Source organism: Litorilinea aerophila (genome assembly GCF_006569185.2).
In the GTDB taxonomy this organism is placed as follows: domain Bacteria; phylum Chloroflexota; class Anaerolineae; order Caldilineales; family Caldilineaceae; genus Litorilinea; species Litorilinea aerophila.
This window is the reverse complement of the sequence record NZ_VIGC02000017.1, coordinates 1-115,343: the sequence shown is the minus strand read 5'-3', so window position 1 is coordinate 115,343 and position 115,343 is coordinate 1. Positions and strand designations below refer to the sequence as shown.

Genomic DNA, 115,343 nt, shown 5'->3' with positions numbered 1-115,343 from the left:
CTGCTGCGCAGCGCCCACCCAGACTGGTCGCCCGAATTGGTGAAATGGCAGCTGTTGAACACCGCCTTTTCGATTGATTCCCTGAACCCCACACTGGTCGGACAGCTGGGCTATGGACGTCTGGACGCGGCTGCTGCGCTGGGGACCACGCCCCAGCCGAACGCACGGGTCGAGAGTTACGCCATCGATGGCGTAAGTGGGGCCCGGCCCGAGCCCGGTCAATCCTTTTTGCTGGCCCTGACCCTACGCAACCTGTGGGTGCCGGCAGCCAACCTGGTGGGCACGTTGACCACCAGTGATCCTTACGCTACAGTGACTGATGGCCAGGGGACCTTTGGCTCCGTGGACAGCGGCCAGATGGGCAGCAACGCCGCAGATCCCTTTGGCCTGACCCTGGCCGGCAACGCACCCTACAACCACCCCATTCTGTTCAACCTGGTCCTGAACGGCGACAACGGCTACCAACTGTCCCTGCCCTTCACCCTGACCGTGCGCAGCGGTGAGGAAGTGCTGGGCAACACCATGTATGTGGAGGACACGGTCTGGACGGCAGATAAGACCTACATCCTCAATGGCACGGTCATTGTGGGCCAGGGTGTTACCCTGACCATCCAGCCGGGTACGGTCATCAAGGGCAACCCGGATAAGTTCATCCGCGTGGACGGCACCCTCATCGCCCGAGGGACGGCTGAGGCGCCCATCCTCTTCACCACCAACTCGGTGACTGGGACCCGGTGGAGCGGGATTCGCTTCACCGACAGCGCCATGGACGCCTGGTTCGACCCCCAGGGCAACTACCAGGGGGGTAGTGTGCTGCAACACGTGATCGTGGAGCGTGCCGCTATTGGCGCAAGCCTGGGCAGCCGGGCGCCCTATATCGCGGACTCGACCTTTCAGGACAATGGCATGGCCATCCAGGTGGGCAGCAACGGCAACGGCGGCTCGCCCCGCATCGAACGCAGCCAGTTCACCCGCAACAGCACGGCCATCAACCTCCAGGGCGGCCGGCCGACCATCTCTTACAACACCTTCCGGAACACGGGGGAAGGGATCACCGGATCCGGTTCGCCTGAGGTCACGAACAACATCTTCCAGGATAACAGCGGATGGGCCATCCATCTGTGGTGCTGCAGCGATCCCCGAATGACACTACCAAGTATTCGGAACAACGTGATTCTGAACAACGGCGGTAGCATCTACGCTGCGGGCTTTCATAATGTGGACATCCAGGGGAATCTCATTGCAAGCAATGGGGGTGATATCTGGCTAGATGTGAATCGCAGTGTATATTTATATTCGATAGATATAGCTTATAACCAAGAGCAGGATAACTATCTCGTGACCTGGTCCGATACTGATGGAATGCAAAACCTCGCCACAAAATTCCAGCGACTTGGAGGAACAGCTCAACCGCTAGCATCGCCGGTTCCTTGGCAATGTGTTGAAAGGGCAACGCTGGCGTATAATCCAGCGGATGGTAGTTATCTTGCTGCATCAATTGGAGTTCCATATAATCGCGGTATATTAGAAGCAAAACTATGTCTCCAGAATTTGGGCATTTCTGGCAGTCCCACCGGGACGTTAAATATCATTACGTCGACTTCTATCATAAATACCAGAGTAGTATATCATTCTCAATCGCAACAGCACATTCTTCTGTGGCAAGGGGGGAATGTGGATGATTGGAGATTATACGCTCAAGCCCTGAGCGCGGACATTGCGCCTTTCGGCAATCCGATCCAGATTGGTCAGGACTTACAACAGCAGGAATGGTATGGCCCTCTATCTCTTTACGACGCCACCTACGACCCGGTAAACGACCGCACATTGGTGGTTTTTCAGGGTGATAACTTTTCTTCTCGACTATGGGGAGCTTGGATCCGCAGCACATCCTCACTAACGGTCAGCACCTCTTTCACCATTACCCAAGATCCTCAAGGGCGAAGACTGTGGAACGCGGCAGCGGCCTACGGCGATGGCCGTTATCTGGTAGTCTGGGAGCGAGGACTGGACATGGGCGAACGTGCCCTGGTGGGCATGTTGTTAAACGCGGATGGCACGCCCGCAACAGGGCCGATTACGGTCACCCAGAACGTGGCAGCCTATCAACCGGCTGTGGCTTACAACTCGAGCGCGCAGGAATTTCTGATCGCTTGGGTGCAAGGACCCGAAATATCAAGTGGCAACATTCATGAGGTGATGGTCCAACGGCTCAATACGCAAGGAGCGCTGCTTGGCACCCCCATCACCTTGCGTACTGCCGGTGAGAACGATGATAATAGTTATGTCTCTACGCCCAAGGTTGTCTATAACTCCACCCGCAACGAGTATCTGGTGGCCTGGATTGACAACCGCCAGGGGACCCCTGCTGTCCCTGCATTCTACGGTCAGCGTCTCGATGTGAACGGCCAACTCCTGGATAACGACTGGACTCCCGAAGATGAATCTCAGCCCTCGGTGAATTTCCTGCTTGTTCAGCCCCAGGATGGTATTCGCTACAATACTATTATCGACAACCAGGGCAACGGCATCTCCCTGCAGGGGTACCGCCTGCGCAGTCTGATCATCTCCGACAACAACCTCTTCGGCAACAAGGGCCAGTACGAGATCTACGTGGAGCACAGCTCGCCGGGCAGCCAGAACTTCACCATCAACGCGACCAACAACTTCTGGAACCTGCCTACCAATCAGATCGCAGCCCGCATCCGGGACTGCACCTTCGATGAGAACGCCTGCAATACCCCCAGCTCCACCCTGCCCAAGGTGGCCTTCACCCCGGTGCGTAGCGAACCAGACCCCGAGGCGCCCGCCTTCGCCCACAACGTCAGCCTCTCGCCTGATCCGGTGGGGGACGAGACAGGCCTGCTCACGGTGGACTTCAGTCGCCCCATGATCACCGAAACCATGCCCACTGCCCTTTTTCATGATGCACGGCGGGGTACGGTGGCACAGATGCTGGATTATCCGGTGCAGGCCATGGCGGTGGATGTCATCGGTCGCCTGTGGGTGGCCGGCGGGTGGGCGCATCCCGGCGTCCGGTACTACGATGGCAGGGATTGGTACGCCCAGGCAGGCATCACGGGTACCATCAATGCCATCTATGGTGCGAGCAATGGTGATGTGTGGTTCGCTCGTAACGACAATGACCTTCGACTGTACCGGCTGCAGGGTGCCACTGTCCTCACCTACACAGCCCAGATCACGCCCGGGGGTTGGATGGAAGGGATATCTTCCATTGGGGAAGACCTGCAGGGGAACATGTGGTTCGGCACATGGAACGGCGCCTGGCGCTACGACGGCGTCCAGTGGCGACGGTTCACCACAGCGGAAGGTTTGGTCCACAACAGTGTCATGGCTATTGCTCGCGACGGCCAGGGGCGCATGTGGTTCCGCACCGAGCAAGGCCTCAGCGTCTTCGATGGCGTGACCTGGCGGACATACAATCAATCCAGTGGCCTGCCTACCAGCCAGTTTTCCGACCTCTTCGCCGACAGCCAAGGCCGGGTATGGGTGGCCCTGGACCGGTACGATGAGCCCGACTGGAACCGGCGCAAGTATGTGGCCATGTATGACGGCGCGGGCTGGACTTTCTACGGACCCAGTGAGACCAATGGTCTTCTGAGTTGCGAGGTTTCCTGGCTTGCCGAGGATGCCCGAGGCCGCATCTGGATGAAGGCATGTTCCCAGCAGATCCTCGTGTTTGACGGCCAGAACTGGTCCCAGATGGACATCCAGCCGGAACCGGGAGGACCAGTTATCATGGACACCCGAGGGAACCTGTGGTATGTCAGAGACCGTCTATACGTCCGTTGGGGCGGGCTGGACTACAGCTTCACCGACGGCCAGTGGCTTTCCCCCACCCGTTTCCAGGCCAGCTACGACTTCACCCCTCAGATCCTGCCAGGGAGCTACCGGGCCGAAGTCCAGGGGGCCATGGACAGCGAGGGCATGCCCGCCTATGCGGGTACAGGGCAGACGTTTCAAGTGGACTTCGGCACGGCTGTCTCCACCCTGCGACCCCACCCACCCCAGGTCCAGGCGGAGACCGATGGCCGCCTGAGTCATCTCCGAGCCAACTGGACGCCGGTCGCCGGCGACAAGGTGGATCTCTACCGGTATGCCATTGGGAGTTTTCCCGGCGGGCGGGATGTGTTGGGGTGGACCTATACGGCAGATAATCAGGTCGAGCGCACCGATCTGCGCCTGCAAGCCGGACAGTCCTACTACGTGGTCGTTCAGGCCCGCAGCCTGGAAAATGGCCTGTGGAGCGCCGATGGCCGTTCCAACGCCGTCGTCGGCGGGGTAGTGACTGAGCCGCCGACAGAGCTGCAACAGATTTATCTGCCTATTGTAAGGCGGTAACGGTAACTTCTTGTTCCTTTATGAGGGCATGGGCGACTGTTTTCATTGACAGTCGCCCATGCCTTTTGTTACCCTTATGCCACCTCCATCGGACCTCTGCCCGGATAAGCTACAGATCCATCCTGCCAGCCTACTACACTTACAAGGACCCTTCACCATGGACCCATTTCTCTACCGCGGCGCCAAGACCAGCCAGATCAGCTTCCCCCTGGGCGGGATCGGCTCGGGTTGTATCGGCCTGGCCGGCAACGGCCGCCTGATTGACTGGGAGATCTTCAACCGCCCCAACAAGGGCAGCGTCAACGGCTTTTCCCACTTCGCCATCAAGGCCGAGGCAGACGACCAGGTGCTGGATGCCCGGGTGCTTCATGGCGACCTGCCGCCACCCTACCAGGGGGAACTCCAGGGACCTCGCTTCAATTCCTTCGGCTGGGGACCCCGCCGGGAGTATCTCACCGGTTTGCCCCACTTCCGCCGCGTCGACTTCCGGGGGACTTTCCCCCTGGCTGAACTCACCTACCACCATGAAAAATTCCCCGGCCAGGTGATGCTCCGGGCCTTCAATCCCTTCATTCCCCTCAACGACCGGGATTCCAGCATCCCCGCCGCCTTTTTCGAGTTCACCGTCACCAACACGACCGACCGCCCCCTGACCTACACCCTGGCCGGGGTGTTGGCCAATCCCCTGCCGGCCAACAATCTGAACACCGTCTCCCGCCAGGAGTGGGGAGACACCCTGCACCTGACCACGGACAGCCTGACCCCAGACGCACCCGACTACGGCGACCTGACCCTGGCCACCGACGCCGGGTTGGCCGCGGACACCCACCTGAGCTGGCAGCAGTACTGGTTCCGGGGCGCCTGGTTCGACAGCCTGGAGATGTACTGGCAGGATTTCACCCGGCCCGGTACCTTCCAGAACCGGGTCTACCCGCCAGAAAAAACCGGCGACCGCAACGAGGGGCTCCTGGCCGTCCACTTTCGGCTTCAACCCGGGGAGGAGCGGGCCATCCGCTTTGTCATTGCCTGGAATTTCCCCAACTGCCGCAACTACTGGAACCCCGCCCGGGCCCAGGCGCCGGGCTGGAAAAACTACTACGCCACCCTCTGGCCCGATTCCATGGCCAGCGCGCGCTACGCCCTGGAGGAGTGGGATCGCCTCTGGAGCGAGACCCGGCGCTTCCAGGAGGCCCTCTTCGCCTCCACCCTGCCGCCGGCCGCGCTGGACGCCATCTCCGCCAATCTGGCTATCCTCAAGTCGCCCACGGTGCTGCGCCTGGAGGACGGCACCTTCTATGGCTGGGAAGGCTGCCACCCCGACGCCGGCTGCTGCGAAGGGAGTTGTACCCACGTCTGGAACTACGCCCAGGCCCTGCCCTTCCTCTTTCCCAGGCTGGAACGTTCCATGCGGGAGGCCGACTACCGCTACAACCTGCGGGAGGACGGCGGCATGCCCTTCCGCCTCCAGCTTCCCCTGGGCTCCGGCCAGTGGCACTTCCGCCCCTGTGCCGACGGTCAGTTCGGTGGCGTGCTCAAAACCTACCGGGATTGGAAGATCTGCGGCGACGACGAGTGGCTGCGCAGCCTCTGGCCCGCAGTCAAACGCTCCATCGAATACGCCTGGCATCCGGACAACCCGGACCGCTGGGACCCGGACAAGACGGGCGTGCTCTGGGGGCGGCAGCATCACACCCTGGACATGGAGCTCTTCGGCCCCAATTCCTGGCTCACCAGCATGTACCTGGCCGCCCTGAAGGCGGGCGCGGAGATGGCCGAATACCTGGGCGAGGCGGAGACCGCGGCGGAGTACCGGGCCATCTTTGCCCGGGGCAAGGCGTGGACCGACGCCAACCTCTTCAACGGCGAGTACTACATCCAGCGCATCAACCTTAAAGATCGCTCCCTCCTGGAGCCATATCTGACTGACAGCGCGGTGCTCCAGGGCGGCAACGTGTTGGATGCCTACTGGAACGAGGAGAAGCAGGAGATCAAATATCAGATCGGGGAAGGTTCCAGCATCGACCAGGTGTTGGGCCAGTGGCACGCCTCCCTCTACGGCCTGGGCGAGGTGCTGGATCCGGAACAGGTGAAGCAGGCCAACCGGGCCATCTTCAAGTACAACTTCATCCCAGTCATGGGCGAGGTCTACAACCCGTGCCGCATCTACTGCCTCAACGACGAAGGCGGGCTGGTCATCTGCGCCTGGCCCGAGGGCGCCCAGAAGCCCGCCATCCCCGCGCCCTATGCCCAGGAGACCATGAACGGCTTCGAATACGCGGCCGCCAGCCACATGATCTTGAACGGGCTGGTGGAAGAAGGCATGACCGCGGTGGAGGCCCTGCGCCGGCGCTACGATGGCGAGCGCCGTAACCCCTGGAACGAGTTCGAGTGCGGCAGCAACTACGCCCGCTCCATGGCCTCCTATGCCCTGCTGCTGGCCTTCGCCGGCTTCCAATTTGACCTGGTGCATGGCCGCCTGGGCTTCCATCCGGTCCAGACCCGGGATGGCCATTTCCGCAGTTTCTGGTCCCTGGATTCCGGCTGGGGTGAGTTCGAACAGACGCCGGGCCGGGTCGAGCTCCGGGTGCTGTACGGCCACTTGCCCTTGCGGGAACTGGCGCTCTCCTTCCTGGCCCATGCCACGGCAGAGGCCGTCCACGTGGATGGCCGTCCCGTGGCCTTCCGGCAGGAGGGCAACACCCTCCACCTGGCCGATGCAATTCACCTGGAAGCAGGGCAGGTGTTGGAGGTGATTGCTTAATCAGTGGGGATGGTTACGTCGGCGCTCATGCCCCAGCGCAGGCCCGGCGGCGGGTTCTCCAATTCCAGCAGCACCGGATAGACCACGTCGCCGCCAATCACGGTGGCCTCAGGCGCGATGCGGACCACCCGGGCGGGGATCTCTGTGTTTAAAGCCTCCACGAAGACGGTGGCCGCCTGGCCCACGGTCACCCGGGCCACGTCCCGCTCGCTCAGGTCCGTGGTCTCCACCTGCAGGTGGTCCAGGTCCGCCAGGGTGAGGATGGGCTGGCCAGGCTGGACCACCTCGCCGACACTCACGTGGATGCTGGTGACGGTGCCGGCGAAGGGCGCGCGCAGCCGGGTGTTGGCCAGTTCGGCCTGGGCCCGGGCCAGGGCCGCTTCGGCCTCGGCCACCTCCGCGGCCGCCTGGGCCTGGGCCTGGGCCCGGTAGAGGGCTGCCTGGGCCTGGGAGACGGCCGCCGCCGCGGCGGCGTCGTCCAGGGTGACCAGCACCGCGCCGGCCTCCACCCGGTCGCCCACCTCCACGGCCACCTGCTGGACTCGCCCGGCCGTCACAAAGCTCAACACCGCGTGCCGGGCCGGCACCACCTTCCCCGATGCCCGTACCGTGGTGCTGCCCACAGGCGGCAGCACCACGCCTCCCTGGCCACTGGCTGGCAGGGCTGTGGTCCCCGGTGTGTTGGCCACGGGCGCCGCCTGCTCGGGAGTCCGCTGGCTGCGGCAGCCTGCCAGCAACAGAAGCAGGGCCAGTAGCACCAGCCCACTCACCTTGTTGGACATCAGACGCCCGCCCCCTCCTGGGCCAGGACCGTCGGGGATTTCTCTTTCCCGTCGCCGGCCACCTCGCTGTCCTCCACGATGCGGCCATCCACCAGCCGAACCATCCGCCGGGCATAGGCCATCACCCGGGGGTCGTGGGTGGAGAATACGAAAGCGGTGCCAGTTTCCCGGTTTAACCGCTCCATGATGGCCATGGCCTGCTCGCCGCTGGCCGTGTCCAGGTTGGCCGTGGGCTCGTCGGCCAGGACGATGATGGGGCGTTTGACCAGGGCCCGGGCGATGGCGACCCGCTGCTGTTGGCCGCCGCTCATCTGGTCGGGGCGGTGGTGGGCCCGGTCGGCCAGCCCCACCGCGTCCAACATGGCCATCACTCGCTCCCGCCGCTCCCGGGCATCCAGGCCGCTGAGCAACAGGGGCAGCTCCACATTTTCGTACGCGGTGAGCACCGGCACCAGTGCAAAAAATTGGAAGATGAAGCCGATCTCCTGCCGCCGGATGTCGGCCCGTTGGTCCGCGCCCAGGCGGGTGACGTCCTGGCCGTTTACGTAGACCGTACCGCTGTCGGGCCGGTCCAGGCAGCCCATGATCTGCAACAGCGTGGTCTTGCCGGAGCCAGACGGCCCCACCAGGGCGGTGAACTCACCGGCGGCGATCTCCAGGGTGATGCCGCTGAGGGCCCGGGTCTCTACTTCGCCGATCTTGTAAGTCTTGGTGACGTCGATCACTTGAATCATGTTCATCATGGTGCTCCTGCATAGGGTGCCGATGTCCGGCCATGTCTGTCGGTCAACAAAGGGTGCGCCTGGTCCTAGAGTCCGAAGTCCGTAGGTCACGCATCCTTGCGTGACAGCGGTAGAGATCCCTGTCCGGCTGGTACACACGAGTTCGAAGTTCGGAGTCTGAAGTCCAGAGTCCGGAGTCCGTAGGTCACGCATCCTTGCGTGACAGCGGTACAGGATCCCTCTCCCGGTTCTAGAGGGCCCGCAGGGCTTCCGCCGGCTCCTGCCGGGCCGCGAACCAGGCGGGATAGAGGGACGCCAGCAGGATGATGGCCAGCGTCCACAACGAGAGCCAGGCAAACAGGCCCGGGGCAAAACGCCCGTGGATGGTGGTGCCGATGGGGATGCCGCCGGCAGCTGCGGCGATCTCGTCGCCCAGGGGAATGCCCACCGTGGCCAGGTAGGCCACGCCGGCGGATCCAAGCACTGCGCCCACCACGATGCCGCCGATGCCCAGGATCGCAGCCTCCAGCAGGAAGATGAGCATGATCTGGCGACTCTTCATGCCCAGCGCAGCCAGGATGCCCATTTCCCGGATGCGCTCGAAGGCGGCCATGAGCAGGGTGTTGGCGATGACCACGGCCACCACCAGCATGACGATGGCGTCCAGGATGTAGTAAAAGCCCAGGCCGGTCTCCATCAGTTGCAAGAAGACCTGGTTCAGCTCGCGCCAGGTCAGGGTGGTGAGCCCGGGCTGCTGCAGTTGGGCAGCCACCCGGGGCGCATCTGACTGGCGGTGGAGCATGATGACGATGGCGCTGGCGTGATTGTCGGTGCGGGTCAGGGCCTGGGCCCGGGCCAGGGGCATGAGCACGCTGTTTTCGTCATAGGCGGGGACGCCGGTGGCGAAGATACCCCGCACGGTGAAGATGACCTCGTCGGGCTGGCCGTCCGCGTTGACCACCGCCAGGCTCACATCCTGGCCCACGGCGATGTTCAGATCCCGGGCCAGTTTCTGGCCGATGAGGATGCCGCCCCGGTCATCGGCCGCCAGGTAGCTGCCGGCGACCAGGGATTCCCGCAGGGGATCGTAGAGCCCGGCCTCTGGCTGGATGCCGTAGAGGCGCAGCCCCACCGAATCCTCCCGGGTGTTGAGGATGGCCGTCGCCCAGAGCACCGGCGCGGCCGACTTGACCTCCGGCAGCGCCGCCGCCTGGGCGGCCAGGCTCTCCGGCTCGTCCAGCAGATCCTCCCATTTCAGGGGCAGTTTTTCTTCCTGGTAGGAAGCCGCCCGGATCTGGACGTGGCCGGTCTGGAGGCGGATGGCGTTTTGGAGCGTCTCCTCGATGACGCCTGTCTGGTAGCCGTTCAGCAGGATGAGGAGGCCCAGCCCCAAGGCCACGGCCATCAAGGAAAAGAAGGAGCGCCGTCGGTTGCGGCCCAGATCCCGATAGGCGATGAGCCAAAGTTTGCTGAGTGCCATGATGGATTCTCCGTCACAAATGCGGCCCCAGATGCGCCGCGCGTTGCAGACCTGGCGTTTCCGCTTAGAGATGGTGCAGGGCCCGGGCCGGCTCCTGGCGTGCGGCCTGCCAGGCAGGGTAGAGCGCGGCCAGGGCCGCGATGATGGCCACCATGAGCCCCCGACTGAGGATGCCTGGCAGCGAGAAGCTGAAGTAGATGCGGGTGGCCATGAGCGCGCCGATTTCGCCCATGCCGGATGCGAAGGAAAAGTCGAGGCCACCCATCTGGTTCAGTGCCACCAGCACCAGGGTGCCCAGCCCACAGCCCACTACTGCGCCGACCACCCCGATCAGGGTGCCCTCCCACAGGAAGAGGGTCATGATCTGGCGGCCCTTCATGCCGATGGCGGCCAGAACGCCCATCTCCCGGGTGCGTTCGAAGACGGCCATGAGCATGAGGTTGAGGATGCCGATGGCGGCGATCAGGATGACGGTGAAGGCGAAGAAGCTACTCACCGCCGCCTTGATATCCATGGTCTGGCGCAGCTCCGGGCGCAGGGTGGCCCAGGAGTCCACCTCCAGTTCGGGGAAGGCGCGCCGGAGTGCGGCCACCACCTCCTGCTCCTGGCCGACCTTCTGCAGGCCGATGGTCACTTCGGTGACCCGGTCCCGCAGGTTGTAGAGGGTCTGGGCCTCCTCCAGGGTGATGAAGACCGAGAGCTTTTCCGCCTCGGCCATGCCCAGGTCGTAGATGCCCACGATGGTCATGGTGCGCTGGCGCATGGTCCCGGAGAGGCTCTTTCCTACCAGGGTGATCCGGTCGCCCACGCCCACCTGCAGCAGGTCGGCCAGCGCTCGGCCGATGACCACCGCGTCGCCGTCATCGGGCAGCAGGTAACGGCCCTCGGCGATATGTTCGGCCTGCAGGCTGTAGGAGGCCTCCACCGTCGGTTCCACTCCCGTGATGGCCACGGCGTAGGTGCCTTCCCGGCTGCTGACCATGCCCACCGTGTTGATGCGTTTGGCGGCGAAGGTCACCTGGGGTTGGGCGCGGGCCGTCTGCACCACCAGGTCGGCGTTCTCCAGGGGCAACATGGGAAGGCGGGTGGCCTTCTCCCGGAAGCCCACGGCGTGGATCTGGATGTTGCCGCCGTAGAGGCGCACTGCGTTGCCAAAGATGGCCTGGTCGGAGCCGGCGATGAGGCCGTCCATGAAGAGCAGCAGGATCAGGCCCAGGACGATGGCGATCACGGCGATGGTGGTGCGGCGCCAGTTGCGCCACATGTTGCGCCAGGCGAGTCGGATCTCGGCCAGGCGATAGGGCACCCCGGCCCGTCCCAGGACCGGCGCGGGCAGGGCCCGTTCCCGGGCCACATCAAACGATTTGCTCATGACATGACCTCCTCGGAGACAGGCTGGTCCGTCGATGTCGGGGCGGGCGGCGCGGGCGCCAGACCCCGCTCTAAAATGTTCAATGCCTGGTGATACAACGTCAGGATCTCTTCACGGATAAACAGGGGCTGATCTTCTTGCTCTCCGCCGATATGTTCAGCAATGTAGCCTATTAAGGTTTGGTTCAGGGAAGTGAAGATGATCTCAAAGATGGAGGCGACGAGATCCGGGTTGAGGTCTTGTCGAATGTCGCCCTGTTCCTGCCCCAGCGCCACCAGGCGTCGGTAGAAGGCCATGGATTCCTGTCGCACCTGGGATTGGAGCCAGGATTGGACGGCCTGGGGGAGGGTGTGGGGGGCGGCATAGGCGCGGTAGCCCAGACGAACCAGTTCCGGATAGCGCAGCTCAAAATGGAGCGCGTTTTCGACCACCCAGTAGAGATACCTGAAGATGCCGACATGCTCTGGATCTGGATGGTCGAGGGAAAACATGGCTTTTTTCTTTTCGGCCAGCAATTCGAGCAGGTGTATATAGAGATCTTCCTTGTTCTCGAAGTACTGGTAGAAGCTGCCCTTGGCGATGCCGGCCCGGGCGACCAGGCGGGAAATGGAGACGCTGCCGTAGTCGTGATTGGCGAACTCGTCGATGGCCACGTCCAGGATCTGCTGGCGTTTCTCCTCGGGCAGGTTGAAGAAGGTTTCCTTGGGCATCTGGGTTCCTGGTTTTCGTTGACAAGCGATGGACGGCAATGTGACCGGCCAGTCATATGACCGGATGGTCACATTGTCGCGCAGAACGGGGGGCTTGTCAAGGGGAACGAAAAAACAGTTCTTCTCCTTTTTTGCAGCGAAGGATGGGGTGGGAGGAAACGGTGAAGTCAGAGAAAGAAAGGGGTGACCCTTTCCCAGGCCACCCCCAGGGAGACCGCGCCCCAGGCCTACTGGATATTCTCCTGGAGGGCCTGGAGCGCGGCGGCTTTGTCGTGCGCCCGGATGGCATCCAGGATGCGCCTGTGCTCGTGGTAGCTGTCCATCAGGTCGGTGAAGCGGTTGTACTGCATCAACATGCGCAAGGCGATGGGCTGCCACAGGATCAGGAGGCCCTCGTCGTCGTGACTCTGGATGATGGCCCGGTGGAAGCGCAGATCCTGCTCCACCAGGCTGCGCAGGTCATTCCGCTCGCACGCCCGCCGCATCTCCTCCAGGATCTCCTCCCAGGCGGCCAGGTCGGCCTCGGTAATCCGCTCAAAAATATTTTCCAGGACGAAAAGTTCGATCTTCCGGCGCAGCTCCGCGATGAGGGGCCGCACCTTGGGGCTGGGCAACTGGGCCACCCGCACGCCCTTGTTGGGCTCCAGGGTAAGCAGCCCCTGCTCCGTCAGTTGCCGAAACGCCTCCCGGATGGGGCCGCGGCTGACGCCAAATTCGCTGGAAAGGTCCTGCTCCCGGAGGGGCTGGCCCGGCTGGAGGATGCCCAGCAGGATATCCTGCTGGAGTCGCGCTGCAATCTGTTCGGGAATGCTCCGATAGATGGTAATATGGCTCATGTCGGTTCTGTGGAATCTGTGGATCGAATGAAATCTGCAAAGATGATGGGTTGCATTTCTCCGTATATATTCGTATATATTTCTCCGTATTGAAGCACAGAAATGGGACAAAGACAAGGCGTAAATTGTCATTTGTTAACAATGTTTGTTTGACAACACCCTGGGGATCGGGTAAAGTGAAAAGACTGCCGGCCCGTGCGGCCAGGTAGGATCCCATTCAACCGTGATACATCCATCCGCCCGATGACGAGGCCTCGCTGGGGCAGGAAATCGGTTGGAAACGGATTCAAGCCGGGTGCCATCCGCCCCGGGGAGTGCGTTTTAACGCACTTGAGGTGCGCCAGCCGATGATTTTAATCATCGGCCCAAGGCCGGCCACGATCTCATGCAGAGCTACCTGCAGCCAGGCCGGCGACCCAATTCCACGCCAATCACCCGAAATCAGCCAGGAACAGCCCAAGCCTATCTCTGACCACGCCCGCATAACGCATAAAATGGGAGTTACCATGAAGATCGCCGACCTGCAAATCCTGCGCATGGCCGCGTCCCACGCGGCCGCCACCAACTGGACCTTCGTCAAAATTTACACCGACACCGGCCTCTACGGCATCGGCGAAGCCAGCGCCCAGTACAAGGACGAGGCCCTGATGGCCGAGCTTCAGGCCTTCAAGCGCTTTCTCATCGGCAAAGATCCCTTTCAGATTGAACACATCTGGACCTCCCTCCATCGCCGGGTGACCTGGACCGGCGGCCCGGTGACCATGAGCGCCATCAGCGCCATCGACCTGGCCCTGTGGGACATCAAGGGCAAGGCGCTGGGAGTGCCGGTCTACGAGCTCCTGGGCGGGAAGGTGCGGGAGACGGTTCCCCTCTACGCCAACGGCTGGTTTGCCGGCGCCGATTCGCCGGAGGAGTACGCCCGTCAGGCGGCGAAGACGGTGGCCCAGGGCTACCGCTGCGTGAAGCTCTACCCCTTCCGGGGCGCCCAGGTCATCACGCCAGAGCGGCTGGAGCTGGGCGTGGCCCGGGTGGCCGCCGTGCGGGAAGCCGTGGGTCCCCATTGCGAGATCGGCGTGGACATCCGCGGGCGTCTGAACATCTGGAGTGCCCGCCGGGTCGCCCAGAAGCTGGAACCCTACGACATCGCCTGGCTGGAAGAGCCCATCCTCTTCGACAACGTGGATGCCATGGCCGCCCTGGCCCACAGCGTGCGGGTGCCCGTGGCCACCGGCGAACAGCTCTACACCCGCTGGGAGTTCCGCAGCCTGCTGGAGAAGAACGCGGTGGGCATCATCCAGCCCGACATCTGCCACGCCGGCGGCATGTCTGAGCTGAAAAAGATCGCCACCGCGGCCGAGACCTACTACGTGACCGTGGCGCCCCACAACTCCAACGGTCCCATCTCCACCGTGGCCAGCCTACACCTGGACATCAACATCCCCAACGGCTTCATGCAGGAGCTCTTCATCAACCACCTGGACCGGTACAATGAGGTCCTGGACCGACCGCTCCAGATCGTGGATGGCGCCTGCATCGTGCCCGACGGGCCCGGTTGGGGGGTGGATCTGCGGGAGGAGGTGATACGCCGCTATCCTCCCCTGGACTTTACTCCGGTGGAATCGGAGCCTTATCGGGACTTTTTCTAGGCAGAGCGCCCCGGCCAGGGCGATCCATGGTCGGGCACAGGGCGGGCCGGCGGCAATATTATTGCCGCCGGCCTGTTTTTTTGATGGGGGATCTGGGCCGGTCTCATACTCATTCCTTTTCGTCTGGCTGCTCCCTTCACCCGGATAGTAGCTCTCCGCAGCTACCCAGATTGCATCGCCGGCGCTGGTGCCGCTCAGGGTATACGGGCGGTGCCAGGATTCTCTGTGGCAGGCGTTGGGCTGATTGTGGGGGGCTGGCAGTCTGTGGCCACAGGCCTTATCGCAAGATCAGAAATAAGAGGCAGGCAAAGGAGACGGCGGTCATGATGAGGAGGAACAGAAGAATGCGGTCGATCTTTTCCATGGTTATCTATCCATGGGGCAACCTGGCTGCTCGGGTAAAGACAGGGGCCGCTTCAGATATCGGTCTATTCCAGGGTTAGGCTCCAGGATGAGCCTGAGGGATCATACCACGGGGCCAAGCACCCCAGTCTTTAGTGCCACCTCAAGCAATCCTAAATTTCTCCTAAGTGTGCATGCCAGGTGCCAAAGAGCATCCAGAATCGGGCACAGCTGGCCAACGAGTGGACTGGCCACAGGAGCCCGGCCACTTAGACATTCCTTAGGTTACCCTCAGAGTCTGTTAAAGATGCCAGGAGCTGCCCCATGCTATTCTCTTGCCTGAGAGAATCGTTTATCCAGCAAACCCTGGATAACGCGTATAGTCATGAAAGTCATTGGATATGAAGAAAGGAAATGAAAACAGTGAAACGGTTTATGGGAGAGTTCTACAAAGTCCCGAAAATCGCTTTGGGTAGCCTGTTTTTGGCTTTGATGTTGCTCGCGCTGCCCCTGGCTGTTCTGGCCGACAATTTGATCAACGACGTAATTGTTGGAGGGAACGATACCATCGTGGCCGGCGGTAACACCACCGTTTCCTATCGGATCAACGCAACGGGCGGTGACGGCCAGCCGGGCTGTAATGCCAGCGATGGTACCCCTGCCACGATTACATTGAACATTCCGCCCGGTGTGACGGCGTCCGCCAACACGCTGGTATTCACCCAATGCAATGTCTTCCAACCGGTCACCTTCAGCGCCAGCGTGCCGGGCAACTACGCCATTACTGTTGCCAACATTGCCGATCCCGGTCCCGGCACCTACAGAAATCAGGCGGACTTTACGCTGCATGTGTTGCCTCCGCCTGACAGTACGCCCCCTGTCATCAGCGCCCAGGTGGTGGGGACCCTGGGCAACAATGGATGGTATGTCAGCGACGTGCAGGTAAGCTGGATCGTCATCGATCCAGAGTCCGCCATCTCCTCCATGAGCGGGTGCGATCCGGCCACCATCAATGTGGATACAGCCGGTCAGACGTTCACATGCACGGCTACCAGCGCTGGTGGAACGGCTTCCCAGTCGGTGACCATCATGCGGGATGCCACGGCACCGACCATCTCTGGTTCGGCTTCGCCAGGACCCAATGGCAACGGCTGGAATAACAGTGATGTTACCGTCTCTTTCATCTGTGGGGATAATCTGTCGGGTGTGGCATCTTGTGGGCCCGATCAGCTTTTGAGCAGTGAAGGTGCAGGCCAATCGGTGGTGGGAACCGCGGTGGATCATGCGGGGAACAGCGCATCGGCCGTGGTGGGTGGCATCAACATCGACAAAACCCCGCCCGCGGTGACGGTCACCGGTGTCTCCCAGGGTGCCTTCTACTACGCTGGTGCCGTCCCCACAGTTGGCTGTGGTACCAGTGATACCCTGTCCGGCGTGGCAGTGCCGGCCACGTTGAGTATCACTGGAGGCAATGGTAACGTGGGCACATTTACCGCCACGTGCGCCGGTGCCCTGGACTATGCGGGCAATGGCAGTTCGGCCAGTGTCACGTACAGCGTCATCTACAACTGGAACGGCTTCTTCCAGCCTGTGGACAACCTGCCTACTCTGAACAGGGTGAAAGCGGGCAGCGCCATCCCCGTCAAGTTCAGCCTGGGCGGAAATCAGGGGTTGGCCATCTTTGCCCCAGGCTACCCAAAGTCCCAGATTATCGACTGCCAGACGGGTACCTTCGTCTCCGACATTGAGGAGACCGTCACTGCTGGCCAGAGCATGCTGAGCTACGAACCCAGCAAAGACATGTACGTCTATGCCTGGAAGACGGACCGAAGTTGGGGAGGGACCTGCCGGCAGTTGATTGTTCTGTTGAATGATGGGACTGCTGCCAAACTGGCCAACTTTAACTTCACAAGATAACACCGAATCGCCTTGCGATGTGGTGCCCATGAAACTGCAGGTCCAGTGTCCATGCCGGATCTGCAGTCTGAAGGGGGAGTCTGCCTCGAGGCAGACTCCCCCTTCGCGTTATCCAGGGCTGAACAGCTCGTATCTGATGGCCTCTCTAGCGGCTTTATGTCAAGGGCAGGGAAATGGTAAAGGTGCTCCCGTGGCCAGGCGTGCTCTCAACCTGGATCTGTCCACCATGGGCCCGCACCCATTCCCTGGCGATGGCCAACCCCAGGCCCATCCCCGGTTGGTAGTGATGCTCCGAAGGCCACCGGTAAAACGGTTCAAAGATCCGATCCTGTTCGGCCGATGGAATCCCCGGTCCCGTGTCCCGCACCTGAATGTTGACCATGTCCCTTTCGCTGTGTACGATGACTGCAATGGCCCCCCCAGGGGGAGTGTACTTGACCGCATTGCTCAGCAGATTGCCCAGAGCCTGGCCCAGACGGACTGGATCGATGGTCACCGTTGGCAGCGAGGCTGGCTGGTGTACTTGCCAGCTGATGCCCTTGCGTCTGGCTGCCTCCTCCCACGGGGCCAGGACAGTCCCCAGCCAGTCTGTCAGCCTGGTGGATCGCAGTTGCAGCCTTCGCAGCTCGTTCTCCTTCCGGGCGTACACCTCAGCCAACTCCTCCAGAAGTTGTTCCAGATGTTGAAGCTCTGTATCCACCCCGGCCAACAGGGCTTTGCGGCGCTCCGGGGCGGCCCCTGCACCTCCCTGGAGCGCATCCACCGCGGAGCGGAGTGCACCTAGAGGACGGCCGATTTCGTGTACCAGATTGGCCACCAGTTGACGACGACTGGCTTCCAGGGTCTGTAGCCGATCCACCAGGGAATTGAAGGTGCGGACCAGCGTCCGCAGTTCGGTCGGCTGCGGTTCTGGCAGGGCGACCAGGGCGTCTCCGCTGGCCATCCGGCCGATTTGCTGACTGAGCTCCTGCATCGGCGCTTCCACAAAGTGGGCCAGCACCAGGCCGATCAGAACACCCAGGAACAATCCAGGGAGCAGGGCCCAGAACACGAACGTGCGCAGTCGCTGAAAGCGGGGGTAAACCGGTCCCAGTCGTTGAGTCAGATGAATGGCGCCAACCACGCCCCCTGGCTGAAAAACAGGAACGATCACTTCCACGATTTCCTCGCCCGGGTTCTGGCTGTAGTTGACCATGACCTGTCGCTTGCCCAGCTGAAGGAGCTCCACATTCACTTCACTGCTGCCGGAGGCACTTGGCCTTGCCTCACCGGTATCGCTGGAAGCCAGAATGGTCCCATCGGGCCGTAGGAGGGAGAGGTTCGCGGTCAGGTGGCGACTGAAGCGGTTGACAAAGGATTGGGCCAGCCCCGCTTCGGACCACAGGTCGGGTGAATCCTGCAACACCTCAGCCAGAACAGTGGCCTGCCGTTCCAACTGGGTCGACAGATTGATCAGAAGGATCTGCCTTTCCAGGACGTAGATAAGCACCAGGGCCATCAACGGAGTGACCAGCAGCAGGGGAAGGGTGTGGCTGAGGATGAAGCGCCTGCGCAGGGTGTTCATGGATCTTGGGGGATCAGTTTGTACCCAGCTCCGCGGACATTGACGATCCGTCGAGGGTGTCCCGGGTCAGCTTCCAGTTTGTTGCGTAGTTCCCGCATGTAGACATAGATGATCTGAGGCTCACCCATGTAGTGTTCACCCCAAACCTGATTCAACAGTTCATCCACAGAAAACACCCGATTGGGCGCCTTCATGAGCAGGTGGAGCAGCCGGAACTCCAGGGGCGAGAGGGTAACCGGCTGCCCGCGGAGGGTCACCGTGTGTGCCTCGGGGTCCAGTTCCAGATCGCCGGCTATGATCGCCCGGCTATCCCCAGAAGCGGGCCGTGGTCGCTGGGTTCGACGCAGAACCATGCGTATACGCGTCAAGAGTACCTCTTTGTGGAAGGGTTTGGTGATGTAATCCTCCGCCCCCAGTTCCAGCCCCAGCACTTCGTCCAGTTCACGGCGCCGTGCCGTAAGAAAAATGACCGGGAAGCGATCACGTAACAGACGAAGCAGGGAGAGCCCATCCATGTCGGGCAGGCCTACGTCCAGTAGGATCAGGTCGGGCCGCTCTATTTCAATTTGGGCAAGGGCCTGACGGGCGTTGGCCGCTGTTCGCACCTGGTAGCCGGCCTCTTCCAGGTTGAACTCTAGGCTCTGGCGCAGCAGTGGATCATCATCCACCACAAGGATTTTCGTCATTTCCATGGGTTCACGTTGGGTAGCAACGAGGGCGGATATAACAGACGTGAAAAGGGTTGCAGTGGGGTGGGCTGTCCAGTTGTTCCGGCGGGGGCTCGCCAGAATGATGCCGATTCCATCAGGATTATACCTGGAGATTGGCACCCGGTTGATTACAAAATCCTGTCAAAATCCAGTCTGGGCTTCGTGATTCCTTTGCAGCCTGGCCAGAAACAAGTACAATGGAGCCGGAACCCTTCATCCGCCGTTCAAGAACCATCAACAACCATCAGCAACCTTTCCAGGATCGTCAGCGATTCGCTTCCATCCAACCCTCAACCGCCAAGGAGGTAATCATGGCCGATAAGCTGCGCGTGGGTGTGTTGGGCCTCACCCACGACCACATCTGGGGCAACCTGCGGGATCTGAACGCCTCTCCCCTGGGCGAACTGGTGGCCGCGGCCGACCCCAATCAGGAGCTGTTGGACAAGGTCCAGGCCGAGCACGGCGCCGGCCAGGTCTTCCTGTCCTATGAAGAAATGCTGGATTCGGTGGAACTGGACGCGGTCTATGTCTTCAGCGACAACGCCACCGGGGCCGAGCTGGCGGTCATGGCGGCCGAGCGAGGCCTGCACGTGATGGTGGAAAAGCCCATGGCTGCCGATCTGGAAGGCGCGGTGCAGATGCTGGCGGCAGCCCGTCAGGCCGGGGTGAAGCTCATGGTCAACTGGCCCTTCGCCTGGTGGCCCCAGCTCCAGAAGGCCCTGGAGATGGCCCGCAGCGGCGCCATCGGCCAGGTCTTCAGCACCAAGTATCGCTCCGCCCACGCCGGCCCCAAGGAGCTGGGCTGCACCCCCTACTTCTACAACTGGCTCCACGACGCCGACCTCAACGGCGCCGGCGCGCTCATGGACTACTGCTGCTACGGCGCTGCCCTGGCCCGCACCGTCCTGGGCCAGCCCAGCCGGGTCACCGGCGTGGTCGGCCACCTGCTCAAGGATTACGTCACCGTGGACGACAACGCGGTCATCGTCATGCAGTGGCCCCGGGCCATCGCCATCACAGAAGCCTCCTGGACCCAGATCGGCCATCTCACCTCCTACGTGGCCGTCCTCTACGGCAGCGAGGGAACCCTGGTGGTGGAGCCCCGCAACGGCGGCCGCCTGCTGCTGGCCGACCGGGAACACGAGGACGGCGTGGAGATCGAGGTGCCCCCGTCCCCCGAGGAGCTGCGCAACGCCACCGCCTACTTCCTCCACTGCATCCGCCACGACCGGCCCATCGAGGGCCTCTGCAGCCCCGAGGTCAGCCGGGACGCCCAGGAGATCCTGGAGGCAGGGCTCCTCTCTGCCAGCAGCGGTGAGGCGGTCTCGCTGCCCCTGCCGGTTTACTAGGAGGAACCCATGATTCGGATCGGGATTGTGGGCTGTGGGCGTATTCTGAACGCCCACCTGCAGGGATACAAGAAGCTGCGGGAGGCCGGCGTAGACAACTTCCGCATCACCGCGCTGGTGGCCCGCAAAGAGGAAGACGCCCTTATGTTCCGCCGCCGGGGCGAAGGGCCGCCCCCCCGCCCTCCCGTGCTGCCGCCGGAGTCGGGCGACCCCCTGGCCGCGCCCCACACCTACGTCAGCGACTTCCAGGACGACGTGGAGGTCCACGTCTACACCGACTACCGTCAGATGATCGCAGACGGCGTGGTGGACGCGGTCAATGACTTCACCACCCTGGCCCTCCACCACCAGATCGCGGAGCACGCCTTCGCCCACGGCCTCCACCTGCTCACCCAGAAGCCCCTGGCCATCTCGGTGAAGGCTGCCCGCCGCATGGTGGAGACAGCCCGGGAGCGGGGGCTGACCTTCGGCACCTTCGAGAACGTGCGCCAGGGCCGCTTCACCCGGGCCGCCCGCTGGGCGGTGGAAAAGGGGCTCATCGGCGAACCCCAGATGGCCCTCATCGGCTCCCTGGGCGGCCTCTGGTCGCCGGACAAGGTGGTGGCCGACACCCCCTGGCGACACCGCAAGCTGGAGGGTGGCGGCGGTGGCTCCATCGACATCGGCGTCCACCAGTTCCACCTGCTGCGCTACGTCTTCGGCGAGGTGGCCTGGGTCAACGCAGTGGCCCGCACCCTGGAGCCGGTGCGCTACCGGCGGGACGAGCAGGGGCATATCATCCAGGAGGTGCCGGTGGACGTGGACGACACCTACCTGGCCGTGGCCGGTTTCGAGAACGAGGCCATCGCCCAACTGCTCTGGTCCTGGGGCGGCCATGGCGCTGCCCTGGAGATTCCCGGCGCGCCCGTCTTCTGGGGCAGCGAAGGGTGCATCAAGGGAGGACAGCTCTTCGACGACGACGGCCGTGCCACCCCCTTGCTGGAGCACTTCGAGGCCAACCTGAGCCCGGAGGAGCGGGAGCGCTTCTTCCCCCTGGGCCTGACCGACCCCTTCGCCATCCAGCAGTTGGACTGGCTGCAGGCCATCGAACAGGGGCGGGATCCGGAGACCTCCGGCCAGGAAGGGCTGCACGATCTGGCCTGCGCCTTCGCCATGCTGGAGTCGTCCGTGGCCCGGCGCCAGGTGACCCTGGCCGAGGTCCTCTCGGGTGCGGTGAACGCCTACCAGGCCGAGATCGATGCCCACTACGGGCTCGCCTGGTAGATCCCGGCAGAGATTCGCCGAGCGTTTTCACCCGAGGGAGTGCGCCCAGAGGGCACCCGGAATTTCTGCCGTGACATTTACGCCAGGCTGTACTCGCCGGGGCGAAACGGCGGATGTGGCTGTATCGAGTACCAGAATTCCATCAGGTTCCCTCCCCAGCAGGAGGGTGAGGAGGCGTCAATGACGAACGGACATCAAGTCACCATGTTGGGCACCGGGCTCATCGGCATGTTTTACACCATGACCCTACACGGCCAGCGCAGCCGGGACCGGGTGGGCGTGATCTACTCCCGCACGCCGGAGCGGGCCGAAGCCTTCGCCCGGGAATGGGGCATCCCCCACTGGACCAGCGACCTGGCCGAGGCCATCAACCACCCCGAGACCGACACGGTGGTGATCGGCCTGCCCAATCACCTCCACGAAGAGCTGGTCCAAATGGCGGCGGACGCGGGCAAGGCCGTGCTCTGCACCAAGCCCCTGGGCCGCAACGCCGCCGAGGCGAAGCGCATGCTGGAGACGGTGGAGAAGGCCGGCGTCTTTGCCGGCTACCTGGAAGATCTCTGCTACACCCCCAAGACGCTGAAGGCGCTGCAGCAGGTCCAGAGCGGCGCGCTGGGGAAAATCACCTGGGCCCGCTCCCGGGAGACCCACCCCGGCCCCCATAGCGCCTGGTTCTGGGACGCCAGACTGGCCGGCGGCGGTGCCATCGTGGACCTGGGCTGCCACTGCATCGAGATCATCCGCAACTTCGTGGGCAAGGACAACCGGCCCCTGGAGGTCATGTGCTGGGCCGATACCCTGGTCCACCCCATCGAAGCCGAGGACAACGGCATCGCCCTGATCCGCTTTGAGAGCGGCGCCATCGGCCAGTTCGAGGTGAGCTGGACCTTCCGGGGCGGCATGGATCTGCGGGACGAGGTGGCCGGCACCGAGGGCACCATCTGGCTCAACCACTTCCTGCGCACCGGTTTCGAGGTCTTCACCTCGGGGCAGGGCGGCGCGTATGTGGCGGAGAAGGCCGAAACCGAGAGCGGCTGGCTCTTCCCCGTGGGCGACGAGGTGAGCGAGCTGGGCTACGTGGACATGTTCACCGACATGTTCAACGCCATGGACGAAGGCCGCCAGCCCCGGGAGACCTTCTACGATGGCTACGTGGTCAACGCCATCATGGATGCCTGCTACCGCTCCGCCCGGTCCAAACGCTGGGAGCCGGTGGAGCTGGAGATCTGGCGGGGTGGCACTGCCGAGCGCATCCAGGCCAGCGGCCGGGAGTACGACGGCCACGTGATCATCAAGCAGGAGCGCATGCCCGACGGCCGCCTGAAGATGATCTTGAAGAACAAGCAGACCGGCGAGTTCAGCGAGCGGGTGGTGAGCGACGCCTGAGGATTGACGCTCCCAGGGGCAGCGGCTTTTGCCGGCCTGCCCCCCCTTTCGGTACACTGATCCGCGGCCCGGGGGCCGTGCAGATCATCCCCTGGCCCCCGGGGCCGCCTGTTTTATATCCGTTTCATCCATCCTAGGAAGGATCTTCCTGTGTCTAAGACTTTGAAAGTGGGTGTCATCGGCGTCGGCGGCATCGCCAAGACCCACATGCCAGGCTGGGCCGCCTCGGAGCATGCAGAGGTTATCGCCGGCAGCGATGTGGTCCCCTCCGTCCTGGAAGCGTGGGGGCAGCTCCACGGCGTGACCCGGCTCTCCACCAACCCGGCGGACATCATCAACGACCCGGACATCGACATCATCGACGTCTGCACCCCCAACATGTACCACACCGAGCTGGTGGTGGCCGCGCTGGACGCGGGCAAGCATGTCATCTGCGAGAAGCCCCTGGCCCCCACCCCGGCCGACATCCGCCGCATGATCGAGGCCCGGGATCGCTCCGGTAAAATGTTGATGACCGCCCAGCATTTCCGCTTCAAGGGCAGCTCCCAGGCCATGAAGCGAGAACTGGAGACCGGCGTGCTGGGAGACATCTACCATGCCCGCAGCTGGATGCTGCGCCGGGGGTGGATCCCGGCCCGGCCCGGCTTCATCTACAAGAAAAATAGTGGCGGCGGCCCCTGCATCGACATCGGCGTCCACATTCTGGACCTGACCCTCTGGTTCATGGGCAACCCCAAGCCCGTGGCCGTGAGCGGCGTGGCCAAGGCCCCCCTGGCCCACCACGAGGGCGCCTTCAGCCAGTGGGGCGGCGTGCCGGTGCCCCAGGACATGGACGTGGAGGATTTCGCCGCGGCCTTCGTGCGCTTCGAGAACGGCGCGACCCTCATCCTGGAGGTGAGCTGGCTGCTCCACCACGACACCCCCGGCGAGGACATGCAGATGTGGCTCTACGGCACCGAGGCCGGCGCCCACTGGCCCCAGTGCAAGTTCATGGAGACCCACTACCAGACCCGGCAGTTCTCCAACCGCACCCTGCAGCTCATCAACGATACCATGGAGCCCCACGCGCTGGAATGCGTGGAGTTCGCCCGCTGCGTGGCCGAGGGGCTGCCCTCGCCCGTGCCCGCGGAACAGTCCCTCCAGGTCATGAGCATCCTGGACGGCATCTACCGCAGCCAGGCCGCCGGCCGGGAAGTCCGCCTGGAGGAGTGAGCCCGGGTGAGCCCACAACTTCTCCGGGGCCATCCAGGTTGACTGACCCACTGGAATCGACCCGTCGCAGGCTCAGAGAGGCTCTGCGTGCTCTGAGCCTGCCCTGCGCCCAGGGGGGCTCCCGGTCCGTTCCTTTGCATTCGGACGCGGAGCCGGTATCCCCAGATGCCGGGCCAGACGGGATGGAGCTGCATCTGAGGATGCTGACTCCCCAGCAAAAAGGGCATTTTTGAACGCAAGGGCACAAAGGCGCAAAGAAACACAGGAGCGAATCCCCCGAACCAGCGTCCATCTGCGTGGGTCAGCGTCCTCATTGGACCTTTTTGCAGCAGCGCCAAAGATAGTACTGTGAAATCCGTGGCTGGAGTCCGTCAAGAGAACGAAACAGGGAGGCAACCATGGAAACGCTGAAGGTTGGCTTCGTGGGCGCCGGTTTTATCGCCCGCTTTCAGGTGGAAGCCATCAAACAGGTCCGCAACGTGGAGATCGCCGGCGTGACTTCCCGCACCCGGGCCCATGCCGAGGCCCTGGGCCAGGCAGTGCGCGCCGCCGGCGTGGGGGACGGGGTGGTCTACGACAGCATCGCCGCCATGGCCCCCCACGTGGACGCCATCGCCATCTTCGCGCCCAACTTTGTGCGGGTGGAACTGATGGAAGAGATCGTGGAGGCGGTGAAGCAGGGGGCAGCCCTGAAGGGGGTCATCTGTGAGAAGCCCCTGGGCCGCAACGTGCGAGAGGCTCGCCGTCTGGTGGAACTGGCCCAGGAGGCCAACCTGCGCACCGCCTATTTCGAAAATCAGCTCTTCATGAAGCCCATGCGCGTCCAGCGGGCCCAGCTGGAGCCCCAGCAGCGCACCATGGGACCGCTGGTCCTGGCCCGCTCGGCCGAAGAGCACGGCGGTCCCCACGAAGCCTGGTTCTGGGATCCCACCCGCCAGGGGGGCGGCGTCCTTTCGGACATGGGCTGCCACAGCATTGCCGTGGGCTGGTACGCGTTGACGCCCCTGGGCAAGCCGCCCACCTTCCTCCAGCCCGTCTCCGTCTCGGCCGAAGTGGCCCTGCTCAAGTGGGGGCTGCCCGAGTGGCGCCAGCGGCTGCTGGATCGTTTCGGCGTGGACTACAGCAAGACCCCGGCGGAGGATTTCACCACCGGCATGATCACCTACCGCAACCCAGAGACCGGCCAGCTGGTGAAGGCCCAGTTCACCAACTCCTGGATGTTTGAAAAGCAGGGCCTGCGCCTCTTCATGGACGGCATGGGGCCGGGCTATGCCTTCGAGATCAACACCCTGGCCTCCAGCCTGCAGGTCTTCATCGGGGATGTGGCGGCCGACGCCATCGCCGACGCCGAGAAGGCGCTGGAGAAGGCCACCGCCTCCCGGGGGCTGCTGACGGTGCATCACAACGAGGCCGACCTCTACGGCTACACCGACGAGAACGTGGACGCGGCGGAGGCCTTCCTGGCCGGACGGGATGGTTTCCTGCCCTGGAGCTATGGCCTGGAGATCACAAAGCTGGTCATGGCCGCGTACATGGCCGCGGAGCGGCGCCAGACCATCGACTTGACCGATCCCCAGATCCAGGCCGAACTGGAGACTTACGTACCCCTTATCCAGCAGGGACGGGGGGCAGAGGTGTTGCCGGTGGTTTGAGGAATATACCGCTGAGCCGGGTAGAACCGGATGTCAGCGGCCTGACTCGGATTGGGGGAAAACGGCAACATACTCGGCAAAAGAACGGGACTTGGGAATGGGCAGATTGTCTTCCAGCAAACCTCGAATGTGCATTTCGATGGCCTCATGCATGTTGCGCGTGACCTGCTCACGAGTCTTGCCCGTTGCCACACAACCTGGCAGGTCGGGCGAATAGGCTGAGTAGTTGCCGTTTGCTTTTTCAACGACAATGAGAAAGCGATACATTGTTACCCACCCTTTCTGGGTTTCGGTAATTGTGCCTGCTTGAAGATGCTGTTCAGTGTACCGGGTGCCAAATCGTCACCCGGATGTCCAGCAATTGTGACCCGGCCTGGTTTGGTAGGATGCTTGTACTGGCGATGACTGCCTCGGGTAGCAACCAGATACCAGCCATCTTCTTCGATTAACCTGATCACATCACGAATCTTCATTGGTTAATTTTAGCATAGGTTGTGTTGGTGAAGGTGACTTTTGTTGCCGATTTACATCGCCACTGACCAAGGTACCAGTAAGGCCGTGCGTTCTACTGGTACCTGTGCCACGCACCATGGATTTCCGTCGCTACCGCTGTTCCGCTCGGCCTGTTGTCTCCCGCCGTACGGCCGGGGCCACCTGGGTGCCTAGCAGCTCGATGGCCCGCAGCACCTGGCGGTGGGGTAGGGTGCCCACGGTGAGCTGGAGCAAAAAACGCTCGTGGCCGAAGAGCTCGTACTGGAAGAGGATCTTCTCCACCACCTGCGCGGGACTGCCCACAAAGTCTGCCCCCCGCAGGGAGCGGGCTGCCTCGAACTGGGAGCGGGTGAGGGGTGGCCAGCCCCGCTCCCGGCCGATGCGGTCCATCTGCTGTTTGAAGGCCGGGAAGGCCGTGTCCGCTGCCTCCTGGGAATCGTCGGCCAGGAAGCCATGGGAGGCAATGCCCAGGCGAGGCGTGTGTCCCGTCTGCCGGCAGGCCTCCCGGTAGAGCTCGGCCAGGGGGACGAAGCGCTCGGGCAGGCCGCCGATGATGCCCAGGATCATGGGCAGGCCCAGGGCGCCGGCCCGCACCACGGACTGAGGCGTACCGCCCACGGCCACCCACACGGGCAGCGGATCCTGCAAGGGCCGGGGATAGACGCCCTGGTCCCTCAGGGGGGGCCGAAACCGCCCCGACCAGGTGATCCGCTCTGACTCCCGCAGCTTCAAGAGCAGGTCCAACTTTTCCTCAAACAGGGCGTCGTAGTCGTCCAGATCGTAACCGAAGAGGGGGAAGGATTCGACGAATGAGCCCCGCCCCACCATCACCTCCGCCCGCCCCTGGGAAATCAGGTCCAGGGTGGCAAACTGCTGGAAGACCCGCACCGGGTCGTCGGAACTGAGCACCGTCACCGCGCTGGTCAGGCGGATGTGGCGGGTGCGCGCGGCGGCCGCAGCCAGCACCACCGCCGGCGCGGAGACCACGTAGTCCGGGCGATGATGTTCGCCCACCCCGAAGACATCCAGCCCCACCTGGTCGGCCAGCTCAATCTCTTCCAACAGCCGCCGAATGCGCTCTGCCGGGCTGATCAACTGCCCCGTCTCCGGGTCCACCGTGCGGTCGCCAAAGCTGTAGATGCCGATCTCCATGCGTTCTCCTCTTGCTCATCGTCCCTGTTGATGGCGGATGATAACGGACCTGCCTGGATTCTACTGCAGAAGCCAGCGATATCACAGATTCCTACCTGTGCACGTGACTGTTCAGCAGCCCCTGTCCGGCCGGGAGACCGGACCTGCTTTGTGCGTCGCGGATGCCCCAGACGTAGGTCACGCATCCTTGCGTGACAGAGGTGCAGGTACCCCTGTCCGGCCGGGAGACCGGACCTACTTTGTGCGTCGCGGATGCCCCAGACGCAGGTCACGCATCCTTGCGTGACGGAGGCGCAGGTACCCCTGTCCGGCCGGGAGACCGGACCTGCTTTGTGCGTCGCGGATGCCCCAGACGCAGGTCACGCCTCCTTGCGTGACAGAGGCGCAGGTACTCCTGTCCGGCCAGGAGACCGGACTTGCTTTGTGCGTCGCGGATGCCCCAGACGCAGGTCACGCATCCTTGCGTGACAGAAGTGTTGCTGAAACCAAATCCCGGCCGTTCATGATTTTCTTGGGGCATAAACTGGCCAGGTGGCCAGGATCGATCCTGCGCGGCTGGCGGGCGTCCTGTCCGCCTGTTTGATGTAGATTGGCGCCAGATTTTCAATGCGGAGGAGGAAACCATGCCTGTGAAAAGTTATCTCGTGACGCCCGTACCCACCCAGATGGCAGCCCTGCGGACTGCCCTGGCCGCCATGCCCGAATGTGAAGTAATGCCCGCGACCAACCAGGAGTTGTTGATTTTAGTGACCGATACACCAGACGAAGATGCGGAAAAGCGGCTCGAACAGCGCCTGCTATCCCTGGATAGCCTCCAGTGCCTGGCCCTGGTCGCCGCCTACCGGGACGAGGAGTGAGGAGTTCACGATCATGATCACACGACGCGACTTGCTGAAGCGCATGGCCGGCGCCGCGGCCATGACCGCTGCCGCTGCCCTGGCGCCCAATGTGGCGTTCGCACGGTCCTTTCTCCCCGAGCCACAGGAGGCCCAGACGTTCCAGGACGATATCGTCTGGGACAAGGCGCCGTGCCGCTTCTGTGGCGTGGGCTGCGGCCTGCTCATCGGCGTGCGCAACGGCCGGGCCGTGGCCGTTAAGGGGGACCCCGACTCGCCCGTCAACAAAGGGCTGGCCTGTGTTAAAGGCTACCATTCCATCCTGGCCCTCTACGGCGAAGATCGCTTCAAGACCGCCTACGTCCGCCGCAACGGCCAACTGGAACCGGTGCCGGTCCAGGAAGCCCTGGATCTGGTGGCCCAGAAGATGCAGGAGACCATCGATAGCCACGGCAAGGACGCGGTGGCCATCTACGGCTCCGGCCAGTGGACCATCCCCGACGGCTACGTGGCGATCAAGCTCTTCAAAGGGCTCATCGGCACCAACAACGTGGAGGCCAACGCCCGCCTGTGCATGGCCAGCGCAGTCACCGGCTTCCTCACCACCTTTGGCCTGGACGAGCCCATGGGCAACTACGCCGACATCGACCATGCCGATGTCTTCGTGCTGTGGGGCAACAACATGGCCGAAATGCACCCGGTCCTTTTCTCCCGCATGTTGGAGCAGCGCCGGCTGCGCCCCCACGTGCAGATCATCGACCTGGCCACCCGCACCACCCGCACCAGCGTGGCCGCCGACCGCTCCATCCTCATGGCGCCCCAGAGCGACCTGGCCATCGCCAACGCCATCTGCTATGAGATCGTGCGCAACGGCTGGGTGGCCGAGGAGTTTGTGCGCCAGCATGTGGCCTTCAAGCAGGGCAAGACCCACATCGGCTACGGCCTGGAGGATCACTTCGCCTTCAACGACGAGATGACCGACATCACCTACGACCAGTTCGTGGCCTACCTGCAGGACTACACGCCCGAAAAGGTCTCGGCCCTGTCGGGGGTCTCCGTCGAGGATATCCAGTTTCTGGCCGCGCTCTACGGCGACCCCAACAAGCGGGTCACCTCCTTCTGGTGCATGGGCGTCAACCAGCACGTGCGGGGCACCTGGATGAACAACCTGATCTACAACATCCACCTGCTGACCGGCAAAATCGCCGAGCCGGGCAACAGCCCCTTCTCCCTCACGGGCCAGCCCAGCGCCTGCGGTACGGTGCGAGAGGTGGGCACCCTGACCCAGGCTTTGCCCGGCGGGCCGGTCACCAGCGAAGCTGCCCGCCAACAGGCCGCCGAGATCTGGGGCGTACCCGTGGAAAACATCCCCGACAAACCCACCTACCACACCGTGGAGATGTTCCGTGCCCTGGACCGGGGCGACATCCGCTTCATCTGGATCCAGGTCACCAATCCCATGGTCAGCCTGCCCAAGCTGAACCGCTACCGGGAGGGTGCCCTCAAGGAAGATCGCTTTGTGGTCGTCTCGGACGTCTACCCCACGCCCACCACCGACGTGGCCGACGTCATCCTGCCCTCGGCCATGTGGATTGAGCGCGAGGGCTTCTTCGGCAACTCGGAGCGGCGCACCCAACACTGGAACAAGATGGTGGAGCCGCCGGGCGAGGCCATGAGCGACACCTGGCAGCTGATCCAGGTGGCCCGGCGGCTGGGCTACGAACAGTGGTTCCCCTGGAGTGAGGAAGAACACATCCAGGCCATCTGGGAGGAGTACCGCCGCTTCCACGCCAACCCCAAGCACAACATGGCCCCCTACGAGGAGCTGAAGCGCCGCCCCGGCGTCATGTGGCCCTTCGTGGACGGCAAGGAGACCCTCTGGCGCTACAACGCCCGCTACGACCCGGTGGCCGCGGAACACGCCGATGATTTTTACTTCTACGGCAAGCCCGACGGCAAAGCGTGGCTCATCTTCCGCCCCTATGAACCGCCGGCCGAGGTGCCAGACCAGGAGTATCCCTTCTGGCTGAGCACCGGCCGGGTGCTGGAACATTGGCACACGGGCAGCATGACCCGCCGGGTCCCCGTACTGCACCGGGCCATGCCCCACGCCTACGTGGAACTGCACCCGGACGACGCCCGGGAGCTGGGCATCCGGGATGGCGACCTGGTGCGGGTTATCAGCCGTCGGGGCGCGGTTACCCTGCCGGCCCGGCTCAATTTCCGGGGCATTCCCGCCCGGCGCCAGGTCTTCGTGCCCTTCTTCGATGAGGCCATGCTCATCAACGAGGCGACCATCGACGCCTTCTGCCCCATCTCCAAGGAGCCGGATTATAAGAAGTGTGCCGTGCGCATCGAGAGGGTAGCCCCATGAGCCACGAGCCCGTGACCCCACCCGAACAGTCCTCCTCATGGCTGCGCACCCGATATCGCGTGATTTTCATCGGGCTGGCCGTGATTTTGATGGCGGCCATGGCCTATGTGGTGGGCACCAGCTGGCTTGCCGGTCAGGCCGAGGCCGAGATTGAGCCGGCGGCGGTGGTTGCCGAAGCGCCGGCTCGGCCCGAACGCCAGCATGTGGAGGCCGGCAGCCTCTACGCGCTGGAAGAGATGCGGGACACTTACAACCCACACGCGCCGGCCATGGGGCAGCCGCGTACGCTGGACGTCTACTACGCCCGGCGCGCCTACGATGGGGCACCGCCCTGGATTCCCCACACCGTGGAGGATGCCATGGCTGTTGGCGGCGCCAGCTGCCTCCAGTGCCATGCCACGGGCGGCTACGTGCCGCCCATGGGCGCCTATGCGCCCCGGGTGCCCCATCCCGAGCTGACCAGTTGCACCCAATGCCATGTGCCGGCGTTGACCCCAGGCGACGACCTGTTTGTCTCCAATGGGTTCACACCGGCACCGCCGCCAGCCCTGGGCCAGGAGGCCTATCCGGGCGCGCCGCCGCCTGTGCCCCACGAGATCACGCCCCAAATGCGGGAAAATTGCGCTGCCTGCCACATCGGCCCGGCCGCGCCAGCCGAAATTCGCACCGACCACCTGGAGCGTGACCACTGTCTCCAATGCCACGTGCCCAACCGCACCGACGGTGTTTGGGAACGAGAGGAGGCACGTCCATGACGAAGAAGCGTGTGTGGCTGCTGGCTGCCCTGATGGCGGCCCTCTGGCTGGGCGCCTGCTCCGGGGCCCAGGCGCCGCTACGGGAGTCCCGGCTGGAAGACGTTTTGCACCACGCCGATGCCCCCGTGACCCCGGACGTGAGCCGCCTGCCGGCGCTGGCCACCGAACGGTATCAGTTGCTGCAGCTGCCTGCCGGCGCGGAGGACGAGGTGCCCGGTGAGGTGTATGTGCTCACGCGCACCGATGACCTGACGGCGTTCCCCTGTTCCCAGTGCCATGTCCAGCCATTGGAGGCGCTCCGCAGCCAAAGTGAGGTGGAGGGACGCCTGAACCATTGGGACATCACCCTCGACCACGCGAACCAGGCCACCATGACCTGCGCCACCTGTCATCAGGTGGATGGCGACATGGATACCCTGCAGACCCTGACCGGGCAGAGCGTGGCGTTTGATGCCAGCTATGGGGTCTGTGCCCAGTGTCACGCCACCCAGTTCGAGGATTGGCTGGGCGGGGCCCATGGCAAACAGGTCCAGGGTTGGGCACCGCCCCGGGTGATGCAGGGGTGTGTCGATTGTCACAACCCGCACCAGCCCCAGTGGGATGTTCGCTGGCCGGCCGTACCGCCGAAGCAGTACCAGGAAGGAGAATGAAGATGGGAACAGCCAAGCGACCTGAGGAAACCCCGGGGTGGATCCCTGCCGGCGAAGGCCCCGGCAACCCCCGACCCAGCGCCGAGGAGATCGGCGTGCGTGACCTGGTGCGCCGCATGTTCTCCAAATACCAGGTCGATGATGTGGACGTGGCCCAGGTGCCCCAGGAAGCCAGGCCCTACACGTGGGACGAGCTGAAGCGGATGTTCAACCTGGGCGATGAGGCCGAGGCGACGGCCGGGGTCGAATTGCCTGCCCACGAGCCGCCCACCCAATCCCGCCTGGAGCATCTCTTGAGTCGCCAGGTGGATCGGCGCACTGCCATCAAGCTGTTGGCCATGGGCATGGTGCTGGGCTTCGGCTTTCTGCAGGCGGCCTGCACGCCCCTGCTCCCCTTCGCCCGGGGAGACGAACATGCCCGGGAGATGGCCGAGCTCAAGCTGGAGGAGTACTTCAAACGCAATTACCGCCTGATGACCGACGAAGAGAAGCGGGAGACCATCCAGCGGCTGGAGCGGCTCTACGAACTGGAAACGGGCACCCGTCCTGAGATCTCCATGGAGGGGCCCCGTGAGAATGTGCTCTATGGCTATGCCTTCAACATCTCCAAGTGCCGCGGCTACCTGGAGTGCGTCAAGGCCTGTGTCCAGGAGAACAACCAGGATCGCAGCACCGATATGCGCTACATCCGCATCCACGAGATCCCGGGTAGCGAGTTCAGCATGGAGCGGGCCGACGATTCCTTCTACCACGAAGTGCCGGCGGAAGGGCACATGTATGTGGGCACCCAGTGCTTCCACTGCGACAACCCGCCCTGCGTGGAAGTGTGCCCTGTGCAGGCCACCTGGCGGGAAGAGGATGGCATCGTGGTGGTGGACTACGACTGGTGCATCGGCTGCCGCTACTGCCAGGCCGCCTGTCCCTACGACGGTCGCCGCTTCAACTGGAAGACCCCCCACATCCCTGAAGATGAGGTCAATCTCAACCAGCACTACCTGGGCAACCGCCTGCGCAAGAAGGGGGTGATGGAAAAATGCACCTTTTGCATCCAGCGCACCCGCCAGGGGCGCCTGCCCGCCTGCGTGGAAGCCTGCCCCACCGGCGCCCGGGTCTTTGGCAACCTCCTGGACCCCAACAGCGAAATTCGCTGGATCCTGGAGAATAAAAAGGTCTTCCGCCTTAAAGAAGATCTGGGTACCGAGCCCAAGTTCTGGTACTACATGGACTGAGGGAGGAGGAGGGAGCGAATGCGAACCGTGGGGGCTTTTTTCCGCGATGCCCTGGACAACGTCACCGCCGGTAGCCTGGGTTACCACCTTTGGATGGGCTTCCTGACCTTTCTGATGCTCCTGGGCGCGTATGCCTACAGTGTGCAGCTCCGGGAAGGGCTGATCGTGACCGGCATGTACGACTATGTGAGCTGGGGGCTCTACATCTCCAATTTCACCTTCCTGGTCGGCGTGGCGGCGGCGGCGCTCATGCTGGTCCTGCCCACCTACGTCTTCCAGGATACGGACTTCGTGCGAGCGGTACTCTTTGGGGAAGGCATGGCTGTGGCCGCGCTCATCATGTGCCTGGCCTTTGTGGTTGTGGACATGGGCGGGCCGGCTCGCCTCTGGCACATGATCCCCATCATTGGCATCTTCAACTGGCCCCGCTCCATGCTCACCTGGGACGTGATTGTGCTCAACGTCTACCTCGTCATCAACCTGACCGTGCCCTTTTACATCCTCTACCATCACTACCAGGGACGCAAGCCCAACCCCAGGGTCTACCTGCCGGGCGTGGTGCTCTCCCTCTTCTGGGCCGTGGGCATCCACCTGGTCACGGCCTTCCTCTACGCAGGCCTGCCAGCCCGGCCCTTCTGGAATTCGTCCCTGTTGGGCCCCCGCTTTCTGGCTTCTGCCTTCGCGGCCGGCCCGGCGCTGATGATCCTGATCCTGACGGTCATCAACCGCACCACGCCCTACACCATCACCGCGAGCACCATCCAGAAACTGAGCCTGGTGGTCACCGGCGCAGCCCAGGTGAACCTCATCATGCTGGTCTCTGAGATGTTCAAGGAGTTCTACTGGCCCACAGAGCATAGCAAGAGCGCCATCTACCTCTTCTTCGGGCTGGATGGACACAGCGCCCTGGTCCCGTGGATGTGGACTTCGCTGGGCCTGACTGCCGTGGCCACCGCCGTACTGACCGTCCCCGCGCTGCGCCGGCGCAGACCGGTGCTGCTGGCCTGCTCGGCCCTCCTCTTCGTGGGCATCTGGATTGAGAAGGGCATGGGGCTGATCGTGCCGGGCTTCGTCCCCGAACCCTGGGGACGCATTTTTGTCGAATATTCGCCCACCTGGGTCGAGTGGACGGTCACCCTGGGCATTTGGGCCCTGGGCGCGTGGGTCTTCACCCTGTTGACCAAAGTGGCTGTGGGCGTCGAGCTGCGCTACCAGCAGTCCCATTAGTAAATTCCGGCAGAAATTCGCCGACAGTTCCCACCAGAGGTAGGGTACCCAGAGGGCACCCGGAATTTCTGCCGGGATCCGGGATATTGACGCCAGACTGTACTGGTCCGGGCGCATCCTGGCATGACAGGGGGGTAGGGAAGGCTCTGCCCCCCGATCTTTTTGGATTACACCCGCGCACTCCCCAATGTTGTGACAGCATCCAGGCCATGATATGATCGACCTTGTGCCCTGGCGCCCACATTCGCCCAGGGCTGGGATCGGCTGTTGACAAACCGTCATTGGCAGACTGTCATTGGCACTCGTTTGTCTCTGTCTATGGCCACATGGACGACTGAAGCAAATCCTTGCCTGAGCTGTGGAGCCTGTTGTGCGTACTTTCGGGTGTCGTTTTACTGGGGGGAAGGGGATGACGTGGAGGGGGGCACAGTCCCCGTCGCGTTGACCGTCCAGGTGAGCCCCTGGCGCCGGGCCATGCGGGGCACGGAGCAGCCCCACCCCCGCTGTATTGCCCTGGAAGGGGAAATCGGCCGCTGCGTCCGGTGTGCCATCTACGAGCGTCGCCCTTCGGTCTGCCGGGAGTTCACCATCTCCGGCCAGGATGGCCGCCGCAACGAGCTGTGTGACCGGGCGCGCCAGGCCTGGGGACTGCCGCCCCTGGGCGAGACAGAGGGCCAGGAGCGCCCGGCTGCCGAAGGGGCGGGGCCCCAGCCCGAACACCTCCCGTCTGGCCCCTGGAGGTCGCCGGCGCCCGGCGATTTTGCCCCTGACCAGGTGAACGTCATCCCACCGACCCCGCCCCAGCCGGTGGCCGCCTGAATCCGGCTGGCGCGCAAGGGGAGCCCAGGCGCCCCCTGATGGCGATGGAATGTCGGGCGCCACCCACATACACGGACGAGATCCAGCCTCTGGCGACAGGGCTTTGAGGCCTGTTGCCGCCATCTCTCTTGCAGGAAACCTGAACGATGGCCACGATTCAACAGATCGAAGTCTTCCCCGTGCGCCTGCCCATGATCCGGACCTTTACCTTTGCCTCCGGCTCAGCCGGTTCGGCAGGCGGCACCGCCCCCCACGTCTTCGTCAAGATCACCGACAGCGAGGGCCATGTGGGCTGGGGCGAAGGCCGCCCCGTCCCCCAGTGGTCCTACGAGACCCTGGAGACGGTGGCTTCCACCATTCGCCACCATCTGGCCCCGGCCATCGTCGGCCTGCCGGTGACCGATCGCTGGGAGCTCCAGCGCCGCCTCTTCCGGGCCATCGGCCGGGGGCCCAGCACCGGCCAGCCCATCGCCAAGGCCGCGGTGGACATGGCCGTCCATGACCTCTGCGCCAAAGCCGCCAACATGACCCTGCGCGCCTTCCTGGGCGGCAGCGACCAACGGGACACCGTGGCCCTGAGCTACACCCTGACCGGCCATGACGCTGCATCCATCCGCAGCGAGATGGCCGCGGGCAAGGCTGAAGGCTTCATCCACTTTAATTTCAAGGCCGCGGTGGCCCCGGAGACGGACATCGAGGTGGCGGAGACGGTACGGGCGGAGATCGAGCCGGGGGGCTTTCTCTGGGCTGATGCCAACCAGGGCTTCGAACTCCACGCGGCCCGGCGGGTGGCCCAGGCCTTCGAGGCCATCGGCGTGGATGTGCTGGAGCAGCCCCTGCCCGCCGACCAGTTCCACCAGATGCGCGCCCTGCGCCAGAGCACGGCCATCCCCCTGGCGGTGGACGAGGCCAGCGTCAGCCCGGCCGATTTCTTCCACTACGCCGCGGCCGGCCTGGTGGATTACCTGGTCATCAAAGTGACCCGCAGCGGTGGCATCTGGCCTACCCTCCAGCAGATGGGCGTGGCCGCCGCAGCCGGCCTGCCCCTGCTGGTCAGCGGCCTCACCGATGGCTTCCTCACCAAGGTGGCCGTCTGCCAGGTGGCCCTGGCCTTTGGCTTCAACGGGCCGGCTGCCCTCAACGGCAGCCAGTTCACCGACGAATCGCTCCTCTTCCCCCACAAGGCCCAGATGGAGTACGGCGGCGCCGTCCACCTGACTGACCGGCCGGGCATCGGCGTCGAGCCCGATGAGGAGGCCCTGCGGGACTTGAGCCGCCAGGCCCAACGGTCGTCCATCTGGCTGCCGTCGCCGTGAGAGCCGGCACCAAGGAGCATCCCTGGATTTGCATCATCCGTTCCCGGCAGACAGAGAAAGGATAGGCCATGACACCACCCACACCGCTCCAGGTCTTAACCGCCGCCGTGGACAGTTACACGCCCTACCTGCAGCCATCCGGCGAGCTGATCGACCCCTTCTTCGCCGAGCCGACCCAATACGGCACACCCTATCATGCCCTCTGCCAGGCAGTGCTGGCCGCCAGGGGAGAACCCGTGGCCCGGAGCTGGCGCATGGACAACGCTGCCCGGGGGCTGGACGCTTCCCTGCGCCACGTGTCCGACCCGAGCCTGCCGGCCACCGCCTCCACCATGCACCGGGCTACCGGCGCGGTGCGCCGCCTCAACCATCGGGACTTCTTCTGGCCGCCCATTCTGAAGACCTACCGGATCTTGCTGGACGAGGGCAACGAACGCTCGGCTGACTTTGCCCGCCGCATCGCGGCCGTGAAGATCCCAGATGCCTTTGCCAGCCAGCCGCCCTCCAACTGGGCCATGGTCTGGCTCTCCGGTGAATGGCTGCGCATCCGGGAAGGGCTTTCCGGCTATACGCTAGACGACATCGACCGCTGGCTGGAGATCTTTTTCTCCAGCCACATCCTGGTGGACATGGGCCTTTACCAGGAGCCAGGACATCCCAACTCCTACGACCTCTTCACCCGCTACCACCTGGCCGATATCCTGGTCAATGGCTACAATGGCCAGTGGCGTACCGCCATGGAGGAGCTCATGGTGACCGGCCTGCGCCGGAGCCTGGCTGTGCAGCTTTCGGATGGCTCCCTGGCCTCGGCCTATCGCAGCACCGGCCAGACCTGGACCCTGGGCGTCCAGTGTGCCTACTTCACCCTGGCCGCCAACTTCCTGGCCGGGCGGGATGGGGCGCTGAGCGAGCAGGCCCGTCAGGCCGCCCGCCGGGCCTTTGCCTCCTTCCTCCGCTGGCAGCGACCGGACGGCCCCTACAGCCCAGTGGAAAATCTGTTGCCGCCTGCCTACCGGGTGGGCTACGAGTCCTACACGGCCGATGGCCACTACGCCAACCTGGCCATGGCCTTCCTGGCCGTGGCCATCCTCAACGGCTTCAACGATTCCCCCCTGACGCCAGAGGAGGCCGACCGCGCGCCCACGGCCCTCATCGAAGGCGATCCCACCTACCGGGCCATCGCCCACGCGGGCCCCTACAGCGCCCACCTGAATGCCTTCCCCTCCCCCCGTTACGACGGTTTCGGGCTGGTGGACGTCACCTTTGGCGTCGGCCGCCGTTTTCACTTTGTCTCCAGCGTGCGGCACCTGGCCGAGCCAGGCTTCTACAACCTGGGGTTGGCCGTGCGCCAGGAGCCCGGCCGGTCGGAACTGCGGGTGCTGGCCCAGGAAGATCCCCGCCCCATCGGCCCCATCGAACCAGGCCCCACGCCGGCCAGCTTTCAGGTCCAGGCCCGGGTTAAGGGCAGCCCCTACCCCTACACCCTGGCCCTCCAGGTGGACGCGGAGAGCGGTCTTCAGGTGGAGGAGGCAACACCCGGCCTGGTGGGCTACAAGACCCTGCTGGTGCCCTACCTGCGGGATGGGGGCTGGGGAGAGACCACCCAGGTGGAGATCCAGATCGCCGAGCGCCACGCGACCCTGGCCTTCCGCCTGGGCGAGGAGGTGGTGACGGTGGAAGTGGACGGCGCGGTGGATCACATCCTCCACTTCCCCTATGGCTATGAGAATCGTCGGGGGCTCTGCGGCCTGATCCGGGTGGATCTGGCCGATCCCTGCGAGGGGGTTCGGTATCAGCTCCGTCGCATCAGTTGACCCACAGCGGAGCTGGTCGGCGGGGGGATGGGTGCTGCCGGCAGGCCAACGCCGCCGACAGCACCCGGAGGAAGTTTACTGGCTCTTGCCGATGCGAACCCGCCAGACTTCAGGGCCCTCTTCCAGGTACTCCCAGGTGAACTGCCCCTCCCGCTCGAAGGAAAACTGGTAAAAGAGGGGCTTGGGATCATGGTCGTTGACCAGGATGAAGCCCTCCCCGGCGGCCAGCCGGTCGAAGGTGTTGAAGATCAGCGGGTGGCGCTCCCGGGGAGCGATGGTGCGGACATCCAGGACGATGCTTTCTGTCGGCTGGGACATGATTGTCTCCTTTCTGCGTGGCTGCCTTTCTAACTTCCGGCAGATCTGTGCCGTTATCCTTTGACATGGGCCAGTATAGACAGCCGACGCTTCCAGGGCTGTGACTTAAGTCCCAGCTGCAATCGGTGGTAGCTGAGGGATATAGCTGAGGGACACAGAGAGAACGCAAGATGCATGAATCGACCCATCGTGACCACTATCACATGACGCCCGAGGAATTTCGCCGCTATGGTCGGGCCGTGGTGGACTGGATCGCGGACTACTACGAGCGGGTGGAGTCCTTCCCTGTCCTGGCCCAGGTGGAGCCGGGCCAGATCCGGGCGTCCCTGCCGGCGGAGCCGCCCCAACAGGGCGAACCATTCGACGCCATCCTGGCGGATGTGGAACGGGTGATCCTCCCCGGCATCACCCACTGGCAGTCGCCCAACTTCTTCGCCTTCTTCCCCGCCAACGCCTCGGGACCCTCCATCCTGGCCGAGCTCCTCTCCGCCGGGCTGGGCGTGCAGGGCATGCTGTGGGCCACCAGCCCGGCCTGCACCGAGCTGGAAACCCACGTCCTGGACTGGCTGGTGCAGATGTTGGACCTGCCGGCCCATTTCCTGTCCACCTCGAACGGCGGCGGTGTCATCCAGGATTCGGCCTCCAGCGCGTCCCTCTGTGCCCTGCTGGCTGCCCGGGAGCGGGCCACCCACTTCGAGAGCAACGCCCGGGGCTGTGACGGCCGCCTGGTGGCCTACGTCTCTTCCCAGACCCATTCCTCGGTGGAGAAGGCGGTGAAGATCGCGGGGCTGGGCGCGGAGAACCTGCGCGTGATCCCTGTGGACGAGACCTTCTCCATGCAGCCCGAGGCCCTGGCCCGTCAGATCCAGGAGGACCGGCGCCGGGGGCTGGTGCCCTGCTTTGTGGCGGCCACCGTGGGCACCACCTCGTCCCACGCGGTGGATCCCCTGCCCGCCATCGGCCGCATCTGCCAGGCGGAGAACGTCTGGCTCCATGTGGATGGGGCCATGGCCGGCACCGCGGCCCTCTGCCCCGAGTTTCGCCACATCCACGACGGGCTGGAGCTGGCCGACAGCTACTGCTTCAACCCCCACAAGTGGATGTTCACCAACTTCGACTGTAGCTGCTTCTACGTCCGGGATCGCCAGGTGCTCATCCGCACCCTGAGCGTGCTGCCCGAGTACCTGCGCAACCAGGCCACCGAGTCCGGCGCGGTCATCGACTACCGGGACTGGCAGATTCCCTTGGGGCGGCGCTTTCGGGCGCTGAAGCTCTGGTTCGTCATCCGCCACTACGGCGTCCAGGGGCTGCAACACCACATCCGCCGCCATGTGGCCCTGGCCCAGGAATTCGCCCGTTGGGTCCAGGCTGACCCCCGCTTCGAGCTGGCGACGCCCGCCCCCCTCAACCTGGTCTGCTTCCGCCACCGGGCGGGCGACGAGATCAACCAGCAACTGCTGGATCGGCTCAACCGCAGCGGGCGCCTCTACCTGACCCACACCCGGTTGGATGGCCGGCTCACCCTGCGCATGAGCATCGGCCAGACCCACACCGAGCGCCGCCATGTGGAGCAGGCCTGGTCCCTCATCACCGGCCTGGCCGACGAGCTAACCCCATCCGCCGACCGGGCCGCCGGCGACGCTACGGCCCGGTAAATCCCGGCGGGGGCGCTACGTTCACCACACTATCTTTAGGAGACATCTTTAGGAAACATCTTTAGGAGACAGCCATCATGGACAGCTTCTTTCAAGCCTTCTACGACCAACTGGCCCAGATCCACAGCGCCATGATCCAGGCCATCGACGGGCTACCTCAGGAAGCCCTGGACTGGGAGCCGGGCCCGGGCATGAACTCCTGCGCCGTGCTGGTGGTCCACACCGCCGGCGCGGAGCGCTACCTGATCGGCGAGATCATCGGCCAGGACCCGGCCCAGCGGGACCGGGACGCGGAGTTCCGCACCCGGGGGCTGGACGCAGCGGCCCTGCGCCAGCGGCTGGACGAAGTCCTGGCCCACAGCCGGGGGGTACTGGAAGGGCTCACCCGGGATGATCTGGATCGCCCCTGTCCCTCGCCCCGTCACCGGCGTACCTTCACCGTGGCTTCGGCCCTGCTCCACAGCCTGGACCACGCGGCCACTCACCTGGGCCACATCCAGATGGCGCGCCAGCTCTGGGAACAGCGCCAGGCCGACGCGGGGTAAGTGGGGAACAGTGACGGTTTTTGCAGGCCCGGCCTCCCGCCGGACCTGGTGCCAGGCCCTGGGTGAGCGGCGGAAAGGGGACCCGTCGCAGGGATGAGCTGCCTGGCGAGGCCCCGATTTCCGTAGGCCCGGCCTCCTGGCCGGACCTGGTGCCAGCCCCTGGCGGGTGCAGGAAAGGCGACGCAGGCACAGCATCGTTTCATTCAGCAGCAGGAGGTCACCATGACAACCACCATGAGCAGACGGGAGCGGCTGGAAGCCATCTTTGCCGGGGAGGCGGTGGATCGGCCGGCCGCGGCCCTGTGGCGCCATTGGCCGGTGGACGACCTGCGGGGCGACGCCCTGGCCCGGGCCACCCTCACCTTCCAGCGCACCTATGACTTCGACTTCGTGAAGGTGACGCCCAACTCCAACTACTGCGTCACCGGCTACGGTGCCCAGGCCCACTGGGAAGGCAACGGCGAAGGGACCTACGTGTGGGACCGGCGGGTCATCCAGGAGCCAGAGGACTGGACCCGGCTGCGGCCCCTGGACCCGCGCGCCGGCCTTCAGGGGGAGGTGCTGGAGGCCAACGCCCTCATCGGCCGGGAGCTGGGCCAGGAAGTCCCCTTCATCCAGACCATCTTCAACCCTCTGGCCCAGGCCAAAAACCTGGCCGGCGACCGGCTCCTGGCCCACCTGCGCCAGTACCCGGACGCGGTCAAAGAAGGCCTGGCCGTGATCACCGAGTCCATCCTGCGCTTCGTGGCCGAGCTCAAAAGCACCGGCGCGGCCGGCATCTTCCTGGCTGTACAACACGCCAGCTACGATCTCCTCACCGAGGCCGAGTACCGGGAATTCTGCCGCCCCCTGGACCTGCAGATCCTGGACGCGACCGAGGGCATGTGGTTCAACCTGGTCCACCTGCACGGCACCCACGTCATGTTCGACCTGGTGGCCGACTACCCGGCCCAGGTCATCAACTGGCACGACCAGGAGACGCCCCCCTCCCTGGCAGAGGCCCTCTCCCGCACCCGGATGGCTCTGTGCGGCGGGCTGCGCCAGTGGGAGACCCTGGTGCGGGGCACGCCGGAGGGGGTCCAGGCCGAGGCCCAGGCCGCGCTGGCGGCCACCGGCGGGCGCCGCTTCATCCTGGGCACCGGCTGCGTGACGCCCATCATCGCGCCCACGGGCAACATTCTGGCTGTACGCCAGGCCGTGGAGACCGCCCGGGGCTAGTAAATCCCGGCAGAAATTCGCCGATCGGGCCAGAGGCCCGCGGCATGGCCGATCGGGCCTCTGGCCCGCGGCATGGCCGATCGGGCCTCTAGCCCGCGGCTTCGCCGATCGGGCCTCTGGCTCGCGGCATAGCCGATCGGGCCTCTAGCCCGCGGCTTCGCCGATCGGGCCTCTGGCCCGCGGCATAGCCGATCGGGCCTCTGGCCCGCGGCATAGCCGATCGGGCCTCTGGCCCGCGGCATAGCCGACCGTTTCCACCAGAGATCGTGCCGCCGAATTTCTGCCGTGGTATTTACGCCAGACTGTACTAGCCGGCCACCGGGGTGGTCAGCTCCGCCTCCAGCCGTCGGACCGTGGCCGTGACATTGCCCAGGCAACAGCTTCCCTGGGGATTGCGGATCTCGCAGGCGCACTGGCCGGCGGCGATCCCCGCCTGGATGGCCTCCACCACCGAGCTCTGGCCCTGGGCCAGCAGCTCCTGGCGGATGCTCCCCGGCGTATGGCGGAAGCAGTAGCAGACGAATACCTGGTCGGCTGTCGGGTGCTTCTGGTGGACCTGTTCCCGCAGCTCCTCCTCGCCGTATACCTCCTGGCCGTCGGTGGAAAAGTAGACCACGGGGCAGTCGGGCGTCCGGCAGAAGCGGTACGCCTGGGCCCGCAGTTGCTCCAGGCTGACGGCCAGGAGGGCCTTGACCGTCAGGGTATCCACCTTTTTGCCCTTGCTGCCGCAGCGGGGGCATTGCACCTGTTCCCCGGTGGCCGGGGTTTCCGGTTGGACGGCGCAGGAGCCGTGCTGGGCTTCGGCCTGGGGATCTCTGGGGGGTGCGGTATTGCAACACTGGCTCATTGTTCTTTCACTCCTGTCCATGCCTGGGATTCCAGCGCTTCCAGGATGGGGCATTCCCCGTCCGGGCCGCCCTGCTCACAGGCGGCGATGAGTCGGACCAGGGCATCCCGCATCTTCTGGAGCGACCGGATCTTCTCCTCCATCTCTGCCACCTTGCGTTCGGCCCGGCGGCGCACCTCCTGGCAGGAGGTCTGGGCATCCACCCGCAGGGCCAGCAACTCCCGGATCTCTTCCAGGGTGAAACCCAGGCCCTGGGCCTCCTTGATGAAACGCAGCCGCACCACGCTCTCCGGCTGGTAGAGGCGATAGCCCGACTCGGTGCGGGGGGGCGGTGGCAGCAGCCCCACCCGTTCGTAGTAGCGGACCGTCTCCACATGGACGCCGGCCTGCGTGGCCACCTTGCCGATGGTCAGTCCTGGCATACGTACTCCTTTCCTTGTCTTCTACGGACACCTGCAGGCCAGTTTACACCCTGTACCATACTACAGGGTCAAGACTTGAAATGGGGAAAAGGCGGGCGCAGCAAGCAGCGCCCCTACAGCGGCGTCCGATGGGCGAATCCCGATGATCTTGAACTATACCCAATGGGGACAATGGAGACATGTCGCCAGGCCGTGGGGGCGTGGCTCCGGCCACGCTGGAGGCAGCGCCGGCAAAGGGCGATAGGGGGGTGAGAGGCTGATGGCGGGGAGGAATTTTCGCGGCCTGTCCATCTTGGGGACCGGTGCCGGTGGGATGGGTCCCCAAGATGGCGACAGGCACGTCGGCCAGAAGGCCATGTTCCTCAGCGCATTTCAGAGCATTCCGAAAACTTCTCTACCGGACACCAAATACCTCCGGGTGCTTGCGGATTTCGGCCTGTAAGTCGTCATCATAACGGATGACAATGACTTTGTAGCCTCGTGCCTCTAACTCCCGGTGCAAAGTTTCATCCACGGTGCGCTGAGATGGCGTGTCATGCACGCTGCCATTGAGAAAGACGCACACATTGGGTTCGTAGAAGAAGTCCACGTTGCAGCGTGGATCTTCGATTCCGCGCTGGGCGTCATCCGGCAGGCGATAGCCGCCGCGTTCGAGGGCGTCCAGGAAATCCAGTTCCAGTCGGGATTGCGGGTCGGTCAGGGAGCGCAACCACTGGAGATGCTCGCGGCGGCTGCGTCCGGCTATCCCCGGTTCTACAACGCTTTCCGTCAAGGCAAGTAACAATTCCCGAACGCTGCGGCGGTTGAGCCAGGGGGCATCAGTTTGGTTGCGGTAGCTGAGGAGACATTCATAACAGGCGGCCACACAATCGGGGTTCTTATCCTGACCAGTATGGTCGAAGTGTAAACGATCCAGCGCTTCACCTGCGATCTGGGCCAGGGAGCTTGGCTCGTCCACCAGGCGACGCAGCACACCGCTCCCACCTTCGGATGTCTCGTAGAAAAGGATGGCCTGGTGTTCGCCTTCCCCGATGATCTCGGCGGCCAGTTCGCTCTCATCGAGCTGGAAGGCGGCTTCCAGGCCGCGCTGCAAGGCATGGAGCAGGGTGGTTACACGGGGACGTTCGGCGAACATCTCCGGGTCCACAGGACGGAGGAGCAACAGGTTGCGTGTGTTACGCACGAACAGGCGTACATGGTCCAGATTGCGCGGTTGTTTGGCTTTGTGGGCTTCCTCCGGCGAGCGCAGCCATTCGCCGTTATCTACATCGACGGTGAAGCCGGGGATGTTCGATCCCCGGGGGCCGTGGTTGATGCGCAACAGCGTGGCTGCCGGGGCATAGACCAGCCGAAACACAGGCTCGTCCTGGACGAGGACATCAGCCTCCTGAACGCGTGGCTGACCATTTTCGCGTAGTGCGAAGCGATAGGCGGTCTCGATCTCGTAGCCACGACGACGACGTTCCTCCTCGTTGGATGTAATGCTGCTGCGGCGCCGGGTGCGCACGTCCGGCATCTCCAACAACCGGAAGAGCGGGGTGTGGCTGGCATCCATCTGGGTGCCGCAGCCGGGGCACAGGTCCGCGCCCAGCTCGCTGAAGGTGCCACAGACCCGGCAGATCCGCCGTTCCACGACTCGCTCCTGCAAACCTCCCGGCGGTGTCTGAAAACCGACGACCTCCCATTGGGCTCCTTCGTGGTAGATGAAGTTGCCGGGGGCGAATTCGCGGATGGCCAGGAAGCGCGGCCGCGGGATGTATTCGCCTTGCGCGCCCCGGGGCACCCAGGCGCGGATGGGCAGCGCCGGGAAGTTGTAGCCGGGCAGGAAGCCTTCGCTGGCCAGGTAGCGATAGGGGTAGAAGTCGCTCTCTTCCCGGCCGACGTCTATCTGGAGCAGCAGGCTGCGCTGGCGCAGGGCTTCCTGCTGCAGCCGCTGTGCTGCCTGCAGATCTGCACCCTTGCGCGCGTTCATCATTTGGTGCTGTGCCTGCTGGAGTTGCAGGGTGGCAGTGCGGAAAAGTTCTCGCCAGCGGTCGAAGGCCCGATCGAACTGCTCTGCGGCTTCGTCCAGACAGCGGCGGATCCAGACGCGATTCAGTTCTGGCACAGCCCGCAAGGCTGGCCAATCGGCGTGCAACATCTGCGCTACCCGTTCGGCCAGGCGGTCCAGCCGTGCCGGCTTCAGCCGGATCTCGGTGGCCACCGTGGGATGCAAGGCCAGATTCTCCAGGTCAGCCGTGTCGATGACTTCCTCAATCGATTGTCTGAGTGGTAGACCGACCTCGGCCAGCCACATGGCGTGGATGTGGGCCTGGAGCAGGGCCTCGTTGGCCAGTTCCAGTTGAGGTGGCCGCACGCTCCCGGCCACCATCTCCTCCCGGTGGCGGAAGAAGTACTGGTCGTGGGTGTTGAACGCGCCACAGTAGGTCAAGATCAGCCCGGCCTGGCCCTGACGGCCGGCTCGGCCGCTGCGCTGGGCGTAGTTGGCCGGGGTCGGTGGTACATTGCGCATGTGCACCACGTCCAGATCAGCGATGTCGATGCCCAGTTCCATGGTCGGCGAACAGACCAGGTAAGGCAAACGTCGCCCCAGTTCGGCCTCTTTGGCGGTATCTTCCTCTGCCCAGCGGAAGCGGCGCTCGCGGCGCTCGCGCTCGCCCGCGGCCACCACCTGGGCGGTGTGCTCTCTGGCTTCCATGGCAGCCAGGTTGGCGGCCGCTGTCCGATAGAAGCGTCGGAAGAACTCGTTGCTGCGCCGTTCCACCATCACATAGGCCTGATCTTCGACGCGGCGGGCAAAGAATTCATCCCGGCGTGGCTGCCCGGTGCCGGCCTTCCAGATGAGGCTGCTGGTGTTGACCTGATATCGCTGTTCTTCTCCTTTCACGGTGCGTTCAAGCAGACCGTGGCCGACCAGCAGGTCGAGCAGATGGGGCAGGAAGGCCTGGTATTCGTCTGAGGTGATACCGAGCCGGCGGCGCAAGTAGCGAGCAACCGCGCTGCGGGGTCCCAGGCTGAAGCCGGTCCAGCGGCCGGCCGTCGCGTTGAGTGCAAACCAGGTAGCCGATTCCAGGCTACGGTCGTCGGGATCAGGCCCCCAGAACTCGTTGAGATGCTGTTCACAGCGGCGGCGCATCTCATCCTGGCGTTCCCGCTGCAGGACACGCGCATTGATCGCCAGTTTGCGGCGGAAGTAGTCCAGAATGGTCCGCAGGATCTCTTCCCGTTCAGCGGGGGATAGGCCCATCCAGGCCGGTGAAAAATTCCAGGAATTTTCGTCAGCAGCCAGCGCGTTCAGGCCGCGATAGGTAATTTCCAGCAGCCCCAGTTCTTCCAGATTGGGCTGTACCACTCGCCAGCCGCGTTTGAGGTCGGCGAAGAGCAGATAATCCACCCATTCGGTGAAAACCCGCCACACCTGATTGGCAGCCTCTGTATCGTCTCTCAAACCGCTGTTGCGGGCAATGTCGGGCAATCTCAGCGCGCTGTAGGCCACGGTTTGCGGGGCAACTTCGGCCGCGTCCAGCACCTCTCGGGCCTGCAGGGCGGCCATCAGCGCAGCGCGCAGCACGGCGCGGTGGACAAAGTCATTGAAGTGACCGGCCTGCAGCGCGGCGTCCTGGCGGTTGTCGGTAAACGAGAGCAATTTATCGCGCACTTCCGCCATGGAAGCCGCGTGCCGCAGGACGGAGACGGCCAGCACGGTGGTGGCGCTGGAACGGGCCTCGCTGGACAGCGTGGCCAGTTTGCGGAATTCATTTTCCCGCGCGGTGTAGTATTCGCCACAGTTTTGGCAGATGGAAAAGGGCTCGGGCTGAAACCAGACCCGGATGGCGCCAGTATCGGGTCGTGTGCCGGCTTCGCCGTTGGGGCGCACCCAGTACGGTTGGGGTACCCGATTGCGGTAGGTGCTGGAAATGCGACCGCGGGCATCGCGCCAGTCGTCTGGCAGCAGGTCTTCCGTCCAGTCGTCGGCCGGGGCGAGCATCAGGTAACCGGCCTGGCTCTCCTCCTCGTTCCCGGCTTCACCGTAGCCGAGCGGGTGGGGCGCGAAGCCGCGTTCGCCCTTGCGGACGTGATAATATTCCTGGCCACAATGCCGACAGAACCTGAGGGGGTAATAGAGGCGATCATCCGCGCCATAGTACTGTCCTTCCATGGAGAGGTCGCGCACATCGGGCGGCTCCAGCGTGGCAAACAGCGCCCGTCCCTGGGAGATGAACTGGTGGAGCTTGATGGCAAAGGCGCGGCCGCCGTCTTCCCCTTGCAATTGGCCGCCGATCTTCAGCCAGCGGGTCAAGGCATCTGCGCAAGACCTGGCATCTACCCCGGTCAACGCTGCCAACTCCTCTGCCGCGCTGGGAATGCTGCGAGGTACCCGGCGGCGGTACCCGCCTTCTGCATCGGTTTCCAGGCCGAAGGCATGCTCGATCCAGCGTGAGAGCGGATGGGCGCGGAATGCCGCCGGTGCGGGTGCCAGGGTGGGGTCTGCGTTGATGTTGTGCAGGGCGTCGCGCAGCTCCTCGGGGGTGGGCAAGCCGCCACGGGTGTACGGTTCCAGGGTTTCCTCGATGACGTCATCCGCCTGGAAGGGGTGCCCGAAGAGGCGGCCGGCAAAATCGGCCACGGTGGCCCGCCGTTGGGCCGGCGTGGACTGTTTCCCCGCCACCATGGTGGCCGAGGTGCCGATGTGGATCAGGTCCGGGGCGGCGGCGCGTTCCTTGAGACGGCGGATGAGCATGGCCACGTCCGCGCCCTGCCGCCCGCTGTAGGTGTGCAATTCGTCGAAGACCAGGAAGCGCAGCTCGCCCCCGGCGGCCTTCAGGAAGCGCTGATCTTCGGGGCGGACCAACATCAGTTCGGCCATCATGTAGTTGGTCAGGATGATATGCGGCGGGTGCTGGCGGATGGCCTGGCGCTCTTCGTCCCGGGTTTCGCCGGTGTAGCGGGCAAAGGTGACCGGGAAAGGGTGCCCCATGCGCCTTTCGTAGCTCTGCTTGAGGGTCTCCAGGGCCTGGAGCTGGGAATTGACCAGGGCGTTCATCGGGTAGATGATGAGGGCCACGGTTCGATCGCGTAGGTCGCCCTGCCGCAACACGTAGTCCACGATGGGCAGGAAGTAGGTCAGGCTCTTGCCGGAGCCGGTGCCGCTGGTGACCACGTAACTGCGCCCGGCCCGGGCCTTTTCGATGGCCTGCACCTGATGTCTGTAGAGGTGATAGGGCGCGGCCTGAGGTGTGCGGAAGATCTGGGCCGTTTTCGGGTGCAGCACGCCCCGGTCCGCCAGATCGTCCACATTGGCCTCGCGGACGTAGTCCGGGCTGACCTGCAGCAAAAAGTCGGGCCAGAGGTGCGCCTGGTCTTGCAGGGCCGCATCCACGAAATCGCGGATGCGCGGGTCGGCGATGTGGATGAAGGAGCGCACGAAGTCTTTGTAGTCGTCCAGAACGGCTGCGTGCAGATCGAAGATGGTCATCAAATAGCTCCTCGTGTATGCAGAAAGTCAAAGACGGCCTGCGCTTTTGCAGCTCAGTTGCGCGATCAGTCATCCGTGGCGGTAGCCGCCAGCCGCTCCCACGCCTCCAGCACCAGCTTTCGTGTCTTGTACTCCCGCAGTTCCTTCTCCTTCAGCACGGGGAGAAGCCCACAAGAGGAGTGAGGCCGTTTCTGTGTTCACCTTACTCCCTCCCGGTGCATGCGAGCATCCAAGTCTTCACACTTACTCTCCTGCTCATACGAGTGAGCGATTTCGTCGATGGCTGCCGCTAAGTTCGGGTGTGATGTTCTTAAAGCATTTGCGTAGGCTCGATACTTGGCCGCGAGCTCGCGCTCTTGAGTGCCGCCTTCGTCGAGAGTGCGTATCGTTACGCCACGTTTGTTGAGCGTCCCTATAACGAAGCCTCGGCGCATGTCTTCGAAGTCAGGGCGGTCCAGAATCTTCCTTGTGGGTTCAAAAGGCCAGATCCCATCCTGCCCAACTGGGGAATGCGCCAGAATTTGGCCAAGTGTCTGGTCGCATACTTCTAGCCGATCTTTCTCGCGGCAGAGCCTTCTTACCTCGTTGATGAAATCAAAGAACGCCTCTTCATCAACCGTCCCATCAGGTTGAGTGCCTGGAAGGATACGACAATTATGCAAAACTATCCCAGCAATTTTTGCGGCAGATTGTCTCATCTCGCTCAGCGGTTCCTCGCGCTCTCTGTGTTTGGGTTTGTAGAGCATGCAAATCAGTTCACACAACAGGGCTGGATCTGACATGAGTGTAGCGTAAAGTGTTTTCGCTTGTTGCTCGCCCTCGGAACCGAGTAGTGGGATTGCCTGGAACTCGAGTAAAACTAAGCGATTTTTCTCAATAACACCAGATGTTTCGAGGCGTTCAATAGCCTGGCCGATGTCCCATGAATTAAGACGAGGCTCATTCATCTCTTTGCCATGAAGTATTTGCTCAAGAACATCGGCAATTAGGTAAGGGTCAACTTTGTCCAAGACAAGGCGGCATACCTGAAGTGCTGTCCGTGGCCGTTCCACTTCGAGAAGGCGGCGTAGCGGGAACTCAGGATCTTCCTCCTCTCCACGTAACCAGAATACCGGGACCTGGCTCCAATAAGCCTTTTCTACCTCACTTCCGCAAGAAGCGGCGATATCCCATGTGGCTTTCTCCGGACTTGCTAATGTCAGGAAGCGCGCTGTCTTTTCAGGAGGCCAGTGCTGGTTGTCTGCTTCTTGTAAAACGATTTGAATCAGTTCAATGGCCTGAGTCTGCGGCAAACTTTGTAGCAATCCACGGATGGTGACTCTCTGCGGATCGCGGTCTGTAAGGTCGGAACTTCTATTGAGAATCCATTCGGCCAGCGTGTTTATTGCCAGACCAAGCTTAGCCAATGCAATGCCAACCCATGGTTCACCCGGACATGTTGCAACGAGTTTTTCAATACCAACCATTTCCAGCTCGCGATAGATTTGTTGCAGCGCCTGAACGCGCTCAGTCTCCAATTGTTGAATCATTGCTGTGTAATCATCACGTACGCGGGCCGGTAGATCTGGATGGCTTTCGGCAAATAGCCAGCGATGGCGTATGATAGGGTCCCGTGGAGCGAGCCTCTCGTACAACTCTTCGAAAGGCTTGAGCTTCGCATTTAGGACTGGTTCAGAAGTTCTGTCGTAGTTGCGGTGCCAGTGAATGGTTTTTCGCAAGGCGGCCCTCACCACCTCTCTTGCCTCGTCATCCTCAGAATTGGCAAATTCCGCTGCGAGGCCAAGTACACTATTGAGGCGGTCTTCATTGAACACACTCGCCTTCTCAATGAGACGCGCCACGCGATTGGGATGGCCCTTTGCAAGCAAGAGCATCCGGTCCGCTGCAGCATGAACCATCTTGAAAACTTCTTCCCGGGGTACTCCCCGGCCAACACCTGTATCGTAGTCTCGCCACTTAGGTCGTGCTGCGGGGATCGCTACGTCATGGTCGATCTGTGTCAGTTTATCCAGCAACTCAAAGGCTATGTCGGGTTCCTTCTCGACGAGTACATCGAGAATTTTAATGCGTTCGTCGAGAGATGCTGCCGTCTGAGGAAACCATGACCGGAAGATACCGATAAGTGAATTTAGAGGTGTGTTTGCCCAATTCCCCTTTATCTCAATGTGAGCAAGTTGAGCGAGAATCAACATTACACGCGTCAGAAACTGAGGAGTCCAGGCAAGAGTTTCGAGTGCCCAAAGCAATGTTGAATGCCAGCATCGTCCAAATAAAGCAGAATCGCTTGTTTCTCGAAGCAGGTAGGTTACAGGCTGATCCGGCTTGTTTAGGCTATGTTCTACGGCACGCAAGAAAGTTTCCGGCGCCGCTTCAGCCAAAGGATGCAAAAAGGGGGAGAGCGAGAGCCATCGAACCTTATCTGCGTCGTAGAGAAGATTGTACACAAGTCTGGCAACACGTCCTTCGATGTCGAGAGCCTGCAGCGATGGCAGAATGGGGCCTCTGACCGCCAGTTTGATCAGCGTGTCACAGAGGGCGTCAATCAGGATGTCAGATTGAGGCCGCACTTTGCCGTAAACTTGAGCAGCGTAGCGCTCTTCTTCCGGCAAGTCCAGCACTGGATCTGGCGCGGTAAGCACATCGTAAGCGATCTTGAAGAACCGGTCCAGTTCGTCGCTAGTGATACGTTCACCAAAGAGGTGGAGAAGTTCGATCGGAGCCTTGGCTTTCCACACTGTACCAATTTGAAGAACAGGAGGGTCGTCCACTTGTGCAAGATATCGGAGCTCTCTCTCGACATCCTCATAAAGGCGGCCTGCCAACCTGCTCACAATTGCCCGGTCTTCGGTATTATCGCCTTTCCACGCTCCCAGAAGGCAAATGGTAGTTAGAGCTGCCGCCTGGGGCCTCTCAAGCCATTTGGGTCTCCGGATAGCCGGATTTGTTGTGCGATGGCGTCGAAAGACTGACCAAGACCTGCCTGTGCTTACTGTGAGCCGTTCAGCCTCCGCTTTATCCAATCCGAGTTCTACCAGCGCTTTCTCAAACTCCGAACGACGTGGGCGTTCAAGCACAAGATCCGTGTCAGGCCGATTCGCTGCACTCCCACCATAGTGTTGCATCATATCGCCCGATGCGTAAGGGATCACCACAACTAAACCTCGTCGAATGATAGGTCTTGCTGCGACTTCTGGCCGTGCTGCCACAGCAACTTTAAGAGCGTGATTCGCGTCAACAAATCGCCAGCCGTCAGGCTCGGTAACTACGAGACCACTCGATGCCCAATCTTCATCAGAAAGAATGGCTGCACAGACAAATGCTGCAGCTTCTTCTACACTATCGGCACGAACCGTCAATGGTGCAGTTTTTCCTTTCTCAAAATGTTCTCGCAGTTCATGGATGAGTTGTTCACGAGTGTTCTCTCGATCGGCGAAAAGTGCCTCAGGAGAAATCGGCGGGTCGGATTGCTGGGACCAAGTGCGCCAGTGCCGCTCCAGACTTTCTACGCCTGGCCCTGTCATTCTAAGCGTTTCCGCAAACCACAACGCCACAGCCGGAGCCTGTTCGAGCCACTGCTCCAGGTCGTCGGCGTCATAAGCGCGAACCTCTTTCCACTCACCCGCCTCGCGTTTCTCTTGACGCCACCTGTTCTTGGTCGTCCATCGGCGCGCGGTAACGAACACGAGTGTTGCGTTGGAGCGCTCAGGCCCTGGAGTGCCCCTTGTCCTCTTCTCGTAATCCCTGTTAGCTTTCCGAGTTGGTTGCGCCTCGCAGCTCAGCTCCCAAAAGGATTTTCCTTGCGGAACCCAGGGGCTTTGGCCGTCACTCTCCACTTCGCCATCCCAGCCGGGCTGCCCAACGGAATCCCCCGCAGGAAAGTCAATGTATACGAGACGCCCACTGGTTGCCTGGATGAGTTTTCGCACCAGAACTGGCAGGCTTCCTTGGGCTTCTCTGGTCTCGGCCCATTGCTGAATCTGTGTTGCAGTTACGGGCATCGCGAGCCTCCTTGCGATAATCTCTCCCATGCCTCCAGCACCAGCCGCCGGGTATGGTATTCGCCGTAGGCGCGGAGTTCTTTGTCTTTGAGGACGCGGAAGGTCTCGCCGGGGAAGTCGCTGGCCGCCACCCGCGCTTCATACCCGGCCGGGTCGAGCGGGTCGGCGACTTCTTCCCACGGGTCGAGGATGTCTTCCAGTTCCTTTTCGGTTAGGTCGGCCGGGTCGAGGATGTAGCGCAGCTGCTTGCGCGTCAGGCCGTAGAGGCGGGCGTAGTAGGCGTCCAGTTCGGCCTGCAGCCGGGCGCGGCGGCTTTCATCCCACTTGAAGGGCGGGAGTTTGAGAGGTTGAGAGGTCGAGAGCGGGAGACTCGTGCTCTCGTACTCTCGTGCTCTCGTGCTCTCGTGCTCTCCCGCTCTCTTGCTCTCATGCGCTTCCACCTGCTGCAAGATCGCGGCCCGCAGGTCGTCGTCGGCGTCGCGCCAGACGTCGTCGGCGAAGGGCTTGAGGTCCCAGGCGGTGTAAGTCAGTTCGAGCACGCGCGGGACGATGAAGCGCAGGTCGGCGGCGGTGTAGGCGGAGGGTGGGAGGACGGGGAATTGCTTCATGTAGAAGTGCGAAATATCTGTCCCGCCCACTTTATTCCGAGCAACAAAATCTAGTACGAGCGCATTTAAGTTCGCCAAAAGTAATGGGACATAGCAAGGGTCCAGGTCTGGAAACAGCAAAGGAGCCTTGTCGCCGACACCTACTAAATTCAGTGTATTCGCGATCACTGTTCGTTCATCAGTTGCACGTGCTGTCTTGCGGAACCCCAGCAGCCAGCCGCGCTTCCAATCGCCCAGGCGGGCCTGCACTTCGGCGGCATCCACCCAGTACCAGGGCTGGACGACGAAGTCCGGGTCGGCATGTTCGCGCTCGCCGGGGGTCGGCAGGTGCGTGCTGGAGCGCGAGGTGACGCCTTCGTAGGTGCCGTAGCGGTGGTCGTAGTGCCAGATCATCTTGGCTTCGTAAAGCGGCAGGTAGTAGAGAGCGGGAGAGGGGGAGAGCGAGAGTGCGGGAGACTCGTGCTCTCGTGCTCTCAGGCTCTCGTGATCTCCCGTTCTTACAAAGACGTTCCCCACCAGTCGGTAGCCCTGGGCTTCCAGTTCGGCCCGCGTGCGGAAGAGGTGCGAGTCGGAAGACATGTTGAACAGCCCCTGTCTGAACTTAATGCTCCAGGGGTTCTCGCCCGTCCGCTCGTTGATCAGCACCGGCACGCGCCGGTAGATGGCGCGGGTCAGTTCGGCATCTTGCCGGGTGCGGAAGACCGGCAGGGTGCGCGTGTTGGGGTTGATGCGGGCGATGTCTTCGGCGGTCAGGCTGAAGACGCGGCGCGGGTCGCGCAGGTGGGCGGTGTTGGTGGCGAAAAACGAGAAGGTGAGAGGTTGAGAGGTCGAGAGCGGGAGAGCGGGAGACTCATGCTCTCGTGTTCTCGTGCTCTCGTGCTCTCCAGAAAGCGTGAGCAGGCTGAATTTGTAACTGCGGTGCACGCCGGGGAAGATGGCTTCGCGGTTCTCGAAGTCAAACAGGCTGGCCAGCTGCCCCTTTTCCACCAGGTCGGCGAAGAAGTACTGGTTGGTGGCGTCGGTGGCGATGCCGGTGGGCACGATGATCCCGGCCCGGCCCTGCGGAGCCAGCAAAGCACGGGCGCGCTCGGCGAAGACCGAGTAGGTGTTGATACGGCCGCGGCCGGTGAAGGGATACTGCCCGGAGCCACGCAAAAAGCGGCTGACGCTCTCGGCGGCCTGCAGGGCCTGCTGATACGCCGCCCAGAGGGCCGGGTCCGTCTGCGGCAGCTTCTGGATCAGGCGTTTGCGGGCGGCGGCGTTGGGCGCGCTGGCGATGCGGGCGTCGCGCGGAGCGAAGAATTCCTGTTCTTCCAGTTGAATTTGCTCCCAGGGCGGGTTGCCGAGGACGACATCGAAACCTGGCGAGCGGGAGAGCGGGAGAGCCGGAGAGGATGAGCGGTGGAGAGGGTGAGACTCATGATCTCCCGCTCTCCCGCTCTCGTGCTCTGCGAAGATCTCTGGGAATTCTAGCGGCCAGTGGAAGAAGCGATGCTCGGCGGCCAGAGCCTGCGCCAGGCCGACGGTCTGCGGCGGGAGGCCGCCCTGCCCGGACAACGCACGGCGGACGGCGTCGGTGGTGATGGGAGCGGTTGAGGGCGGGAGAGCGTGAGAGCGGGAGTAGGGTTGGAAGAAGGCCGCGGTCCACAGGTCGCAGGCCAGTTTCTGGCGCTCCCAGTCCGGGTCGGCAAAGCGGGCTTCGTAAAGGGCGCGTTTGCGGCGCACGGCTTCGGGCGAGTCGTCGGCGATGGCATCCAGTTCGGCGGCGCGCTGCGCCAGGCCCTCCAGGTTAAGGTCCAGGTTCCAACCAAAGAGGCCCAGCTGGCCTTCGCGCTCCTGTTTGTTCTGCTTCTTCAGGGACGCGGCAATTTTGCGGTCGTCGTCGCTGACCGGCTGGAAGGCGTCATCGGGGAGGCCATCTTTGAGGGCTTCCAGGTCAAAGACGCCGACCAGCGAGTCGCCGCACTTGATGCGGTGGTCGAGGAAGGTGAGCGGCTTGCCCGCGGCGTGGCTTTCCAGCCAGAGGGCCACGCGGCAAAGTTCCACCGCCAGCGGGTTGCGGTCCACACCGTAGATGCAGTGGGCGATCACGTCGCGGGTGGCCTCGCGCACGCGCTCCGGCGCGGGTTGCTCTTCGCCGCTGCGGATGCGGGCCAGTTCCAGCCCCAGGCGGCGGGCGGCGGCCAGTAAAAAGTGGCCGGAGCCGCAGGCCGGGTCGCAGACTTTGATGGAGAGCAGCGCTCTTTCGAGAGCTTGAGAACGGGAGAGGTTGGGAGGTTGAGAGCGTGAGAGGTTGAGATCGTAAGACTCCCGTTCTCCCGCTCTCAATCGCTCAGCAATCACCGGCTCCAGCGCGCTGCGCACCAGTTCGGCCACCAGTTGTGGCGGGGTGTAGTAGGAGCCTGTGGACTTGCGCTCCGAGCCGGGGGCCAGTTCAAAGCGCGGACGGCCGGCGGCGTCGAAGGTCACCGCCGGGTGGTAATCGAGCAAACTCTCGTAGACCGAGCCCAGTTCTTCGGTATCCAGGGCGGCGTAATTGACCCGCCGCGGGGGTGCGCTGCGGTCTTCCTGGTACCAGGTCAAATGCCAGAGGGCGGCCAGCAGGTCGCGGTTGGCGAGGACGGCGTTGTCCAGCAGGTTAAGTTCGGCGAAGAGTTCGCCGTTGAGCGGCGGCACGTCCAACAGGGCGGCCATTTCCTCGTCGCACAAAATTTCCCAGAGGGCGCGCAGGCTGTGCCACAGATCCACGTCGTCGGTCCAGGCCGCGCGCTGTTCGGTCAGGCGGCGCAGGCGGCTGATCCCGTAATGCTCGCGGTAGAGCGGGTTCCCGCCCATCAGGCCGCGCTCTTCGGAGACCAGCAGGAAGAGCAGGCGGTAGATCAGGCGCAGGAGCTGCTGGTAGAGCGGGAGGCTCGTGCTCTCCTGCTCTCTTGTTCTCATGCTCTCCCGCAGGGACTCATTCGCCGGGTGTGTGAGGAAGCCGTTGGCCAGGATCTGGATGGCCTGCTCCACGCCGTCGCGCAGGTGCTCGCGCACGCGGCCGCCCTGTTCGATGGCCTGCTGGTAATAGGTTTCCAGCAGGCAGTCTTCGGGGGCCGCGCCGTCGGCCGGCAGGCGGGTGCGGTGCAACAGACGGTAGAGCAGGGCAAAGTCGGCGAAGCGGTCTTCTTCGATGATGGCCTGCAGGTCAAACTCGATGTAGGCCTGGCGGCGGACGTAGGTCGAATCGCGCAGCAGGCGCAGGATCAGGCCGTTGGTCACCAGCCCCCAGAGGGCGTCGTCGGTGCGGTTGAGGTATTCCTGCACCAGGGCGTGGGGCGAGAGGCGCGGGCGGCCGGAGGGCGCTACGCGGCCGAGTTCCTGCCGGGCGCTGACGATGTGCACCGGGATGAGAGGGTGAGAGGGTGAGAGCGTGAGAGGATGAGAGCGTGAGAGGGTGAGAGCGTGAGAGCGTGAGACTCGGTCTCTCGTGCTCTCATGCTCTCGTGCTCTCCCGTTCTCCGATTTCTCCGATTTCTCCGATTCAACGATGTGCGAGATGGCAAACGTCGCCCCATCCACCTCCAGGGCGCGCGGACGGTATTGCAAGCTATAGCCCAGCAGGCGCAGCAGGGGGATGACCCAGAACTCACGCGTCTCGGAGGTGCCGGTTTCGTTTTCGGGCAGGCGCTCCAGCCGGTTCTGGAAGACCCCCCACTGGGCGCGGGCGTCGTTGAAGGCCGCGGCGATCTCCTCAGTCAGGGATCGGTTGGCCGGCAGGCCGAAGTCGGCCGGCTTCTGGCCAGGCAGATCGCCGTGGGCCAGGGCCTCGAGGACGTCGGGGCCGAGCAGGCCGCCTTCGATGCGAAGAGCGGGAGAGGAGGAGAGCTTGAGAGTGGGCGAGGAGGAGAGATTGATAGCGCGAGAAGTCATGGCGTCCATTTTTCGATGTGCTTGCTCATGCTGACGAGCATGGAAAGAATTTCATTGTAAACGGTGTCCAGCTCCGCCGCCACCGGGTCGCTGAGGTAGCCGCAGCGGCGGGCAATTTCGATATGCGTTTGCATCTCGGCGGCTTCCCCTTCGGCTTCGCTCAGTTTGTTGATGAAAGCCGCGCGATAGCGGCGTCGGCGCCAGCCTTCGGCGATCTGGGCGGCCACCGAACGTGAGGCGCGGCGCATCTGGTCGGTCAGCGAGTAGCGCTCTTCGAGCGGAAAAGCACGCGTGACTTCGAAGACCTGCATGGCGGCATCCATCGCCTTCTGCCAGACCACCAATTCCCGATGATCCCGAATCTTCGCCATCAGCCCTCCTCCCCCTCTCCCCCTCTCATACTCTCCTGCTCTCCCGCTCCCATACTCTCCTGCTCTCCTGCTCTCCCGCTCTCCCCCTCTCCCCCTCTCCCGCTCCCATGCTCTCATGCTCTCCCCCTCTCATCCGCCGGCAACAGGACCAGCACGCCCAGCAGGTCGGCGGGTCGTTTCGGCTCCACGCGCAGGCCGCGGACCCCGGCTTTCATGGCCCGGCGCACCCGTTTGTGGGCCTCGGCCAATTCGGCCGCGCGGTTCTGGAGGCGCACTTCGACCTCGGGCTGCAAGCCGTCCCAGGACTGGAGTGCCTGCGCCACGGCCCGACGCTTTTCGTCCGCGGGCAGGTTGGCGGCGGGCTGGGCGTTCAGCAGGTCCAGGGCCGCGGCTTCGTCCAGCCAGCTATCGGCGGTGCGCCCCAGCACCCGCACCTCTTCGGCGAACAGTTCCTGACCGCCCGGTTGGTGGACCAGATAGCGCACACGTAGCAGGTAGAGGGTGGCAGGCTGGGGCAGGTCGGCTGCCAGCGCGCCGCAGCGGGTCACCCCGGAGACCTCCCGGCCGTTGAGGGCGGCTTCAAAAATGAAGCGTGCCAGCGCAGCCACGAAGGGGTGGTTGCGTCCCAGGTAGGCCGCCCCGGCGGGTGTGGGCGAGGTGAAACTGACCGTCCAGCGGTCGGCCTTGCTTTCGGGCAGGGCAAAGCGGACTGCGTCCGGCAGGTTCGGCGGCAGGCCGGTGAGCGGGATGTGCCAGACGTCGGCCTGCTTGCGGTCGGCCAGCAGAGGCAGCCCCAGGCGGTTGGTCGCCTCCAACACGAAATCGCGCACCGCGTTCGGGTCGCCGAGCACGGCGTCGGCCGCTTCCAATTCGCGCTGGACTTCTTTGGGCTTCAGGGCGCGCTGGGCGAAGCGGGTGCGGGTGACGCGCTCGCGCTCGGCGTCCCGTTGCCAGGATGCGTGCAACACGTTGACTTCCGCGGGGATGAAGTCGAAGGTCAATTGCTGGGCGTCCTGTCGGTAGCCGCTGCGCAGGAAGAGCGCGTTGAGTACGGCTTCGGTCACGCTCTCGCTGTCCTCGGGCACGGGGACGTAGGTGCCCAGGGTCTGGTGGATCTCCCGGGCCTTGTCCAGCAGCACGTCGATCACCACGCCATCCACCGGGTTGTCGCGGCCGTAGTAGCGCACCACCTTGACCGTCTCGGCGGTCTGGCCGAAGCGGTCCACCCGGCCTTCGCGCTGCTCCAGGCGGTTGGGGTTCCAGGGCAGGTCGTAGTGCACCACCGCGGTGAACTTCTCCTGCAGGTTGATGCCCTCGGAGAGGCAGTCGGTGGCCACCAGCACATGGGGCCGCTCGACGGGGATTTGGGCAATGCGGGCGCGGCGCTCTTCGTCGGCCTGGCGACCGGTGATACAGGCCACGTCCAGGTCGGGATAGGCCGCGGCCAGCGCCTGTTGCAGGGCGTCGGCCACGTATTCGGCGGTGGCCACAAAGCGGCACCAGACGATGGGGTGATGGCCCTCGCGCAGTAGCTCATCCACGGTTTCCACCAGCCCAATACGCTTGGCGTCGGCGTCGCCCTGTAGCAACTGGGCGGCCGCCCGGCCCAGGCTGCGCAGCCTGCGGCGTTCGCCTTCCTCCAGGGCCGAATCGGCCTGTTCCAACAGCGACGTGGGTTGCTCGTCTTCGGTGCGGTCCTGGTCGTCTTCAAAGACGAAGCCGCGGAAATCTACTTCCGCGTTGTCCTCCAGATCGACCAGGCGCTCATGGCGGACCTCCAGCGCGGCCAGGGCCGCAGCCGGGCTGGACATCACACAGCGGAGTAAGCTCAACGCGCCCCAGTAACGTACCCGGCGACGGCGCTCTTCCAGGTTTTGTCCAGTGCGGATAATTTCGGCGCAAAAGTCGTAGGCCCGGTTGAAAAGATCACGGTAGGCCGGGGAAAGCGCGTAGGTGCGGTCTTCGGGGATACGGCGGGGAAAACAGATGGCGCCTTCCCAGTCACGTTCGATATCCCGCCGGGTCCGCTGGACGAAATGCCGCGCCAGCTCGGTCAGCTTCCCATCGGGGATGTTGTTGATGTCCCACTGGCCGAACTCTGGCTTGAGCAACCCCAGCAGAGACTGGAAGGCGGATTCGATGCCGCTGTGCGGGGTGGCTGTGAGCAGGATCAGATGGCGGGTGGGGTTGGCCGCCAGGCGGGAGACGAAGTCGTGGCGCTGCTGGTGGGAGCTACTGCCGGTTTGGGTAGCCCCGTGGGCCTCATCCACGATCACCAGGTCGGGCGGGTTCTGCAGGAAGGCGTGCCGGTTGCGTTCGGTCTTGATGAAGTCGATGCTGATGACCTGCACCGGATAGTGCTCGTAGATGGTGGCCGTGGCCGGCTTGTGGCGCTCCAATTGCCGCACTGTGCCGGAGCGGATGACCACGGCCTCTAGATTGAACTTGTCCTGCAGCTCTTGCTGCCACTGGTCGCACAGATAGGGCGGGCAGAGCACGGCCAGGCGCCGGATCTCGCCCCGTTCCCACAGCTCCCGGGCGATCAGGAGGGCTTCGATGGTCTTGCCTACGCCCACGTCATCGGCGATCAGCAGGCGCACCGGATCCTGTCGCAATGCCATCAGCAAGGGGACGAACTGGTAGGTGCGGGGCCGGATGGAGATGCGCCCCAGCGCCCGCAGCGGGGAGGCACCCTCACGCAGGGTCAGGCGGGCCGCTTGCCAGAGCAGCCGCGCACCGCCGGCATCGCCGAGAGGTTCTGGTTCTGGCGGTGGAAAAGTGGCCGGCTGCAGGCGTTCGGTCGGTAGGCTGTAACCCAGCAGCTCGCTCAGGCGGCGGTGCAGGGCTACGGTCTCGTCGGTGGCGCCGGTCAGCGGGCGCAGCAAAATGACTTCGGGATCATCGGAGGGTAAGAGCACCCAAAACCGGTCTCGAACTTTGGCGATGGAGCCGGGGTTCATTGTGTGTTCTCCTGTGCAGCGGCGAGTCTGTTCCCCCCACAGAAATTCCTTTTCTCTGGGCGAAAGCCGGAGGCATTTCCCCGTATGGAACGAAAGTTCCCATCGGGATTGGATATACGCTCTCGTTGGGTTGGATGCGGTACAGCGGCATGGTTCACGCTCGTGGATGGTGAATAGATGTCCACGAGTATACCTGAAATTCTTCTCAACTGGTAGTTTCCCGGCCTGAGGGGCATCGTTCAAGCGCCCTTACAGCGGCGTCTAATGGGTCGACTCCGGCGATTGTGAACTATCCCCTTTGGGGAAAATGTCGCCAGGGGGAGCGCCTATGGGGGGACGATGGAGGCGGGATGGTCACAGCCACGTCAGCCAGAAGGTCATCTCGCTCAGTGCGGTGGAGTGCCAGAGGTAGTCCTCGGCATGGTCACGGGCCAGCCGCTGGGTCAGGTGCCATCGGGTGGCCAGGTCCTGTCCGGCGGCATGCCGTTCTGTGGGGGTGGCGTATTGGGCAACGTGCCCCCACATGTGGTCGATGGCGTTTTGCACCCCGCCCCGGGTGGGCGGCTGGCGCAAAAGTTGGATCAATTCGTGGAGGAACTCCTCGTCCAGGGCGTTGCGGGGCTCTGCCGCCCGGCGCCCGAAGGAGCGGTAGGCGTTGGGATCCCGGGCCAGCACGGAATACTTGTGCTGTGCCCACGCCTGTTGGAGATGGCGGGGCAGGGGGATGCGCCCCTGTTCCCCGGCGGTGTACTTACCTGCCAGCAGGGCCAACTGACGGGCCGGCGTGTCCAGATAACCCGGCCAGCAGGTGGGATCCGGCTGGATGAGCAGGGGCGAGTGGTGGCGATAGCCCCGCAGCGCCATCTCCGCCACCAGCAGCTCGTGGCGTACGGCCAGCGCGCCCAGGCAGCCGGCCCAGCGCCGCGTCTCGGGGTGGGCGGCATAGCCCTTCTTGCCATGCAGATGCACCGAGGCCAGGCCATGGAGCTCCCGGTGTTCGCCCAACAGGCGCTGCCGGTCAAGATAGCCGGGGTGAAGATCCCAAATGCGCATGACAGGTTTCCCTTATGAGACGTTGCATTGCAACGTCTCTACGGCGGCACATGAACGGCACGGCCCTTCCAGCGGGTTCGGCGGGTCAGGCCCTGACCCAGGGAGTGAAAGGCCACCAGCACCATGGCCCCGTGGACCAGGGGGAAGAGCCCCAGGAGCCTGGGGGGCAGGTTCAGCCGCCAGAGGGTGAGCGCCCAGGTCCCGGCCTGGATGGCCAGGGCCAGCAAGGCCAGGGGCGGCGAAAATCCCCTCGCCTCCCCCAGGGCCAGGGCCACCCACGGCCCCATCAGCACCAACGTCAGCCAGAGCCAGACAAACAGGTACAGGGGCAGATGGCCGCCGAAGACGGCGTAGAGGTTTCTGCCGAAGCCCTCCCATACCTGGGCGGGCGTCCGGTACATGCGGCAATGGGCAACCCCGGTGCCATCGCAGAGCAGCCAGCGTCCACCCCCGCGGGCCACCCGCTGGGCCAGGGCCATGTCCTCGGTCACCTGTTGGCGCACCCCGGCGTGGCCCCCCAGTCGGCGGTAGGACGCCCGGGGCATGGCCAGCACCTGTCCTACCCCGACGGCGAACCGCCGTCCACCCGTCCACCGGGCCGCCCAGAGGGGAAAGTGGGTCAGGAGACACCAGGGAATCAGGGGCACGGTCAACCGTTCCGCCCAGCTCTCCACGTGTTGGCGGGGCAGGGCGGAGAGCAGGTCCGCCTGGTGGTGGAGCAGGGTGCCCACCACGGCGCGCACCATTGCCGGCTCGTGCCAGGTGTCCGCGTCCACGAAGAGCAGCACCTGGCCGGTGGCGTGCTGGGCCAGTTGGTGGCAGGCCCATGGCTTGCCCAGCCACCCCGCAGGCGGCGGTGTGCCCCGGCGCACCTGAAAGCGGGCATCCTGCCCGGCCAGCCTGGCCAGGATTGCCGGGGTCCGGTCGGTGGAGTTGTCGTCCAGCACCCACAGGTCGAAGGCCGGGTAGTCCTGGGCCAGGAGGGAGCGCACACAGCGCTCGATGGTCGCCTCTTCGTTGCGGGCCGGCACCAGCAGGGAGACGGTGGGCCAGGCCCCAGGCTCGTTTCCTGCCTGGGGAGACCGACCCAGCCGGGGCAGGGTAAGGACGTTGAGGAGGGCGTTGGCCAGGAGGACGGCCAGATAGGCCAGGATGCCCCACTGTTGCCCCTGCCAGGACCAGAGGAACGCCCAGAACTCAGCCATGGCCGCCTCCCAGGGTGGGGCGCCGCAGCGGCCCCTGCAGATCCCGTCGATATGCCCAGGCCAGCCAGAGGGTCAACGCCAGCCAGATGGCCCAGTATTCGGCCGGCCAGGCCCGCAGCACGCCATCTGCCGCCACGGCCCCCATGCCCGTCAGCACGGCCCAGCCGTCCCGCCAGCGCAGGCCGAGCAGGGCTACGGCCATGGCCAGCCCCATGGCTAGCGGCCCCTCGGCCAGGGTGAGACCGGTCCACACGCCAAAGAGTGCCGCCAGCCCTTTGCCACCCCGTCCGCGCAGGAAGGGCGAGAAGCGATGGCCCAGGACCGGGGCCAGGGCCATCGCCACCAGCCAACCCCCATCCCACCGCCAGAGCTGCCGGGCCACGGCCACGGGCAGGGCGGCCTTGCTGAAATCCAGCACGAGCACGGGCACGCCCAGCCGCCAGCCGCCGGCCATCCAGGCGTTGGTCGCGCCGGGGTTGCCGTCGCCCACCGTGCGGGGATCTACGCCGGCCAGCCTTCCCAGCCAGACGGCGAAGGGCAGACTGCCCAGCAGAAAGGCAACGAGTACCCAGAGTCCGGGCATCATGGGCTGGGCTGCGCGTCCTCGCCTGGCAGGGTGAGCCGCAACGTGACGTACCGTACCCGGCGGAGTTTGCCCAGCAGGCGAAAGCCGTGGAAGAGCAGGCCGTATTTGGCCGCCATCAGCCCCTGCACATGGCGGATGGCCTCCGGCGTGGCCTGGATCTGGGCCCGGGCCTCCAGCCACTCGCCCAGGGGATTGCCCCGGGCGTCGCTGGGCGCGATGCGCACTCGGCCGCTGCGACGGATGCGCTTCACCTTGCCCGAGTCCGCCTGGGTCCAGACGTAGAGGGCGTCCCCTTCTCGCACGAACCAGACCGGCGTCTTCACGCCCCGGCCGTCTTTGCGGAAGGTTTCCAGGTTGAGGTATTGGTGACCGTCGAAGATCTCCAGGCGCATCTCACACCTCCCGAGGGCGGTAGCGGGCGCCCGTCCACAGGGCCCAGATGAAGGCCAGCGCCACCAGCCCCACGGCCGTCCACGTGGCCAGGGTCACCACGCCGGCGTCGGGGAACTTCACGCCGATGCCGGCCAGGGCCCAGACCAGGACCGCCAGGTAGGCGGCATCCCGCTCCCGCAGGCCCATGGCCCAGGCCAACACAACCACCACAGCCAGCATGACCACCATCCACCCTTCCTCGGAAAGCCCCCAGCCCGACCAGCCCACGTAGTCCAGCACGGAGGTGACGTTGGCGATGGTGGCCACGGTGATCCAGCCCAGGTAGATGCTGAAGGGGATGTCCACGGCCCACCGTTCCAGGCGGGTGGCCTGGTATCGGTTGGGGCGCAGGTGCAGGTAGATGGCCAGCAGGGAGGCCAGCAGCGTGCCCATGGCCAGGAGGGTGAGGGGAAACTGCTGGTAGTGCCAGAGGAAGAGCCAGGTTGCGTTGGCCAGGTTGGACAGGATGAACCAGCCCCGTATGCCCTGGAGGCGGGGGTTTTCCCGTTGGGCCGGCAAAGCCTGGTAGACGGTAAAGGCGATCATCCCCAGATAGATGAGACCCCAGATGGAGAAGACATAGCCGGCAGGCACGAAGTAGACGTCGAACTGGTCGGAGATCTGGCCCGTGTCCAGGCCGTTGAGGGGCAGGGTGGTGGCCAGCACGTTGACGGCCAGGGTGAGCAGAGTGGTCAGGATGACCAGCCAGGGCATGAGTTTGGATTTCATGGATGGTTCTCCTTTGAATCCGTTGTAAGAAGGTGCTCAAACCACAAGGAGCACGAAAGACGCAGCGAAGTGCCCTGAAGCAATGGAAGACGGATGACGTGGATTTCCACGGAGCAGAAACTGCGGCATCGATAGTTTACCGGCCAACGGCTTTCCGAGATGGCGCTGGAACGATCCAACGCCAGCGGCGCAGGCGCTCCCGGCTTTCCTCGGCCAGGGCCAGGGTGACGCCAAAGCCGATGAGCAGGTTGGTGACCAGGAAGAAAAGGGCCTCTTCCACGGGCAGGCCGCCCGGCAGATGCAGCCCCAGTGTCTGGGCCGGACTGATGGTCCACGTGCCTGCGTTGACGGCTATCACGTCGGCGGCCACCAGGTAGAGGGTAGGCGCCAGGATGGCCGTCGCCACCAGTCGCCGGTAGCGCCAGAGGATGTCCGCGCCGAAGGCCAGTTGCAGGCCGATGGGCGGCAGGGCCCAGACCAGGATCAGGGCCAGGTAGGTGGCCGCCTGGACGCGACCGAACAGCAGAAAGGGCGTGGGCAGCCAGAGCAGGCCCACCAGCAGGGTTGCACCCCACCGCACGCGCGATGAAGGCCGCCACCGGGTAACCCGGGGCAGGCGGCGGGCCAGCCACAACAGCCACGCGCCCGTGAGCAGGGTCTGCAGCACGAAGAAGGCATATTCCTCGATGGGCACCCAGCCCAGGGCGACCCCGCTCACCAGGTTTGGATCGTACCACCAAACCTGGGTGGCCACCAGGTAGTTGTCCCAGGGGGTGGTGTAGAGGACGGCGATGGCCACGTGGAGCAGCACCACTGCCCAGCCGGGGAAGTTGCGCAGGTTGGCAGGCTCCCCCCGTCCCCGGCGGACGTCTCGCCAGTGCAGCAGGGCAAGCAATATCAAGGGCGGCAGCAGAAACCGCAGGTGAAACCCCCAGTAGGTCATGCTCTTTTCTCCACACCCATTTTCTCCACACTTATTTTCTCCACCCGCAGGAAGACGCCCGGCCGGGGCTCCAGGGTGGCGCCCATATGGGGCTGGACCTGTGCCCGCTCCAGGGAGAGGTCCACCCGTTGCAGGATACGGGCCAGCGCGAGCCGGGCTTCCAGTTGCGCGAAGGGGCCGCCGATGCAGTTGCGGGGGCCGCCGCCGAAGGGCAGGTAGGTGAAGGGCGCGGGCCGAAAGTCCGAGCGCCAGCGCTCCGGGCGGAACCCGGTGGGCGCATCCCAGTAGACGGGATGGCGCTGCACCAGGTAGTAGCTCACCATCACCCGGCTCCCCGCGGGGATACGATAGCCGGCCAGGGTCACGTCCCGGGCGGTGAAGCGGTTGCCCACGTGGATAGGTGGGTAGAGGCGCAGGGTCTCTTTGACCACCTGGTCCAGCACGGCGAGGCGTCCCACATTTTCCGGGGTGGGCAGCTCGCTTCCTAGCACGTCCCGCACCTCGGCCTGGGCCCGTTCCATCCAGACAGGATCCTTGCCCAGCAGGTAGAGGGTCCAGGCCAGCAAGGCCGTGCTGGTGTCGTGGCCGGCGATGAGCATGGTGAGCATCTGATCCCGCACCAACCCATCGTCCGCCAGGCCTTGTACCAGGTGGGTGAGGAGGTCGTCCGGCGGGTTGGGATCGGCCCGGCGCTGCCGGATGAGCCCGTGCAGGTGGGCGTCCAGGACGCGGACGGCCTTCGGCGGATTGCGACGGCCACCCCACAGGACCCACAGCCCTGGTCCGATGTAGTCCAGCGCCTTGAGCATGGGCTTCCAGAGGGCGTCCAGTTCCGGCAGCAGGTCGTGGCTGAAGTAGACCTCCTCGAAGAGGAGCAGGGCCAGCTTGCGCATCTCCACCAGCATGTCGTAGGTGCGCCCGGGCTGCCACATGTCCAGGATGCGGTCGCACGTTCGCCAGAGGGAGGCGCAGCGGGGCGCGAAGTGGCTGCGCCGACTGCTGGGCTCCATGACCGCGCGCAGGCAGGCGTGCTCCTCCCCATCCGTCACCAGCAGGCCCCGGCGCAGCAGGCGGGCCACCGGATCGCCCTCGGGACGCCAGCGGTAGTCGTCCCGCTCATCCACCAGGACCTGGCGCATGGCATCGGGGTGGGCCACGAAGACCGGGCTGAAGCCGGGCAGGGTGATCTGGAAGATGTCGCCCACCGCCTGACGCACCTGCTCCAGCACGGGCAACATGCCGCCCAGGCCGTGGCGCAAGGCGAGCAGCGCGCGCCAGGCTGCGGCGGGCGCCATCTCGGTGACCGTGGGCGGCGCGGGCAGGTCAACGGAGGCGGGATGTGTATCAGTCTTAATGGCCGGACTCCTGTTGCGGCTGATTGAACCACACCCATCCCAGGGTCAAGGCGGCCAGGCCCAACGCGAGCCAGGAGAGGGATGGGTGCCTATCGGTGGGTGTCGCCGACATAGGGGCTGCGTCTGCCGGTGGGGAGTTCACGTCCCCGTCGCCGAACAGCCCGGCGACCCGGCTCCGCCGGTAGTCGAAAATATACCGCAACCGGGGCCGAACGAACAAGACATGGGCCAGCTCCCCCAGGGGGCCAAAGGGCAGCGCGTAGGTCACCCGGTCGGTCATCCAGACGCCGCCGTCGCCAGCGCGGAAGCGGTGTTCGTGGATCCACAGCCGGTAGGGGCCGATGCGCTGTTCGTCGATGAAGCGGACCCGCTCCTCCACGTGGGTGATCTGGGTGACCCAGGTGACCCGCAGGCCGGGCAAGATGGCCACCTTGTAGCGGATGACCTGACCCGCGTACATGGGCTCGTCCGCGCCGGAGAGGATCTGGAAATCCATGTCCGGCGGGGTCATCTCGTTCAGGTTGGCCGGCGTGGAGAAGTAGGCCCAGATCTGGTCCATGGAGGCGGGGATGAACTGTTCCTGTTGCAGGGTGTGGACCATGTTACGCGCTCCTTCCGCTGTGGGCTTCCACGGGCACGGGCGCCGGTGGATGGGTCAGGTTGGGCTGGCCTATCTCAACGTTCCCGGTGATGAGATGGTCCACGATGGTGGCGGACGAGACCACGCCGGGCAGGCCGGCGCCGGGATGGGTCCCCGCGCCCACGAAGTAGAGGTTGCCGATGTCCTCGGAACGGTTGTGGGGGCGGAACCAGGCCGACTGGGTCAGGATGGGCTGGATGGAGAAGCCGGTGCCCAGGTAGGTGTTCAGGTTGTCCCGGAAGTGGCGCGGGTCGATCATGTGCTCGGCCACCAGGTGGGCGCGCAGGCCGGGCAGGTAGTGTGCCTCCAGGAAGTCGAGAATGGCATCTTTGTAGGCAGGCCCGACCTGCTCCCAGTCGATGTCCGCGCCCAGGTGGGGCACCGGCGCGAGGACGTAGAAGGCCTCGTGTCCCGGCGGCGCCATGGACGGGTCGGTGAGGGTGGGCATGTGCAGGTAGAGGGAGAAGTCCTCGGGCAGGCGTTTGCCGTTGAAGATGTCCTGCAGCAGCCCCTTGTAGCGCTGGCTGAGGATGATGTTGTGATGGTGCAGGGGCGTATCCCGGTAGAGGCGGTCCGTGCCGAAGTAGATCACCACCAGGGACATGCTGTACCTGGTCAGTTTCGTGTAGCGAAAGTTGGAGTTGCGCAGACCCCGATGGCGGGGATGGATCAGGTTCATGTAGGTGAAGGGCACATCCGCGTTGGAGACCACATGGTCGGCCGGAAAGACGCGGCCGTCCTTCAGGCGCACGCCCGTGGCCCGGCGGTTCTCCACCAGGATCTCGTCCACCTCGGCGTTGAAGTGGAAACGGCCGCCCAGCTCCTCGATGAGCTGCACCAGGGCCTGGACCAGCGCACCGGTGCCGCCCCGCGCGTACCAGACGCCCCATTGTCGCTCCAGGTAGTGGATCATGGCGTAGATGGACGAGGCGTTGAACGGGTTGCCGCCGATGAGCAGGGGGTGGAAGGTGAAGCAGCGGCGCAGAAAGTCATCCTGGATGAACTGGGAGACGTAGCCGTAGACCGAGCGGTAGGACTGTAGCTTGATCAGGTCGGGCGCGACCTTCAGCATGTCGCCGATGGTCAGGAAGGGCTTGTCGGCCAGCTCCACGAAGCCCTTCTGGAAGATGGCCCGGGTGGTCTCCAGGAAGCGCACGTAGCCTTCCTTGTCGGCCGGGTTCCAGCGCTCGATCTGGCCCAGGACGAAATCCAGGTCGTCGTTGTACTCGAAATAGCGCCCTTCGTGGTCGAAGATGCGATAGAAGGGGTTGACGGGCAGAAATTCCACGTAGTCTTCCCGGCGCCTGCCGGCCAAGGCGAAGATCTCGTCGAAGAGGAAGGGCGCGGTGATCACCGTGGGGCCGCCGTCGAAGCGGAAGTCGCCCACCTCGAAGGTGTAGGCCCGGCCGCCGGATTTGTCCAGCTTTTCGAAAATATCCACCTGATGGCCTCGGGCGGCCAACCGGGCCGCGGCAGCCAGTCCGCCAAAGCCGCTGCCGATGATGATGGTTCGTGATCCTGTCATGAGGGTGGTCCTTTCCCGTTCCCTTTCTTCGCGGTCCATTGGGCGGCCGCGGCCTGTAGCTGCATGGCGTTGTAAAGCCTATTGTACACTATGAACGGTTTTTGTCAATGTTTTGTCTGCGTCGAAATAGGTCCGACGGGGAGGGGCTGTGGTAGGCGCAGCTCGCGGCTGCGCAACGGTGGTGTCCCTTTGCCCACATGGGGCTGGCGAAGATGTCCGGCCGGGAGACCGGACCTGCAGGAATCATCGCCCTTTCGCGGCTGACGAAATTGGACGGGCCCTCGGCCCGCCCCTACGGGAATTGGCGCCCTTTGTCGTAGGCGCGCTCGTCGCGGCGCTTCATCTGGGGCACAAAAAAAGGGTGGCGCGCCTGCCAGGGCACGCCACCCTTTCTCCCTTTTTCGAGCGTCTGGCTCAGCTGGTGGGCAGGTGTGACCGGAACCAGGCCAGGGTCTTCTCCCAGGCGTCGGCTGCGGCTTCCGGATGGTAGCTGCTGGCCCGGGTGTCGTTGAAGAAGGCGTGTTGCGCGCCCTCGTAGATGTGAATCTCGTTCTCGATGCCTGCCGCGGTGAGGGCCTCGCCCATGGCGTTGACCGCATCCACCGGGATGCCGCCGTCCTCGCTGCCGTAGAGGCCCAGGATGGGCGAGCGGACGTTGGGGGCCTGCTCGGGCGTGAGGGGCCGGCCGTAGAAGGCTACCGTGGCGGCCAGGTCATCCGATACCAGTGCGGTGCTCAGGGCCAGGCCACCGCCCATGCAGAAGCCCACGATGCCCACCTTGTCCCCCGCCACGAACTCCTGGCTCAACAGGTAGTCGATGGCGTGCTGGATCTCCCGCACCGCCTCTTCCATGTCCAGTTCCATCACCAGCTTGCGGGCCTCGTCGGGCTCGGTGGTCACCACCCCGTGGTAGAGGTCCGGCGCCAGGGCCACGAAGCCTTCCTGGGCGAAGCGGTTGGCCACGTCCTTGATGTGGTCGTTAAGCCCCCACCATTCCTGGATTACCACCACCGCGGGCCGGGGCTCATCCCCTTCCGGCCGGGCCAGGTAGCCCATGAGGGTCTCCCCGTCCGGGTCGGGATATTCCACCGTGCCGGTGATCAGGCCTTCGGGGGGCGGTGCGGCCTGGGCGGGCTCGGCCGTGGCCGCCTCGTCCACTACTGGGGGCGGCGCGCTCTCTGGCTGGATGGGCTGACACGCGGCCAGGAGCAGGTTGGCCGCCGCCACGCTGCCCAGGGCCGCGCTGGCCCGGGCCAGAAAGGTGCGTCGGCTGATTTCGCCTACCTGGAAGGAACGAACCAGCTGCATCACGTAAACTCGGTCCATGGGTTACTCCTCCTGATGAAATGAAAGGGCCTACTGGCTGAAACGTATCCGGTCATCCGCCTGGATTGGCGGCTTGCAGAGGCCTGGTACAGTCTGGCGTAAATACCATGGCAGAAATCCCGGGGGCCCTCTGGGCGCGCTACCTCTGGTGGAGACTATCGGCGAATTTCCGCCGGGATTTACTAGCGGTGGAGACGCAGGATGCCGGGCTGGATCATCGTGCACGGGTTGCTTGAAAGTAGGAAGACCGCCCGGTCGGCGCCGAAATATGGGTGGATCTGGCGTCGACGCGGTGCTATTATAATCACGGATCCGCTTCCCGGACGTGAGTCGCGTCCCAATTGGTCTGGACGGCCCCGGAAGCCTCCACGCTTGTTTTCATCCATAGATGATTCACCTGCGCAAGGGGGGTATCATCACCGAGATACAGAGGACGATGATGATGAAGAAGCATCGCCAGTGGCGCCGGCACCTCGTGCCCGTTCTCCTCGTCCTGGTCTCCCTGGCCTGGGGAGGATGGACGCGCGGGCTGTATGCCCAGACCGCGCCCCCGGGGCGCCCGGTGGACGCACCCCAGTTCGGCCCCCAGCTCTATCTGCTCACCCCACCGGACGGCCAGATCCCCGACCACCTGCCGCCCACGGTCTCTGTCCACGCCCGCCTGTGGACCGGGGAGCGCTTCGTGTACGTGGCCAGCGGCGGCCCGGAGGACGGCACGGCCATGGAAGCGGCGGGCATCCAGGCCCACCTCCTGGACGCGGACACCGCCGATACCGCCTACTACCTGGTGGACGGCCACGCACCCCAGGCCCCGGCGCTGGCCGCGGACCATGGCCGGGTGCTCCACTCCGGGCCCGGCTGGCTCCTGCTGGCCGTGACCCCGGAGCAGGAGCCGACCCTGCTGGCCACGCTGCCCCGCCAGGGCGTCCCCCTCTCCCTCCTCACCGCGGACACCCTGGCCCCGTGGGAGCGCAGCCTGCCCCTGGCCGCCTACGCTGCCAGGGCCACCACCGCAGATCCCTGGATCCAGGAGCTGCTGGAGGGGCTCACCACCCAGGAGCTGTCTGCCCTGGTGGAGCAGTTGAGCGGCGAGACTCCGATTACCCTGGAGGGCGAGTCGGTCACCCTGGCCACCCGCTATACCCTCTCGGGCCAGATCCAACAGGCCGAGGCCTTCCTGGTTCAGTTCTACCGGGAGCTGGGAATGGACGTCGAGACCTTCCCGTGGACCTATGGCAGCTACAGCGGCCGCAACGTGATCGCAGAATTGCCCGGCCGCCTGCACCCGGAGCGGGTCTGGCTCATCGGCGGCCACTTCGACAACATCTCGCAGACGCCCGGCAGCCGCGCACCCGGCGCGGATGACAACGCTTCCGGCACCGCGGCGACCCTGGCCATCGCCCGGCTGCTCCAACACGTCTACCTGGCCGACACGGTGCGCTTTGTCCACTTCTCCGGCGAGGAGCAGGGCCAGTGGGGCAGCCGGGCCTACGCCCGGGAGCTGGCCCTGGCTGGCGAACAGGTGATGGGCTACCTGGATCTGGACATGATCGGCTGGGACGGGGACGGCGACCGGGTGATGGAGATCCACACGGGCGTGGGGACCAGCTCTAATTCCCTGGGCACGGCCTTTATCGCTGCCAACGACCGCTATGGCCAGGGCCTGACCGTGGAGCGCAAGAGCGCCAGCGCCAGCCGCTTTTCCGACCACTCCCCCTTCTGGGATTACGGCTTCCCGGCCTTCCTGGCCATCGAGAATTTCTTTGTGGACGAGCGGCCCAATGACCGCAACCCCGGCTACCACACCACCGGCGACACGGCAGATCAGGTGGACTACGACTATGTGTTGCGCATCGCGCGCACGGCCCTGGCCACCCTGGCCGAGCTGGCCGGCGCCACCCCGGACGACGGCACCCAACCGACGGTGACGCCTACTCCCACCCCGCCCCCGGACGTCATCCCCGTGCCGCCCGGCTGTCAGAACCTGCTGGTCAACGGCGACTTCGAGGATGCCGGCGGCTGGCGCTATGGCAGCACGCCCTTCCCGGCCGGCGTGGTGCCGACGCCGGTGGCCAGCGGTGCCCGCGCCCTGCGACTGGGGGTTCCCGCCGGTGCCTCTCTGAACGTCCCCGCCCACTCCTCAGCCTTCCAGTCGGTCACCCTGCCGGCCGACGCCCCTCGCCTGATCCTGCGCTACTGGCAACAGCCCGGTGGCACTGGCGACGGCACCGACTACCGGGAAACCTTGCTCCTGCGGCCGGACTACAGCTACCTCTTCCGGGTGGAGCGAGACTACGGGGACGGACCGGGGCAGTGGGTAGAGCGCACCTTCGACCTGACCGACTTCCGCGGCCAGAGCGTGGTGCTCTACTTCAACGTCTACAACAACGGCAGCGGCAGCCACCTCTGGAACTACCTGGACGCGGTGGCCCTCCTGGTCTGCCAGGAGGAGGTGCCCACGTCCACCCCGACGCCCACACCCACTGCGACCGAGACGCCCGCCGCTACCCCCACCGCGACCCCCACGCCCAGCCCGACGGCCACGCCCACCCCCACCCCTACACCCACACCCCTGCCGCCGGTCACACCGACCTCCACGCCCACACCAGGCCCTGGTGTGGACCTGGTGGCCCAGGGCCTGGAGGTGACCCAGGGGCTCCAGGATCTGACCCAGGGCGTGCCGCTGGTGGCCGACAAACGCACCTTCGTCCGGTTTCACGTGGCCGCGAACGGGGCCCAGGCGTGGACCACCGCCCGGCTCTACGTCCAGGGCGAGGCCGGCGAGGCGGTGCTCACGCCCCTGAACCCCGGAGGGGCCATCACCGTGCGGTCCACGCCGGATCGGGCGGCCCTGCACCACGTCTTCCTCTTCGAGTTGCCCGACGCCTTCCGCCAGGGTCAGCTTACCCTGCGGGGGGAACTCAACCCGGCCAACGTTCCGGCGGAGGTAGATCGCACCAACAACACGGTCACCACCACGGTGACCTTCCAGGCCGCGCCGTCCATGGAGCTGGTGCTCTACGCCATCGGGTACGGCGACCAGATCTATCCCTCCCAGCTCCATCGGGAGCGGCTGGTGGCCTGGCTGCGGGCCGCCATGCCCACGGGCGAACTGCGGGTCACCTGGCGGGAGCACTACATGGGGGCTTCGTTGCCGGCCTGCTGGCAGGTGAATGCCTTCCTGCTGGCCCAACGTCGCTGGGACCTGGCCGCCGGGGCGGTCTCCCCCGCGGCCCGCTACTATGGCCTGGTGGACGACCGGGGTGGCTTCATGCGGGGCTGTGTGGGCGGCGATCCCCCCGTGGTGGCCGCGGGGCCCACCGGGTCGAGCCGCTGGTCCTGGTGGGACCGGGACGGGAGCTATGGGGACTGGTATGCGGGTCACCTGCTGGGGCACCTCTATGGCCGCGAGCATGCGCCCTTCTGCGGCGCGGTGGGCGATACCTCCTACCCCTATGCCCAGGGGCGAATCAGCCCGACCCTGGCGGGGGCCGAGGCCATCTACGGCTTCGAGCCCGAATCGCAGACCATTTTCTCGCCCTGGTGGACGGACATGATGAGCTACTGTGCCTACCAGTGGATCAGCGACTTCACCTACGAGGGGATCCTGGAGCAGCTGCGGACCGAGACCACCGAGCTCCCAGCGGCTGCAACATCCCAGTCCATGCACTGGCTGGCCGTGGGCCATGTCTCCCCGGACGGCCAGGCCCAGATCGCGCCCTTGTTCGAGGCGCCGGGGCCGGCCTCGACCCCGGCGGCCTCAGCGGCCAACGGCGAGTACGTCCTGATCCTGCGGGGGGCGGATGGCAGCGAGCTGGGACGCCAGCCCATCGCCGTCCAGCCCCTGGCGTTTGACGTTCCCCCCGATGCCGGGGAGGAAGCTGCCATGCCGGAGCTGGCCACTTTCACTGCGCCACTGCCGCCGGTGGCAGGGGCCACGGAGCTGGCCCTGGTGCAGGGGGAGAGGGCGCTGGCGGTTGTGCGGGCCGGCGCTGCCCCGCCCACGGTCACCGTGCTGTCGCCCAACGGCGGCGAAGTGCTGGCCGGGCAGGCCTTCACCATCACCTGGGCGGCCGCCGATCCCGACGGCGATCCCCTGAGCTACCAGGTGCAGCTCAGCCCGGATCAGGGGCAGAGCTGGCGGATCGTCGGCCAGAACATCACCGCAACCCACCTGGTCCTGCCGGTCCGACAGTGGCCGACCGGTCGTGAAGTCCTGGTGCGGGTGTGGGCTTCCGATGGCCTCCACCCCGCCTACGACCAGTCGGACGCACCCTTCCAGCTCCTGCCGGGCTCGCCTGGCGTGGCCATTCGTCGGCCTGGGGATGGTACTGTCTACCTGGCCGGCCAGACGGTGCATCTGGTGGGGGAAGGGCTGGGCGGAGTGCCGGGGGACAGCCTGGTGTGGCGCTCCAGCCTGGACGGCTTTCTGGGAAGTGGTCCCGAGCTCTCCCGGGCTACCTTGAGTCCGGGCCAGCACACCCTCACCCTCCAGGGCGAGACCGACGCCGGGGAAATCCTCTCTGCCACCGTGGGCATCGCGGTGCTGGTGCCGGAAGCGGCGGCCCCCCCGCCGGACGGCCTCCTGGTGGGCCCTGGCACACTTTTCCTGGATCCCTTCCGCAGCCAGGCGTGGGTGACGGTGGACAACCAGAACGGTACCGGTTCCCTGACCTGGCAGGTCCAGGCCAACGTACCCTGGCTTCACCTGGATCCCGCGGAAGGCACCGCGCCCGGCCAGGTGGCGGTCACCCTGGACTCGAGTCGGTTGACGCCGGGGATCCATACGGGGAGCCTCTTCTTCACCAGCCCGGCCCTGCCGGACCAGTCGGTTACCGTCCAGGTGGCCGCGGTCGTGGATCCTCTGGAGCGGGTCTTCCTGCCCCTGGTCCGCCGCTGATATAGGGCCATCTGCGACCGTCTTCCCCATTGGGCACCAATAGCAACAGCCGGGACGTCAGTCCCGGCTGTTTTTTCGTGGCGGAGAGGGAGGGATTTGAACCCTCGAGGGCGTGAACCCTACGCGTTTTCGAGACGCGCGCACTCGGCCAGGCTATGCGACCTCTCCCCAGGGGTTGCCCCGCGAGGCAACCTGCTGTAACGTAGCTTTCATGGTAGCACAGGGCGGTCAAAGTGACAACTTTTCGCGATTTTGGGTTCCTGTTTGCCGGGTTTTTGCTGGGCACATCCAGGACCCTTGCCGTAAATATGAAGTCGTATGAATAACGTAAAATCCTACATTTGTCGCATGCAGGGAAAGCCCTTAACCCGTAAAATGAAAGAAATATGAGGAATTTGTCGGATTTCCTGTCTAAAATTGTCTGGGAGATAGGTCTCTTGCTGTCAAAAGTGCGCTAGAAGGCCGGTAAGCCGGGATCGTCTCCAACAAATCTTACAGTCCTGACACTGCTCTCTCAATGAAATCATCGCTTGCCTCATCCCTCGCCAGCAGGTGGACCCAGGTGCTCTTGCTCCTGGGTGTTGCTGTTGCCCTGCTTCTTCTTTTGGTGTTTTTCCTCCTGTTCTTGCCCCAAAATCAGCCGGTATCTGCGCCCACGTCTAATTTGTCCCCTTCCGCTGGGGTAGAGGGTGTGGCCGCACTGCCGTCCACCCCGCTTCCAGCGGCCCCGTCGACGTCGGCTGCGCCCGCGGGCATCCCGGCCGCTCCCTCCGATGGGGCGCGACCCGTGGAGGCGTCGGCAGCCCCTTCGCCCGATGCCCCGGTTGTCGATGATGCCCTGGGCGAAGACGTGGTGGCTGTGGTCAACGGTCAAGTGTTGCGCCGGGATCAGCTCCAGGTCATGGTGCAGGTGGATGGGGTGATGGCGGCCCTGTTGGGCACGCCGGCGGAGACGGTGCAGAGCCGCTGGCTTGACCGCCTCATCCACGGGGAACTGGTGGCCCAGGCGGCTGCCGCGGTTGGTTTTCGACTGCCTGCGGACGATGCGGAAGCCCGACTGACGTCCCTGCTGGCCCAGCGGGGCCTGGAGCATCAAGCCCTGTCCGACGCCCTGGCGGATGTCGGGGTGACGTGGGATGCCTTCCTGGCCTACTTCCAGCGGCTGCTCTTGACCGATGCCTTTGCTCGGGAACAGGCCGCGGCTCTGGGCATTCCTGTGGGCGACTACCTGGCCAACCTCCGCCAGCAGGCCCGGGTGAGTTATGGACCCATTGCCACGGCCCTGCTGAATGGGCAGATGGACCTGGCGCCGACCTCCGCCCCCGGCGACGAAATGGACCCGGCGGAGGCCACTGCCGACGACGTGCCCGTGGATCAAGCCACGGCGGCTACACCTGCCACACCCGAAGCGGCGACAGACGTGAACACGCTGGCCGATGCGCCTTCACCTTCTTCGGATGCGCCGGCCGAATCCGCCGGGGAAGCGCTGGTCAAGGAGCCCCGGGGCACGGCTGTGGGCCAGTACGCGCCTTCCTTCAGCCTGCCCCTCCTGGGAGCCGAGGCGGACACGCTTCTCTCCCTGGACGACAATTTCAGCGGCCAACCGCTCCTGCTCAGCTTTTGGACCACCTGGTGCCCTTACTGCCGCCGGCAGACGCCTGTCCTGGTGGAGGCTTATGGGCGCTACGCGGCCGCGGGCATTCAGTTCGTGGGCATCAATGTGGGCGAGGACCCGGCCCTGGTTGCCCGTTATGTGGAAGAAGCGAACATGCCCTACCCGGTCCTCCTGGACCGTCAGCAGCAGGTAGCGCACGCCTATGGCGTGCGTGGCTTTCCCACCACCTACTTTTTGGATACCCAGGGCCGCATCGTGGCCCGCCACATCGGCGTCTTGAGCCCAGAGCTGCTGGAGCGTTACCTGCAGCCCCTCTTGCCGACCGAGTGACCGCCAAGATAGCAGTTTGGACTTATCAGGGGTGATAACATGTACTACGCCGACGCCCGCGTCCTGACCGGCCTGGATCGCGATCAGCTTCGTCGCTGGTTGCACCTGTTGGTGATCCTGTCCATGGTGTTGACGAATCTGACCCCGTTGCTCCTCCCGGATCTGACCGCGCCGCTGAGCTTCCCCAGCAGCCGGAGGAGCCAGCCGGTCGCGCCCCTGCCTGTCGCCCCGCTGGCAGACGAAGGGGTCAACCCACCGGTCCCCTTTGCCCGTCCCGTTGCTCCCGCGTCCGGCGACCTGGGTGCTGCCCCCCTGGCCCTGCCGGACGCGCTGCCTGTTCTGCCCGCCCGGGAGCTGCCGGTGCCGGCTGTGGCCCAGCCGTTGGCCCAGCCAGGAGACCTGGGCAGCCTCTTGCCTTCCTGGTATGCAGGCTCCGCGGCCAGTCCGGCTGTAGATGCGGCCGTGGAAGAGATCGGTCCAGGTTGGCGCCTGTGGACGGGCGAACCCCTGGCCGCCTCACCCGCCCTGCCCGACCTGGCAGGATCGCCAGTCGCTGAGACCTGGCAGGGGATTGACACGGCGGCTGCGCCTGCCCCGGCTGCGCCCCGGTCCGGCGGGGAGGAGGACGCTGTGGCCCTGGCGCCTGCCTGGTTCATGGCCCTGAGCGCCGAGCCCCGGGCCACCCGCTCGGCCGGGCTCCAGGCGACGGGGGCTCCGGCTCCCACTCTGCAGCCGGCGGCAGGTGTCTGTGCGCCTGCCTCCCAGCTGGACATGACCCTCACCCTGCCGCCCTATGCGGTGAGCCGGGGCAATACAGCCGGCGATGTCTACACGGTGACCGTGCGCAACCAGAGCGCCATCAGCACCACCGAAGTGAGTCTGCTCATCAACCCCAACCAGGGATTTTACTACCTGGGCGGTTCGGCCACCGCCACCAGCAGCTACAGCGGCACCCTCTCTTATATCGATACGGGCACGGGCGCACCGGACGCCACGGCCACCATCACCCTGACGGGGGATGCCCAGGCCCAGGCCCTGGAGCCGGGCGAGGTGATGACCTTCACCTTCCGGTTGGCCACCAACGCCGACGCCATCTCGGCCCAGTTCCTCACCGTCCAACTGTTGAGCGGGAGCCCGTCGCCCATCAGCTGTAAATCGGCCACCGAAAATGTCCCCACCGTGCGGGGGAACCTGACAGTACAAAAGTCCCCCCAACTCCAGTCCGCCTCCTTCGGGGACACCATCACCTGGACGGTCACCCTGCGAAATACAGGGCTGGGGGTGGTGTACGGCGCCCAGCTTACGGACACCATCGGCAGCGGCTACGCCAATGTGACCCTGCCTCCGGCCACGCCTGTGGACCTGGCGGTGGGGGAGAATTTCCAGTATGTGGTCACGGCGACGGTGGCCTCCTGCACCAACCTGACCAACACCGTGGCCGCCACCTGGTCCATCGGCAACGCCGACGGCACCGGGACCTCTGGCAACCCGGTCACCGATGAGGTGGATGTTCTCTTCTCCCTGGAGGATCCGGCCGTCTCGGTGACCATCGGCGAGCTGCCCACTGTCAGCTACTGTGGCAGCCTGGACGCCGTGGTTCCGGTGACGGTCACCAACACAGGCGGGGCAGCCCGCAACCTGCGCCTCCAGGCCAGCGTGGCTGGGGCCACCCTGGCGGTGGAGAGCGGACCCTGGGTGCAGAGCGGCAACCAGCTCATCTACACCGGGGGTGTTCCCGCCGGGACCCTTCGGGCCGGCGAGACACTCACCTTCACCGTGCGTCTGACCACGGCCAACCTCTGTGCGGTGGAGACGGTCAGCCTGGATCTCACGCCGGTCTACCAGGATGCCTGCCAGCTTCTGGAGAAATCCGGCACGCCGGGTTCCACCAGCCAGTCCCTGGCCCAGGATTCACCGACCCTGAATGTGACCAAGTCGGGTCCCCAGGTGGTTGATTCTGGTGATACTTTCACCTATACCGTGACGGTAGCCGGCGACAATCAAGAAAATTTGAGCGGCCCCATTTTTGTCACCGATGTGGTGCCCGGCGAGTTGATCCTCAACTCGGTTTTGACCACCAGCGGCTCGGTCACCCAGAGTGGCGACACCGTCTACTGGACGCTGACGCCTGCCGGTACCGGCCCCTACAGCGAGCAGCTCTTCCTGAACGTCACCGTGCCGGACAGCGGCGTCTTTAGCTGTGGCGCCGGGGGCAGCGTGCTCAACACGGTGGCGGCCAGTTCGCCTACCTGCCCCGAGTGTAACCTGTCCGACAGCGATAGCCTGCTCACCTACGTGCAGGATCCCTTCAGCCCCAACAACACCTTTACCAAATCGGCGGCGCCCATTGAGCTCTGTAGCCCGGACATCAACCAGTTGATCTCGGTCAACATGTCCATCACCACCGGCATCACCTGGACGGGGGCCATCTACACCGATACCCTGGGCGCGGGCACCTTCAACGCGCCGTTCTATGTGGTGCCGGGCACCACCAGTGTCCTGGTGGATGGGGTGGACCGCACCGGCGATGTGACCATCACCCTGGGGCCGCCCCTGGTCATCGATTTTTCCAACATTGGCACCTTCAGCACCAGCGCGGAGATCGACATCACCTACCAGGTGACCGCGGCTGCCGGCTCCATCGTGAACGACGAGCCCAGCCAGACGGCCTTCCTCTTCTCCCAGTTCCGCATGGACAGCCCCCTTCCCGCCTGTAACGACGACTATATCGGCTATGTGGGGACCTTTGTCACCCTGCAGCGGGGCGATCTGACGGTCTCTGTGTCGCCGGAGGCCCTGAACGCCTGCCGGGAAAATACCGTCACCCTGACGGTGGACGGGGGCAGCCCGGATACCCTGACAGATCATGTGGTGGTGACCTTCACCGCCAGCGCGGGGGATGTAATGACGCCCACCAACTTCACCCTGGGGGGCGCCTTCGTGGGCTACACGCCCACCGTAACCCAGGCTGGCAACGTGGTGACCTTCACCTTCCCGCCCACCCTGGACCTGGATGGGCCGGGGAACATCAGCTTCCCCCTCTTCCGCTCCTGTGGGATCACCGATCCTCTGACGGCCGATCTGGGCTATCAGGACCGCTGTGATATCCAGCGGGATTCCCAGGACGTGGGCGGCACGCTCCTGAACCAGTCCAACGTGACCCTCTTTGCCACGCCCAACCGCTTCACCGTGAACGAGCGGGAAGTGGCCTGGCGCTTCTATGTGAACAACAGCGGCAACATCCCTGCCACCCAGATCGTGGTCACCAACACCCTGCCCGCGGGCCACGACTTTGTTACCTTCACCGTCTCCAGCGCCTCGGCCCCCCAGGCCGTGATCGATTCCGTCCAGTATGAGGTGGGGAGCCTGCCCGACGGCCGGGCCATCATCACCTTCACCATCCCGGCCGATCCGGGGCTCCCGGCCGGCACGCGCCTGCAGTTTGATGTGGAAGCTGCCATCCAGACCTGTCTCCTGCCCGACGTGGTGGAGATCCGCCTTTCCCGCAGCTGTGGCCAGGTGGATGGGGCCTGCTTCCCCAACTACGACACGGCCACGGTGGAGCTCTTGCCCCCCATCTCGTCCCTGTTGAGCAGCAACGACCAGACGGCCAACCTCCCCCTCTGTGAGCAGGGCGAGGTGGAACTGGTGGTCAAGAACACCTCGGCCCAGGCCACCGAGTTCAACTGGGTGATCACCGACGTGATCACCAATGCCATCTTTGTCACCGGCTCTGCCTACGCCACCGTGACCGACGAGAGCGGCGCCGTGGTGGCCGGGCTGGCCAACGTGCCCTTCACGCCCACGGTGCTGAGCAACGTGGTAGGCCTGGACACGGTCTACACCCTGACCTGGGACGTGGCCACCTACCCCACCAACACCCAGGCCTACCAGATCCTGGCCGAGCGGGCCGCCGGCGAGCAGGTGCTGATCCGCTTCCGGGTTCAGACGGACTGTCGGGGCACCCTGGTCTCGGTGCGCTCCTTTGGCACGGCCCGGGATGTGTGTGACCTGCCCCTGACCTTCAGCGAACAGAGCCAATCGCTGATTACCGATGCGCCGGAGCTGGTGGTGCGCAAGCAGGTGCGCAACGCCACGGAGAACAGCGGCTTCGATGACACCGCCTTTGCGGGCGTCGGCGATACCCTGGTCTGGGAGGTGGAAGTCCAGAACGTGGGTCCCCAGCGGGTGCTGAACCTCTTCGTGGACGACTTCCTCCCCAGCCAATTTACGGTGACCGAAACCACCCCCCTGACCAGCAGTCAGGACATTTCGCCCACCGTCCTTCACTGGGAGCTTCAGGGAGGGGATGCCCTGGGCGCGGCCGGCACGCCCACCGACACCATTACCTTCCTCATCACCGGCACGGTGGCGGCCCAGGCCTGTACCGCGGACAACACCAACCTGGTCCAGGCGTCCTACAGCTGTGGTGGGGACCTCTGTCTGACGGTGCCCGTCTCGGCCACCGCGGCCATCGACACCAAGCCGGTCTTCACCGTTTCGCCCCAGAATGCCACCCTGAACCAGTGTGGCCCTGGCCCCATTGAGATCCGGTTTTCCAACGACGGGGCTCGCGCGCAGAATGTGGTGTTGACCTACACCCTGCCCGCCGGCCTGGCCTATGCCGGCCTGGCCAGCGGCAATACCCCCACGCCCACCGTGGAGCCGGCCATCGGTGCCACCGGGGTGTTGACCTGGCTGTACAGCGCCATCGATCAGCTCAGCGACAACGTGCTGCGCTTCAATGTGTCCAGCGTGACTGGTACCTGCGCCACCCCGGGCACCAGCGGCGGCCACCTGGCTGACATCCGCTACGAGGATACGTGTGGCAATCCCTATGACGACGTGGCGGCGGTCGCCAATACCCTGACCATCCAGCGGCCGGCGTTCGCCGGCGATCTGGCCGGCGGCGCCTTCCAGACGCCCATCACCCGGGTGGTCCAGGCCGGGCAGAGCTACCAGTGGACCATCGGCGTGCGCAACAGCGGCACCGGCACGGCTTACAACGTGCTGATCACCGAGACGTTAGACAGCGGCTACACGGGAATCAGCGCGGGCGTTTCCACCGGCAGCGGCGGCGGTGAAAACATCACGCCGGTGGTCGCGGGCAATGTGATCACCTGGTTCATCCCGGCCCTGGCCGCAGGGGGCACGTTCCAGGCCGTCTTCACGGCCACGGTGGTGGCCGCGCCCACCGACCTGGGTCTGAGCCTGGATATCCACAGTGAATGTGACAACGGCGGCTGTCTCCAGGATGCCGCCACCTTCCACACCTATGCCAGCGCGCTGGCCATCTTCGACAAGGAGAACGATCGGGCGCAGGCCACCATCGGCGAGGAGCTCACGTCCACCATCACGGCCACCCTTTTCGGCAACTACGTCTACACCAATGTGGTGGTGACCGATATCCTGCCCACAGGGCTGGGCTACGTGGCCGCAGCGCTGACGGTCCGCCAGGATGTAGACGGCGACAGCGGCGGGCCCACGGTCACGGTCCACAGCCCGGACGTGGCGCCCGCCCCGGGCAACAGCGGCACCATCCAGTGGAACCTGGGCAACCTCCAGGGCCAGATCCAGATCACCGCAGTGATCACCTCCTTCGTCCAGAACATCGGCACCAATGTGGACGGACAGGTCCGGACCAACCAGGCCTACCTTACCTACCTGGACGACGGCCAGCCCTACCAGTTCACCGACTCGGACACGGTGACGGTGATTGAGCCGGAGTTGAACATTGCCAAAGGCCACAGCGCTGGCGGCAATGCCGTCCGGGCCGGCGACCTCATCACCTACACGGTGACGGTCAGCCATACGTCGGCCAGCAGCACCACCGCCTACGATGTGGAGATCGTGGACCAGATTCCGGACAAGTTCACCCTGGTGCCCAACAGCCTGCAGGTGTCGCCGCCGCCGGCCAGCACCTTTACCACCGGCCAGCGCATCAGCGTCACCTACGCAAGCATCGCGCCCATTTCGCCCACCATTGTCATCACCTACGTAGTGAGCATCGACGGCGACGCAGAGCCCAGCTCCCTCCTGACCAACACGGCCGTGGTCAGTTACACCAGCCTGCCCGGCCCCAATCCGAATGAACGGGATGGCAGCGGCGGCATCAACGACTATCGAGACGACACCCAGGCCACCGCCCGGACGGCCGACGTGACCATCGCCAAGGTGTTGTGGGACGACCGGGACTACACCATCGGCGAGGCCATCACGTACACCATCTACATCACCGTGCCCACCGGCCTCACCCAGTTGAACCCGGCCATCACCGATACCATCCCGGCCGGCCTGCGTTACATTTCGCCCACCAGCTTCCTCTCCCTGACCACTTCGCCGTCCTTTAGCCTGCCGGGTTACACCATCAGTCAGGTCCCTGCCGGCGGCGGGGATGGCAGCGGCGGCAGCACGGTCACCCTGGCCTTTGACGGCGACATCGTCAACCCCACCGGCGCACCGGCCACCATCCTCTGGACCATGCGCCTGGTGGTGGCGGATGTGGCCGCCAGCAACCACGGGGATGAGAAGCCGAACACGGCCACCGTGGCCTACCGCAACGCGGATGACAGTCCCCAGGTGACCACCACCGTGCCCGTCACGGTGACCCTGGTGGAGCCCCAGCTCGTGGTGGAGAAATCGGTTGTACCTGGCAACGCGCAGCCGGGCGACGTGGCCGCGTACGAGATCCTGCTCTACCACCACACCACTTCCACCGTGCCGGCCTACAACGTGGCGCTGACCGACGTGATACCTGCGGGCTTGAACTACATTTCCAACTCCTGGCAACAGTACGCCGGGCCGCCAGCTTCCCTGGTGGACGATGACAACCTGCCCCAACTCCTGGCCCGCTGGACGGTGATCCCCACCACCGTCACCGCGCTGAACCCCATCCGGCTGCGCTACAACGTGGTGGTGCCGCCGGAGACCCAGCCTGGGGCCCTCTTCACCAACATCGTCAGCACCACCTGGACCAGCCTGCCCGACGATCCCTACGGCGACACCCGGGACAGCAGCGGGGGCGTGGATGACTACATCACTTCGGACAGCGCGCAGCTCACGGTCAGCGAAGTGGGCATCAACAAGACCGGCCCCCTCACCGTGACGGCTGGCTCGGTGATCACCTACGTGCTCAGCGTCGCCAACAGCGGTCCCTTCACCGCTGTTCAGACCATCGTCACCGATACCATGCCCTTCCAGGTGGATACCACCGGCGCCACCTACCAGATTGGCGGCGGAGGCGGAACGGGCAGCTGTACCATCACCCCCGTCCCGGACGGCGATCTGGTGCAGTGCGTCATCGGTAACATTCCCGCCGGCGTCTCCGCCACCATCCTGGTGACCGCCACGGTGGATCCGGATACGCCCCACGGCGCGGACCTGACCAACCGGGCCGAATTCACCATCCAGTCCTCCGACGGCAGCCAGACCAACAACACGGCCACCTTCGAGACGGAGGTGTATGCCGAGGCCGACCTGGCCCTAAACAAGACGGGGCCCATCACGGCCACGGCGGGCCAACTGATAACCTACACCCTGGTGCTCACCAACAACGGTCCCAGCACCAGCCGTGATGTGGATGTGAAGGACTTCCTGCCGGCCGGGCTCACCTTCGTGGAAGGCTCGGCCAGCCAGGGCGGCTGTGTGGCCGGCATCTGCCAGCTCAACGATCTGTCGCCCGGCCAGGTGGTCACCATGGTCATCACCGCGTCGGTGGGCGCGGATGTCCGTGGGCTGATCACCAACACCGCCCAGAGCTTTAGCGACACGGCGGATCCCGACCCGAGCAACGATGTGGCCCAGTGGCCCACCACCGTGAGCGGCCTGACGGCCCTCCAGGTGGATAAAGTCGATCTGACCGACCCGGTCTATGCCGGCGACACCTACTTCTACGAAATCGTGGTCACCAACACGGGGCCATCCCTGGCCGAGAACGTGGTGGTGACCGATACCCTGCCCGGGGAGGTGAGCTACGAAGGCGCCAGCCCCGAATGTTCCGTCTCGGGCAGCGTTGTCACCTGCGTGGCCGGTGACCTGGCCGTGGGGGAGAGCCGGGACTACCTGATCCATGTCCGGGTGAACTCCGGCGTGGTCAGCGGTACGGTAGGCACCAACAGCGTCTGGGTTACCACCACCACGCCCATCGACGTGGGACAGAGCCGGCTCAACGACACCGAGACCACCACCTACCTGCAGCCGGTGGGCGAACCCACGGACCTGGCCCTGACCAAAGTGGCCGATCCGGCCGTGGTCTGGGCCGGCAGTGGCCTGGTGACCTATACCCTGGTGGTGACCAACCTGGGGCCTGCGCCGGCCTCGGCGGTGCAGGTGGTGGACGCCTATCCGCGGGACTTCCAATTGGTGAGTGCAGTCACCAGCAAGGACACGTCCGAGGCCCTCTGCGCCAGCGGTGGGGTCTGTGACCTGGGCGAGATGTCCATCAACGAACAGGCCACCATCACCCTGGTCTTCGCCATTCCGGCCGGGGTGAGTCCGGGCGTCTACACCAACACGGCCCATGTGAGCAGCCCGGCTCCGGAGCTGAACCAGGCCAACAACACCGATGAGGCCCCGGTGACCGTGGTGGCCCAGGCCAATCTGGCGCTGTCCAAGTGGGCCGTGCCGGATCCGGCCGTTCCCGGCGAGGAGCTGACCTACTACATCGTGGTTACCAACACCGGGCCGGCCGACGCCCACAACGTGACCGTCTCCGATACTCTGCCGGCCGGCTTCCAGCTCTCCCTGGTGCTGGCCAGCCAGGGGGGCTGCAATGGCCTGCCCTGCAACCTGGGGACCCTGCCGGCCGGTGGTTCGGCCACCCTCCAGATCATGGGTACGGTGGCCAGCGACGTCAGCGGCAGCGGTGCCCTGGCCAACACGGCCCAGGTGACCTCCACCACGCCCGGCTCCAGCGGCAGCGCCGTGGTGAATCCCGCTCTGGTTACCGAAGCGGATCTGGGTGTGGTCAAGAGTGGTACGGCCACGGCCGCCCCCGGAGACACGGTGACCTACACGGTGCAGCTCCACAACAGCGGGCCGGCCGACGCCCAGGGCGTGGTGGTGACCGACACCCTGCCGGCAGGCCTGACCCTGGTCGCGGTGACCCCTGGGGGCATCTGCACAGGGTCGGGGAGCACCATCGTCTGTTCCTTCGGCACCCTGGCGGCTGGCGCCACCGAGACGGTGTTGGTGACCGCAACGGTGGCCAGCGACGTGGCGCCGGGCAGCAGCCTGGAGAACCAGGTGACCGTGGGCAGCAGCACGCCCGACCCCAACCCCTTGAACGACAGCGACAGCGCGGATACCAGCATCATTGCCCAGGCCGACCTGACCATCACCAAGGAGCAGTTGGCGCCGGCCGGGGCGGTGGTGGCCGGGGAGCTGGTGACGTACGTCATCGTCATCACCAACACCGGTCCTGGGTTGGCCCGCTCGGTGGATGTGAAGGATGAGTTGCCCGTGGGTATGAGCCTGGTGGACATCCAGGCCAGCGGCGGCGGCATCTGTGGCGGGACGGTCTGCCAGTTCGGCACCCTGATGGCCGGCGAGAGTCGGGTCATCACCGTGACCGCCCGGGTGGGCAGCGACGTGTTGGCGGCCGGGCTGGTGAATGTGGCCGGCGTCTTCACGCCGGATGACCCGGACGATCCGGTGGCCAACAGTGCGGCCGTCACCACCACGGTCACCCAGCAGGCGGATATCACCGTCAACAAGGTGGCCCTCTACGAGCCGGTGGCGCCAGGGGGTGGCCAGCTCTATGAGCTGGTGGTGACCAATCTGGGGCCGTCGGACGCCCAGAATGTGGTGGTGACCGACACCCTGCCCGCCGGTGTGAGCTGGAGCGGTGGCAGCAGTGGATGCAGCCTGGTGGGGAGCGAGGCCGTGTGTACGGTCGGCACCCTGGCGGCCGGGGCGTCCCGCAGCTTCCTCATCGCGGTCACGGTCAGCCAGGCTGCCGAGGCCGGCAGCATCCTGACGAACACGGTCACGGCCCAGTCCAGCACCCCGGATCCGTCGCCTGCCAACACGGCAACGGTGACCAGCACGGTGCAGGGGGTGGGCACCCAGGCGGACCTGGCCATCACCAAGTTGACGGGTCAGGGCAGCGTGACCGCAGGCGAGACCATCACCTACACCCTGGTGGTGACCAACCTGGGTCCGTCGGCTGCTACCAACGTGGAAGTGCTGGAGCTGGTGCCGGCGGGCACCCAGGTGCTCTCCCTGGTGGCCCACAATCCGGACGCCAGCAACGAGTTCTGCAGCCTGGGCGGTGCCTGCCATCTGGGCACCCTCTTCAGCGGCACCACGGCCCTGGTGACCGCCACGTTGGCCGTAGACGCCTCCTACCAGGGGGCTACCCTGACCAACAGCGCCCATGTCTCTGCCGACCAGCAGGATCCCGACACCAGCAATAACCTCACCGACGTGAGCACGCCGGTGAGCCGTGCAGCCGACCTCTCGGTGGCCAAGCGGGATCTGCCCGATCCTGTCCGCATCGGCGAGACGCTGCTCTATCAGATCGTGGTGAGCAATACCGGCCCCTCGACGGCCTACGGCGTGGTGATCACCGATACGTTGGACGCCAATCTGGACTACGTGGGCGCGTCGCCCGGCTGTAGCGAAAGCGGCGGCGTGGTGACCTGTCTCCTGGGTACCCTGTTGCCCGGTGCCGTGCGGACGGTGCTGGTGGAGGGCCGGGTGGATGCCAGCCTGACGACCACCACCACCCTGAACAATAGCGTCGCCGTGGGCAGCAGCACCCCCGATCCCAACGGGGCCAACAACAGCGCCAGCGAGCAGACGGTGGCTGCGGGCAGCGACCTGGCGGCCACGGACCTGGCCATCGCCAAGGCAGCTACGCCCTCCACCGTGGTGGCCGGGGAGCGGGTCACCTTTACCCTGACCATCACCAACCTGGGGCCGGCTGCGGCCAGCAACGTGCAGGTGGTGGACGCCCTGCCCCTGGAAGGAGTGGTGCTGGAGGCGATCTCCGCCAGCCAGGGGACCTGCAACGCCGGCGTTACCTGTCTGCTGGGCGATCTGGCTGTGAACGGAACGGCCACCGTGGTCCTGGTGGCCCGGGTCCGGGGTGACCAGACCACACCGTTGCTGAATGTGGCCCGGGTGGCGTCCTCCAACCCGGACAGCAACCCGGACAACAACCAGGCCAGTGCCGGGGTCACCGTCACCGTGGACGATGACCTGCGGGTGCTGAAGCTGGGGCCGGCCACGGTGACGCCCAACCAGGGCATCGCCTACCAGATTGTGGTGAGCAACACCGGCCCCTCCCACGCCACGGGCGTGGTGGTCAGCGATCCCCTACCGGCCGGCATCATCAACGCCTATGCCTCTTCCAGCCAGGGGAGCTGCAGCGTAAGCAGCGGCACGGTGACCTGTGTGGTGGGCACCCTGGCACCTGGCGCCAGCGCGCTCATCCTGGTCAATGGGACCGTGGCCGCGGCGGCCACGGGAGACCTGGTGAACGTGGCCACCGCCACCAGCCAGGCAGATCCGGTGGGCGTCTCCAGCACGGCGACCACCACCGTGCAGACCGTGGCAGACCTGGCCCTGGATGTGACCAGTACCCCCACGGTCTACGCGGGCGAGACGGTGCTGGTCACCTACACGGTGACCAACAATGGCCCCTCGGTGGCAGAGGGCGCGGTGGTCACGGCGACCTTCCCGCCGGAGGTGAGTGCCCCGGCCGGCTGGACCCCTGTGGGCGGCGGCATTTACACCCGCTCCCTGGGCAACGTGCCTGCGGGTGCCCAGGTGGTCATCACGGCCCTGGTGACCACGGTGACCACCGTGGAGCCGGGCACCAGCATCCAGTTTGACGGGCAGGTGGGCAGCTTCACCGGTGACAGCAACCTGGCCAACAACCAGGACAACGCCGACACCACTGTGCTGGCCCTGGCCGATCTGGCGGTAAGCAAGACCGGGCCGGTGACTGCCACTGCGGGTTCGTTGCTCACCTTTACGCTGGTGGTGACCAACCTGGGTCCGTCCCAGGCCCAGGGCGTGGAGATCCAGGATGCCCTGCCCACGGGCCTGGTCTATCAGTCGGCGACAGTAACCCGCACCGGCAGCGGCCTCAGCAGCTGTGTCGCCGGCATCTGCCAGGTGGGGGCCGTAGCCGTGGGCGAACAGGTGACCGTGACCCTGGTGGCCCGGGCCGACGCCGACCTGGCCCCGGGCACCGTGTTGACCAATGGGGTCACCGTCTTCAGTGATTCCACCGATCCGGTGGCGGACAACAACGTGGCCAGCCATCCTGTGATCGTGGCCACCCAGGTGGATCTGCGGGTGACCAAGGTGGCTCTGAACAGCCCGGTTAACGCCGGCGAGGTCCTCTTCTACGAGATTGAGGTGGTCAACCAGGGGCCGTCGCTGGCCCGGGATGTGGCGCTGACGGATACGCTGCCGGTGAGCGTCACCTTTGCCGGCGCCAGTGAGGGCTGCAGTGTAAGCGGCAGCCTGGTCACCTGTGCCGTGGGCGACCTGAACCCGGGGGCCAGCGCCACTTACCTGCTGCAGGTTCGGGTGGACGAAGAGGCGGCCGACGGCCTGGAGCTCCTTAACCAGGTGTTGGTCGCGGCTAGCGGCGGCATCACGGCCACCGACAGCGTGACGGCCACCGTGCGCCAGCCGGCGGGTGGGGCCGTGGACCTGGCCGTGGCCAAGAGTGGGCCGGCCACCGCCCTGGCCGGCAACGTCCTGGCCTATACCATTCTGATCACCAACCATGGGCCCGCCGTGGCCAGCAGCGTCCAGCTGGTGGATGCCCTGCCCAACGGCGTGACCGTGATGTCCGTCTCCACCAGCCAGGGGACCTGCAACGCAGGAATCACCTGTGACCTGGGCGACCTGGCGGCTGGAGGCACCATCACCTTGGGCGTTTCGGTGCTGGTGGCCGGCGATGTGACCGGCAACCTGGTGAACACAGCCCAGGTGAGCAGCAACAACACCGACGTGAATCCGGACAACAACACCTCGAGTACCACCACGACTGTCACCGCCCAGGCTTCCCTCTACCTGGACAAGTCGGTGACCCCGCCCGTGGCCGATCCGGGGGGTCTGGTCTTCTACCACATCGTGGTGACCAACACCGGTCCCAGCACGGCGCGCAACGTGGTGGTTACCGACGTGTTGCCTGCGGAGCTCCAGAACCCCAGCGTCAGCAGTAGCGTGGGCGGCTGTTCCGGCTTCCCCTGCTCTCTGGGCGACCTGGCCGCCGGTGGCTCGGCCACCATCCAGGTGGTGGGTACCCTGGCCAGTTGGGCCACGGGCCTGGTCACCAACACCGCGTCGGTGACCACCACCACGCCGCTGGCCAACCCCGGCGACGACCAGGTGGACAGCGCGGTGGTTGCGGTGTCTGCCCTGGCGGACCTGGTGTTGACCAAGGCGGATTGGCCCGATCCGGCCACGGCCGGTGAGACCCTGCTCTACACCCTCACGGTGACCAACCGGGGGCCGACTCCCGCCGAACAGGTGGTTGTCACCGATTCCTTGCCCTTTGGCACCAGCTTCCGGTCGGCCTCCAACGCCTGTAGCGAGACGGCGCCCGGCTCCGGTGTGGTGGTCTGTGTGGCGACCACCGATCCCCTGCCGGTGAACGCGACCCAGGTCTTCACCATCCTGGTGGATGTGGCTGCCGACGCGCCGCTTGCACTGAGCCTGGTCAACCAGGCGGAGGTAGACAGCAGCACCCCCGATCCTGACCCGGACAACAATGTGGCCGAGGCGGACACCGAGGTGCTGGCCGTGGCGGCCCTCAGCGTCACCAAGGCGAGCGCACCCAATCCGGTGATCGCCGGTGAACTCCTGACCTATACCATCGTCATCACCAACCACGGCCCGTCGTCCGCCACCGATGTCCGGGTGATCGACACCATCCCCGACCGCACCAGCCTGGTCTCGGTGACGGCCAGCAACGGTGGGGTCTGCGACAGCGGCATCATCTGTCTCCTGGGGACCCTGGCCGTCAATGAAGTCGTGACGGTCACCATCGTGGTGGACGTGGATGCCGATCTGCGGGCCGGCTATGTGTTCACCAACACGGCCAGCGTCCTCTCCGAGCAGTTGGACCCGCCGGTGCCGATCCAGGCTTCGACGGCCACCACCGTGGCGGAGGTGGTAGACCTGAAGGTGACCAAGCAGGACTTCCCCGATCCGGCCACCATCGGAGGCACCATCCGCTATCAGCTGCTGGTGGAAAACGCGGGGCCGTCCGACGCCTTTGACGTGGTGATCACCGATACCCTGGACAGCAACACCACCTTTGTCCAGGCCACCCTGGGCTTCAACTGCACCAGTAGCGGCTCCGTCGTCACCTGCACCATTCCATCCCTGCCGGCTGGCTCCTCCCAGTTGATCGAGATCATCGCCTCGGTCAACAGCGGCCTGCCGGACAACCTGGTGGTGACCAACACGGTGACTGTGACCAGCGGCTCCATCGAGCTCAACACCCTGGACAACCAGGACGTGGCCACCACCACCGTGCGTTCGGGCACCGATCTCAGCGTCTCCAAGTCTGGCCCAGAGCAGGTCATCGCGGGCACGACCCTGACCTATACCGTGGTGGTCAACAACCTGGGGCCGTCCGAGGCCCTCAACGTGACCCTGACCGACACCCTGCCCAGCGCCATCGTGACGGGCAGCCTGGCTGTGACCGTCTCCAACGGCGCTTCCTGTACCCTGGTGACCGGCTCTGGCAGTCCGCGCCTGGTCTGTCCCCTGGGTAACGTGGCCGTCGGCATTACCAACAGCGTCCGCATCACGGTGGTGGGTATGGTGGCGGCCGGCACCACCATCGGCACCCAGTTGGTCAACCAGGCCACGGCCCAAAGCAGCGGCACCCTGGATCCCAACCCCAATAACAACAGCGCCGTGGTAGAAACGATGGTGGTGGGCAATTCGGACCTGGCCATCGCCAAGACCGGCCCCATGACCGCCACAGCCGGTCTGGACCTGGTGACCTATACCCTGGTCATCACCAACCTGGGTCCATCCCTGGCCCAAGGCGTCTTCGTGGAGGACATCCTGCCCTCCGGGCTCACCTATGTCAGCGCGGACAGCACGTCTAGCATCCAGCCCGGCAAGGGGACCTGTTCCCAGGGGGTGGGCTGTTCCATCGGCAATGTGGGCGTCTATAGCCTCACCGGTGAAATCATCACTGTCACCATCGTGGCCTCGGTGGACGCCGATGTGGAGGATGGGGCGATCCTGACCAACACGGCCACTGTGGACGGCCTGGTGGCCGATCCCAACCTCCAGAACAACCAGGCCTCTGTCACGACGACCATCCAGAGCCTGGCCAACCTGGAGCTGGACAAGGCCACGCTGAATCCCACTGTGGCCGGCGGCGAAACCATCTTCTACCGGCTGACGGTGACGAATACCGGGCCGTCGGTGGCCAAGAACCTGGTCATCACCGACACCCTGCCGCCCAGCGTCACCTATCAGGCCGCCGGCGTGGACTGCCTGCACGACGGGAGCGCCCAGGGCGGGCTGATCACCTGCATGGCCGGCGACCTGGGCGTGAACCAGCGCTACGAAATCCTGGTCACGGTGCTGGCGCCCAATGACGTCATCAGCGGCACTGTCCTGACCAACACGGCCACCGCGGATGCCGATAACGCCCTGCCGGTCAGCGATCTGGTGACCAACACCGTCCAGCAGACCTTCGCCCCGCCGGCGGATCTGGCCGTCCACAAGGTGGGCGATGCCGTGGTGACGGCCGGCGGTCAGGTGACTTACACCATTCTGGTGACCAACAATGGCCCGGCCATTGCCACGGACGTGGATCTGAAGGATACCCTGCCCGAAGGGGTCACCCTGGCCGGCAGCAACGCCGCCAGCAGCACCCAGGGGCTCTGCCTGCCCGACCTCTACGGCGTGCTCTGCCAGTTTGGCACGGTGGAGGTGGGCGCGGTCATCACGGTGACGGTGGTGGCCCAGGTGGATGCTTCCCTGGCCGCCGGAACCATCATCACCAACCTGGCGGAAATTTTCGCCGATAACCCCGACCCCAACCCGGCCAACAGCCAGGATCTATTCACCTCCACGGTGACGACCCTGGCCGACCTTTCCATCGTCAAGGTGGCGGAGAGCGGCCATGCCGATGGCGCGGCTGTACCCGGCGAAACTCTGACCTATCGGCTCTATGTCTACAACACCGGCCCGTCGGATGCAGCCCAGGTGGTGGTCAACGATCTGCTGCCCATGGGCTTCAGCACCACCAGCGTGAGCAGCAGCGTGGGTGGCTGCACTGCCCTGCCGTGCAACCTGGGTACCCTGCCGGCCGCGCCCAATGGCCTGCCCGGTGGGATCCCGGACGCGGTCATCACCATCGTTGGGCAGTTGGCGCCGACCCTCACGGGTACCCTGACCAACATGGCCAGTGTCGCCAGCGCCACGTCCGATCCGGACCAGGCGAACAACAGTGCGGTGCTGGCCACGCCCCTGGCGCCGAGGGCCGACCTGTCCCTGGTGATCGGCTCCACGCCCACGGTCAACGCCGGCGAGCAGGCGACCGTGACCCTCACCGTGGTCAACCATGGCCCGTCGGACGCGGCCGGTGTGGTGGTGACCGTGACCCTGCCGCCAGGCACGGCCTTCAACACCGCCACCCTGCCTGCCGGCTGGACGGCCACCGATCTGGGCGGCGGCCTGTTCCGCCTCACCACCCCCGACCCGCTGCCCCCAGGGGCGTCCCGGGAGATGACCCTGCGGGTGGATGTGGATCCAGATGTGGTGCCCGGCACCAGCGTGGAGTTCACCGGGGAAGTGGGCAGCAGCACTCCCGACGGCTCGCCGGACAACAACCAGGGCGATGCGGACACCAGCGTGGTGGCGTTGGCCGATCTGCAGCTGACCAAGCATGGCCCGGCCACCGTCTTCGCGGGCGACCTGATCACCTACACCGTGGTGGTGACCAACCTGGGTCCCTCCACCGCCCGGCTGGTGGATGTGAAAGACTCCCTGCCCGAGGGCGTCACCTTCGTGCGGGGGACCATCCAGCGCTCCGGCAGCGGTGTCAGCGCCTGCGCCCAGGACATCTGCCAGACGGGGGACATGGCCCTCGGCGAAGTGGCCACCGTCACCCTGGTGGGCCGGGTGCCGTCCGGTCTGGCAGCCGGTACTGTCCTGAGCAACACGGCCACCGTCTTCACGGCCACGCCCGATCCCGAGCTGGACAACAACCAGGACAGCCTGCTGACCACGGTGGAGACCCTGGCCCGGCTGCGCATCGACAAGCGGGATCTCAACGACCCGGTCAGCCCGGAATCGTCCCTGGTCTACGCCATCGATGTGGTCAACGACGGCCCCAGCGATGCCCATGATGTCACCGTGGTGGACGTGTTGCCCACGGGCGCCAGCTACATGAGCGATACCGATAGCTGTGTGGAGAACCCGGCCGGCGTGCTCACCTGCCAGTTGGGCACCCTGCCGGCCGGCGCCTCCCGCAGCTTCCTCCTGGTGGTCTTTGTGGCCCCAGACGTGCCCACCGGCACGGTGCTGCGCAACGACGTGAGCCTGTCCAGCAGCACGCCGCTGACCGACTCGGTGCTGAGCGATTTCGCCGAGACCACGGTCCAGCAATTCTTCGGTCCGCCCGCGGATCTGGCCCTGGAGAAGCGGGCCAACAGCGGAGCCGCCCTGGCCAGTGGCCTGGTCACTTACACCCTGGTGGTGACCAACTACGGCCCGGCGAACGCCACCGACGTCAAGATCATCGATGCCCTGCCGGGTGGCCTTACCGTGGTCCAGGTGACCAGCAGCCAGGGGCTGTGCGATCAGGGGGTGGTCTGCCTGCTGGGGACGCTCCCCTACAACGGCAGCCCCAGCACGGCAACGGTGACCATCGTCGCCCGGCTGGCTTCCAACATTCCCGACGGCACCGAGCTGCTGAACAGCGCGCTGGTCCAGGCCAACCAGCCCGATCCGGATGAGGACAACAACCTGGACGACGTGCCTGTGGAAGTGGGCGCTGTGGCCGACCTGGCCGTGGTCAAGCTCGGTGAGCCGGCGTCTGGCGGCGACGCGGCGGTGGCCGGCCAGACCATCATCTATCACATCCAGGTGAGCAACCTGGGGCCGGCCGACGCCCTGGGGGTGGTGGTGACCGACACCCTGCCTGCGGGCGTGACTGCCGTGGAACATCCCGGGTGTGACCTGGTTGCCGAGGGCATCCTGCGCTGCTCGCTGGGCGGCCTGGCGGCCGGCGCCAGCCAGAGTCTGCGGGTGGTGGTCAGCCTGCCGCCCGACGCCGCCGGCGAGCTGGTGAACCATGTCCAGGTGGGCAGTGACACCCGGGATCCGGTTCTGGATAACAACCAGGCCGAGGCCCGGCACCCCGTGGCCACCCAGGCGGATGTCAGCGTTCTGAAGAGTGCCAGTACCGACCTGGTGGTGGCCGGGGAATCCATGACCTACACCCTGTTGGTGCAGAATGCTGGCCCGTCGGTGGCTGAAAATGTGGTGGTGACGGATGCCCTGCCTGCCGGGCTCATCTTCCTGGGCGCCACGCCAAATCCGGACGGTGGGCCGGCGCCCCTGCGCTGGGATCTGGGCAACCTGGGCGTGGGCGAATCCCGTACCTTGCAGATTCAGGTGGTGGTGGATAGCCCCCTGCCCAAGGGCATCCTGATACGCAACACGGCCTATGTCTCCAGCGACACGGCCGATCCGAATCTGGCTAATAACCGGAGTGAGGCCCAGACCCAGGCCTTTGGCGTGGCCGACATCGAGGTGGACAAACAGGCCAGCCACAGCCCGGTCGAAGCTGGCGACACGGTCACCTACACCATTCGGGTGCACAACCGGGGTCCGTCCATCGCCGAGGGGGTGGATGTGAAGGAAGTGCTTCCGCCGCAGCTCACCCTGCTCCAGCTCCAGGCGAGCCAGGGCGTGTGTGTGGACCATATCTGTCAGTTGGGTACCCTGGCCGTCAGCAACACGGTTATCATCACCGCGGTGACCCAGGTGGCGCCAGACCTGCCGCCCGGCACGCCGGTCGACAACGATGCGGTGGTCTTTGCGGAGACGCCCGATCCCGAAGAGACCAACAACACAGGCGAGCGGGCCGTGGTGGTGGGGCCGGTGGTCAGCCTGGCCATCACCAAGACGGGGGAGATCACCCACGTCTATCCGGGTCAGCGGATCACCTTCACCATCGGCGTTTACAACGCGGGGCCATCACCGGCGATCAGCGTCGTCGTGACGGACTTCCTGCCGGCCGGGCTGAACTATGTGAGCGCCACCGTGCCCTGCACGGTAACTGAAACAGGCGTCCGCTGCCAGCTGGGCGACATTCCGGTGGGCCAGGAACAGCGGTTCACCCTGATCGCAACGGTGGATGGCAATGCCCTGCCCGGCGTGGTCCAGAACGTGGCCCGGGTGGTCACCGACCTGCCGGCCTACGATCCTATCCCGGATGACAACGAGGATGTGGTGGACGTGATCATCGACAACCGGCCGGATGCCATCGAGCTCCAGCGGTTTGTGCCGGTGGTGGAGAACGGATACCTGGTGTTGACCTGGTCCACCGGCCTGGAGGTGAATACCCGGGGCTTCCACATCTGGCGGAGCGTCGATGGGGAGCGGGCCCATGCCAGCCGTATCACCCCCAACCTGATCCAGGCCCGGGGCAACAACAGTACCTACCGCTTCGAAGATACCACGGCCGAGCGCAACGTCCGTTACTTCTACTGGCTACAGGAGGTGACGCGAGACGGGGCCACCATCGAGTATGGGCCCATCGAAGGCATGCTGGCGCCGTGGGACGGATACCGGATCTATCTGCCCCACGTTGAGCGTCGGTAAGTCGGCGGATCTTTGAAAGGCGCACCTGAAAGCAGAGAGGGGCGGGTTCACAACCCGCCCCTCTCTGCTTGTTCGGCTCTGCTTGTTCGGCGATTACACGGCTAATTTTCCAGGGCTTCCACCCCTACCTGCTGCTTGAGCCACGCTTCGATGAACGGGTCGATCTCCCCGTCCAGGACCGCGGTGGTGTTGCCCGTCTCCACGTTGGTACGCAGATCCTTGACCATCTGGTAGGGATGGAGGACGTAGCTGCGGATCTGGGTGCCGAAGTCGGCCTGGACATTTTCACCCTTGAGGCGGGCCTTCTCTTCGGCCAGGCGCTCCTGCTCCAGCTCGTAGAGCTTCCCCCGCAGCACCCGCATGGCCGACTCCCGGTTCTGGGTCTGGCTGCGTTCGTTCTGGCAGGTGACCACGATGCCAGTAGGCAGGTGGCGGATGCGTACGGCCGTGGCATTCTTCTGGACATTCTGGCCGCCGGCCCCGCCGCTCAGGAAGACCTCGATCTCGATATCCTTGGGGTCGATTTCGATGTCGATGTCCTCGTCCAGCACCGGCATGACCTCCACCTTGGCGAAGCTGGTGTGCCGCCGGTTGCTGGCGTCGAACGGGCTGAGGCGGACCAGACGGTGGGTTCCCTTTTCTGCCTTCAGGTAGCCGTAGGCATAGGGCCCCTCCACCTCCACGGTCACGCTCTTGATGCCGGCTTCTTCCCCCTCGGTCATGTCGGTGATGGTGGTTTTGTAGCCACGCTTTTCCGCCCAGCGGAGGTACATGCGCAGGAGCATCTGGGCCCAGTCCTGGGCTTCGGTGCCGCCCGCGCCGGCATGAATGCTCAGGATGGCGGAATCCGCGTCATGTTTGCCGCTCAAGGCCAGAGCAAACTGATGCTTCTCGAAGTCCTCCTCCAGCGCGGTGGCCTCCCGTTCCAGCTCTTCCAGCAGCCCGGGATCTTCGTCTACCTCGGCCATTTCGCATAGCTCGAGGGCATCCTGCGCCCGGCGGTAGAGGCCTTCCCAGAGTTCTACCTGTTCTCGCAGGACGCTAAGTTCCTGCATTTTTTTCTGTGCAGCCTGCTGGTCGTTCCAGAAATCCGGTGAGATGGATTCCTGTTCCAGCGCCTGCACCCTTGCCTGCTTTTGTGGCAGGTCAAAGACGCCCCCTGATTACGTCTACCTGCTCCACCAGCCGTTTCAGCCGATTGCATAATTCGCTCATGATGAACCCTTTTCACTCCTCTGTTTATGCCGATTCCAAAAATGACTTGGCTGCAGAAAGCCACGGATGATCCAGGTGCGCCCTGGGGCTTCCGAGCCACACGTCCTCTCCCTGCGGTACCCCCGCAGTGCCACGAGCCACGAGGGCGCATCCGCTATGAATCGCCCAGCAGGCCCTCCACAAAGGCCACCGGGTCGAAGAGGGCGAAGTCCTCCAGCTTCTCGCCTGTGCCCACAAAGCGTACAGGCACGCCCAGCTCCCGTTTGATGCTCAGCACGGCCCCGCCTTTGCTGGTGCCGTCCAGCTTGGTGAGGACAATGCCGGTCACGCCGGCACTCTCCTTGAAGCTCTTGGCCTGGGAGATGGCATTCTGGCCCGTGGAGGCGTCCAACACCAGCAGGACCTCGTGGGGCGCGCGGTGGACCAGCTTGCTGGCCACGCCCCGGATCTTCTCCAGCTCTTTCATCAGGTTGAACTTGGTCTGGAGCCGGCCCGCGGTATCCACGATGAGCAGGTCAGCCTTGCGGCTTTCCTGGCTGGCCCGGATGGCGTCGTAGACTACGGCCCCCGGGTCTGCCCCCGGCTCATGGGCAATCACGTCCACCCCAGCCCGTTCCGCCCAGATCTTGAGCTGATCAATGGCAGCGGCCCGGAAGGTATCCGCGGCGCCCAGGACCACTTTACGGCCTCGCTGTTTGTAGTAGTGGGCCATCTTGCCGATGGTGGTGGTCTTGCCGGAGCCGTTCACGCCGACCACCAGCACCACGGTCAGGATGCGGGGCTCGTCGATGTGCAGGGGCTCGTCCGACTCCAGAAGCCGCACCATCTCCTGTTTGAGCACCAGGTAGGCGTCCCGGGTGCTCTTGATCCCCTCCCGCTCTACCCGGTCCCGGGTCCGTTCTACCAACTCCATGGTGGTGGCCACCCCCACGTCGCCCATGATGAGGGTCTCTTCCAGCTCTTCCCAGAGGGCTTCCGTGATTTCATTTTCCTGGAAGATGGCCCCCAGCCGGCCCAAGATGCCGGACCGGGTCTTCTGCAGGCTTTCTTCTAGCTTGACTTCGTCCTGGCTTTTGGTTTCTGATTTGCCGAATAGTCGCCGTAACAATCGACTGCTCCTGGATGAGAACATTCGGCGCCTGGCAGGGCCGCCGAATCGCAATGCAGAATCGGGATCACAAAGAGAGACGCGGAAAGCCCGCGTCTACCCACGACCAGGATTATAGCACGGCTACGGGGGCGCATCCAAGCATTGGGCTGCTTTGACAAGGTGGCCCCAATTGCGGGAAACTTAAGGGGAACGGCTAAACCAGCGCAACTGTGAACCCGTCAGCCTGTGCAAGGGGGAAAGGCCCCCACCCCGTTCGGGCTCCCGCGGCCTTCTCCCTCCACGGAAGCCCTGGCACAAGGTCTGTCCTGGAAAGGATGCAGTGGTGATCGCATATTGCCCGACCTGTAGCTTTCGGGCACCGGCTGAGCTCAGCCCCCTCCGTTGCCCCAGCACTTCCACGCCTCTGGAGTACACCGACCTCCCCCCCTTCGACCCTGCGGCCATCGACCCTGCCCAGGCAGGTCAATGGCGCTACCGGGCCATGTTGCCCGTGGTCGGCCCCGGCCAGGAGCTGGTGACCCTGGGCGAAGGGTGGACACCCCTGATTCAAGACCGCTGGCATGGGCTGCCCCTCCACTGGAAGCTGGATGCCCTGATGCCGACGGGCAGTTACAAGGATCGGGGCGTGAGCGTGATGGTGAACTGGCTGGTCAGCCGGGGGGCGCTGACCGTGGTGGACGATTCCAGCGGCAACGCCGGGGCCAGCCTGGCCTGCTACGCGGCCCGGGCCGGCCTGGAGGCATGTATCTACGTCCCCGAGAGCGCGCCCATGCCCAAAAAGGCCCAGATCGCCATCTACGGCGCGGAGCTGGTGGAAGTTCCCGGCCCCCGGGACGCGGCCTCCAAAGCCGCGGCCGCGGCCAGCCGTATGGTTAAGTCCATCAAATACGCCTCCCACGCCTGGCATCCGGCCTTCCTGCTGGGGCAGATGACCGCGGCCTGGGAGATCTGGGAGCAGCTGGGGCGCCAGGTGCCGGACTGGGTGGTGGCGCCGGCCGGCCATGGCGGAGCGCTGTTGGGCATCTGGCGTGGCTTCCAACATCTGCAAAATTCCGGCGTGACCGACAAACTCCCCAGGCTGATGGCCGTTCAGGCCGAGCCCTACACGCCCATCTACGATGCCTTCCATCACCGCCAGACCCAGGTTCATCCCACCGTGGTCATGGAGCCCATCAGCGCCGACGGCATCGCCATCAACGTGCCGGTGCGGGCCGCCTCCCTGCTGGAGGCGCTGCGCCGCTCCCAGGGGACTGTGGTGGCCGTCGACGAAGCCGAGATCCGGCAGGCCCACCGCCAACTGGCTGAACGGGGGCTCTTTGTGGAGCCTACCAGTGCCACTGTGGCGGCCGCGTTGTGCAAAAGCCTTTCCCTTTTCAACGCCAGCGATAGCGTCGTGGCCGTTCTGACCGGCCATGGCCTGAAGAATCCACCCAGCGTGGATGAAGAGTAGGATAGAATCTCGTGAGTGCTGCTGACCTATCTGAATTTGAGGAACGTCATCATCTTCATTTTAATGACAAACAACTGCTTCAACAGGCCTTCGTCCATCGCAGCTACCTGAACGAAGCCCCGGATGATGAAGTGCTGGAGGACAACGAGCGGCTGGAGTTTCTGGGTGACGCCATTCTGGGCTTCATCGTCAGCGAGGAGCTGTTTCGCCGCTTCCCAGAACAGCGGGAGGGGGACCTCACCAACCTGCGGGCCGCCCTGGTGCGCCGGGAGACCCTGGCCCGCCTGGCTGAACGCCTTGACCTGGGCGACTATCTGCTGCTGGGGCACGGCGAGGACGAGAGCGGCGGACGCCAGCGGTCGGCCATCCTGTGCGCCACCTTCGAGGCCCTGGTCGGCGCCATCTACCTGGAGCATGGCATCGATGTGGCGCGCCACTTTGTGCTGAGCCAGATGGAAGACGAGCTGGCGCTGCTACAGGAGGGGGACTACGGCAAGGATCCCAAGAGCCGCCTCCAGGAGTGGGCCCAGGAGGTCTTCGGCGCGGCGCCCCGCTACAAGGTGGTGGATAGTGAAGGCCCAGACCACGCCCGCATCTTCACCATCCAGGTCTCCATTCTACAACATCCGTGGGGTGTGGGGCGGGGCCACAGCAAGCAGGAGGCTTCCCAGGCTGCGGCGGCCATGGCCCTCCATCGCATCGGAGTCAACGTGCCTGAATACACGCCCGACCCCGCGCTGGAGGCCCAGTGGCCCCTGCCGCCGCCCCTGCCCTTGCCCGGCACCGAAGACGGCCTGAACCAGGGGAAACCGTCGGGCCGGTAGTCGGCTTGAAGCCGCTGTAGAAACGGGCTACATCTCCATCACTTCGCGGGCCTGGGCCTGACTGCCGTTCTCCTCGGCGGGGACCATGCGGTCGCCCTCCAGTCGCAGGCTGATCACCTGGCTGATGCCATCCTTGCCCATGGTGATGCCGTAGATGGCGTTGGTCCCTTCCAGGGTGCGCCGGTTGTGGGTAATGATGATGAACTGGGTGCCGGCGCTGAGGGCCTCCACGCTCTGGCGGAAGCGGTCCACGTTGGCCTCGTCCAGGGCGGCGTCCACCTCATCCAGCACGCAGAATGGAGTGGGGCTGACCTTGAGGATGGCGAAGATCAGGGCGCAGGCCGCCAGGGTCCGTTCGCCACCGGAAAGGAGCTCCAGGCTCTGGGGGCGCTTGCCCGGCGGGCGGGCAATGATCTCGATCCCGGAGTTGGCGATGTCGTCGGGATCGGTCAGAAGGAGCTCGGCTGTGCCGCCGTTGAAGAGGGTCCGGAAGAACTGGACGAATTCCTGGGCCACCGCGTGGAAGGTCTCCTGCAGGCGTCGGCGCATCACCTCGTCCAGCTCCCGGATGATCTTGCGCAGGTCCGCCGCGGCGGCTTCCAGGTCCCGCGACTGGGTGAGCAGGTGCTCGTGGCGGCTGGCGGCCTCCTCATACTCCCGGGGCGCGTCCGGGTTCACATTGCTCACCCGGCTGAGGCGCGCCCGCATCTCTCGCACTTCCTCTTCCAGCCCCTCGGGAATACTGGTCAGTGCCGGTAGCTGCTCCACCACCGCTTCCCAGGGCAGGGGCGGCTGATAGGCCACCTCGTCGCTCTCCTCCAGGAGAACCAGCCCCAGGTCCTGCTCGATGTCGTGGCGCAGCTGCTGAAGGGCATCTTCGCAGCGCTGGAGCTGATACTGGGCCCCGTTCCAGGCGTTTTCATCCCGGCGCAGTCCCTCCTGGAGGCGGCGCTCTTCGCCTTCGGCCTGTTGCTGCTCGGCCTCCAGGCGGGCCAACTCCGCTTCCGCCGGCCGGATGTGGGACTGGAGGGCCACCAGGGCGCCGGTCAACTGGTCTTCCTGCGCGCTCAGCTCCCGGATGCGGCGGTTCAACTGCTCTTCCTCGGCCTGCAGCAGCCCGATCTGCCGCTCCTTGGCCCCGATCTGGTCCACCACGCTTTGCAGCCCGGAGCGCTGGTTGGCCAGCAGGGCCTGCTGGCTCTGGAGATCGCCCTGGGCCGCCGCCGCGGCGGCGCGAACATCGGCCAGTTGTCGCAGCAGGTCGCCCACCCCGGCCGCCTCCACCGCTGCCTCGGCCTCCTCCAGGGCCTGCCGGGCCTCGGTCTCTTCCTGGGACAGGGCGGCCAGCGCCTGGCGGGTCTCCTGGATCTGCGCTGCCAGCCTATCCAACTCCTGTTGCAGGGTGGCCCGCCGTTCGGCCTGCCACTGCTCTCCCTGGCGGGCCCGGTCCAGTTGTCGGCGCAGGTCATCCAGCTCGGCCCGTTGTTGCCGCTCCTGGCGAGCCAGGGCCGCCAGCCTTTCCTGCAGGGGGCCCATCTGGGCCTGCAGGGCTTCCAGACGGCTATGCAGCTCCTGGCACTTCTCGGCTGCCTGTCGGGCCCGGGCGTTGGCCTCCTCCATCTGGGCGGGCAATTCACGCAGCTCCCGTTCCCGGGCCAGCATGGAATGGTCCTGCTGGCTGCGGTCACTGCCGCCGGTCACGGCACCGCCGGGCCGCACAATGTCGCCCTCCAGGGTGACCACCGTGGGGCGGGGGCCCCGGGTGATGCTGTCCAGCGCCTGCCGGGCCGTGTCCAGGTCCTCCACCACCCAGACCCGGTTCAGGAGCTGCTGGACGGCCGGCTCCACATCCGGCGAGTAGGAGACCAGCTCCGCGGCGTTGCCCAGGACGCCCGGCTGCCTGGGGGCCGGAATGGGCGGCAGCACGTGTAGCCGGTCCAGGGGCAGAAAGGTGGCCCGGCCCTGCCCGCTCTGCTTCAGGTACTCGATGGCCCGCTGAGCATCTCCCCACCGACGGACGATCACATGCTGGATGGCGCCGCCCAGGGCCGTCTCCATGGCCCTGTCCAGGTGGGGTGGGACGTGGATGGCCGTGGCCACGGTGCCGATGACGCCGGTCAGGGCGGGGGAGGGACCCTGGGCCGCCGCGAGCACCGCCCGGACGCCGCTGGCGTAGCCGGCTCCTTCGTTGCGCAGTCGCTGCAACAGTTCGAAGCGGGTCTGGAGGCGGTCCGCCGTCCGATCCGCAGCGACCCGCACCTCCTGGGCTTCTGCCAGTGCCTGGCGCAGGGCGGCCATCTCTGCCTGGCGTTGCTCCATCTCCTGCTGGACCCGGGTGCCTTCGGCCTGGGTGGCGGCCAACAGGCGCTCCGCCTCCTGCAGGTGCTCCTGCAGGGCCTGGGCCGCCTGGCGAGATGCGGCAAGAGCTTCCGTCTGCTCGGCCAGTTCCTGGCGGAGGCTGGCCTGCCGCTCTTCCCACTGCTGGATCCGGGCCTGGTCGTTGGCGCGGCGGGTGGCAAGCTGGTTCACCGTCTGGCGGGCCACGGCCAGTTGTTGCTCCAGCTCGGCCTGCTCCTGCTGACGCCGGGCCACTTCCCGTTGCACGGCCTCCACCTGGGCCCGTCGCTCCTCGTAGTGAGCCCGGCTCTGGGCCAGCTGCCCCTCCAGGTCGGCAATGCGGCCCTGGAGGGTCTCCTGTTGCAGGCGCAGGGGAACCAGCTCCCGCTGGGCTTCTTCCTGGCGGGCCTGGACCTGGCGCAGGCGTTCTTGCGCCACGGCCAGTTCCCGTCCCACCCGTTCGGCCTGGCGGTGGAGGATGCTGCTTTCCCGGTGTCGGTCGCCAAGCTGGTTGCGCAGGGCCGCCTGTCGGGTGCGCAGGGATTCAATCTGCCGACCCACAGCTTCCAGCTCCTGCTGGCGTCGGGCCACCTGCTGCTTCAGCGCCACCACCTGGCCATGTTGCCGTTCCAGCTCGGCCAGGGCCTGGTGCCAGCGGTAGCCATACCAGGTGCGCAACAGCTGGCGCAGGTCGGCCGCGATCTGTTCCCGCTCCCGGGCCCGCTCCGCCTGGCGGCGCAGGTGGCCCAGTCGTGGGCTGAGCTCGGCGATGATGTCCTGGACCCGGGTCAGGTTTTGCTGGGTGGCCTCCAGCCGGCGCAGGGTCGTGTTGCGCTTGGCCTGATAGCCGGTGATGCCGGCGGCCTCCTCGAAGAGGGAGCGCCGCTCCTCGGGCGCCAGGCTCAGCACCCGGTCGATGAGCCCCTGGCCGATGAGGGCGTAGGTGCGCTTGCCCAGGCCGGTCTGGGCAAGGGCTTCGGTGATATCCTGCAGGCGCACCCGCTGGCCGTTGATGAGGTACTCGTTGTTGCCGTCCCGATAGGCCCGCCGGGTGATCTCCACCTCTTCGAAGTCCAGGGGAATCTGGCCCTGGCTGTTGTCCAGGGTGACGGTGACCTGGGCCATGCCCAGGCGGGCCTTTTGGTCGCTGCCAGAAAAGATGATGTCGCTGGTCTTTTTGGAGCGCAACAGGCTGAAGCTCTGTTCGCCCAGGCACCAGCGGATGGCGTCGACGATGTTGCTCTTGCCGCTGCCGTTGGGACCGACAATGGCGGTCACGCCGGGGTCGAAGATAAATTCAGTTTTACGGGCGAAGGTCTTAAAGCCCTGGATGACGACCCGTTTAATGCGCATGGTGTCCTCAGTCCTGCACGGGTGGTTGCGATGGACGCTTCAACGAAACAGGGCGCTCCACAGGGCGGGCAGGAAAAGCTCCAGCAGGGTGCCGACGGCCACCAGGCCGACGGACCAGAGCAGCAGCGTCCGCCGATCGTGCCAGATGTGGCGGGGAGACCAGTTGCCGGTGAGGGGGGGCTCGGCCAGGAGGACCGTCAGGCCAGCGTAGCCGGCCACCCGCACCAGGGTCCACAGGGGCAGGGCCGCCAGCAGGGCAGCCGGGCTGGCCAGGACCAGGAGCAGGGATGCCATGCCATAGCCGGCCAGGTTGATGGCCCGGACCACGAACCAGTTGGCCACCAGCCCGCCTGTGGCCGGGGCACCCACCAGGACGCCCGCGGTCTCGGCCAGCCGTCCCACAGGGGCGGCGGCCAGGCCCGACGGCAGCGGTCCCTGGTCAAAGAACCAGCGGGTCATGGCGCCCCGGTAGAGGAAGCCATCGGGGATGGCCCGCTCCACCTGGCCGATCACCAGCCAGCTCAGCGCGGTGATGGTCACAAACTGGACGGCCAGCCACAAGGCCACCACGTAGAGGCTCTGGCGGATTTCACCCCGGCGCAGGGGGATGGCCAGGAAGACGGTCAGCCCCACGGCCTGGATCAGGGGCAGAAAACGGGGCTGACCCAACCCCGCGGGCAGGGCGGTGGTCAGCAGGGCAAAAAAGGCGGCCGTGATGTAGAAGACAGGGTCGTGAGTCAGGCGATACGGCCTGTCTTGAGGCGATGGATTGTTCGGTGATCTGTTGTTCGACAATAGGTCGTTCGACGATGAGTTGCGAGACGGTGTGTTCATGCCGGGTCACATGGGTGCACAGGGATGGCTCCAAACCCGGAAATTATACCATCGACCGGGCCGACAGCCCAGGGGCAGCGCCATCCGTCAAACGGGCCATCAAACAGGACTGCGCCGTCCACCCGTGTCTGAAGGACATCTGGATGGACGGCGCAGCGAAACAGAGTCACAGATTGGCGGGCCGTGCTGGATGGAGCCAGTTCAGCGCTGGCGGTTGGGATCCAGCAGCCACTGCACCAGCCCGCGGATCTCCTCTTCGCTCATCTGATCGGCGAAGTTTTGGGGCATGATGTTGGCACTGTAGCCCGGTACGATGAACGCGTTGGGATCCACGATGCTGGTGTAGACATAAGTCTCGGCGTCCTGGCCGGGGACCATTTCCCCGGCGACTTCGTAGAGGTTGCCCAGGTTGGGACCCACGGGACCCCGGTTGGTGTCGGTCTGGGGCTGATCCAGGTTGTGGCAGCCAGAGCAGCCGTAGGTGACGAAGAGTTCCTGGGGTGGCCGGGGGCCGGCGCTCTCACCCTGGGCTGCCTGTTCGGCAGGAGCCTGCTCCTGGGCACCTTCGGCCTTGGAGGGGGCATCCTGGAAGAACTGCCAGGGGTCTTCCTCCGGCGTCTGCTGGAGGGCATCCTCTTCCCAGTTGAGCACGTAGGCCGTTACTTGCTCGATCTGGTCATCCCGCAGGGGCCCGCCAAAGCGGTTGCTCCAGGTGGGCATGATTTGGGCCCACTGGGTGTTCACCTTGGAGGGGCGCCCGGCGGCCACGGTCAGGGCGACATAGTCGTGCAGGGAGCCGGCCCAGCCGATATCGTTTAGGCGCTGGGTGAAGAAGTAGCGGCTGTGGAGGGCCGGCGCCACATTGGGCAGCCCTTTTCCGTCGGGCCCGTGGCAACTGGAGCAGTTGTTGGCAAAGATTTCGGCGCCCTTCTCGATCTGGCGCCCTTCCCAGTTGCGGGTCTGGGCCTCCATGCGGGGTTCCTCAAAGAGCCCGATGAAGAGGATCACCACGATGGCGATCAACACCGACAGGATGCCCAGGATGATCTTGGTGATGGGCGATTTGATGTACAGATAGGCGTACCAGGGTTTTCGCATGGCCTCGTCTACTCCCCGTTTTCCGACTGGAAGATGTAGCTGAAGTCCCGCAGCCCGTACTGCTCCCAGTACATGGAGTTTTCATGCAGGAAGAAATCCCGGTTGAAGACATCTTCCTGTCCGTCTGCGGTCACCCAGTGGATCTCCCAGTGGATCTTCTTCAGGGAAGGCTGGTTCTGGGTGATCACCAACAGCCCGTAGGCGTGGTTGAAGTCGGGATCTTCCTCTTCGTAATGGGCGATCTCTTCCTTGTAGGCGTGGAAGAGTTCGGCGAATTCGGGATCGTCAAACTCGTATTCCTCCCGGGTGTCGTAGGTACCCACGGGCAGATGCTTGTAACCGATCTCCCGCACCAGGCCAGCCCCTTCTTCGGGCATCAGCGCCTGGACCACCTCCACCGCGGGGGCTGCCTGCACGGCATAGTGGGGGGTGCCCATCCAGCTCAGGATGATCATGATGGTGCCGGCCACAATGCCGCTGATGATGGCCACCCGGCGATCCCGGCCTCGGCGGCTGGGGTTGGGGTCCAGGTAGGGGATGGCCATGAGGAGGACCAGGAGCACACCCGGCAGGATGACGCCGGCGATGGTCTTATCCGCAATCTTCAAGAGCCCCTGGAGCCAGTAGAAGTACCAGGGTGCCACCGTGTGCAGGGGCGTGGCCTGGGGGTTGGCGATGGATTCCAGGGGGGCCTGGAAGAAGAAGGCCGTGATCACCACCATCAGGGTCGTGAAGCCAATGAGGAAGCTGGCCTCATCGATGGCCACATCCGGCAGGAAGTAGACCCGGCGGTCGGCCGGCACTTTGTTGGCCGTATCCTGGCCCACCTCTTCCTCCTGGGCCGGCAGGCTGATGCCAAAGTGCACGACCTTGTAGTAGTGCACAAAGAAGAAGAGGATCAGCAGCAGCGGCAGGAAGAAGACGTGCAGCAGGTAGAAGCGCAGCAGGCCGTTGGCGCCAATGTCGGGCGCGCCCCGGGCCAGCAGGTTAACCGTCTCACCCACGATCTTGGGCGGCACGGCCTCGGCCATGGAGGTGCCGATGGTCACCGCCCAGAAGGCCAGCTGGTCCCACGGCAGCAGGTAGCCTGAGAAGCTCAGGAACAGGGTGATCACCAGCAGGACCACGCCCGAAAACCAGGTGAACTGCCGGGGCGCCTTGTAGCTGCCGGTCAGGTAGGTGCGGACCATGTGGAGGGTGACGATGGCCACCATGAGCTCGGCGCCCAACCGGTGCAGGTCCCGCATGAACTGGCCGAAGGGGACGTTGCTCAGCAGCCGGATCATGTCCGAATAGGCCCGGTCCGGCGACGGTGCATACCAGATCATCAAAAAGATGCCGGTAATGGTTTCCACAAAAAAGAGGTAGGTGGAGAGCAGCCCCAGCCGGAAGGTATGGGTGAAGCGGGTGACGCTCTCGTGATAATAGGTCGGCTTGATATGCAGCAGGAAGGTTTCGGAATGGGGCTTGAGGCGCGGGTTGGGGCGTCCCGGCGGCTCCCCACGAATCATGCGCCGGAATTCGCCCGGGCTAATACCGGCCGTGATCCGGGTGAAGGTATCCTCTGCAAGCCCAAGAACGGTGCTTACCAGGCCTTTCTTTTGGACTTCAGGTTGTACAGCCATTTGGACTCCGTTTCTTCAGCAAAGGATGAGACGTCTGCCTGTGTCTGGTACAGTCCGGCGTAAATACCACGGCAGAAATTCAGCGGCACTCCCTCGATGGAAGCCAGGCGATTTCTGCCGGGGTTTACGAGGGTAGGCCGTGCAGAAGGCGAGGCCCATGGAGCCGGGCCAAGGCCCGGCTGCCCCTGCCTGGGCCGACGTACACCCGGTCAGGCAACCTGGGCCCGGGCTGGCGATTCGCTGCTCGGGGAACCGAGGATCTTGCTGCCGGTATCCACCACCACTTCCCCGTTTTCCACGGAAATCTCGAAATAGTCCAGGGAGCGGGGCGCCGGCCCTTCGATGTAAAAACCATCGTGGGTGAATTTGGAGCCGTGACACGGGCATTCGAAGCGCCAGTTGGATTCCACCCACTTGTAAAGGCAGCCCAGGTGAGTGCAGACCATGTACAGCGCCTTGGGCTGGCCCTCTTCGGTGGTGACCAGCCAGAACTTACCGTCGGTGAAGGGGCGGGGGGCTTCGTCCGGGCTGGGCAGGGTGTTTTCCGGACCGATGAAGAATTTACCGCCGAACTCGCCAGCGCGGAAGCGGGGGTAGAGGTAGAAAAAGCTGACCACGCCACCCTCCAGGGCCAGCAGCCCCAGGGCAGCTCCCCAGGCATAGGTGAGGAACTCCCGGCGGTTCATCTCGGCCGGCGAAGGCAGGCCATCGGCAGCTTCCGGCGTCGCTTTGGGCGCTGCCTTGGGTGCAGCCGCCGGACGAGCCTTGGGCGCGGCCGTCCCATTACCCGAGACCCCGGCGCTTTCCGCCGGGCGCTGGCGTGGCGCGCGGGCCGGGGCTGCTGCCTTCTCAGCCTCCTTGACCGGCGCCTCTACCGCCTTTGGAGCCTGGCTCTCCTGGGCCTGGGGCCGGGCCGGCGCCGCTTCGGCAGCCTCCGCCGCCCGAGCCTTGGGCGCGGCCGGCAGCTCGCCCGCGGCGTGGGCAGCCTTGGCCCGCTTGGCCGCCTCCTGCATCTTTTTCTTCAACTCTGCGATGCGCTTTTCTCGCTCTTCGCCGGTCAACTCCGAAATTTTTTCCGCCATCTGGCTCTGGTCTCCTTTTGACAAAGCTGCGGTCGCTAGACCTACCGGCTGTCATCCACCGCCACAGGTGCCTGTGGCCCGGGCTTTCCTCAGTGTACCATCCCTTCCCATCTCCCATCAACCCATGGAGGGGCTGTTAAGGCCAGCGGGAAGGGGTGGCACCCATATCTGGGCACACCTTGTCTAAACAAACCTTAACAAACCTTATCCAGGTAATCGGCGTCTAAACAATCGGCCTTGGCGGCGGCTTGCAATCAACCAGGTAAGGGGAAAATCTCCTGAGAATTTTGTGCGTTTTTGGAAGTCTGTTTTTGATGTCTTGAGACGGTTGCAATCGGTTAGAGAATATAGCATACGCCCCCTGGCTTGTCAAAATTATCACAAATTCCCGGGCAATTGCCGTTACGAGCTGCGCCTACGACATGGCACCCGTTCTCGTAGGTGTGGTCTCCGGCCGCCCGGTGGTGCCATGGCCTGGCGGATGAAGGGGCGGCGACGGATGCGCAGCTACGAGCTGCGCCTACGACATGGCACCCGTTCTCGTAGGTGCGGTCTCCGGCCGCCCGGTGGTGCCACGTCCTGGCGGATGAAGGGGCGGGCACGGATGCGCAGCTACGAGCTGCGCATCCGATATGGCACCCGTTCCCGTTGTCTAGACCAGTTCGGCCAGCCGTTCGGCCAGTTGGCTGCGCCGGACCTGGAGCTCCTCATGCTTCGCCCGCTCCCGATCCACTACCTCCTGGGGGGCCTTGTTGACGAAGCCGGGGTTGTTGAGCAGGCCTTCACTGCGCTGGATCAGGCGGTCCAGGTTTTCGATCTCCTTCTGCAGCCGCGCCCGCTCCGCGGCCAGATCCACCAGGCCGGCCAGGGGCAGGTAGATGGTGATGGGGCCGGCGGCCAGGGTCACCGCCTGCTCCGGCGCGTCCAACTCCCGGGCCACGGTGAACGCTTCCTCGTCCAGGCGGGCCAGGGCGCAGAGCAGCTCCCGGTTTTCCTGGACCAGGGAGAGGTGATCCCCTGCGCTGAACTGGGCGGCGATGCGCCGGGCTGGCTCCACGTTGTACTCGCTGCGCGCGTTGCGGATGGCCCGCACCATCTCCTGCAGGCGGCCAAATTGCTCATCCACCTCCTGGCTCTGCCGCCCGGCCGGCTTTGGCCAACGGCTGATGATGAGGGCGCGCTGGCCGTCGGCCAGGTTGGGCAGGTTCTGCCAGATGGTCTCGGTGACGAAGGGCATGTATGGGTGCAGCAGGCGAAGGCTGCGCTCCAGCACGTGGGCCAGGACCTGACGGGTCGCCTGGGCCTGCTCCCCGTCGTCTCCGTACAGCCGCACCTTGGCCGCTTCGATGTACCAGTCGCAGTACTCGTTCCAGAGGAACTCGTAGAGCTGGCGGCCGGCCTCGCCCAGCTGCCAGCTGTTGATCAGCCGGGTCACTTCCTGGATGACGTGGTCCAGGCGGCTGAGGATCCAGCGGTCGGCCAGGCCGAGCAGCTGCTCATCGGGCAGCTGGTAGCCCACGTTGAAGGGGTCCGGGTCCGCTTCCAGGGGAAGCTCCGTCCCATCCAGGTTGAGGATGACGAAGCGGGCGGCGTTCCAGATCTTGTTGGCGAAGTTTCGGTTGGCCTCGATGCGGGTGACGCTCAGCTTGACGTCGTTGCCGGGAGTGGCGCCGGTCAGCAGGGTGAAGCGCAGGGCATCCGCGCCGTAGTCCCGGATCAGGTCCAGGGGATCCAGCACGTTGCCCACGCTCTTGCTCATCTTGCGGCCCTGTTCATCCCGCACCAGGCCATGGAGGTAGACGTAGCGGAAGGGCACGTCCCCGGTGAAGCGGAGCCCCAGCATGATCATGCGGGCCACCCAGAAGAAGAGGATGTCGTAGCCCGTCTCCAGCACGGTGGTGGGGTAGTATTTCTCGTAGTCCGGCGTGCGCTCGGGCCAGCCCAGGGTGCTGAAGGGCCACAGGCCGCTGCTGAACCAGGTGTCCAGCACGTCGGGGTCCTGCTCCAGGTGGACGGCTTCGCCGTAGTGGGCGATGGCCTGTTCCAGGGCCTCGCTTTCGTCTCGGGCGGCGAAGGCGTGGCCGTCTGGCCCATACCAGATGGGGATGCGGTGACCCCACCAGAGCTGCCGGCTGATGCACCAGTCCCGGATGTTTTCCATCCAGTGGAAGTAGACCCGGTTGAAGCGTTCCGGGATGATCTGGATGCGACCGCTGCGCACAGCCTCGATGGAAGGTTCGGCCAGGGGCTTGGTGCGCACCCACCACTGTTCGCTGAGGAGGGGCTCCACCACCGTCCCACAGCGCTCGCAGTGGCCCACCTGGTGGACCCGCTCCTCCACCCGCACGGTGAGGCCAGCCTGCTCCATGTCTGCCCACAGCTTCTCCCGGGCCTCGTAGCGGTCCAGGCCGGCGTAGGGGCCCGCCTCGTCGTTGAGGGTGGCGTCCTGGTTCATGATGTTGATCATGGGCAGATCGTGGCGCCGGCCGATCTCGTAGTCGTTGGGATCGTGGCCGGGCGTCACCTTGAGCGCGCCCGTGCCGAACTCAGGGTCCACATGCTCGTCGGCGATGATGGGGATCTCCCGGTTGAGCATGGGCACCAGGGCTGTCTTACCGATGAGGTGCCGGTATCGCTCGTCGTCCGGATGGACGGCCACCGCGGTGTCGCCCAGGATGGTTTCGGGGCGGGTGGTGCTCACCTCCACGTAGCCGCCGTCTTTGAGGGGGTAGCGGAAGGTATAGAGCTTGCCGTGGACCTCCTCATACTCCACCTCCAGGTCGCTGATGGCGCTCATGCAGCGGGGACACCAGTTGACCAGATAGTTGCCCCGGTAGATGAGCCCATCCCGGTACAGGGTGATGAAGGCCTCCAGCACCGCGTCGCTCAGGCCGTCATCCAGGGTGAAGCGCTCCCGCTGCCAGTCGCAGGAGATGCCCATGCGCCGCTGCTGCGCGGTGATGCGGGCGTGGTACTCATCCTTCCAGGCCCACACCTCCCGCACAAAGGCTTCCCGGCCCAGGTCGTGGCGGGTGATCCCCTGGGCTTCCAGCTTCCGCTCCACCACATTTTGGGTGGCGATGCCGGCGTGGTCGGTGCCGGGCACCCACAGGGTGGGTCGCCCCACCATGCGGTTGTAGCGGATGAGCATGTCCTCGATGCTGCTGGTGATGGCGTGGCCCAGGTGCAGGGCCCCGGTGACGTTGGGCGGGGGCATGCTGATGACGAAGGGCTCGGCATCCGGCAGTGCCTGGCCGATGGCGATTTGCTTTTCCGGGCGGAAGAAGTCATTTTTCTCCCACCATTCGTATAGCTCTTCTTCCACCCGGGTATGGTCATACGTTTTTGGCATCTGATTGGCATTACTTGACATGGGCTACGTCCTCCGGCGTATGCTTGGGATCCTCAGCAGGGCAAAAAAGAGAGCCGCCTGTCTCCAAGGACGAAGCGACTCCGCGGTACCACCCTGGTTAAACGCCGATCCGTCGGCGTTTCCCTCTGGCGCTGTAACGGGCTTTCCCGGACAAAACTAGAGGAAGAATGAATTGAAAATGGCTAATTGAAAATGATTAATGGAACGAGCCGGACCCCACTCTCATTAATCATTTTCAATTCTCAATTTTCAATGAATATTTTCCTCTTCGCTTTGCCAACCTTCCCGGCGACCTTCCCCGCTTTCACAACGAACAGGGCTTTCAGCCTGTGGCCCCGTCTCTCTGGCGTGTCCGGCGGGTACTCCTCCGGTGCACTGTTGTTCCATTCTTTGATTATTCTGGCGTAGAGTATACAGACGCCCAGACTGGATGTCAAGAAGTTGCCAATCCGGGGATGCACCCCCGTAGGAGCAAGGCTTGCCTTGCCCGCCCACGTCGGACAGGGCAAGCCCCGTCCCTACTCATGCAAACAGCTGCGTGGTGGGCTTGATGTAGAGCTCCGGCACGTGGGCCCGGGGCGGCAGGGTGGCCACGAAGAGCACCGCCGCAGCCACATCCTCGGGCTGGAGGATCTGGGCCCGGTGCTCTTCGCTGACCGGGACCGGCCGGTCGTCCAGGATGGGGGTGTTGACCTCGCCCGGGCAGAGGTTGGTGGCCCGGATGCCGTTATCCTTCTCCTCGATGGCGATGACCCGGGTCAAGGCCGAGAGGGCATGCTTGGAGGCGCTGTAGGCTGCGCCGCCCAGGGGGCTGGCCCGCACCCCGGCCAGAGACGAGATGTTGACGATCACCCCATCCCGCCGCTCCCGCATCTGGGGCAGTACCGCGTGGATGACGTTGAAGGCGCCGGTGGCGTTGACCTGCATGATGTAGTCCCAGTCCTCCGGGGATAGCTCCGCCAGGCGCCGTCGGGCCACGTTGACCCCCGCGTTGTTGACCAGGATGTGGATGGGGCCGAACTCCTGGTTGATCCAGTGGACCAGGGCCGCCACCTGCTCCCGGTCCGCCACATCCGCCACCCGGTAGCGGACGGGTCGCGGGCTCTGGATGGCCGCGCAGGTCTCTTCCAGTTTGGCCGCGCGGCGGCCGGTGATGATCACCTGGGCGCCTTCGCTGGCCAGGGCGGCGGCGCTGGCCTGGCCGATGCCGGTGCCGCCGCCGGTCACAAGGGCAACTTTTCCTTCCAAACGCATGAATCTTAACTCCTGTGTGAAGGCTCGTTCGTTTGTACGCTGTATCTGTGGCTCTACTGCAAAAAGGGCATTTTTAAACGCAAAGGCGCAAAGGTACAAAGGCGCAAAGAAACGCAGGAGAGAATCTGCCGAATCAGCGTTCATCTGCGTGGGTCTACGTCCTGGTAACAATCGACAATTATCGTCGGTGGGGACGATGTGCTTGATAGTGATGGCATCCTTTTCTACGACGATGTGATCAATTAACAACCGAATCAC

General features: G+C 64.8%; 64 protein-coding genes and 1 tRNA gene (1 of these 65 running past the window's edge). 26 read left to right on the top strand and 39 right to left on the bottom strand.

All coding sequences use genetic code 11. The features are described 5' to 3' along the window. Both FKZ61_RS14070 and FKZ61_RS14065 read left to right on the top strand, forming a co-directional pair. Nucleotides 1–4,362, top strand: the 3' portion of a protein-coding gene (locus FKZ61_RS14070) for a S8 family serine peptidase (protein ID WP_229964260.1). Its footprint begins 1,311 nt before the window's first position; only the last 4,362 of its 5,673 coding nucleotides appear in the window; its start codon lies beyond the left edge, outside the window; its stop codon occupies nucleotides 4,360–4,362. 157 nt (nucleotides 4,363–4,519) lie between these two features. Beyond that, the gene (locus FKZ61_RS14065) at nucleotides 4,520–7,123 is read left to right on the top strand and encodes a GH116 family glycosyl-hydrolase (RefSeq protein ID WP_141610758.1); all 2,604 of its coding nucleotides are present in this window, start codon (nucleotides 4,520–4,522) and stop codon (nucleotides 7,121–7,123) included. On the opposite strand, the gene FKZ61_RS14060 is transcribed toward FKZ61_RS14065, so the two are convergent. The 6 genes from FKZ61_RS14060 to FKZ61_RS14035 form a co-directional block, all read right to left on the bottom strand. Then, nucleotides 7,120–7,905, bottom strand: coding sequence for an efflux RND transporter periplasmic adaptor subunit (locus FKZ61_RS14060; RefSeq protein WP_141610757.1), 786 nt, complete (start codon nucleotides 7,903–7,905; stop codon nucleotides 7,120–7,122). The two genes, FKZ61_RS14065 and FKZ61_RS14060, sit on opposite strands and share 4 nt — an antisense overlap. Further along, the gene (locus FKZ61_RS14055; protein ID WP_141610756.1) at nucleotides 7,905–8,645 is read right to left on the bottom strand and encodes an ABC transporter ATP-binding protein; all 741 of its coding nucleotides are present in this window, start codon (nucleotides 8,643–8,645) and stop codon (nucleotides 7,905–7,907) included. Before FKZ61_RS14055 ends, FKZ61_RS14060 begins: the two co-directional genes overlap by 1 nt. 232 nt (nucleotides 8,646–8,877) lie before the next feature. Further along, complete coding sequence (locus tag FKZ61_RS14050) at nucleotides 8,878–10,107, bottom strand: ABC transporter permease (protein WP_141610755.1); 1,230 nt, start codon at nucleotides 10,105–10,107, stop codon at nucleotides 8,878–8,880. 64 nt (nucleotides 10,108–10,171) lie between these two features. Then, nucleotides 10,172–11,479, bottom strand: coding sequence for an ABC transporter permease (locus FKZ61_RS14045; RefSeq protein WP_229964259.1), 1,308 nt, complete (start codon nucleotides 11,477–11,479; stop codon nucleotides 10,172–10,174). Further along, nucleotides 11,476–12,189, bottom strand: coding sequence for a TetR/AcrR family transcriptional regulator (locus FKZ61_RS14040; RefSeq protein ID WP_141610754.1), 714 nt, complete (start codon nucleotides 12,187–12,189; stop codon nucleotides 11,476–11,478). Before FKZ61_RS14040 ends, FKZ61_RS14045 begins: the two co-directional genes overlap by 4 nt. Before the next feature lie 227 nt (nucleotides 12,190–12,416). Beyond that, entirely contained in the window at nucleotides 12,417–13,025 is a 609-nt protein-coding gene (locus FKZ61_RS14035; protein WP_170199732.1) for a GntR family transcriptional regulator, read from the bottom strand. Between the two features lie 506 nt (nucleotides 13,026–13,531). Between FKZ61_RS14035 and dgoD the strand changes: the two genes are divergently transcribed. Together dgoD and FKZ61_RS14025 are read left to right on the top strand one after the other, a co-directional pair. Then, complete coding sequence (gene dgoD, locus FKZ61_RS14030; RefSeq protein WP_170199730.1) at nucleotides 13,532–14,671, top strand: galactonate dehydratase; 1,140 nt, start codon at nucleotides 13,532–13,534, stop codon at nucleotides 14,669–14,671. A gap of 756 nt (nucleotides 14,672–15,427) precedes the next feature. Continuing rightward, on the top strand, nucleotides 15,428–16,930 hold the full coding sequence (locus FKZ61_RS14025) for a PxKF domain-containing protein (RefSeq protein WP_141610751.1): 1,503 nt from the start codon (nucleotides 15,428–15,430) through the stop codon (nucleotides 16,928–16,930). A 154-nt stretch (nucleotides 16,931–17,084) separates the two neighbouring features. Here the strand turns inward: FKZ61_RS14025 and FKZ61_RS14020 are convergent, their stop codons facing one another. Continuing rightward, nucleotides 17,085–18,494: a sensor histidine kinase gene (locus FKZ61_RS14020; RefSeq protein ID WP_141610750.1), complete on the bottom strand. Its 1,410-nt coding sequence runs from the start codon at nucleotides 18,492–18,494 to the stop codon at nucleotides 17,085–17,087. Next, complete coding sequence (locus FKZ61_RS14015) at nucleotides 18,491–19,180, bottom strand: response regulator transcription factor (protein WP_170199727.1); 690 nt, start codon at nucleotides 19,178–19,180, stop codon at nucleotides 18,491–18,493. The genes FKZ61_RS14020 and FKZ61_RS14015 overlap by 4 nt, the downstream gene beginning before the upstream one ends. Nucleotides 19,181–19,515: 335 nt before the next feature. Here FKZ61_RS14015 and FKZ61_RS14010 point away from each other — a divergent pair, with 335 nt between their 5' ends. From FKZ61_RS14010 to FKZ61_RS13990, 5 genes are all read left to right on the top strand, one after another. Further along, a complete protein-coding gene (locus tag FKZ61_RS14010) occupies nucleotides 19,516–20,553 on the top strand; it encodes a Gfo/Idh/MocA family protein (protein ID WP_141610748.1) in 1,038 nt (345 codons plus the stop codon). 9 nt (nucleotides 20,554–20,562) lie between these two features. After that, nucleotides 20,563–21,816 carry a Gfo/Idh/MocA family protein gene (locus FKZ61_RS14005; RefSeq protein ID WP_141610747.1) on the top strand — a complete coding sequence of 418 codons (1,254 nt, stop codon included), beginning with the start codon at nucleotides 20,563–20,565 and terminating at the stop codon, nucleotides 21,814–21,816. A gap of 180 nt (nucleotides 21,817–21,996) precedes the next feature. Next, complete coding sequence (locus FKZ61_RS14000; RefSeq protein ID WP_141610746.1) at nucleotides 21,997–23,202, top strand: Gfo/Idh/MocA family protein; 1,206 nt, start codon at nucleotides 21,997–21,999, stop codon at nucleotides 23,200–23,202. A 150-nt stretch (nucleotides 23,203–23,352) separates the two neighbouring features. Beyond that, entirely contained in the window at nucleotides 23,353–24,414 is a 1,062-nt protein-coding gene (locus tag FKZ61_RS13995; protein WP_141610745.1) for a Gfo/Idh/MocA family protein, read from the top strand. A gap of 398 nt (nucleotides 24,415–24,812) precedes the next feature. After that, nucleotides 24,813–26,066 (top strand): Gfo/Idh/MocA family protein, encoded by a 1,254-nt coding sequence (locus FKZ61_RS13990; RefSeq protein WP_141610744.1) that lies wholly within the window; start codon nucleotides 24,813–24,815, stop codon nucleotides 26,064–26,066. A gap of 33 nt (nucleotides 26,067–26,099) precedes the next feature. On the opposite strand, the gene FKZ61_RS13985 is transcribed toward FKZ61_RS13990, so the two are convergent. The 3 genes from FKZ61_RS13985 to FKZ61_RS13975 form a co-directional block, all read right to left on the bottom strand. Next, the gene (locus FKZ61_RS13985; protein ID WP_141610743.1) at nucleotides 26,100–26,333 is read right to left on the bottom strand and encodes a type II toxin-antitoxin system HicB family antitoxin; all 234 of its coding nucleotides are present in this window, start codon (nucleotides 26,331–26,333) and stop codon (nucleotides 26,100–26,102) included. Between the two features lie 2 nt (nucleotides 26,334–26,335). Beyond that, entirely contained in the window at nucleotides 26,336–26,539 is a 204-nt protein-coding gene (locus tag FKZ61_RS13980) for a type II toxin-antitoxin system HicA family toxin (RefSeq protein ID WP_141610742.1), read from the bottom strand. A gap of 130 nt (nucleotides 26,540–26,669) precedes the next feature. After that, the gene (locus tag FKZ61_RS13975) at nucleotides 26,670–27,710 is read right to left on the bottom strand and encodes an LLM class flavin-dependent oxidoreductase (RefSeq protein ID WP_141610741.1); all 1,041 of its coding nucleotides are present in this window, start codon (nucleotides 27,708–27,710) and stop codon (nucleotides 26,670–26,672) included. A gap of 623 nt (nucleotides 27,711–28,333) precedes the next feature. Here FKZ61_RS13975 and FKZ61_RS13970 point away from each other — a divergent pair. The 9 genes from FKZ61_RS13970 to FKZ61_RS13930 all read left to right on the top strand — a co-directional run bounded on the left by FKZ61_RS13970 (nucleotide 28,334) and on the right by FKZ61_RS13930 (nucleotide 38,730). Beyond that, entirely contained in the window at nucleotides 28,334–28,567 is a 234-nt protein-coding gene (locus FKZ61_RS13970; protein WP_141610740.1) for a chaperone NapD, read from the top strand. Between the two features lie 13 nt (nucleotides 28,568–28,580). After that, on the top strand, nucleotides 28,581–30,920 hold the full coding sequence (locus tag FKZ61_RS13965) for a molybdopterin-dependent oxidoreductase (RefSeq protein WP_141610739.1): 2,340 nt from the start codon (nucleotides 28,581–28,583) through the stop codon (nucleotides 30,918–30,920). Next, nucleotides 30,917–31,675, top strand: coding sequence for a nitrate reductase cytochrome c-type subunit (locus FKZ61_RS13960; RefSeq protein WP_141610738.1), 759 nt, complete (start codon nucleotides 30,917–30,919; stop codon nucleotides 31,673–31,675). The genes FKZ61_RS13965 and FKZ61_RS13960 overlap by 4 nt, the downstream gene beginning before the upstream one ends. Further along, complete coding sequence (locus FKZ61_RS13955) at nucleotides 31,672–32,325, top strand: hypothetical protein (RefSeq protein WP_141610737.1); 654 nt, start codon at nucleotides 31,672–31,674, stop codon at nucleotides 32,323–32,325. The genes FKZ61_RS13960 and FKZ61_RS13955 overlap by 4 nt, the downstream gene beginning before the upstream one ends. A 338-nt stretch (nucleotides 32,326–32,663) precedes the next feature. After that, nucleotides 32,664–33,554, top strand: coding sequence for a 4Fe-4S dicluster domain-containing protein (locus FKZ61_RS13950; RefSeq protein ID WP_407659921.1), 891 nt, complete (start codon nucleotides 32,664–32,666; stop codon nucleotides 33,552–33,554). Between the two features lie 18 nt (nucleotides 33,555–33,572). Continuing rightward, nucleotides 33,573–34,781 carry a sulfate reduction electron transfer complex DsrMKJOP subunit DsrP gene (gene dsrP / locus FKZ61_RS13945; protein WP_141610736.1) on the top strand — a complete coding sequence of 403 codons (1,209 nt, stop codon included), beginning with the start codon at nucleotides 33,573–33,575 and terminating at the stop codon, nucleotides 34,779–34,781. Nucleotides 34,782–35,099: 318 nt separating this feature from the next. Further along, on the top strand, nucleotides 35,100–35,600 hold the full coding sequence (locus FKZ61_RS13940) for a YkgJ family cysteine cluster protein (protein WP_141610735.1): 501 nt from the start codon (nucleotides 35,100–35,102) through the stop codon (nucleotides 35,598–35,600). 146 nt (nucleotides 35,601–35,746) lie between these two features. After that, a complete protein-coding gene (locus FKZ61_RS13935) occupies nucleotides 35,747–36,916 on the top strand; it encodes a mandelate racemase/muconate lactonizing enzyme family protein (protein ID WP_141610734.1) in 1,170 nt (389 codons plus the stop codon). 68 nt (nucleotides 36,917–36,984) lie between these two features. Continuing rightward, nucleotides 36,985–38,730, top strand: a complete 1,746-nt coding sequence (locus FKZ61_RS13930; protein ID WP_141610733.1) for a hypothetical protein — start codon at nucleotides 36,985–36,987, stop codon at nucleotides 38,728–38,730. A 75-nt stretch (nucleotides 38,731–38,805) separates the two neighbouring features. Here FKZ61_RS13930 and FKZ61_RS13925 read toward each other — a convergent pair whose 3' ends face one another. Beyond that, complete coding sequence (locus FKZ61_RS13925; RefSeq protein ID WP_211358560.1) at nucleotides 38,806–39,048, bottom strand: DUF2249 domain-containing protein; 243 nt, start codon at nucleotides 39,046–39,048, stop codon at nucleotides 38,806–38,808. A 203-nt stretch (nucleotides 39,049–39,251) separates the two neighbouring features. Here FKZ61_RS13925 and FKZ61_RS13920 point away from each other — a divergent pair, with 203 nt between their 5' ends. The 3 genes from FKZ61_RS13920 to FKZ61_RS13905 all read left to right on the top strand — a co-directional run bounded on the left by FKZ61_RS13920 (nucleotide 39,252) and on the right by FKZ61_RS13905 (nucleotide 42,466). Further along, complete coding sequence (locus FKZ61_RS13920) at nucleotides 39,252–40,703, top strand: pyridoxal-dependent decarboxylase (RefSeq protein WP_141610774.1); 1,452 nt, start codon at nucleotides 39,252–39,254, stop codon at nucleotides 40,701–40,703. Between the two features lie 77 nt (nucleotides 40,704–40,780). Continuing rightward, a complete protein-coding gene (locus FKZ61_RS13910) occupies nucleotides 40,781–41,248 on the top strand; it encodes a DinB family protein (protein ID WP_141610732.1) in 468 nt (155 codons plus the stop codon). Between the two features lie 222 nt (nucleotides 41,249–41,470). Beyond that, complete coding sequence (locus FKZ61_RS13905; protein ID WP_141610731.1) at nucleotides 41,471–42,466, top strand: uroporphyrinogen decarboxylase family protein; 996 nt, start codon at nucleotides 41,471–41,473, stop codon at nucleotides 42,464–42,466. A gap of 307 nt (nucleotides 42,467–42,773) precedes the next feature. On the opposite strand, the gene FKZ61_RS13900 is transcribed toward FKZ61_RS13905, so the two are convergent. The 17 genes from FKZ61_RS13900 to FKZ61_RS13820 form a co-directional block, all read right to left on the bottom strand. Beyond that, a complete protein-coding gene (locus FKZ61_RS13900) occupies nucleotides 42,774–43,313 on the bottom strand; it encodes a putative iron-sulfur cluster-binding metallochaperone (protein WP_170199725.1) in 540 nt (179 codons plus the stop codon). Continuing rightward, complete coding sequence (locus FKZ61_RS13895; protein WP_141610730.1) at nucleotides 43,310–43,735, bottom strand: heavy metal-responsive transcriptional regulator; 426 nt, start codon at nucleotides 43,733–43,735, stop codon at nucleotides 43,310–43,312. The genes FKZ61_RS13900 and FKZ61_RS13895 overlap by 4 nt, the downstream gene beginning before the upstream one ends. A 394-nt stretch (nucleotides 43,736–44,129) precedes the next feature. Next, on the bottom strand, nucleotides 44,130–49,211 hold the full coding sequence (locus FKZ61_RS13890) for a DEAD/DEAH box helicase (protein WP_141610729.1): 5,082 nt from the start codon (nucleotides 49,209–49,211) through the stop codon (nucleotides 44,130–44,132). A 197-nt stretch (nucleotides 49,212–49,408) separates the two neighbouring features. Further along, nucleotides 49,409–53,209 carry a hypothetical protein gene (locus FKZ61_RS13885; protein WP_141610728.1) on the bottom strand — a complete coding sequence of 1,267 codons (3,801 nt, stop codon included), beginning with the start codon at nucleotides 53,207–53,209 and terminating at the stop codon, nucleotides 49,409–49,411. Beyond that, nucleotides 53,200–57,729, bottom strand: a complete 4,530-nt coding sequence (locus FKZ61_RS13880; RefSeq protein ID WP_141610772.1) for a DNA methyltransferase — start codon at nucleotides 57,727–57,729, stop codon at nucleotides 53,200–53,202. Before FKZ61_RS13880 ends, FKZ61_RS13885 begins: the two co-directional genes overlap by 10 nt. Next, on the bottom strand, nucleotides 57,726–58,100 hold the full coding sequence (locus FKZ61_RS13875; RefSeq protein WP_141610771.1) for a four helix bundle protein: 375 nt from the start codon (nucleotides 58,098–58,100) through the stop codon (nucleotides 57,726–57,728). Before FKZ61_RS13875 ends, FKZ61_RS13880 begins: the two co-directional genes overlap by 4 nt. A 113-nt stretch (nucleotides 58,101–58,213) precedes the next feature. Beyond that, nucleotides 58,214–61,060: a helicase-related protein gene (locus FKZ61_RS13870; RefSeq protein ID WP_141610727.1), complete on the bottom strand. Its 2,847-nt coding sequence runs from the start codon at nucleotides 61,058–61,060 to the stop codon at nucleotides 58,214–58,216. A gap of 354 nt (nucleotides 61,061–61,414) precedes the next feature. Next, a complete protein-coding gene (locus FKZ61_RS13865) occupies nucleotides 61,415–62,113 on the bottom strand; it encodes a DUF1722 domain-containing protein (RefSeq protein ID WP_141610726.1) in 699 nt (232 codons plus the stop codon). 38 nt (nucleotides 62,114–62,151) lie between these two features. Then, nucleotides 62,152–63,318 (bottom strand): glycosyltransferase, encoded by a 1,167-nt coding sequence (locus FKZ61_RS13860; RefSeq protein WP_141610725.1) that lies wholly within the window; start codon nucleotides 63,316–63,318, stop codon nucleotides 62,152–62,154. Beyond that, a complete protein-coding gene (locus FKZ61_RS13855) occupies nucleotides 63,311–63,904 on the bottom strand; it encodes a glycerol-3-phosphate acyltransferase (protein WP_141610724.1) in 594 nt (197 codons plus the stop codon). Before FKZ61_RS13855 ends, FKZ61_RS13860 begins: the two co-directional genes overlap by 8 nt. Then, the gene (locus FKZ61_RS13850; RefSeq protein WP_141610723.1) at nucleotides 63,901–64,296 is read right to left on the bottom strand and encodes a PPOX class F420-dependent oxidoreductase; all 396 of its coding nucleotides are present in this window, start codon (nucleotides 64,294–64,296) and stop codon (nucleotides 63,901–63,903) included. The genes FKZ61_RS13855 and FKZ61_RS13850 overlap by 4 nt, the downstream gene beginning before the upstream one ends. Nucleotide 64,297: 1 nt before the next feature. Continuing rightward, entirely contained in the window at nucleotides 64,298–65,065 is a 768-nt protein-coding gene (locus tag FKZ61_RS13845) for a tryptophan-rich sensory protein (protein ID WP_141610722.1), read from the bottom strand. A 136-nt stretch (nucleotides 65,066–65,201) separates the two neighbouring features. Next, complete coding sequence (locus FKZ61_RS13840) at nucleotides 65,202–66,008, bottom strand: lycopene cyclase domain-containing protein (protein ID WP_141610721.1); 807 nt, start codon at nucleotides 66,006–66,008, stop codon at nucleotides 65,202–65,204. After that, the gene (locus FKZ61_RS13835; protein WP_141610720.1) at nucleotides 66,005–67,303 is read right to left on the bottom strand and encodes a cytochrome P450; all 1,299 of its coding nucleotides are present in this window, start codon (nucleotides 67,301–67,303) and stop codon (nucleotides 66,005–66,007) included. The genes FKZ61_RS13840 and FKZ61_RS13835 overlap by 4 nt, the downstream gene beginning before the upstream one ends. Nucleotides 67,304–67,358: 55 nt before the next feature. Continuing rightward, nucleotides 67,359–67,964 carry an SRPBCC family protein gene (locus tag FKZ61_RS13830; RefSeq protein ID WP_141610719.1) on the bottom strand — a complete coding sequence of 202 codons (606 nt, stop codon included), beginning with the start codon at nucleotides 67,962–67,964 and terminating at the stop codon, nucleotides 67,359–67,361. 1 nt (nucleotide 67,965) lies between these two features. Next, entirely contained in the window at nucleotides 67,966–69,528 is a 1,563-nt protein-coding gene (locus FKZ61_RS13825; RefSeq protein ID WP_141610718.1) for a phytoene desaturase, read from the bottom strand. A 414-nt stretch (nucleotides 69,529–69,942) separates the two neighbouring features. Beyond that, entirely contained in the window at nucleotides 69,943–70,854 is a 912-nt protein-coding gene (locus FKZ61_RS13820) for a dienelactone hydrolase family protein (RefSeq protein ID WP_141610717.1), read from the bottom strand. Nucleotides 70,855–71,296: 442 nt separating this feature from the next. On the opposite strand from FKZ61_RS13820, the gene FKZ61_RS13815 reads away from it, so the two are divergent. After that, a complete protein-coding gene (locus FKZ61_RS13815) occupies nucleotides 71,297–75,754 on the top strand; it encodes a M28 family peptidase (protein WP_170199723.1) in 4,458 nt (1,485 codons plus the stop codon). Between the two features lie 78 nt (nucleotides 75,755–75,832). On the opposite strand, the gene FKZ61_RS13810 is transcribed toward FKZ61_RS13815, so the two are convergent. Further along, nucleotides 75,833–75,922, bottom strand: a tRNA-Ser gene (locus FKZ61_RS13810). Nucleotides 75,923–76,445: 523 nt separating this feature from the next. On the opposite strand from FKZ61_RS13810, the gene FKZ61_RS13805 reads away from it, so the two are divergent. Both FKZ61_RS13805 and FKZ61_RS13800 read left to right on the top strand, forming a co-directional pair. Then, a complete protein-coding gene (locus tag FKZ61_RS13805; RefSeq protein ID WP_229964258.1) occupies nucleotides 76,446–77,699 on the top strand; it encodes a redoxin domain-containing protein in 1,254 nt (417 codons plus the stop codon). 39 nt (nucleotides 77,700–77,738) lie between these two features. Beyond that, a complete protein-coding gene (locus FKZ61_RS13800; RefSeq protein ID WP_141610714.1) occupies nucleotides 77,739–97,529 on the top strand; it encodes a DUF7507 domain-containing protein in 19,791 nt (6,596 codons plus the stop codon). A gap of 101 nt (nucleotides 97,530–97,630) precedes the next feature. On the opposite strand, the gene prfB is transcribed toward FKZ61_RS13800, so the two are convergent. Continuing rightward, nucleotides 97,631–98,744 (bottom strand): peptide chain release factor 2 gene (prfB, locus tag FKZ61_RS13795; RefSeq protein ID WP_407659916.1). Its coding sequence is split into 2 segments (ribosomal slippage): nucleotides 97,631–98,677 and nucleotides 98,679–98,744, totalling 1,113 coding nucleotides; the frame shifts between segments, so codons are not numbered across the junction. A 154-nt stretch (nucleotides 98,745–98,898) separates the two neighbouring features. After that, a complete protein-coding gene (gene ftsY / locus FKZ61_RS13790) occupies nucleotides 98,899–99,852 on the bottom strand; it encodes a signal recognition particle-docking protein FtsY (protein WP_141610712.1) in 954 nt (317 codons plus the stop codon). Nucleotides 99,853–100,177: 325 nt separating this feature from the next. Here ftsY and FKZ61_RS13785 point away from each other — a divergent pair, with 325 nt between their 5' ends. Beyond that, nucleotides 100,178–101,305, top strand: a complete 1,128-nt coding sequence (locus FKZ61_RS13785) for a threonine synthase (protein WP_141610711.1) — start codon at nucleotides 100,178–100,180, stop codon at nucleotides 101,303–101,305. Between the two features lie 11 nt (nucleotides 101,306–101,316). Next, nucleotides 101,317–102,129, top strand: coding sequence for a ribonuclease III (rnc, locus tag FKZ61_RS13780; RefSeq protein ID WP_141610710.1), 813 nt, complete (start codon nucleotides 101,317–101,319; stop codon nucleotides 102,127–102,129). Between the two features lie 27 nt (nucleotides 102,130–102,156). Here rnc and smc read toward each other — a convergent pair whose 3' ends face one another. The 7 genes from smc to FKZ61_RS13745 all read right to left on the bottom strand — a co-directional run bounded on the left by smc (nucleotide 102,157) and on the right by FKZ61_RS13745 (nucleotide 115,085). Beyond that, on the bottom strand, nucleotides 102,157–105,819 hold the full coding sequence (gene smc / locus FKZ61_RS13775) for a chromosome segregation protein SMC (protein WP_141610709.1): 3,663 nt from the start codon (nucleotides 105,817–105,819) through the stop codon (nucleotides 102,157–102,159). A gap of 39 nt (nucleotides 105,820–105,858) precedes the next feature. Then, entirely contained in the window at nucleotides 105,859–106,614 is a 756-nt protein-coding gene (locus tag FKZ61_RS13770; protein WP_141610708.1) for a hypothetical protein, read from the bottom strand. Between the two features lie 240 nt (nucleotides 106,615–106,854). Continuing rightward, a complete protein-coding gene (locus FKZ61_RS13765; protein WP_141610707.1) occupies nucleotides 106,855–107,751 on the bottom strand; it encodes a c-type cytochrome in 897 nt (298 codons plus the stop codon). A gap of 8 nt (nucleotides 107,752–107,759) precedes the next feature. After that, nucleotides 107,760–109,376 (bottom strand): cytochrome b, encoded by a 1,617-nt coding sequence (locus FKZ61_RS13760; RefSeq protein ID WP_141610706.1) that lies wholly within the window; start codon nucleotides 109,374–109,376, stop codon nucleotides 107,760–107,762. A 209-nt stretch (nucleotides 109,377–109,585) separates the two neighbouring features. Beyond that, a complete protein-coding gene (locus FKZ61_RS13755) occupies nucleotides 109,586–110,458 on the bottom strand; it encodes a QcrA and Rieske domain-containing protein (RefSeq protein WP_141610705.1) in 873 nt (290 codons plus the stop codon). A 652-nt stretch (nucleotides 110,459–111,110) separates the two neighbouring features. Beyond that, a complete protein-coding gene (locus FKZ61_RS13750) occupies nucleotides 111,111–113,810 on the bottom strand; it encodes a valine--tRNA ligase (protein ID WP_229964257.1) in 2,700 nt (899 codons plus the stop codon). 543 nt (nucleotides 113,811–114,353) lie between these two features. Further along, the gene (locus FKZ61_RS13745; RefSeq protein ID WP_141610703.1) at nucleotides 114,354–115,085 is read right to left on the bottom strand and encodes an SDR family oxidoreductase; all 732 of its coding nucleotides are present in this window, start codon (nucleotides 115,083–115,085) and stop codon (nucleotides 114,354–114,356) included. Nucleotides 115,086–115,343: the final 258 nt, after the last annotated feature.

Coding starts and splice junctions, on each gene's coding strand:
- FKZ61_RS13935 (WP_141610734.1), top strand. CDS start 35,747: ATGGCCACGATTCAACAGATCGAAGTCTTCCCCGTGCGCCTGCCCATG.
- FKZ61_RS13975 (WP_141610741.1), bottom strand. CDS start 27,710: ATGGAGATCGGCATCTACAGCTTTGGCGACCGCACGGTGGACCCGGAG.
- FKZ61_RS13760 (WP_141610706.1), bottom strand. CDS start 109,376: ATGGCTGTACAACCTGAAGTCCAAAAGAAAGGCCTGGTAAGCACCGTT.
- FKZ61_RS13845 (WP_141610722.1), bottom strand. CDS start 65,065: ATGAAATCCAAACTCATGCCCTGGCTGGTCATCCTGACCACTCTGCTC.
- FKZ61_RS14055 (WP_141610756.1), bottom strand. CDS start 8,645: ATGAACATGATTCAAGTGATCGACGTCACCAAGACTTACAAGATCGGC.
- FKZ61_RS13755 (WP_141610705.1), bottom strand. CDS start 110,458: ATGGCGGAAAAAATTTCGGAGTTGACCGGCGAAGAGCGAGAAAAGCGC.
- FKZ61_RS14060 (WP_141610757.1), bottom strand. CDS start 7,905: ATGTCCAACAAGGTGAGTGGGCTGGTGCTACTGGCCCTGCTTCTGTTG.
- FKZ61_RS13970 (WP_141610740.1), top strand. CDS start 28,334: ATGCCTGTGAAAAGTTATCTCGTGACGCCCGTACCCACCCAGATGGCA.
- FKZ61_RS13745 (WP_141610703.1), bottom strand. CDS start 115,085: ATGCGTTTGGAAGGAAAAGTTGCCCTTGTGACCGGCGGCGGCACCGGC.
- FKZ61_RS13835 (WP_141610720.1), bottom strand. CDS start 67,303: ATGGCGCCCGCCGCAGCCTGGCGCGCGCTGCTCGCCTTGCGCCACGGC.
- FKZ61_RS13840 (WP_141610721.1), bottom strand. CDS start 66,008: ATGACCTACTGGGGGTTTCACCTGCGGTTTCTGCTGCCGCCCTTGATA.
- FKZ61_RS13950 (WP_407659921.1), top strand. CDS start 32,664: ATGGGCATGGTGCTGGGCTTCGGCTTTCTGCAGGCGGCCTGCACGCCC.
- FKZ61_RS14000 (WP_141610746.1), top strand. CDS start 21,997: ATGACGAACGGACATCAAGTCACCATGTTGGGCACCGGGCTCATCGGC.
- FKZ61_RS13940 (WP_141610735.1), top strand. CDS start 35,100: ATGGCCACATGGACGACTGAAGCAAATCCTTGCCTGAGCTGTGGAGCC.
- FKZ61_RS14025 (WP_141610751.1), top strand. CDS start 15,428: ATGAAAACAGTGAAACGGTTTATGGGAGAGTTCTACAAAGTCCCGAAA.
- FKZ61_RS13750 (WP_229964257.1), bottom strand. CDS start 113,810: ATGCCAAAAACGTATGACCATACCCGGGTGGAAGAAGAGCTATACGAA.
- FKZ61_RS13855 (WP_141610724.1), bottom strand. CDS start 63,904: ATGATGCCCGGACTCTGGGTACTCGTTGCCTTTCTGCTGGGCAGTCTG.
- FKZ61_RS13925 (WP_211358560.1), bottom strand. CDS start 39,048: ATGTCCCAGCCGACAGAAAGCATCGTCCTGGATGTCCGCACCATCGCT.
- smc (WP_141610709.1), bottom strand. CDS start 105,819: ATGCGCATTAAACGGGTCGTCATCCAGGGCTTTAAGACCTTCGCCCGT.
- FKZ61_RS13880 (WP_141610772.1), bottom strand. CDS start 57,729: ATGACTTCTCGCGCTATCAATCTCTCCTCCTCGCCCACTCTCAAGCTC.
- FKZ61_RS13960 (WP_141610738.1), top strand. CDS start 30,917: ATGAGCCACGAGCCCGTGACCCCACCCGAACAGTCCTCCTCATGGCTG.
- dgoD (WP_170199730.1), top strand. CDS start 13,532: ATGAAGATCGCCGACCTGCAAATCCTGCGCATGGCCGCGTCCCACGCG.
- FKZ61_RS14020 (WP_141610750.1), bottom strand. CDS start 18,494: ATGAACACCCTGCGCAGGCGCTTCATCCTCAGCCACACCCTTCCCCTG.
- FKZ61_RS13765 (WP_141610707.1), bottom strand. CDS start 107,751: ATGCGAAAACCCTGGTACGCCTATCTGTACATCAAATCGCCCATCACC.
- FKZ61_RS13895 (WP_141610730.1), bottom strand. CDS start 43,735: ATGCCAGGACTGACCATCGGCAAGGTGGCCACGCAGGCCGGCGTCCAT.
- FKZ61_RS14010 (WP_141610748.1), top strand. CDS start 19,516: ATGGCCGATAAGCTGCGCGTGGGTGTGTTGGGCCTCACCCACGACCAC.
- FKZ61_RS13850 (WP_141610723.1), bottom strand. CDS start 64,296: ATGCGCCTGGAGATCTTCGACGGTCACCAATACCTCAACCTGGAAACC.
- FKZ61_RS13910 (WP_141610732.1), top strand. CDS start 40,781: ATGGACAGCTTCTTTCAAGCCTTCTACGACCAACTGGCCCAGATCCAC.
- FKZ61_RS13870 (WP_141610727.1), bottom strand. CDS start 61,060: ATGAACCCCGGCTCCATCGCCAAAGTTCGAGACCGGTTTTGGGTGCTC.
- FKZ61_RS13955 (WP_141610737.1), top strand. CDS start 31,672: ATGACGAAGAAGCGTGTGTGGCTGCTGGCTGCCCTGATGGCGGCCCTC.
- FKZ61_RS13900 (WP_170199725.1), bottom strand. CDS start 43,313: ATGAGCCAGTGTTGCAATACCGCACCCCCCAGAGATCCCCAGGCCGAA.
- FKZ61_RS13815 (WP_170199723.1), top strand. CDS start 71,297: ATGAAGAAGCATCGCCAGTGGCGCCGGCACCTCGTGCCCGTTCTCCTC.
- FKZ61_RS14040 (WP_141610754.1), bottom strand. CDS start 12,189: ATGCCCAAGGAAACCTTCTTCAACCTGCCCGAGGAGAAACGCCAGCAG.
- FKZ61_RS14035 (WP_170199732.1), bottom strand. CDS start 13,025: ATGAGCCATATTACCATCTATCGGAGCATTCCCGAACAGATTGCAGCG.
- FKZ61_RS13920 (WP_141610774.1), top strand. CDS start 39,252: ATGACGCCCGAGGAATTTCGCCGCTATGGTCGGGCCGTGGTGGACTGG.
- FKZ61_RS13875 (WP_141610771.1), bottom strand. CDS start 58,100: ATGGCGAAGATTCGGGATCATCGGGAATTGGTGGTCTGGCAGAAGGCG.
- FKZ61_RS13820 (WP_141610717.1), bottom strand. CDS start 70,854: ATGGACCGAGTTTACGTGATGCAGCTGGTTCGTTCCTTCCAGGTAGGC.
- FKZ61_RS13865 (WP_141610726.1), bottom strand. CDS start 62,113: ATGCGCATTTGGGATCTTCACCCCGGCTATCTTGACCGGCAGCGCCTG.
- FKZ61_RS13860 (WP_141610725.1), bottom strand. CDS start 63,318: ATGGCTGAGTTCTGGGCGTTCCTCTGGTCCTGGCAGGGGCAACAGTGG.
- FKZ61_RS13905 (WP_141610731.1), top strand. CDS start 41,471: ATGACAACCACCATGAGCAGACGGGAGCGGCTGGAAGCCATCTTTGCC.
- FKZ61_RS13885 (WP_141610728.1), bottom strand. CDS start 53,209: ATGCCCGTAACTGCAACACAGATTCAGCAATGGGCCGAGACCAGAGAA.
- dsrP (WP_141610736.1), top strand. CDS start 33,573: ATGCGAACCGTGGGGGCTTTTTTCCGCGATGCCCTGGACAACGTCACC.
- FKZ61_RS13930 (WP_141610733.1), top strand. CDS start 36,985: ATGACACCACCCACACCGCTCCAGGTCTTAACCGCCGCCGTGGACAGT.
- FKZ61_RS13965 (WP_141610739.1), top strand. CDS start 28,581: ATGATCACACGACGCGACTTGCTGAAGCGCATGGCCGGCGCCGCGGCC.
- FKZ61_RS13985 (WP_141610743.1), bottom strand. CDS start 26,333: ATGTATCGCTTTCTCATTGTCGTTGAAAAAGCAAACGGCAACTACTCA.
- FKZ61_RS14050 (WP_141610755.1), bottom strand. CDS start 10,107: ATGGCACTCAGCAAACTTTGGCTCATCGCCTATCGGGATCTGGGCCGC.
- FKZ61_RS14015 (WP_170199727.1), bottom strand. CDS start 19,180: ATGACGAAAATCCTTGTGGTGGATGATGATCCACTGCTGCGCCAGAGC.
- FKZ61_RS14005 (WP_141610747.1), top strand. CDS start 20,563: ATGATTCGGATCGGGATTGTGGGCTGTGGGCGTATTCTGAACGCCCAC.
- FKZ61_RS13825 (WP_141610718.1), bottom strand. CDS start 69,528: ATGACAGGATCACGAACCATCATCATCGGCAGCGGCTTTGGCGGACTG.
- FKZ61_RS13980 (WP_141610742.1), bottom strand. CDS start 26,539: ATGAAGATTCGTGATGTGATCAGGTTAATCGAAGAAGATGGCTGGTAT.
- FKZ61_RS13990 (WP_141610744.1), top strand. CDS start 24,813: ATGGAAACGCTGAAGGTTGGCTTCGTGGGCGCCGGTTTTATCGCCCGC.
- FKZ61_RS13890 (WP_141610729.1), bottom strand. CDS start 49,211: ATGACCATCTTCGATCTGCACGCAGCCGTTCTGGACGACTACAAAGAC.
- FKZ61_RS14045 (WP_229964259.1), bottom strand. CDS start 11,479: ATGAGCAAATCGTTTGATGTGGCCCGGGAACGGGCCCTGCCCGCGCCG.
- FKZ61_RS14065 (WP_141610758.1), top strand. CDS start 4,520: ATGGACCCATTTCTCTACCGCGGCGCCAAGACCAGCCAGATCAGCTTC.
- FKZ61_RS13800 (WP_141610714.1), top strand. CDS start 77,739: ATGTACTACGCCGACGCCCGCGTCCTGACCGGCCTGGATCGCGATCAG.
- FKZ61_RS13830 (WP_141610719.1), bottom strand. CDS start 67,964: ATGGTCCACACCCTGCAACAGGAACAGTTCATCCCCGCCTCCATGGAC.